Here is a 115,343-nt window from a genome sequence, read left to right on the forward strand (position 1 = left end):
ATAGGGCAGGTGTTTAGAGGAAAATTAAAAAATGGGGAAAAAGTTGTTGTAAAGATTCAGAGAGAAAATATAAAGCCTGTAGTTGAAGTGGATTTGGAAATTATGAAAAGCCTTGCAAAAACTTTGGAAAAATATTATGAGGACATGAAAAAAATGAATATTGGAGATATTGTGGAAAGTTTTGAAAAAATGCTGAATGAGGAGCTTTCACTTAGCAACGAGCTTCGTAATATACAGCGTTTTGCAAACAATTTTAAGGAAGATAAGAGAATTCATGTTCCAATTGTGTATAAACATCTTTCCAATGACCATATTCTCACAATGGAAATGATAGAAGGCTTTAAAATTACTGATAAGGAAAAAATAGCAGAAATAGGGAAAAAACCTGAAGAAGTTGCAAGAACTGGACTTGATTTGTATTTGGTACAGTTTTTAAAACATGGATTTTTTCATGCTGATCCCCATCCTGGCAATATTTTTATAAAGGAAAATGGGCAAATTGTATTTATTGATTTTGGTGCAATGGGAAGGCTTTATCCGAATGAGCGGGAACTTTTAATAAATTTGATTATTTATTCATTGAAAAAAGATGTAAAAAAAATGATTGAAACTATACGAAAACTGGCGATAAAATTTGAAGTTGCGGATGAAAGAAAGTTTGAACGTGAACTTTACGGATTAATTGAAATGGTGGATGGAAATTCATTGGAAAGCATAGACATTGTTACGATTTTTGAAAAAGCAAGGAAAATATTCAGTGATAACCAGATTCTGCTTTCTGAAGATATTTACCTGCTAGTAAAGGGAATTGGTCAAATTGAAGGAATTGGACGGCATTTGGATCCAAGTCTTAATATAACAAGAATTATGCAACCATATATGGATAAAATAGCAAGAGAGCGGATGAATCCAGTAAATATTTTTAAAAAGGGAACAGAAAAATTGGAAACATTTTCTGATAACTGGCTAACTTTACCTACAGATTTAAAAAATATTTTGGAAAAAATTCAAAAAAATGAATTAAAACATAAGCACGAAATAATTGGTTTTGAGAAATTTCAAAAGACTTTTGAGCAATTAGTACTAGCAATTATTATTTCATCAATATTTGTGGGTTCATCAATACTAGCTCTAGCAAACATTCCGCCAAAAATCTTTGGAATTTCTGGATTAGGGCTGCTAGGCTTTGTTATTGCGGGAATAATGGGTCTGAATTTGTTTTTAAAAAGTAAAAAATAAGCGATGACAAAATAAAAACTACTTTTTCAGGACTATAATTAGTCAATTTAAAAAATAAAGGAGAGTTGCCATGGAAAATAATGTTTTATTAGCAACATTTGAAAATCAGCTAAGCGCATTTGAGGCTCTGGCTGACATAAAGACAAAATATTCAGGGGAAAATTATGTAATTACTCAGGCTGCAGTTGTAAGAAAGGAAGACGATAAGCTGAGTTTCAAGGATGGTTTTGAAGTAAATGCAAATGGAAATATAGGATTTTTAAATGGAGGGCTTCTTGGGGGCCTTGTTGGAATTATCGGAGGTCCGTTGGGAGTTATTTTTGGCGGAGCAGTAGGAGCTATGATAGGTGAAAGCCAAGGTGAAAAGGCTGACAAGAAAATAATAAGCATATTTGAAGATGTTTCAAAACACCTTGTAAATAACCATTATGCATTGATTTTACTAACTTCCGAATCAGGGAATACAGAACTGGATAATTTTTTGAATAAATACAATCCTGAAACAATCCTGCGAAAAGATGCCAAAGTTGTTCAAAAGGACCTGGAATTTGCAAGAGAATACGAATCCAAACTGAAAACAGATATTGAATACAAGGAATTAAAAGACAAATTTGAAAGCAAGTCAAAAGAAGTAAAAGAAAATTTAGCTGATTTTTCAGAAAAGATAAAAGCTAACGCAGAAGCGTTTACAGAAGATTTGACAAAATTTGTACTGGACTTGAAAAATAAATTTAAGAATTAAAGAAGGCAGGGATAGAAAATTTTATCCCTGTTTTTAATTTACAAGGAAAGCAAATTTATGTTTTTTTATTGAAAAATTTTAATTTATTTTTTAGTGCAAAAATAATTGACAAAATAGAAAAAACAGTATATTATATAAAAATGACTTACAGGTCAATTTTATTTGTTAGGTGGGAGATACTTGGAAAAGAAGAAGGGTGCAAGAAGTCAGAAAAGAAAAAAAATAATAGATAAGGCGTGGGAACTGTTTGCAAAAAATGGATATGAGGAAACTAAAGTTGAGGATATTACGAAGGACCTAGGAATATCTAAAGGAAGCTTTTATACATATTTTGCAACTAAGGAAGAGCTGCTTTATGAAGTTTTAGAAAAAATAAAAAAGGAAATAATTGAAAATCTTGAAAATATAAATGTTAATCAAACGCCAAAAAAAGTTTTAGAAGATTACGTAAAAGCTAAAATGAATTATGCTGTTAAAATTTTGAATAATATGAAGCTAAGAGCAGTCGAGAAATATTTAATTGATCCAAAATTAAGGATATTCTTTCAAGAACTGCAGGAAAAATCAACTGATTTTATAAAAATAAATATTGTTGAAAAATTTAACAGTAAAAATGGCAATAAATATAATACAGATGTTATATCAGAATTTATATTAATTTCAATAGAGGAATTTTTATATGATGAATTTGTCTTGAAAAATTTGGAAAAGATGAAAGATGATGACCTGATTAATATCCAAAATACAAGAAAAGTCGAAAATTCATTGAAGGAAATAATAAAATTTATAAATAATGCGTTAAAATAAGTTCAGGAAGGAAGAAGGGAAAATGGAAAAAAACAGAAATAAAATAGCAGTGTCAATATTGCTGTTATTAATGGCAATTCCCAATTTTGCACAAAAAATAACAATTCAGGAAGCCGCTGAAATGGCGGTAAAAAACAACAAAGACATAAAAATAGGAATGTTAGAAATGGATAGAGGGCAAATTGATGTAAGCAGAAGCTGGAAACAGAGATTTTTTACAGTAAGCTATAATGCTTCGGCAAATGCTTATTTTAAAAATATTATTTCGAAAAAGACAGGGGAAGCGTACCAGCAATATCTATCACTCTCACAGCCGCTTTTCACAGGCGGGAAACTAAAATTAGGAAATGAAATAAGCAAAGACAACTTAAAATTAACTGAGCTGAAATTGGATAAAACAAAGAAAGATACAGTATTAAGTACTGTTCAGGCATATATTGACGTATATGAGGCAGTCAGTACGCTTGGAGTACTGCAAAAATCAAAGGAAGCATTGGATGAGAATTATAAAATTCAGACTGAAAAATATAACTTGAGAATGGTTACACAGCCTGAATACAAAGAAGCAGAAAGAAGTCTAAAGGCTATGGAAGCGCAAATTGTAGAACAGCAAGGAAATATTGAAATAGCAAAAGAATCTTTGGGAATATTAATTGGAGTGCCAAATCCGAGCAGCATTGAAATAGTGCCGTTTGGAGTGGAAGACAATTTTACCAAGACAATTGATTTGAAAAAGGATATGGAAAAATTAACAACACAAAATACTGAGTATAAAATTGCACAAAAACAAATTGATATAAGCAGAAAAAATACAAAACTGGAAAGAGCCAGTTTTTTTCCAACAATTAATGGAACTGTAAATTACGGGGCATTAGGTTCGAGAAATAAATTAAAGGATGTATTTGAAGTGAAGGATTTTTCATCGGCTGCTGGAGTGACATTTACTTGGAATATTTTTGACTGGGGCAAAAGAAAAGAAGATGTAAAATATGCTAAAAAAACTGAAGAAATTGCAGAAGTAAAATCAGAGCAGACATTGGAGCAGGTTAAGGCGAATATGAGAAAAACATATTATAAGCTGCAAGCGCTTGAAAAAAGTCTGGAAGCATTGAAAATTGCAGTGGAAAGTGCAGAAGAAACGTACGAACTGGAAAAAGAAAGATACAACTATAACTTGATAACAATGAATAATTTACTTGATGCAGAGGCAAAATTACGCCAGAGCCGTGTAAATTATGCAACTTCAAGACTTAAATACTACTATCTTGTATCACAATATGGAGCTTTTCTTGATTAATCGGATTTAAAATATGAAAACAGGAGGAAATAAACAATGAAATTATATAATAAAAAAATTGTAGCGGCATTGGCAATACTTGCGATGTTTGCTATATCTTGCGGAAAGAAGAAACAGGCTGCAGTAAATAATGCAAGACCAGTAAAAGTGCAAGTTATTGGACAAAACTCAATTTCTTTGGGCTATACAGCGAGCGGAACTTTGAAAGGTATAGAGGAAGTTCCCTATACAGCGACTTCTTCTGGAGAAATAGTTGTAATAAATGCAAAAAATGGGGATAGTGTAAGAGCAGGGCAGGTAATTGTATCAATTGACAATCAGGCTGCAAGATCAAATGTTGCAAGCGCAGCTTCAAATGTAAATACAGCCTCATCAAACATCAGTTCAGCCGCCGCCGCACTTGAAGAAGCTAGAATAAATTATGAAAAATACAGTATGCTTTATAATAAAAGGCTAGTAACTGAAACAGATTATTTAAAGGCAAAAACTAATTATGATGCTGCAAGAGCCCAGTTAAATGCCTCAAAAAACAGCCTAAGCTCAGCACGGGCAGCACTGGATTCGGCAAATGACACAAATAGAAAATCTGTAATAAAGACAAACACAACGGGAACTATTGCAAATATGAAGCTGGAACTCCATCAGCAAACATCAGCTGGAAGTGCCTTGTTTACTGTGGTAAATGAATCGGAAATGCAGCTGGAAGTGGGAGTTTCACCAGAAGTAATAAATAAAATCCATGTAGGAACACAGGCGAAAGTAAAAATTGATGAGCTGCAAGGGGAAGAGCTGGCAGGAACAGTATATGAAGCGTCAGCCGCGGCAAATTCGGCAACAAGACAGTTTATTGTAAAAATCAAAATTCCTAATCCTGAAAGAAGGCTAAAAAGCGGAATGTATGGAACAGCAAGCATAGACACTGGAGCAGAAAATGGATTAATAATTCCTAAAAAAGCCATTGTTGTAAGAGGAGTGGAACAAGTGGTCTATATAGTTCAAAATGGTAAAGCAATCGCAATACCAATAAAAATTACAAATCAAAATCAGGAAATGGCGGCAGTTACTGGAAATGGTCTTACTGCAGGTGCAGAACTTATAATAGATGGACAAAATGTTGTACAGGCTAACGAAACCGTTAGAAAAGTACAGTAAATTATTGATTTTAACTCTAAAAATAGAAAATTAATATTTTAAATATAATCAGTCAGGCAGATTTTGAAAATTTTATACTTTCTGAATTTGTTTGGCTGTTTTATAAAGCAAAAAGATTAAGGAGAAATGAAAAAATGACAGTAGCAGATTTCGCAACGAAAAGGGTCGTTTCTACAACTATGATACTGATATTCATGGTTTTTTCAGGTGTTGTAGCTATGCGGTCAATGAAGCAAGAATTGATACCAGACTTTAACTTTCCGCTAGTAGCTGTTAATACGACTTGGACTGGAGCGGCTTCCGAGGATGTTAAGACTCAAATTTCAAAAAAAATAGAAGATGCGGCACTTAATGTTGACGGTATTAAAAATATTTCTACAAGTTCAACTTATGGAAATTCAAGTGTAATGGTAGAATTTAACTTCGGTACAGATACGGATATAAAGCAAGTACAGATCCAGTCTGAAATTGACAAAATAAAACAGGATCTGCCGTCTGATGCTAATGATCCAGTAGTTTCAAAATTGAATACAGCTGGGGGAAATTCAGATATGGCGATGATGATTGCGATAAGAGGAGCAGATGAATCGACAATCACTTCATTTATAGAAGAAACGCTGGAGCCAAGACTGAAAAGAAATAGGGGAGTCGGAAATATATCGGTATTTGGTAATGCCACAAGGCAGATAAAAGTAAAACTGGATCCGTATAAACTGCAGGCATACAATTTATCTCCAAGTGAAATATATACTAAAATTAAAGCGGCTCACACAATTGTGCCAGGTGGAACAGTAAAGGATGGTTCAAAAGAATTTATTCTAAGGGTTGATGGAGAATTAAAACAGCTAGAACAGATACAGAACATCATTATTTCAAACAATGATAATCAGACAGTAAGATTAAGTGACATTGCTAATGTTGAATATGGAACTAAAGATAAGACATCTTATTCAAAATATGACGGTCAAGACATGGTTTCTGTTGTAATTCAAAAAAGTAAGGATGGAAATCTAGTTGAAATTGCAAATATTGCAAAAAAAGAATTGGAAAATATGAAACCGTTATTTCCATCGGGTTCAAAGTATGAAATAATAGTTGATAACAGCATAAGGGTAAAAGATGCGATTTCCAATGTAACAAATAATGGTTTACAGGCATTAGTAATAACAGTGATTGTCTTATTGGTGTTCCTAAAGGATTTAAGAGCCTCGCTTGTAGTTGGAATGTCAATTCCAATATCTGCTGCATTTACTTTCTTCCTTTTAAATACACAAGGAATCTCACTAAACTTAATTTCGCTTATGGGTCTTGCACTTGCGATAGGATCACTGGTTGATAATGCGGTCGTTACGCTAGATAACATATTTGATCACATTCAGATTAATAAAGAGCCAGCACTTGTTGCGGCGGTACGTGGAACAAATGAAGTAATAGTTCCAATGATCGCTTCAACGGCAACATCAGTTTGCGTATTTTTGCCAATTGTATTATTTCCAGGGTTTGCAAGGGAAGTATTTGCGGGAATTTCGCTCTCAATGATGTTCGCACTGTCAACTTCGATTGTTGTAGCAATGCTCTTTATTCCAATGGCATCAAGCCTTTTCTTAAATATTGAAAAAATATCAGGAGCGGCAGGGAAAGCACATAGATTTAATGCGTTTAGAGATAAATATAAAGAGCTTGTAAAGCAGGCTTTGGAACATAGAAAAGCAGTTATAATCGGAGTAATTGTACTATTTTTTGTAGTTGTTTTTGGACTTGGAAAAACTGTAAAAACAGGATTTTTCCCAGCGATTGACAATGATGAGTATTCGGTAGTAGCACAGCTTTCGACAGGACTAGATGTAGAAGTGGCACACGAAATTTCTAAGCAGATGGAACAGATTGTAAAAGAAGATCCTGCTACAAAAAATTATACTACTATAGTAAATGCTCAGGCGGCAATAGTCAATGTCGATGTAAAAAAAGACACGATGAAAGCAATGGAAAGAATGCGTCAAAAAATGAGCGATATTCCAAATGTTACAATTGCTGTTTCTCCGTCAAAAGCTGGAGGACGTTCTGTTTCAAAAGATTATTCATTCCAAGTGGAAGGGGATAATGCAGAAGAAATCAACAGAATTGCCAATGCGATTATGGCAGATATGAAGCGGCAGACATGGTTTAAAGATGTAAAATCATCATCAGAAGGTGGATACCCTCAGGCACAGCTTGAAGTAAACAGAGTGAAAGCAGAAAGTTATGGACTAAGTGTTACAGACATAACTAGAATGTTAAATCAGACTGTATTGGGAGTAGATCCGATAGAAATTACTGAAAACACAGAAACATTAAAAGTTTATATGGAATTTGAAGAGCAGTATAAAAATTCACTTGACAAAATACTGAATATAATGATAAAAACAAATGGAGGACAATTTGTAAGACTAGGAGACATCGCCACAATGAAACAGGTGGAAGGTGCAGCCTCTATAGAAACTTACAATGGTTCTCAAATTGTAACAGTAGGAGCAAATTTGGATAAATCAAAAGGTTTGAATGATGCATCAAAATTTGTAAATGAATCATTCAAAAAAACAAATCCAGCTATAGGATATAAAATAGCTCCAGCAGGAAATGCTCAAAGCCAGAAGGAAATGGGCGGAGAAATTATGAATGCCCTTATGATTTCAGTCGCACTTATTTACGTCGTACTGGCAGTACAGCTAGAATCATTTATTTTACCGATAATAATGATGTTGGCGTTGCCATTGTCGATGATTGGAGTAATGTTTGGACTGGCTGTAACAAGAATACAGCTGAGCATGTTTGTTATGATTGGTATTCTTATGCTATTTGGTATGGCGGTTAATAATGCGATTGTATTACTGGATTTCGTATCGAGTTTGCGGCAAAAAGGGATGGAAATTCGAGAGGCTCTTGTGGAAGCGGCAAGTTCACGGCTTCGTCCGATACTTATGACAACACTTACAACGGTGCTTGGATGGATTCCAATGGTATTTTCAAGCAAGGGAAGTTCGGGTTATTATCAAGGAATGGCGGTAGCAGTTATGTTTGGACTTTCATTCTGTACATTGCTGACATTATTCTTTATACCTGTGGCTTATTCTATAGTTGAAGAAAGAAAAGAAAAAAGGCAAAAAGCAAAAGAAGAAGCAAAAAAAGCTAAAAAAATGGCTGAAAGATCGCAAAATAAATAATAATAAACTTTAAAGAAAAGGAGGTGTTTTCTTGAAGAGGGTAGAAATATATTTTGATTCCTACTTTATGGATAAAATAAAGGAGGAAATGCGTGAATATGGAATTGAGCAATATACAATAATTCCACAAGTTTACAGCCGTTGGAGCAAAACGTTAAAACATTTTAACAGCCACGTCTGGCCCGGAACTGACAGCGTTCTTGTAACGTATCTGGAAGATGACCAGGCAAAGGAAATTATGCGGCTTATTAAAATTATGAAAATCGATTTAGGAAAGTCAATCTCAATGGGAGCGGCACTTTTACCAGTAGATGATATTATTTTGTAAAAAATATGAATAAAAAAATAGTTTGAGTATAAAAAAGAACGGAGTGATTATTAATGGCAGTTTTTGAATTGAAACATCCACTAATTGAACATAAACTTTCAAATTTGAGAAATAAAGATACAGACACTAAACTTTTTAGGGAAAGCTTAAACGAAATAGCAGGACTTATGGTTTATGAAGCAACAAAACATTTGCCGCTCAAGGAGATTGAAACAGAAACTCCTATTCAGAAAACCACTACAAAAGTTCTGGATAAACCAATAACATTAGTTCCCATACTAAGAGCAGGACTTGGAATGATAGATGGAATATTGCAGCTTCTTCCAAACGCAAAAGTAGGTCATCTGGGAGTTTACAGAAACGAAGAAACCTTAGAGCCAGTCTACTATTACGCAAAAATGCCAACAAACGTTGTCGGAAGTCAAGTTTTCGTAGTAGATCCAATGCTTGCAACAGGAGGTTCAATGATTTACACAATTGATTATCTAAAAGACAGGGGTGTAAAAAATATAACAGTATTAAGCATTATTGGAGCTCCTGAAGGAATAAAGAAATTTACTGAAAAACATCCTGATGTAGATTTGTACATTGCGGCAATTGATGATGGACTTAATCAAAATGCGTATATCTATCCAGGTTTGGGAGATGCGGGAGATAGAATATTTGGAACAAAATAATAAAATGGATTTTTTAGGAAAATGCTCTAATTAAAACAATTAGGGTATTTTTTGTATATTTTGATTTTCTATATTACTATGTTTTTTCTTTTTTATTTCTGTAGGATTGCTCATTGCCGCAAATCCTTACCTTGCAATAAAGATTTATCCCAGTAATCAAAATTTTTGGCAAGATTGCTACGCAATAACCTATGGCTAGTCTACGACATTTTTCTGCACTGACAAAAAACTCGCTATACTCAAACAGTTTTGTCAGCACAGAAAAATGCTCCGACGGATTTTAAAGAGTAAAAATTATATTTTAATTATTTAAAAATATTGAGTTGTTATTCTTTATTAGAAAAGTTTGTAATAAATTTCTTATTTAACCGAGATTTAGTATAATAATAATTTTTTCTTTTCTTCTAAAGCAAAAAAGAAGCAGAATCTCAAAAATTCCACTTCTTCACATAATGATTTATTAATAACGATTTTCATCTCTATCTTCACAATGCACATATCCGCCACTATATCTATAACATTTCACTCCTCTTTCAGCTCTCTCCCTTTTCATTTCCTGATACGCTTCATTATCAAGTAGACTGCAACTAACCACAGCTATTCCCAAAACAGTAATCAATATCAATTTTTTCAAATCAATCAACTCCAATCAGTTAAAAATAATTTGTTAATAAACTCTATTTCCGTCCCTATCTTCACAATACACGGTACCATCATATCTTCTATAACATGTTCTTCCTCTTTCTTCTCTTCTTTCACGAGCTTCATCCCATAATTTGGGATCTAATAAACCACAACTTACTGTAGTCAGAGCAAGAATTACAATCAAAAATAATTTTTTCATATTTATCATCTCCGTATTTTCTTTTTTTTATATTATAACATATTTTTATGATAATTGTCTTTTTTTTTTTTTTTTGGAATTAGAATAACATTATAAAAAACTATTTTTAAATAAGAGTTTAATTTTTTTGATTTTAAAAGGAGTTCTTAAATTTTAAAAATATTAAACAAGCAAAATTTCGTTAAAGGAAAAATAACTGTCTGAGCGTAGTTTTACGAAGCGAGTTTTATTTTTCCTTTATAAGAAAGTTTTGCGTAAAGCGGGGTTGTAAGGGCATGGCGTTTGATGCCCTTACGTTACAAAAAAATGAATAAAAAACAGAAAAAACGATTATTAATCATAATATTTATAAATAAAATTATAAAAGTCTTTAAGATGAATACTTAAAAATTAGATTTGAATTTTTTTAACAAGAATTAAATTAATTATTATAGGATTTTATTGTTATTTTTTAAATGAAGTTTAGTAGAAGAATAAATTACAAACTTGATTTAAAAGGAATTTTTATAACTACTTCTGCTCCTTCGGTTTTGCTGTCTTTATTTATAAATACGCCATAATTTTTGCCGTAATAGAATTTTATTCTTTTATCGACATTTTGAAATCCTACACCGCCTGTCTTGCTTTTTTTGAACTGTTTGGCTTTTTCAAAGCCTATTCCGTTGTCTTTAACTGAGATATTGACAGTGCTGTTTTTTCTGTAAACATCTATTGTGATGATTCCGTTTCCAGAAAGGTTTTTTATTCCGTGATAGATGGAGTTTTCTACAATTGGCTGGATTATTATTTTTGGAACTTCGATGGAAAGAAGGCTTTCATCTTCTATGTTGAAAAAATAGGAAAGCTTGTCTTCGTATCTCTGCTTTTGTATGAATAGATATTCTTTAGTGTGCATAATTTCATCTTTTAACGGTATTTTTTCGTGACCGTTGCTAAGGGAAAGCCTAAAATAGTTTGCAAGTGATTTTGTAATGCTGATTACTTTTTCATTGTCTTCAAATTCTGCCATCCAAATAATTGTATCAAGCGTATTATACAGAAAATGTGGATTAATCTGGCTGTGCAGAGCCTTTATTTCATATTCTCGCAAATATTTTATTTTTTCAACCATTACATTAAAATGTTCTACAAGATTCTGAACTTCATAGCCTGTTTTTTCGCTTAAATGAAATTCCCGTAGATTATTTTCAAAGTTTTGCATATGATTTTCCAGTTTTATTAAAGGCCTTAGAATCTTTGTTATTACGATAAATGTAATAATGGAAGAAAAAGCTAATGAAACTAGGAAAATGATAATAACTATGTGAGAAAAATTTTTCTTTAAGGTAACTAGGTCATTTGTGTTTGCAAGGCTTCTTAAATTCCAGTTTGTATTTTCAATCTGTGTTTCGTATAAGTATGTATCTTTATTTTTATTCTTTTCTGAAAATTTTGCAAGACACTTTTTATCAGCAAAGCATTTCACATCTTTGTAGTAAATAATATTGTTGTTTTTGTCTACTATAATATTGTCGATTTGTTTTCCAAAAGAAATGGAATTTAAATATCTTTCAAGAATTTCATATTTAATGTCAAAAACAATAACACCAAGATTTTCTCCTCTTGAATTTTTTATGTCCCGGCTGATTGAAAGAAACCAGAGAGCTGAGTTCATAGAGGAGGTGGAATTTTTTCTGCTGGGATTAAAAACGGGCATATCGGAATTGTTTATAGCATCGACATACCATTTTTCCTTCATCATATTTTTTGATATTTTCATATCATTATTTTTATCACTGGATACAATGTTACCATTTTTTCCGATTACAGTAATATTTTTAATTCCTTTATTACTATCAAGAATCGAATAAATCATTTTTTCAATGCTCTTTTTTGAATCTTCATTTCCTGATATTAAAAAATTTCTAACATCGGCATCAACAGACAAGAGATTGATTATATTTTTCAATTTATCTGCATAAAGAGTAATATAACGGGATGTACTTATAACATTTTCGTTAGTATACTCAATTTCCTTGTTCATTATGATGTACTTTGAAGTATAGTAAAAAATACTGCTTAAAAAAAGTACAAACAGAAGATTTCCAATAATATAATAAAAAAACAGCTGAAGCAACATCGAGTTTTTCATAGTTCTTTTTAATTTCATAGTTTTTCCAACACACTTTTCTTAAATTCTTTCGGTGTTATTCCAAAAGTTTTTTTAAATTTTGAATTGAAATAATTAAAGTTTTCCATTCCTACAAGCTCCCCAATTTGATAATTTTTCAGATCTGTTGTCAAAAGCAGCAGCTTTGCCTTTTCCATCCGTATATTATTCAAATAGTCCTGAAAAGGAATACCAAACAAATTTTTAAAAAGTGAACTCAAATATCCGGAAGACAAATTCATTTCGTCAGCCAGAGAATTTAAGTTAAAGGAAATATCACTGTATTTTTCTTCAATTTTTTTTGTTAAAATATCTTTATACTTGCTATGAGAAATATTTTTATCAGATTTCTCAGCTTGGCTAATTTTATTAATAATTTTTCTTGCTTCGTTATATTTTTTATCTTCTTCCAGCTTATAGATAAGTTTTGAAATTATCTCATTTATATCTGTCTTGGAAACAGGTTTTAAAATATAGTCTTCGACTCCGATTTTTAAAGCCTTTTGAGCATATTCAAAATAGTCGTATCCAGAAATAATGGCTATTTTAACATCACTTTTCAGCTCCTTCATCTCCTCAGCAAGAGTCAGCCCATTTTTAAAGGGAATATTTATATCCAGCAAGACAAGGTCGGGCAAGACTTCTGAAAAAGTCTTAAAGGCAGAATTACCATCTTCTGCCTCATAAACATCACTTATCTTATATTTTTCAAAATCAATAAAGGTTTTAATACCTCTTCTTATAATCGGTTCATCATCAATTATTAAAATACTATACACTTATTTAACAGCTCCTTTGATTTGTGCAGCAGTCAGATGTCCCGGCAAAGTTTTAACAATATTCAAGTTCCCATCCAGTATAATGTTTGAAGGATATCCCAAAACTTTTGCCCTTTTTAGCACTTCCCCCTTTTCATCCAGCAATACAGTAGTATTTTTGTAATTAAGCCCTTTGTACCACTGAATAAATTTGGCTGTAGGTTTTTCTCCCTTTTGCCCTGGAGAAGCAATTGTTATAACTGTAAAATTCTTACTTTTATCTGCACTCAAAGAATTAATTTCGCTTAATCCCGAAAGACAGATAGGACACCATGAAGCCCACATTTTAATATATATTTTCTTCCCTTTGTACTTGTTAAGGGAAACAGGTTTATTATTAATGTCCTTTAACTGAACCCCTTGTAATGTGTTTCCAAATGAAACCGCTCCAAAACTTAACATAGTTGCAATTATCGCAATTAATTTTTTCATAAAAATTACTTCCTTTCTGTATTATAGCAAATTTAAAATATTTTTTGTAATTATTTTTTTAAGTTATTTTGATTACTAATTGTTTTATAAAATTTAAAAAATAAAATTACTAAAACTTATTCATTATTAGCAAAATTCCCATAAATATAATTAGAAATCCTCCAAAGATTTTAAAATAGTTTGTGTATTGATTTAAAGCTCGTACTTTTTTTAGCAATTCCTGAGAGAAAAAGGAAAATAGAACAAATGGAGTGGCAAGCCCTAAGACGTATATAAACATCATTAACCCTCCATAGACAGCAGATCCTTTTTCGCCTGCAAGAGTAAGCACTGAGGCAAGGATAGGACCTACACATGGAGTCCATCCTAGACTAAATGTTAGTCCTAGCAAAAAAGCCTGTAATGAAGAATTTTTCCCAATTAAATCCAAATTTACAGATTTATTTTTTTCTAAAAAGTTAAATTTTAAAATACCTGTCTGGTGTAATCCCAGTATTATTACAATTATTCCTGCCAAAACTTTTATAGTGTCATTAAAGAAAATTTCCGTAAGGAAACTAAAACTAAAGCCAATGCTTACAAAAGTAAGCGAAAGTCCTAAAATAAATAAAAAGGTATTAAGTATAGTTTTTTTTCCTTTGCTTAAAATTCCCAAATATACAGGAACAATGGGAAGAATACATGGAGATAGAAAACTTGCTATGCCTCCTAAAAATACGCTTCCTACCAGTAATGGCTGATTAAACATAAATTATCTCCTATCCTGTTCATTTTACTGAACTAATTTTATTAAATATCCGTAATGCTCTTTTTCCATATCTTTTAATGGGATAAATTTAATTGAAGCACTGTTTATGCAATAACGAAGCCCGCCTTTGTCTTTAGGTCCATCATCAAAAACGTGTCCCAAGTGAGCCTTTCCGCTTCGACTAAGCACTTCTGTCCTTACCATATTAAAACTTGTATCATTTGCATAAGTTACAACATCTTTTGAAATAGGTTTTGTAAAACTTGGCCAGCCACAGCCAGAATCATATTTATCCTTTGAGGAAAATAATGGCTCTCCTGTTGTTATGTCCACATAAATTCCAGCTTCATGATTGTCCCAGTACTCGTTTGAAAAAGAATGTTCAGTATTTTTTTTCTGTGTAACGCTGTATTGCAGAGGAGTAAGCCGTTTTTTCAATTCTTCGTCACTTGGTTTTGGGTAATCTTTTGGATCAATGATAACTTCATCTGCTTTAGTAATATCAATGTGACAATATCCGTTAGGATTTTTTCTTAAATAGTCCTGATGGTATTCTTCTGCGAGAATATAATTTTTCAAAGGCTGAACTTCAACTTGAATTTTATCTGTATATTTTTTCTGCTCTTCTTCAATTTCCTGTAAAATAATTTCTTTATCTTTAGGATTAGTATAATAAATCCCTGTTCTGTATTGTCTGCCTCTATCATTTCCCTGCTGATTAATGCTAGTAGGATCTACAACTTGAAAATAATATTTAAGTAGCTTGCTCAAAGAAATTTTGTTTGCGTCATATTTTACGTGAACTGTTTCTGCGTGATCCGTTGATGCGACAATGTTGTAACTCGTTTTTTCAGTTTTACCGTTTGCATAGCCAACCGTGGCATCCTTTACTCCATCAATTCTTTCCATATATGCCTCAAGTCCCCAGAAGCAACCGCCAGCAAGATAAATTTCCTTGATGTTCTCATTCATTCCTGTCTGCATCATATTTTCTTTTTTCATCTTATTTTCACCACTGTTCTTTCGATTTTTGTTTTTATTTGATAATACTACTGAAAATAAAGCTAAAGATAGTATTAAAAATAATAGTAGACTTCTCGATTTCATAAAACCGCCTCCCGATTTATATTTAAATATTTTTTGTATCTACAAGAATAGTATAGCCCAAAAATTGATAAAAAAAAATGAAATATAGTAATATTTTTCTATAATTTTATAATATTTGTTTATTTACTAATCAAATTTGATATAATTTTAAAAAAGTGTTAAGTTAAAATATAAAATCAATATTTTTAAAATAAAAAATAAAGTATTTTGTGATATACTAAAAAACTGTGCTTAATAAACTGATTGAAGAAAAATAATATTAATAAGCAATGTCTTGAAATGTAGATTATCTAGGAGGAAAAACAGTGGGTAACATCGCTTGTGGGAACACAGAGGGCGGGGCTGATGTAAAAAACACGTTAAATGGTGTAAAAGTAAAAATAGTGGCTTTGGGAAAAACAGGAAGTAATGTAATAAATAAAATAATATTAAATAACGTTGTAAAGGCTGACTTTATAGCGATAGATACAGAAAAGCTGAATTTAGACAGTTCAAAGGCTCCGAAAAAAATATTTGTGTCATCAATAACTTCATTTGAAGCTATGGAGGATTTAAGAAAACAAACAGAAAAAGAATTTCAAAATGCAGATATGGTGTTTATAATAGCTGAAATGGGAGAAAAAACAGGAACTCTGCTTTCATCAGCTGTGGCAGAAATTGCAAAATCTATGAATATACTAACTGTTGCAATAGTGTCAAAGCCTTTTGATTTTGAAGACCGGAATAAGATAAAACTTGCTAAAAAGGGAAAGGAAAGATTAAAACATTTCGCGGATACTATAATAGTCATTCCATATCAAAGATTAAATGATTTATACGCAAACCTTCCAATTGTAAATATCTATGAAAAAGGAGAAAAAGCCTTTGTTACAATTGTAAAAGGAATATTGGATTTGATAAAAAAACAGGGAATTGTAAATTTGGACTTTGCAGACATTAAGTCTATATTGCAAAATTCAGGCAAAACAGTATTAGGCTTTGGAAAAGCAGACGGAGAGGACAGAGCAAAAAAGGCGGTAGAACAGGCACTAAATACCCCGCTTCTAGAACGTTCAATAAAAGGAGCAGGAAAAATACTAATGAATATAACCTCGGGAAATGACATACGCCTGGAAGAAATAAGCCAAATTGCCACAGCAGTAGCTACAAGCACTGAAAATCCAGACTTATTTCTCGCATGGGGAACAGTCTTTGAAGAAGCTAAATTTGAAAATTCTGAAGATTTTGAACAAAAAGGGAGCTGTGTAAAAGTATATTTGATTGCAACAGATTTTCGCAATTAATAAAAATAATTTAAAAATTTATAAATAAAAAAAGAAAAAGTATTGACTAATCAATTAGATATGATATAATTACATTGAAAGAAAAAGTTTAAAAACAGGTGTTCCACTACCTTAAAATGAAGGACAGATAAAAACAGGTGTTCCACTACCTTAAAATGAAGGACAGATAAAAACAGGTGTTGCACTGCCTTAAAATGAAGCAACTTTAAATGCAAAGCTACCAATTATGGTAGCTTTTTTTCGAGGGGGATTATGAAGTTATATGAAGTAGATGAAAGCTATATAAATTATTTGAAACTTTTTGACAATAGAGTTTTAAATTATTCAGGAGAAAATTATACGAAAACACGAAAATATATTGGGGTGCTTTTAAAAGTGAATAATTGTGATTATTTGGCACCGTTATCATCTCCAAATAAAAAAAGTGATTATACTAATGGAAAAATACGAAAGTCAAATAATTTTATTATTAGAATTATTGATAAACAAAGAAACATTTTACTGGGAACTATAAAAATAAGCAATATGATTCCAATTTTTGATAAAGCTGTAATTAAATATTATGATATTCACAAGGAAACGGATGAATGCTACAAGAAATTAATTTTAAAGGAATTAAGATTTATTTATGCTAATAAAGAAAAAATTAAAAAAACAGCAATAAAATTATACAATCAAAAAATAAATAATATGTCAATGGACTATATAAAGCATACGATTGATTTTTTATTATTGGAAGAAAAGGCAAAATTGTATGAAAAATAGTAAAAAAATTTAACTGTATTTTGGGAAAATATGTTAAAATATAGAAAATTTTACAATTAAAGGAGAAGAAAAATGGATGGTGTTGGAATAAAAGTTGTCGGAATCGGTACAGTGGGAAATGAGGTCTTGAATAAGATGATGAAAAAAGAGATTGCGGAAGTTGAATTTGTGGGAATTGACACAAATCAAGGGAATTTGGATAAACTGAATGTAGGAACAAAAATATTGGTTTCTGAAGATTTAAGTGAAAAAGTGCAGAGTGCATTCAAAAGTACAGATTTAGTATTTATTTTGACAGAAATGTCGGAAAAGAAAAATAACGAGATAGCCTGCATTGTTTCAGAAGTTGTAAAAACAATGGGAATATTCACAGTAGTTGTAGTTGCTACATCAATTAATTTAAATGGAGGAACTGAAGAAATCAAGAAATTAGAAGAAGTTTCTGATACTGTTATAGTTTTGCCTCTTAAAAAATTAGTGGAAGCATATTCTAGTGCAACTTTTGATAAATTATTTGAAAAAAGAGATGAAATTTTTATAAAAAATGTAGAATTTATAACAAATCTAATAAAAAAACAAGGTATAGTGAATCTTGATTTTGATGATGTAAAAATAATGCTAGGAAATTCAGGAGAAGGCATAACAGCATTTGGTAAAGGTGAAGGGCAGGATAAGGTAAAACTTGCTACAGAACAAATAATAAACAGCCCTTTTATAAAAAATCTTCCAAAAGCGAGAAAGATACTGTTAAGCATTACAGCAGGACCAGACATTGGATTAACGGATTTACAGGAAATAACTATGATTATAAATGAAAAATTTGGAGCAGACCAGATAAATATACTATGGGGATACATTATGGATGTTGAGCTTGAAGATAAAATTGAAGTGGAAATGCTGATAACGGATTTTTATAAATAAATGTATATAAAATAATACTAAAATTGAAGTATGTAGTATATATATATTATGAAAAAAGTAAATGTCAAAAATTAGAAGTTATAGAGGTAAAAGTGTGATAAGAGAGATTAATGTACTAGATGCGAAGGATATACAAGAAATTTGTAAAGATGAGTTAGGATATAATGTTGATATTAATACTGTCAAGACGCAAATTGAAAAATTATCTATTGATTATGAACATCATATTATCGCAGTATATGAAGATAAAAAAACAAGTAAGGTTGTTGGTTTTGTTCATGCAGAGATGTATGAAAGTTTATACAGTGATATTGGATTAAATATATTAGGATTAGCAGTAAGTTCCAATTTTCAAGGCAAGGGTATAGGAAAAAAACTGATGGTTTTTGTTGAAGAGTATGCTTTAAACAATAATATTAATTTTATTAGATTAAATTCTGGTTCTCATCGTTTAGAAGCACATAAATTTTATGAAAATATTGGTTATACTTGTAATAAAATTCAAAAACGTTTTATAAAAATATTTCGATAAATAGGTGCTAATAATAAAATTTTAAAATTTCAGAGAAGTAAAAGCAGTAAGCTGATACTTCTTCTTTTTCTTTTTTGATAAAAAAATTGTGAGAATATACGTATACTAAAGTTCATTTAAATAACGAAATTATAGTAAAACTTATTTAAAATCAAACTCAAAAGCTATGACTATTTTACTCAAACCATAAATTTATATAATTTTAGCAGTTTAATTTAAAATAGGTTTGAGTATATTACAAACTTTTTTAAGAAAGGATAGAAACCTTTATTGCAAGGTAAGGATTTACGGCAATGAGCAATCCTACGAAAATAAAAAAGAAAAAATATTTATCGATCAAATATCTAAAAAATAATAAAATCAAATTGTTGAAATTTGAAAAAATAAAAGTTGAAAAAAATTAGAAAAATTTTCTTTTTTTGGAAAAAATGTGGTATAATTTGATGTATGCTCAAACCTTTTTAAAATTAAATAAACTTAGGGATTGAGTAAATTATGAATTAAAAACATTATAATTATAAATAGAATAGATAAATATATTGGAGAGAAAATTGGAAAAAAGTTTTAAAGATAATTTGCTGACTGCTGATGAAATGAGATATGAAATAGTGAGATTGCAGAAGGCTGGGAAAAAGGTAGTTTTTACTAATGGAGTTTTTGATATTTTACATGTTGGGCATTTGACTTATCTGGAGGAAGCCAGAAATTTAGGCGATATTTTGGTTGTAGGTGTAAATAGCGATGCTTCAGTTAAAGTGAACAAGGGAGATAAAAGACCTATAAATAGTGAAACAAATAGAGCTTTTGTGCTTTTGGGTACAAAGTTTGTAGACTATACAGTAATTTTTAACGAAAAAACACCAGAAAAACTGCTGGATATTTTAAAGCCAGATATTCACGTAAAAGGCGGAGATTACAAAAAAGAAGACTTGCCAGAAACAAAAGTTGTTGAAAAAAATGGCGGAGAAGTAAAGATTTTATCCTTCGTGGATAACATTTCCACAACGGAGATTATTAATAAAATTATTGAAGTTTATAAAAAATAATTTATAGATTTACTTTTCTAGTATTTTGTTAAAAATGGTTATACTATAACAAAATAACTTTTTTAGTTTTAATAAACTGACGAAGCTTTTAGTTGCTCAACTATGATTGTTTGACGACTGAAAGGAGGAGTTTCGGAGTTGAGTAAATAAAAGTCGTAGTCTAGCCATAGGTGCAGGATTTGCGGCAATGAGCAATCCTGCGAAAATAAATGAAGAAAAACTTAAAAATGATAGAAGAAATATTTGTTAATAAAATATATTTTTATTTAAAAATATAATTTAATTGAAATTTAGAAGTGAGAAAAATTATGAAAAATAAAATATTAACATTTGATAAGATAGATAAATTAGCAAAAAAATTAGCAGAAAAATTAAAAAATGGAGGCTGTCTAGGACTTATTGGAGATTTGGGAGCGGGGAAGACTACGTTTACTAAGAAGATTTGTGAATGTTACAATGTTACAGAGAATGTGAAAAGTCCGACTTTTACCTATGTTATTGAGTATAGCTCTGGAGATGTGCCTGTGTATCATTTTGATGTTTACAGGATTAATGATTCTGAGGAAATTTATGAGATTGGGTTTGAGGATTATATTGGGGAAGATGGAAGTGTTGTGATTATTGAGTGGGTGGACAAGATTTTGGATGAGATGCCTGAGGATGCGGTGTTTGTTGAGATAAATCATTATTCTGATACGGCTCGTGAAGTTTCTGTTTATACACTTAAAAATGATAAAAAAATAGATTTTGAAATAGAATAATTTAGTTTTTAATATTTGGATTTTATACTAAATTGATTACTGGATTAAGTGAAATTAGTTTTTGAGCGGAATATTAATTATTGGATTTGATTTTAAAGAAGTTTTATTGTAAAAGTGAAGAAAATTGAAAAATGGAGAAAAATATGTTGATATTTGCGATAACGACTACAACTAAGCTGGCTGGATTGTCGCTTTATGAGAAAGATAAGCTGTTAGGGGAAATACATGTGGAAATGGCAAAAACACATTCTACTACGATTTTGGAGCAGATTGACAGCCTTTTGAAATGGACAGGGAAAAAGCTGGATGAAATTGAAAATGTAATTGTTTCGATAGGACCTGGTTCATTTACGGGTGTTAGAATAGCAATTTCAGTTGTAAAGGGGCTTTTTTTTGGACGGAATGTAAATTTTTATGAAGTGAATGAACTGGATGCACTTGGATTTCAGGGGTATTATAATTTGAAAACAAGTTTGGGAAATGATGAAGATGTGAAAATATATTCGATGATTGATTCGCGAAAGGAAAAGATTTATTGTGCGGGTTATGAAACTTTAAGTGAAAATAAACTAAAATTGGTAAAAAATTATGAAGTTACAAAACTTGACAATGTAATTGATGAAATAATTGAAAATAAGGGAAATAATAAAAAAGTTTATCTAATTGGGGACGCAGTTTTTAATTATAAGGCTAAGATATTGGATAAATTGGGAAATTGTTTAAAAATATTTGAAGATAAAAATTTGACAATTAATACGATGACATTTGTGCAGATGCTTTTAGATAAAAATTTGGAAAATGCTGGTGTGGTAAGAAAGACTGATATTTTTAATCTGAAACCAGATTATCTGGAAAAATCACAGGCGGAAAGGGATAAAAAATAATGCTGAAAAATTTTTTTAAATTTGGAAAAAAGAAAAAAGATGAAGACCAGAAGGACACTTTGGAAAATCAAATAGAAAAAGAAATTGAGGAAAGCCAAAGTGAAATAGATAAAATTAAAGCTGAAACTGAAAAGGAAATAAAAGAAACAGCTGAAGAAATTTTGGGAAAAAATCGTAAAAAATCTGAAAATAAAGATAAAAATTTAAAAATAGGAAAAAGTGAAAATGAAATAGAAAAAATAGAAGAAACATCAGATGAAAAAATAAAAAGCAAACCTAAATTAAAGCCTTTAAAAGATAGGCTGGCAACTCCAAAAAAAGGATTTTTTGGAAAATTGAAGGAAATGCTTCTGGGTAAAGCTATAGATGATGATTTGTACGAAGAATTGGAAGAATTGCTTATTCAGTCAGATATTGGGATGAATATGACAATGCAGCTTGTGGAGGAGCTGGAAAAATCAGTTTCACGAAAAAAACTGAAAACGTCGGAGCAAATTTACGATGAATTAAAGGAATTGCTTAAAGCAAAACTTATTTACAATGATGAAAGCAGCACAAAATTAAAATTGCAGGATGGAAAGCTTAATATTCTTTTGGTTGTGGGAGTAAATGGTGTTGGAAAGACTACTTCTATTGGTAAAATTGCCAAAAAATTGAAGGATAGCGGGAAAAAGGTTATTATTGGGGCTGGAGATACGTTTAGAGCTGCTGCGATTGAGCAAGTTGAGGAATGGGGAAAACGGACTGGAGTGGAAGTTGTAAAGCAGGCACATGGGAGCGATCCTGCCGCTGTAATTTTTGATACAGTAAAAACTGCAAAAAATCGTGGATTTGATGTGGCAATACTGGATACGGCTGGAAGACTTCATAATAAACGTGATTTGATGAAGGAGCTTGAAAAAATAAATAAAATTATACGTGAACAGTCTGGAGAAACGGATTTTGAAACTTTACTTGTAATTGACAGCACAACTGGGCAGAATGGATTGGAACAGGCTAGAATATTTAATGAAATTGTAGATTTGACAGGAATTATTTTGACAAAATTTGACGGGACGGCAAAAGGAGGGATTATTTTCCCGATTACAGAAGAGCTGAAAAAACCGATTAAATTTATAGGTGTCGGAGAAGGAATCGAGGATTTGCGGGAATTTGATACAAAGGAATTTGTTGAAGCTATGTTTGATTAATAAAAAAAGAAAATTGAAAAGGAGAGGAAATTATGAACACATTAGCAAATGAATTAAAAGAAAAAGCAAAAAAACTGAACAAGACAATCATTTTACCTGAAACAGAAGATGAAAGAGTTTTGCGGGCAACAGAAAAAATCATTAATGAAGGAATCGCAAAAATAGCGCTGGTCGGAGATGAGAAAAAGTTAAAGGAAAAAGCGGCTGAACTGGGGGTTTCGTTGGAAGGAGCGATTTTCTATAATCCTGATTCGTGTGCAACAATTGACGCTATGTCGGAACTTTTGAGAAAAAGAAGAGAGAAAAAAGGTATGACATTAGAAACTGCAAAAGCAACACTTATGTCAGATCCAAGATATTTTGCGGCAATGCTTGTACATCAAGGAAGAGTTGACGGAATGGTAGCAGGTTCGGCTTCACCAACAGCCCATGTTTTAAGAGCGGCAATTCACATAATTGGACCAAAGGAAGGACTGAAGACAGTATCGAGTTCTTTTATTATGATAACAAATACGCCTGAATTTGGAGATAACGGAACTCTTGTGTATTCTGATGGTGGGGTAATACCTAGTCCTACTGCTATGCAGCTTGCTGATATTGCTATTTCTGCAGCAGAAAAAGCTAGATTTACTGCTGGAATAAAAGAGCCTAAAGTGGCATTTCTATCATTTTCTACAAAGGGAAGTGCAGATGGAGTGTCTGTAAGCAAAGTTAGAGAAGCTATCGAAATTTTAAAAGTTAGAAATGTTGATTTTGAATTTGATGGGGAATTACAGCTGGATGCCGCGATTATTCCTGAAGTAGCTGCTGCAAAAGCGCCTGGCTCAAAAGTGGCAGGACAGGCAAATGTATTGATTTTCCCTGACTTAGATTCAGGAAATATCGGTTATAAATTAACACAGAGATTGGCTAAGGCAAAAGCATTAGGGCCTTTAATTCAAGGATTGGCACGTCCAGTTCACGATCTTTCAAGAGGATGCAGCGTGGAAGATATTGTGGAAGTCGTGGCAATTACTGCCGTTGAATCAGAAATGTAAAACATAAATAAAAATACAAATAAAAAATTTGGAGGGAAATTTATGAAAATTTTGGTAATAAATTGTGGAAGTTCATCAGCAAAATTTGAACTTATTGACATGACAAATGAGCAATCACTAGCTAAAGGAAACTGTGAAAGAATAGGAATTGCCAATCCTATTTTCAGTTATAAAAATCTGCTTACTGGCGAAAAAATTGATAAAATGGAAGTTCCGATGGAAAACCATACAGTTGCGGTAGAATTGATTCTAAAAACGCTTCAAGATGAGAAAATAGGGGTAATTTCAAGCGTGGATGAAATAGATTCAATAGGACATAGAATTGTCCACGGTGGAGAATATTATGAAAAATCTGTAATTGTAGATGACGAAGTTATGAAAAATCTTGAAGAGATAGCGCCACTTGCACCTTTACATAACCCAGCGCATATAATGGGAATAAAAGTTGTCCAAAAATTGCTTCCGGGTAAAAAGAATGTAGTTGTATTTGACACGGCTTTCCATCAAACAATGCCAGGAAAAGCATATATGTATCCATATCCTTATGAAGACTATACTGATTTGAAAGTTAGAAAATATGGATTTCATGGGACTTCTCACAGATATGTAAGTGAAGTGGCAAGAGAAATGTTAGGAAAAGAGGATTCTAAAATTATAGTTTGCCACCTTGGAAATGGAGCGAGCATTTCAGCAGTTCAGAATGGTAAAGTTGTAGATACATCAATGGGAATGACACCGCTTGCAGGAATTATGATGGGAACAAGAACTGGAGATGCAGATCCTGCCTCTGTTATTTATATAATGAGAAAAAGAGGTCTTTCTTTGGATGAAATGAATACGAGAATGAATAAGCAGTCTGGAATTTTGGGAATATTTGGAGAAAGTTCAGATTTTCGTGATTTAGATACAGCGAGAAGAGGAGGGAACGAAAGGGCTATTTTAGCTTATGAAATGTTCTGTTACAGAGTGCAGCTTTATATCGGAGCTTATGTCGCAGCGATGAACGGAATTGACGCAATCGCATTTACAGGTGGAATAGGGGAAAATTCGGTTGGAGTAAAACAGGATATTTGTGAATCGCTTTCATATTTTGGAATTGAGCTGGATGAAGAAAAAAATGCACAAAGATTACCAGGAAATGTTGAATTGTCAACAAAAGATTCAAAAGTTAAAATTTATAAGATTGAAACAGCAGAAGAACTTGTAATTGCAAGGGATACTTACAGATTAACAAAATAAAAAAAATAGCCAGACTTTATAGTTTGGCTTTAAATAATTTTTTAAACTATAAAGAAAAGAGGAAAATAATGGCAACATTAAATATAATTTATTACACAGGTACTGGAAATACTGCAGATATGGCAAAATACATTGGTGAAGGGGCAGAAAACTCTGGAGCCGCTGTAAAACTGATAAATGTGGAAGAAGCTGATGAAAGTGCAGTAAATGCTGATTTTGTAGCATTTGGATCGCCTGCTGTCGGAGCAGAAGAAATTGCACCAGAAATGGTTGAATTCTTTGAAGGGATAAAAGAACAGATTGTTGGGAAAACAGTTGGACTTTTTGGTTCTTATGACTGGGGACAAGGCGGCTGGATGGAAACTTGGCGTGAAGAAATGATAAATGAAGGATTTTCGATTGTAAATGACGGATTGACAGTTCATCTGGCTGTTGATGATGATGAGAAAATTGAAAAATGTAGAGAGTATGGAAGAGCAATTGTTGGATAATCTAAAAATATAAAATATTATAATCTTTGAATAAAAGTTTATAATAATTTTTTGTGAGTTATAAATTTGGAGGAAAAATTGGGAAATTTATTAATACAGCTTGCTATAATGGTCTTTGTTGGAACGCTTATAGGATGGTTTACAAATTATCTGGCAATAAAGCTATTATTTAGACCTTATAAGGAAGTAAACTTTCTATTTTTTAAAATACAGGGATTAATTCCTAAAAATCGAGACAGAATATCAGAAAACCTTGCTGAAACAATTGAAAAGGAGCTTATTTCAGTAGAGCATATTACAGCAAAGCTAAAAGACAGTGATGTTATTAATGATGATGTTTTAGATAAACTGCTTGATAAAGTTATAGGAGAAAAGCTTAAAAATAGTGTGTTAGAAAAAAATCCACTATTAAAGATGTTTTTAAATGATTCATTAATTGAAAAAATAAAATCATATTTTAAAAAGTCGATTTTGGAAAACAAAGAAGAAATAGTGGAAGAAATAATAAAAATCGCAGAAGACAAAATAGACTTCAAAGAAATTATGCTGGAAAAAATGAAAAATTTTTCATTAGAAGAAATGGAAAAAATTATTTTGTCTGTGTCTAAAAATGAATTGAAACATATTGAGATTATTGGTGGGGTATTAGGAGGAATAATTGCATTATTTCAGTTTTTTATAATGTTATTATTAAAACAGATATAAAATTTTTAACGTAAGGGCATCAGTCGCCATGCCCTTACAACCCGGCTTATGCAAAACTTTCTTATAAAAGAAAAATAGAACTCGCTTTTGAATAAAGATAATTTCTAATATGAATAATTTTATTTAATTTAAAATTTATTCCAAAAGCTCAAACAGCTATTTTTCTTTTAACGAAATTTTGCTTGGTAATTTTTTTAATAAAATGACCATTATAATTAAACTAAAATTATTGTGATTTCTTTGGAATAAAAGCTATGAAATATATTTATGTGTTTCTTTCGTCAGAATCTTTATAATAAATATACTTTAGAGAAGAGAGTTTCATTTTCGTAGTAATTCAGATTTATCTGAATAATAAATGTTTAGACTGCTTTTCTAAATAAAATTTAGGAATATTAAAAAAATGTTTAGAGAAGTTGGGATTAGTATGTAATATTTTCGCTAAAATCTTTAGATATTATAATTTGAAGAGATTGAAATAACTAATGTTGCGAAATAAAAGAGGATGGTAATTGCTCTCCTTTGCTTTATAAAAAGGATAAAAAAATAGAAAAAATAACTAAATTAGAGTATTTAAGAAATTAATTTATAAATAAAAAAATTAGATAAAGAAATAAAGAAAAATATTGAGGAGAAGGAATGAATGAGGAAAGAATATTGGAACCTAAGGAATTAGGGGAGGACAATATTCAAAGAAGTTTACGGCCAAAAACTTTTAAGGAATATATTGGCCAGCAAGATTTAAAAGAAAAAATGAATATATTTATAAAAGCTGCTAAAATGAGAAATGAATCGCTTGATCATATTTTATTGTATGGGCCTCCAGGACTTGGGAAAACTACGCTTGCAGGAGTTATTGCCACAGAAATGGGAGTGAACTTGAAGATAACAACAGGGCCTGTGCTGGAGAAAGCGGGAGATTTAGCGGCTATTTTGACTTCTTTGGAGGAAAATGATATTTTGTTTATTGATGAGATTCATAGATTGAATACATCGGTAGAGGAAATTTTGTATCCTGCGATGGAAGATGGGGAACTGGATATTCTTATTGGAAAAGGGCCGTCTGCAAGAAGTATACGTGTAGAATTACCACAATTTACATTAATTGGAGCAACTACGAGAGCAGGACAGTTAAGTACGCCGCTTCGTGACAGATTTGGAGTTACTCATAGGATGGAATATTACCAATTGGAAGACTTGAAGGAAATTATACGAAGAGGGGCAAATATTCTGAATATTTCCTATGATGAAGACGGAATTACAGAAATTGCCAAAAGAAGCCGAGGAACTCCTAGAATAGCGAACAGGCTTTTAAAAAGAGCAAGGGATTTTGCATTGGTGGAAGGTTCGGGTGTTTTGGAAAAAGAAAGCGTTGATGGGATTTTGAGGCTTTTGGGAGTAGATGATAACGGACTTGATGAATTAGATAGAAATATTTTGCTTTCAATTATAAATGTGTACAACGGAGGACCTGTTGGAATTGAGACATTGTCACTTTTACTTGGGGAAGACAGACGAACAATTGAAGAAGTTTATGAGCCATATTTAGTAAAAATAGGGTTTATAAAAAGGACTCCACGTGGAAGAGTTGTAACCGAATTTGGATATAAGCATTTAGGAATTGAAAAAATATTTAGTGAAAAAGAATAAAATATGATAATATTATTTTGAAACAAGACTTAAAAATTATGATTAATTTTGCACGCTCTATTCTTTGAAATTTTTATGCAGATAGGGCTAAAATACGATAAAAAGTAAAAAAATGAGGTGAAAAACTGTTGTTGACAGTAATAGCGGAAAAAGAAAATATTGATGAAAATAATGGAAAGATTCTGATAAATGATAAGTCAGACTGTAATCATATTCAAAATGTATATCGACTTAATGCAGGAAATGAATTAAGAATAATAGATGGAGAATATGAATATCTTACTGAAATTATTCAAATTTCAAAAAAGGAAGTTTTTGTAAAAATATTAGAAAAAAAAGAAGACAGCTATTCTTTAAATGTAAACATTGATGTTGCAATGGGAATTTTAAAAAATGATAAAATGAATCTGGCAATACAGAAACTGACGGAAATCGGTGTAAATAGGATAATTCCTTTAAAGACTGAACGGGTTGTTGTAAAGATTAATGAAAAAAAAGAAAAATGGGATGTAGTTGTAAGGGAAACACTAAAACAGTGCAGAGGAATAAAATTTACTGAAATTACGCCTGTGAAAAAACTTGCAGAAATTGACTATTCTAAATATGATAAAATAATCTTTGCTTATGAAAATAGCGGTGAATCAAAATCCTTGTCAGAAATAATAGAAAAAGGAGATAAGGACATTTTATATATAATTGGTCCCGAAGGCGGAATCACACAAGAGGAAGTTGATTTTTTAAAAAATAACAAGGCAATGGAAATTAGCCTAGGAAAACGTATTTTAAGGGCGGAAACTGCGGCAATTGTGGTGTGTGGCATTATTGCCAATTTTTATATATAATTTTTTATTTTCATAAAATGTAAGAAATAAATTGAAAATTAGTCAAATATATAATATAATATACCTTAGTAGTGGTATCGTAATAATTTTTTTGTAAAATTTTGATAAATAAAAAATTTTAAAATAAAAAATTGAAATAGATTTAATAAATAAAAATAATATAAAAAAGAAAGGAAATTTAGAGAATGAGTGAAGTGAATAATAATTATGAAAAAGAAGTTCAAGAGATAATTAATATTATGGAAGATAAGAAAGCACAGGATATAAAGGTATATGATATGAGAGGGAAATCTCCGTTTTTTGATTATTCAATTTTATGTACCGGGAGTTCTTCCAGAAATATTGAAGCAATAGCGACTGATATAAAGAAAAGCCTTGAGAATGTGAAAAGTGTGGAAGGGCTTGATGAGGCAAATTGGGTTTTAATTGATGCTGGGGATTTGATTATTAGCGTGTTTAGTAAGGATGCTAGGGAATATTACAGATTAGACGATTTTTATAATGGTGTAAATGAAGAAAATAGTGAAATTGATGAAAATGATGGGGAATAGAGTCTGTTTTACTGAAATAATATATTTTAGGGTATTTAATTGAGGGAAAAATGCAATAAGATATGAAGAGGAAAATTATGAGAGAATTAGATAAAGAAGAAAAAAGTGTACGGTTTGTTGCCTTTCTTATTCTTGTGGGAATAATCTTTTTGATAATGGTGGCACAGCTGTTTTCATTGCAGATATTAAATGCTTCGCAGTATGCAGAACAAGCATTGCAGAATAGAATTAGAACAAATGTAATAAAAGCAACACGTGGAGAAATTTACGACAGGGAAGGGAAGCTTCTTGCCAAAAATACTACAGGTTACCAGCTGATACATTCGCATACTCAAATGCTGGAGCCAAAAGATCTGGCGCTTTTAAATGAAGTAAAGAATATGAAAACAGTACAAGAAATTGATGCTAGACTTTCCAGCGAGCGTCCTGCAGTTGCTAAACGTATTAGGGAGACAATATTTGATATAAACAAGATAAGCCAGCTAACAGCTTATCCGGTAGACTATCTAATAGACAGATTTTTTAAGCAGCCGAGAATGGGAACGGATAAAAAGATACTTGTTATTGAAGATTTAGATAAGCAAGTGGCATTAAGGGCAATTGAGAAAATTGACAATGACAGAATTGACATTGTTGAATACAACAAGAGATACTATCCGGAAGACTCGCTTGCTTCACATGTTATTGGATACGTAAAGCCGATTAGCGAAAAGGAATACGAGCAGCTGAAAAAAGATGGCTACAGAAACAGTGACCTGATTGGTAAAAAAGGTGTGGAACGTTCTTATGACAAGGAAATGAAAGGGCAGGACGGAAAGGAAAATGTAGAAGTCGATGCCAAAGGAAATGTTATAAGACAGATGGAAACAACGGAAAGTATTGCGGGGAAAAATGTCTATCTTTCTATTGATATGGAATTGCAAAAATATATGACAGAAGCTTTTGAAGGAAAGAGCGGGGCATTTATCGCAATGGAGGCGAAAACTGGAAAAATTATTGCATTTGTAAGTAATCCGGAAATCAGCCTAAATCTTTTAAGTTCAAGAATACCTGACAACCAATGGAACGAACTTGTAAATTCAAAAGCAAAGCCTCTTGTAAATAAAGGTATTGCAGGGCTTTATCCACCAGGATCAACTTTCAAGGCGATTACTGGGATGGGAATACTGGAATCTGGAATTTCCCCAAATGCGACTGTAACTTCGACAGGGCAGTACAGATATGGAAATCTTATCTTCAGGGATTCACATAAATCAGGAAATGGAGTTACGAATTTTGCAAAATCTATCGAACAGTCTGTAAATACTTATTATTATGTATTTTCTCAAAAAGCTGGAATAAAGAATATAGTAAAATATGCAAAGGAATTTGGAATAGGGTCTAAAACAGGAATTGATATTCCTGGAGAAATGACTGGTACTTTGCCAAGTCCTGAATGGAAGAAAAATAGATTTAAGAAAAAACAGGATCAGAAATGGCTTCCGGGAGATTTGATAAATATGTCAATTGGGCAAGGATATGTTCTAGTTACGCCAATACAGATGGCTTCGGCATATCAGGCAATCGCAAACAATGGAATTCAGCTAAAACCTACACTTGTTGACAGATTTGTAAGCTATACTGGAAAAGTTGAAAATAATACGCCAAAAGTTCAAAGAAAACTGAATGTAAGCGCAAAAAATCTAAAACTATTACAAAATGCACTAAAACTGCCTGTAAGTGGTTATGGAGGGACTGCAAAGCTGTTAAAAATTGAAGGATATCCAGTTTCTGCAAAAACAGGAACAGCACAGAATACAGGATTTAAGGATCACCACTCGTGGATAGCGGGATATTTTCCATCAGATAACCCTCAAATTGTATTTGTATCCATTGTAGAAGGTGGAGGATATGGAGGAGTAGCCTCTGGAAACATGGCTCTTAAATTTATATTGAAATATAGGGAGAAATACGTTATTAAAAAAGCTCAAGCGGAAATGCAGAAAAAGAAAGAGGAAGAAGAAAAGAAAAAACAGCAAGAAAATAATAAAAATGTGGCAAAACGATAAAAAATAAGGAGGTGTTTACTAAATGTCAGAAAAAGAAAAAGCTGAGTTCGGAAACCAAACTTTTAAAAGAAACTTTTCTAAAAAAGAAGACATTAATAAAATAAAATCTGGAATGAAAAGATTTAGAAGAAAAAGTACGAACAGAAGACATTTAGATGAAAAAAATGAAATACGTTATATTCCAAGAGTAAATGACAGGAATAGGCATATAGACAAGGAAGTGGATGGGAAAGAAGAAAAGATGTATGTAATCCCGCTTGGAGGCATTGAGGAAGTTGGGAAAAATATGACAGCTTTTCAATACAAGGATGAAATTATTGTAGTGGATGCAGGGCTAACTTTCCCTGAGGACGAGCATTTAGGGATAGATGTTATCATTCCAGACTTTTCATATCTGGAATCAAACAGACATAAAATAAAAGGCTTGCTTTTGACTCATGGACATGAAGATCACATAGGGGCAATTCCTTATTTTTACCAAAAATTAGGTACAGAAAATATTCCGATGTATGGTGGAAGATTGACACTTGCACTTGCAAAGGCAAAATTTGAGAAAAAAGATGCAAAACTTCCAAAAGAAAAAGTAATTAGCGGCAGAACAATCTTAAAAGTATCAAAATACTTTACAGTGGAATTTATAAGTGTGACACACAGTATTGCAGACTGTTATGCGATTTGTATAAAAACTCCTGCAGCGACAATTTTGCATTCTGGAGATTTTAAAGTAGATTTAACGCCAGTTGATGGAGAAGGATTTGATTTTGGAAGATTGGCTCAATTAGGTGAGGAAGGTGTCGATTTACTGCTTTCAGACAGTACAAATGCACAAGTTCCTGGATTTACGCCATCAGAAAGAACAGTTGGAGAAAGTCTAAAAGATGAGTTTGTAAAGGCTAATGGGAGAATTATTTTGGCCGCATTTGCTTCGCATGTGCATAGATTACAGCAAATTGTAAATATTGCAGAAAAAAATGGAAGAAAAATCGCAATTGATGGAAGAAGCATGGTAAAAATATTTGAAATCTGTTCAAATCTTGGGTATTTGAAAATACCAAAAGATATAATGATTGATATTGATAAAGTTGAAACGTACCCAGCTGATAAAGTGCTTATTTTGTGTACAGGAACACAAGGGGAACCGCTTGCGGCGCTTTCAAGAATAGCTAATGGAACGCACAAGTATATTTCATTAAGGGAAGGGGATACAGTTGTAATTTCAGCAACACCTATTCCAGGAAATGAAAAGGCTGCGACTAAAAATATAAATCAGCTTATGAAACGTGAAGCAAGCGTTGTATTTGAAAAAGGAATCGGGATACACGTATCAGGGCATGGTTGCCAGGAAGAGCAGAAGTTAATGATAAATCTTGTAAAACCTAAGTTCTTTTTGCCAGTGCATGGTGAATATGCGATGATAAAAAAACACAAGGAACTGGCAATGGCTGTTGGAGTACCTGAAAAAAATGTTATTTTGTCAGAAAATGGCGCAAAGCTGGAATTATCTAAGAGCCAATTCAGACACGTTGGAAAAGTGCCTAGCGGAGCGACATTTATTGATGGATTTGGAATCGGAGATATTGGGAATGCCGTGTTGAAAGATAGACAAAATTTGGCAGATGATGGAATAGTAATTATTTCAATTTCTCAATATAGAAACGGGAAGTTTAATAAGCAGGTTGAGCTTGTAACACGTGGCTTTGTATATAATAAAGATGCGGAAAGCCTATTGTCGGAAACAAAAGAGCTGATTAAGATGGAACTTAGCAGCATGGAAAATGAAGGAATAAAAGAGATTGGTAAGATTAAACAGAGAATAAGAGCAAAAATAGGAGAGTTCCTAAATAAGGAAACAGACAGAGAGCCTATTATTTTACCAATTATAATGGAGGTTTAGAATGATACAGCTTTCAAGTAAAGAGAGAGCTTTTTTAAAGAAATTGGCACACAATCTGGATCCGATTGTAAGAATTGGAAAGGATGGAATTGATGAAAATGTACTAAAATCAATTTCTGAAGTTGTGAAAAAAAGAGAATTGATAAAGGTAAAAATCTTGCAAAATTCATCAGTTGAATTTGACAGGGAAATGGCAACTGAAATTGCTCAAAAAACAAAATCAGTATTTGTAGATAAAATAGGAAGTGTGTTAATATTTTTCAAGCCTAAAACTACAAAGGATGCAAAAATTACGCCTGAATTTAATGAATTTAGAAAAAGTAAAAAAAATAAAAAGTAAATTTTTTAAGGAAAATAGAGAGGAAAAAGTAAATGAGTGGAGGAATACTGTTTGGAAATAGACTTCTTGATGTTGCGGCGATTTCATGCTTTTCAGCACAGTTTTACAAAGTTTTTTTTCCTGTATTCAAGGGACAGAAACCCCAGTGGGCAAGACTTATCCAGACAGGTGGAATGCCAAGTTCCCACGCCTCAACGGTTGTTTCCCTTGTGACGGGCGTATCTTTGCTGAAGGGGCTTAGTTCCATTGAATTTGCAATTTCCATGGTATTTGCAGGAATTGTCCTATATGATGCGACAGGAGTACGTCAGCAGGCTGGAAAACATGCAAAAGCCTTGAATACGCTTATAGAGGCAATTGAGCATCACGAAGGAATAGAAATAATTAATGAAAAATTTAAGGAGCTGCTGGGACATACGCCGGTGGAAGTGTTTTGGGGAAGTGTGCTGGGAGTTGCCGTAGGACTTTTATTTAAGGGCTATATATTGGGATAAATATTTTAATGTAGAGATCACAGTTATTAAGTTAGCTGTGATTTTTTATCAGTTTTAAAGGATTTTGGTTAAAAAGACTAATAAAAATACAAAAAATATGATAAAATATATTGTATATTCAAATTCTTTTGAAATTATGCGTGAATGCTTTCAAAATGGAATTGATGAAAACTGAAAAAAACAATGAAAGTTGAGTTTGAAAAATTCTGCTATATAGCATCTAGTTTAAAATGGGATTGGAAGGTTAAGCTGTATCTATAGCCAATCCATTGCTTTTCACATATTTTTATTTCAATTTTTAAGTGGAGTTACTATAAATTGTAAAAAAATTTGGATTGATAATTTTAAAAGGGAAAAAATAAATAAAAAGACGGAGGAAAATATGAAACACACAGTAGCGATTGTTGGTAGACCTAATGTGGGAAAATCAACGTTATTTAATAAGCTGGTAGGGGACAGGCTGTCTATCGTAAAGGATGAGCCGGGAGTTACAAGAGATAGGCTTTACCGTGAGATGGAGTGGAGCGGAAAAGAATTTATTTTAGTTGACACGGGAGGGCTTGAACCACGAACAGAGGACTTTATGATGGGGAAAATTAAGCAGCAGGCACAAGTTGCAATTGACGAGGCGGACGTAATTATATTTCTGGTGGACGGAAAAGCTGGGATTACTGGGCTTGACGAGGATGTGGCAACAGTGCTTAGAAGACAGGATAAAAAGGTTGTTGTGGCTGTAAACAAGATTGACAATTATATGCGTGACCAGGAAAATATTTTTGAATTTTATGGACTGGGATTTGAAGAAGTTATTGGAATTTCTGGAGAGCATAAGACGAATCTTGGGGATTTGCTGGATGCTGTAATTAACAAATTTGAAGATAAAAAGATAAAACAAACTGAAAACGGAATTAATATTGCAATTCTTGGAAGACCAAATGCAGGAAAATCTTCACTTGTAAATAAGCTTTTGAATGAGGAACGTTCAATTGTAAGTGATATTGCAGGAACAACTAGGGATACAATTGATTCAAGCTTAAAATACAATGGAGAAACTTATACGTTAATTGATACAGCAGGAATCCGTAGAAAATCGAAAGTGGATGACGATATTGAATATTATAGCGTACTGCGTGCCATAAAGGCAATAAAAAGGGCAGATGTGTGTGTGTTAATGCTGGATGCGACAGAGCTTTTGACAGATCAGGATAAAAGGATTGCTGGAATGATTTATGAGGAAAGAAAGCCAATTATTATTGCAGTAAATAAATGGGATTTAATTGAAAAAAATAATAACAGCGTGAAGGAATTTACAGAATTGGTAAAAGCTGACTTGGCATTTTTAGATTATGCTCCGATTGTTACGATTTCTGCATTGACTGGAAAAAGAACGCTGAATATACTGGAACAGGCTAAATTTATTAACGAGGAATATCATAAAAAGATAACGACAGGGCTTCTGAATCAAATTTTGGCAGAAATGATAGCGCAAAATCCAGTTCCTACCAGAAAAGGAAGAGCAGTAAAAATAAATTATGCAACACAAGTAAGCCAAGCGCCGCCAAAATTTGCATTTTTTGCGAATAATCCAGAATTAATACATTTCTCGTACCAAAGATATATTGAAAATAAGTTAAGGGAATATTTTGGATTTGAAGGATGCCCAATTGACATTGTGTTTAACAAGAAAAGTGAAAAATCGTTTGGATAGGCTTTAATAGGCAGAAAGGAAGAATAAATGAAGTTTTATGACGAAGAGAAGCTATTAAAAATTCGAAATGTTCTGATTGTGGCAGTTTTGGCGCTTTTAACGATATTGCTGTTTTTTAAAGTTTATGATAATTTTGCAAAACAGTTGAGGCTTGTAACAAGTACAATATTTCCGTTTATTTTGTCATTTGTAATTGTGTACTGTCTTATGCCGTTTATCGATATGATAAGTGAAAAGAATGAGGACAGCGCTTTTATGAACGGCAGTAGGCTGAATGCACTGGAAAAAGTGGAAAAAATGGATATAAGCAATAAAGAAAAAATAAAAAAGATGAAAGTATTTAATGAAATTTCACATAAGGATAAAAAGAAAAAAATTCGTCTAAACCGTACATTTGCGATTTTACTTGTTTTATCAATATTTTTTGTAATTTTTCTTTATATAATTTTGACAATTGTGCCAATAATTACAAGACAAGTATCAAGTCTGACAAATTTTCTATTAAAAAATCAGGAAAAACTTCAAAATAACTTTTTTGGTTTTCTTGAAAGCAATAGTATTGACTTGCGAAGCTCGCTTATGAACTCCAAGGATGTAATCGTTTCTAATGCGATAACTGTTGTAAGTTCAAGCTTTTCGTTGATAAGCAGTACATTCAGCTTGCTGTTTATGACGCCTATTTTTACGATAATGCTGATTTTCAGCTATGATAACATTGAAAATGGGGTAAAACGGATTTTACGCAATATGGACAGGGAAGATATAATAGTGCTTGTAAAGCACATGGATGAAACAATTGGAAAATATATCCTTGTAACGGCACTTGACAGTATGATAGTTGGAATTGTATCATTTGTGATATTTTACTTCCTGAAAATGGATTATAGCATGCTTTTTTCGATAATCGTAGGATTTGGGAATGTGATTCCGTTTATTGGACCTTTTATTGGGCTGATTCCTGCTATACTGTATGCTTTTACAAAATCTTTCAAGCTTGTAATCCTGATAGTAGTACTGATTACAATTGTTCAGACAATAGAAGCAAATATTGTAAAACCGTGGCTGACAGGAAAATCTGTAGAAATGCATCCGATTACTACACTTCTGGTAGTTCTTGTTGGAGGAGCATTATTTGGTATTGGCGGGGCATTTGTCGCTATTCCTGTGTATATTGTCATCAAGCTGACATGGCTGTTCTGCTGGAAAAAATATATGGAAAAAAATGAATAAAAAAATGAAAATAAGGAAGTGAACAAGTTTATGATGAATAACGGAAAAATGGAGATTCAAAAATGTATTTATTTTACGATTTCAAAAATGTTTAGAATGATTAATAAAATGGCGGAGGAGTCATTTGAAAAGCTGGATATTTATCCAACGCACGGCTTTCTTATGATTATACTAAAAGAAGAAGAAAATGGACTTACAGTAAATCAGATATCAGAAACACTTGCCATAGCTCCTTCGACAGTCACAAGATTTGTTGACAAGCTAATCTCAAAGGGATATGTGGAAAGACAGAAGGCTGGTAAGAACTCATTTACAAAAATAACAGAGGAAGGGCTTAAAATAATGCCTGATATTTATAAGGCGTGGAATGGAATTTCTGAAAAAGTTGAAGAAGTCGTGGGAAATGAGGAGTATCTCAGAAAAGCGGGAGAAGATTTGAGAGAATTTGCGGATAAAATAGGAAAAGATAAAAAATATGATCAGGTTTGTGAAGATTTTGACTTTTGGATCATTTAAAAATAAAAAATAAAAAATAATTTTATATAAACAGAAAGTTAGGCGATTCTGATGTTAGTAAAACGAAAGAAAATTTCCCCTTATACCATAATCTTAGTATCATTTATAATAATTATATTAATAGGCGGCTTTTTGCTTTCTTTGCCAATTGCAATAGAAAATGGACAAAAAACAAATTTACTTGAGGGTATGTTTACAGCAACGTCAGCTGTCTGTGTAACGGGACTTACAGTAAATGATGTGAGCAAAGTCTATAATTTATTTGGAAAAACAGTTATTATGGTATTAATTCAGCTTGGTGGAATTGGAATTATCACATTCTCAACAGTAGTTGTAACAATGATTTCAAAAAAAGTTGGATATTTTACTAAAAAATTGATACAGGAAGATATAAACACAAATACAACATTTGAAATACAAAAATTTGTAAAAAAAGTTTTGACTACGGTTTTTATAATAGAAATTATCGGGGCTGCAATATTATTTTTAAAATTTATAAAAATATTTGATTATAAGACAGCGGCTTATTATGCTATATTTCATTCTATTTCCGCATTTTGTAATGCCGGGTTTGCATTATTTTCAAATAATTTAAGTGATTTTAAAAACAGTATAATAATAAACACTGTAATTCCTGTCTTAATTTTTTTAGGTGGAATAGGTTTTGCAGCAATTCTTAATATTTATCAATATTTTCTAAAAAAAGATAAAAGGCTTACTACTACTACAAGAATAGCTATAAAAATGTCAATTTTTCTAATAATATTTGGGACAATTATAACATTTATCCTAGAATATTCAAACAATAAAACATTAGGAACATTGCCATTTTTTGAAAAGATAGGAGCCGCCTTTTTTCAAAGTGTAACAACAAGAACGGCTGGATTTAATACAATTTCCATAGCTGAACTGCGGGAACCTACAGTTTTTCTGTTTGTAGTATTAATGTTTATCGGAGCCTCACCTGGCTCAACAGGTGGTGGAATAAAAACTACTACAGCCGGATTGATATTTTTTGGAATAGTTACAACTATAAAAAATAAGGAACATCTGGAATACAACAAGAGAAGAATCAGCTGGAAAATATATAATAAAGCTATGGTTATTGTTTTTATATCAATTATGTATGTTGCTGTAGTATTATTTTTATTAATTTGGCTGGAGGATATAAGAGTTATAGAATTAGGATTTGAACTGGTATCTGCTTTTGGAACGGTGGGATTATCACGGGATTTAACGCCGCAATTATCGAGCATTTCTAAACTGTTAATTATGATTACGATGTTTGTTGGACGAGTCGGGCCACTAACAATAACATTGGCCTTGTCCAGAATGAAAAATCCAAAAGGAAGATATGTTTATCCAAAGGAAGACATTTTGATAGGATAAGGAAGAGGTGAAAAATGGCAGGATATTTAGTAATTGGGCTTGGAACATTTGGTAGAAGTGTAACTCAGACATTATATGAAAATGGTAAAATGGTACTGGCAATAGATCAAAGGGAGGATCGTGTACAAAAGGTAATTGATGATGAAATCGCAAGTGATGCAATTACATTGGATGTGACAGACGAAAATTCAATCAGGAAAGTAATAAATGATGACTTTGACACTGCTTTTGTCTGTATTGGAGACAATACCCAGTCCAGTGTATTTGTTACGGTAATTTTAAAGGAAATGGGAATAAAAACTATCATTTGTAAGGCAAAAAATGAATTACAGGGGAAAATTTTAAAAAAGATTGGTGCAACTTCCGTTGTTTATCCAGAAGAAACGATGGCCAAGGAAACAGCACTTGGGGTAATAAGGCCCAATATAACGGAACATTTTAAATTTTCAGAAAAATATAGAGTGTTTGAAATAAAAGCACCAAAGGATTTTGATGGAAAAAATCTTATAGAATTAAATTTGAGAAATAAATATGAAATGAATATTATCGGGATAAAAGATGAAAAAGAACTAAATATTATGCCACTTCCAAATACTATAATAAGAGAAAATAATGTACTATTAGTTATCGCAAATATAGAAAAAATGATGTTATTTGGGAAAAAATACGTTTTGTAGTAAAAAACTTAATTAAAGCCTTTCAAATGTAAAATAAATTGTTATAAGTATAAAAGTATGGTATAATTTAGCAAAACTCTAATAAAATAAAAGGTTGAAAAAATGAAAAGAATTAGATACAAAGTATTGTTTATTTTACTGTTTTATATTATACTTTTTGGCAAGATGAATGCTGCTGGACAAGTTATAGAACTGGAAACAGAAAAATCTACAATAAATCTGGAAACAGAGGAAATAAATACCGAAGGTAATGTTACCGTAAAATATGGAGATTTTACAATAAACGCAGATAAATTGAAAAAAATTGCCAACAAGAACATTCTTTCAGGATCTGGAAATGTTGAATTTACTCAAGGTTCTCAAATTATAAAAGCTGATAACCTTATTTTTGATATGGACACAAAATTGGCGAAAATATTTAATTCAGAAAGTTATGACACTAAGATAAAATTACGTTATGGCGGCGAGGAGACGCTGGCTGAAGGGAATAAGGCCATTTTTATAAAAAATGGATGGTTTACAACGAGTCCATACGAAAATCCAAGCTATAAGATAAATGCTGAAGAGCTGGAAATATATCCCAACAGAAAGGCTATTGCGAGAAATATCGGAATCTTCGCAGGAGGAAAGACATGGGTTAAGCTGCCGTATTATGTAACCTCCCTAAAACCTTCTACCCAAAGGGCAACATTATTTCCGTATATTGGAATGGACAGTGACAGGGGCTTTTTTGGGATAATGGGATTTGACTATGATTTAGGTCCGCTTGCACAGGGATTTGTGGACTTTGAGCTAAGTACGAAGCAGAAATTGGCAATAAAATTCTCAAATGACTATGCCTTCTGGGGGAATAATTCAGGAAATATATTTATAAACAGGTTTGTCGTTCCAATCGGAAATCATCGTAAGGAATGGGATTTCAAGTGGAATCACAAAGTAAGAAATACTCCCAAGAAGGAAAAGGAAGACAGGAAGTTCTATGATGCTGGATACGGAATATGGGATTTGAACTATCAGAATATTACAACAAATCTGATGTATGCCGTCAATGGAAACGAGCTGAAGGATGATTACACAGAATTTGTGGATAAATACAAACAAATTGGATTCTGGAATCTGAATATCAATCAGGAGCTTGGGCAGAATGGGGAATTGAATGCGAAATATTACTGGACGCAGGATAAGCACGCGCTTAAAGCGTTGACTGAAATAAATGATAAAATTATGGATGATGACAATTTGGATCCGCGTAGAACAGATGTTGATTTATATAAAAACATAAAATATACAAATGGAAACAATAATGTTGCGATAACGGTTGATAATGAAGATTTTCGGGATATTAACCCAGGATATGTGGGAGATTTAAATTCATACAGAAAAAAACGTAACTATGGAATTGATTTTAGAGGACCGAAAATAAAATTTGATTATCTTGATTCCGATAAGGATGAATACGGAGAACTGCTTGGAATGCGTGATCGTGGAGATGATAAGACGATTCACTGGGTACAGAATGTTGCCTACGATAAGAGAAAGGAATGGGGGTTGACTTTTGGAAATTACTATCCGTTCAGGGAAAGTAATTTTTTTGGCTATCAGCCTAGAACAGGTTATCAGAATCTGACAAATACTTTGTATTTCGGAGCGCAGGTAAAGCAGGTCGATATAAGAAAAAAAGAATATGAGTATGACTACACCAGAGATAACGAAAATTATAATGCCTTATTCTTAAATCCGGCAACTACTGATGAAAGCAGAATATATAAAGTTTACGAGGATAACGTGACGATTCGCCGTCCAAAGAAAATCATCTACGAAAAATACAGGCTGCAGAAGTTTAATGCGGGAAATGACAGGATTGATATTCCGTTCAAGGATTCGTTTATTGGATATAATCTGGCATTTGAAAACAGGGATTACAGCAGTCTGGGAGTACCTGAATTTGTTAACGGGCGAAAAGTGGAGGATCTGGATTCTCAGACAGGATACAGGGTAGCAAAGGACTCGAGCGGAGAAATTATAAGGCAAAGTCCGTCAATAAGAATTTTTACGCTTGATACACGTCTATTTACGACATTTTTTGATAATACATCAAAGAAAAATAACAAATATGATGTGAAAGTTACAAACGATGCGACTGTTACATTTCAGAGAACAACAGCGGGAAGTGCAACATACAACGGCTTTGATATTGTGGAAGTGCCGACAAATGCACTGGGGCTTAGAAATGACTTCAATTATCATATAGGTAATGTAACATTCAATTATAACCTGACAATGAGGGATGACAGACATTTTAAGGATAACTGGCTAAAAAACAGATATGTCAGAAATTATTTCAAGGCTGACATTGCAAACAAAAGATTTGTAAGCTTTGACTTTGCCAATAATGAAGAATATGAATTTGAAAATTTCAAGTCCGTAAGGGATTTTAACAGGGAGATTCAATATGGATACCTTTCGGATGCAGGAGATAACTTCCTGTACCGTTTTGGAGAAAAGAATAAACAGCTATTCCCTTACAATACAAGCCTTGGGTGGAATCAGAAAGTTTACAAGGAATCCATGAAGGAAAGAACTTTTGGAATAAACTTTAACGAATGGGGATTTGAGTACACAAATCTTGTAAATAAGGCAAATGACATCTATGGGGATAATCCAAACTTTGGCTATCCTGCGTTAAAACTAAAAACAAATTACCACAGGCTGGGATTTGTCTACGATACATCAAAAATGAAAAATAAAAAATTTGAGTCAGATCACTATTTCAGAGTAAATTTTGGATTTGGTAAAAAGATATACAGGGACTTGAACAATACACCGATAAATACTGCAGATGACAGATATATCCGTGGGAATGACTATACGACAATAGGATTCCTGTATAGATATGAAAATAATGCTCAGCCTAGATTTGCTGCGGATGTGGAGAAGAAAGAAAAGGCAAAGGAAAAGGAAATTATCGAATCTGAAAATCAGATTAAGGACATAAACATAGTAAAAAATTCAAATACGCAGGAATTTTCCATTAACAATGCAAATAAATCCTCAATTGACAAAATTGTTGTCAATAGTGACGACAGGCTTTTTCTTAGCAGTGAAGAAGAGGAAGCGTATAAAAGTTATGTCGAAGAGGAAAATTACCGTCAAAACAAGTTCAGCCTGAATGACTTCAATACGAAATTACAGAATTTAAGAAGCCATAAAAAATATTTCCAGATTGGAATGGACATGCAGATAGATGGATCTGATGCCGCTAATCCAAGCGGAATGAAAGGATTTGACAAAATTAATGACTTGTCCTTCAAGATTGAGGCTGGATATTTGGAAAAAATGTTTATCAGATATGCTTTTATAATGGAAAGACCTGATAGAATATATAGAAATAATCCGACACGTAACAGCACTTTTGATTTTAGAAAGCATGAACTTGAAGGAAAATACATGTTTTCAAGGGATCCTGACAAGCCTTGGTGGGTTGGAGGAAAATTCCAGTATGTTCAAAATGGAGCTCCAAAAGCTTCTGATCCTGAAATTTACGAAAGTTCATGGTATGCTAAAAAAGTTAATAAGCTAACATTGGGAATGGCAACTTTGAGCCATCGTTTTGAAAATATTGAATGGGAAATCGGAGCAGGAATGAAATGGGACAAGCCAAACAACAAAAAGCTGGGCTACTATCCAGTAGTGTCTCTTAAATTTGGAATAACACCGTTCCCTGAAAAAAATGCACAGTTTAAATATTCTGGAAAAGGATTTGAATTTGGAGCAGGATTATAAAAAATATAATAATGGAATAAACATTAGAAATACTAATAAACTGTATTTTCTAATGTTTTTTCATATTGTATCTGGGAATGCTGAACTGATAAAATTATACAGGCTTGCAGTTTTTGAAGGGTAGCCATGACTTTTAAATTTATTTTGTTTAATGAAGGAGATGGGAAGAATGAAAAAATATACTCTTGAAATATGTGTGGATAGCGTAGAATCAGCGATAAATGCACAAAGAGGCGGAGCGGCAAGGCTGGAGCTTTGCAGCGGCTTGATAATAGGGGGAACTACTCCTACAAAAAGCTTGTTTGAAGAAGTAAGAAAAAATGTGGATATTCCAATAAATGTTTTGATACGTCCTAGATTTGGGGATTTCTTGTATTCAGACTATGAGATAAATATTATAAGGAATGAAATAAAAATGTTTAGAGAAGCGGGAGTTGATGGAATAGTTGCAGGAGTTTTAACTAAAGATGGGGAAATTGATATGGAAAACATGAAAAGATTTATAGATGAAGCTCAAAATATTCCAATAACGTTTCACAGGGCATTTGACGTATGTAAAAATCCGATAAAGGCATTTCATCAGCTACAGGAATTGAAGGTTCGGAATATATTGACATCAGGACAGGCGCAAGATTGCCTGAAAGGTAAAAAGCTGCTAAAAGAACTGGTTGATCTTTCAAACAAGAATAATGAAAATAAAACGGAAATACTTGTTGGGGCAGGACTGAATATTAAAAATATTGAGGAAATAGCAGATTTTACAGGTGCAGTTAATTTTCATTTTTCTGCAAAAAGAATTAAGCAAAGCAAAATGGAGTACAAAAAACAGGATGTAAATATGGGATTAAAAGAATTTGATGAGTTTAAAATTTTGGAGACAGATGAGGAGCTGGTAAGGGAAATGGCTGATTATTTGCAGAAAAGATTTTAAAAATATCTGAAAAAAGCCAGATTTTTTAAGTTTGGCTTTTTTTATGTCCGTTATTTAAGCAGGAAATATTATAAATTATAAGATTTCAACTTCAAATTCATCAAATCCCTTTTTATAGTTTTCTAAAAAATCTTTTTTATCTTTTTCACAAATAAATATATCAAAATTCGATAAATTGCTAAATTTATAATTTCCCAAAATTCCTAATTTTCTATATTCAGTAGCTAAAAAAATCTTTTTGGAAATATTCATTATTTCTTTTTTTGTATTTCCGTCATTTGCTTCAAAATTCATTACTTTTCCAGCTTCCAGATCAATCCCGGCGCTTCCGATGAAAGATTTGTCAACATTATATTTTTTTATGTAGTTAATTGCCTCAATTCCCACATTTCCTCCGATTTCCTTATTGTACTCTCCACCAATCATAATAATAGTTACTTTTGAATTTTTATTGAAGTGAGTGGTAATGCTAGGCATGTTCGTTATGAGGGTTATTTCTTTTGAGGAATTTGCAAGGTATTCGGCGGCGATGTAATTTATGCTTGTAATGTCAAAAAATATTGTTTCGCCATCTTCAATATTGTCAATGATTTTTCTGGCAATAATCTCCTTGTGTGCTGTCCTGTTGATGATTCTTTCCTCAAGAGTGCTTGTGTGAGCGAGTTCCTGCAGCAGAATAGCTCCTCCGTGGGTTCTTTTCAGCCTTCCTTCCTGTTCCAGCCTTTTCAGGTTTTTTCTTATGATAACTTCTGAAACATTGAATTTTTTGGCCAAGTCAGTAACTTTTACTTTTTTCTCACTTTTTAAAATTTCCAGTATTTTTTCCAGTCTTTCATCTAAAAACATGTTAAATCTCCAATATTTGTTATAAATTAATAAAGCGGCTTTATACTAAACCCCGTTTAAAAAATAGAAATAAAATTCTATAAGAAGAATATCTTATATGAATACTTAATGATAAAATTCAATTAAAGGCTATTATATATAATTAATAAGCAAGCATAACAGCATATCTTGTAAAAAATGGCTTTAATTTCATGGATTTTTTGATTTCTGCTATTTAAACAGGATTTAATATTAAAACTAAAAAAATATATAAGGGAAATCAATGCCCTTGCATTAATGATTTTAAAATGCCCAATTTCCTTTTCTAAACACAGGAACTCTTGTCCCATCTTCCAAAATTCCGTCAATATCCATTTCCGCATCGCCAATCATAAAGTCAACGTGGGAAATAGACTGATTAATGTGAGCTTTCTCCAATTCTTCTTCAGTCATTTTTGTACCATCTTTTAGGGTAGTTGGATATGCAGCGCCCAATGCCAGATGGTTTGAGGCGTTTTCATCAAACAATGTCTGGTAATAAAGAAGCCCAGAGTTAGAAATAGGGGAGTCGTTCGGCACAAGGGCAACTTCTCCAATTCGTCTCGAACCTTCATCAGTATCAAGCAGCTGCTTCAAAATCTCATATCCTTGCTCCGCTTCAAAATCCACAACTTTTCCATCCTTAAAAGTCAATTTGAAGTTATCAATAATGTTCCCTTGATAAGAAAGCGGCTTTTTATTTGAAACATAACCATCTGCACGGTCTCTGTCTCCAGCCGTAAATACTTCTTCTGTCGGCATATTTGGCAAGAAATCCGCTCCTTTTGCATTTTTACTTCCAGCCGCTACCCAAATGTGATTTTTAGGAAGTCCTACTGTCAAGTCAGTACCTTTTGAAGTATAGTGAAGCGCTACAAAGTTTTTATTGTTCAAAAATTCAGCTTTTTCAGTCAAGTTTTGCCTATGATCCTCCCAAGCCTTAACCGGATCAGCTTTATCAATTCTTACAGTTTTTAATATTGCATCAAGCAGTTTTTCCTGTGCAATATCAGTATTTGCTTCATCTGGGAATACAAGTTTTGCCCAGTCTGCCGAAGGATAGCTTGCGATTGTCCAAGAATTTACATCTGTCATAATGCATGTTCTGTAATGTTTATAGGCTTCCCCAGCATTTTTTGTCAATGCTCCCAGCTTTTCAGCATCAATTCCAGCAAATAAATTTGGAGAACTGCTTAAAATGTGTATAAATACGACATTATTATCAAGATAATCATTTCTTTCGTCAATTGCCCATTGTGGGATGTGTGAATAGACTTCTTTCGATTGATATTCAGCATGAAGTCTTGATAATTTGTCATCTGTCAATTTAACATGAACATCACTTGCTCCCACTTGATAAGCTAATTCTGTAACCTTATAGACTAACGGTAAAGCATCAGTTGTACAGTTTACCCAGACTTTCTGCCCTTTCTGTACATTTGCCCCAATTTTTACAATTACCTCGGCATATTTATTTAATTTTTCTTCAAAGTTGTTCATTTTTATTTCTTTCCTTTCAAAATTTTTTACTATTCATATTTAAGAGCATACCCAAAATCTAACGATATTGCTGCTCCGCTTAACATAATATTATCTCTATAATGCTTAGCAGGGCTGGAGTATGTTCTTTTTGCCTTTGCTGATGTGCTGGCACTTAAACCGACTGAAAATCTTTCTTTTCTAACTCCAATACCAAAAGCGGCATATCCAGTCAGAGGTCTGGCTTTTATTTTTCCAGTACCTCCATTGCTGTCAGTCCATTTTACGCTCCCATTTCTAAGTGCAAAACCTAATGAAAGTTTTGTGTATACTCCGTTATCTGTACCAGTTCCGAATATTAAATAAAATGGTATGGAAACTAAATTTCCAGAATTGCTGTTTATACCGTTTCCCTTAACTTTCAAAGAGTTATATGTTATTCCTGTTCCTAAACCCATTACAGCATCGCCATCAATTCCAGATATTCCTTCGGCTGCAATTTTAACACCGCTTCCCAGTGCATACTTCCCAGCTTTTTGCTGATTACTTTCACTTTTTGGTTTAGCATAAATAGGACTTACAATAATCTCGCCTCTCTCTCCATATGCCATAGCAAGCGGCGTTAATAACATAAACATCAAAAATAATTTTTTCATAAAAAGTTCTCCTTGTATAATACTATATTTTTATTTATTATTGATAAAAGATTTTCATTTTCTCGTTTTTCTCATTATCTTTATAAAATTGTAAGTCATGATATTTTTCGGATTCAAAAATATATAGTTCATCATTATCTGAATAAGAATTATTACTTTTTAGTTTTTTTAGTCCTTTATAGAAAATTTTTGTATATGTTTTTGTCTTTTTTAAATATAATTTATAATTATCAATATCCAGTTTTTCATTTTCAATCTCCGAATCTTTTATTTTCTCAGCTTGAGATATTGCTAATTTAAGATCTTTTTCTAGCATTTTCAGTTGATTTATAAAGTTATTATTTTTTTCTTCTTTAAAAACCAAAAGATTATCAATTTTTTTATTAATTAAAGAAATGATAAATTTTATTCGGAAAATATTATATGCGGCAGTTTGTCCACTATTTTTTAAATTATTTAGTAAATATTTTGCCGAGAGGGACTCTAAATTTTGAAATTCTGATACAAGACTACTGTCATAATAACTGTATGACATAAGAATTTCTTCGTATTCTTTGTCTAAAATTTTACCTTTCTGAAAATTATCTTTTTTATATTCGTTACTTTTATAATAATTCTCAATTTCTTTCATTTTTGAAATTTTCTTTTCAGAATACTCAAAATATTCATTTAATGGTTTTTCAAAGTCTTTTAGGATACTGTTGTTTTGAATCATGTTTTTTAAATATTCTTTCGTTTCAAAATATTCTTTTTCTATTGGAGTTACTGGGTATTTTTCCACAAGTTCTCGTATATTTATTTCTGAAGGAATAAAAAACTCTTCTTTTTCACCTCTTTTTATCCTAAAATACATGCTATATTTTGAATCATATTCAGAGAATACATCATCATACGAATTAATAGTTTTTAATACCCCTAAAAATGGCGACATATTCTGAAGTTTTTCAAATTTTACCTTTTCTTCTTCAGTCATTTTATCAGATTGAGTTTCTTTTAAATTAGAACCATTATTGCAGCTAAAAATAAAAATAGCTGTAAAAATTAACAAAAAAATTTTTTTCATAGTATCTCCGTAAAAAAATTAGTCTTCAAATCCATTTGGATTTTTTTTCTGCCAGTTCCAGGAATCTCTGCACATATCTTCGATAGTATATTTTGCTTCCCAGTTTAATAATTTTTTGGCTTTTGAGGCATCGGCATAGGAAACGGCAATATCTCCTGCTCTACGGCCGTCAATTACATACGGGATAGTTTTTCCAACGGCTTTTTCAAAGTTTTTTAGAATTTCAAGGACGCTGTAACCTTTTTCACTTCCCAGGTTTATTGCTTCAAATCCAATATTTCCGCTAAATAAATAGTTTATCGCAGCCGAATGTCCTGCCGCCAAGTCGTTTACATGGACAAAATCTCTTATGCAAGTTCCGTCAGGAGTGTCATAATCATTTCCAAAAACGTGCAGTTTTTCCAGTTTTCCTACTGCCACCTGAGTTATGTAAGGGGCAAGGTTGTTTGGAATGCCGTTTGGGTCTTCTCCGATTCTTCCACTTTCGTGAGCCCCTAATGGATTAAAGTATCTAAGGGCAATAATATTCCAGGAATCATCAGAAGTTGCCAAATCAACTAAAATATTTTCAATCATCAGTTTTGTACGTCCATAAGGATTTGTCGCACCCATTGGATCGCCTTCGACTAAAGGCATTTTTTCAGGAATACCGTAAACAGTGGCAGAAGAGCTGAATACAATATTTTTTACATCAAATTCCTTCATCACTTCAAGTAAAGTAATCATACCAAATAAATTATTTTCATAGTACATAAGTGGTTTTTCCACAGATTCCCCAACAGCCTTAAATCCTGCAAAGTTAATTACAGCATCAATTTTGTTTTCACTAAAGATTTTTCTCAAGCCTTTCTTATTTTTTATATCAAGCTCATAAAAAGATATTTTCGTTCCAGAAAGTTCTTCTAAAATTGAAATAACCTTTCTGCTTGAATTACTAAAATCATCAGCTATAATCGGATGAAATCCTTTCTTTATCAAGTCTAAAACAGTGTGAGAGCCGATATATCCAGCTCCTCCTGGGACTAAAACTGTCTTCATAAAAACATCACTTCCTTCTAAAATTTTATATTTCCATATCTAAAAAGCAAATTTTAAAATTATCAAATTAACTATGTAAATTAATTTTTTCCATAATTTCATCAAAAGTTTGAAATCCATTCAAAGTTTCTACAATTTCTCCATCCTTAAAAAGAACAAGCATAGGAAGTCCTCTTATCTTAAATTTAGTTCCAAACTCAGGGTAATCGTCAACATCAACTCTGACAATCGTGCACTCGGAACTGCTGGCCACCTCAGCAAGAACCTTTTCAAGCATTTGGCAAGGTCCGCACCAGATGGCATAAAAATCCACAAGTGTAAGTCCAGTATGCGAAATTATTTCATTTTCAAAGTCTTCTCCAGCATAATTGATGATTTTACTCATATTTTCACCTCTTAATTTTTATAAATTTATATTTTTCATTATTATACCAATTTTAATTAGTTTGTGCAATTTTATTTTTTCTATCAGAAAAATTGATTTCTATTGTTTGGAAAGGTATAATATGGTAAAATTAAGAAAGATAGGAAAATTTTTTATCAACAAAAATATTTTGATTATCAAAATAAAAAAATTTAATTGTAAAAAGTGCAAAAACATTATATAATTAATTAAAAAACAATAATAAAGGAGGTTTTTATGTTTGAAAAATTTCGGCTGAAAAAGTTATCAAAGGTTATACAGTCGGTTATACTGAATCTTTTTGGACAGTTTGGGAAAAACGGATGTTTTGACACTTTTTCTAAAATAAATTTTTTAAATATTGAAAATGTTGCTTTATTATATAAAAAAAATAAAAATATTATACTAGGAAAAAGTGACGAATTTCTTAAATTACTGGATAAGTATATTTCCAATTCAGGCATGGACTTGTCTTTTCTGGAAAATGTCGATTTGAAAAAACTCATAGAAAATTTTGAGAGGCTCTGTTCCAACGGATATATAAACTTTATTGAAAATGATATAAGAAAAAAAATAATTGAAAAAATTACAAAGCTCATAAATATTTTGCCAAAGCTGCATTTTTGCAGCGTTATATTGAATTATACTTCAATAAGTAAAAATATAAAAATTGGCAGAGCTCCGCCATATAATTTTTACAAGTAATTATGCAGTAATTATCTATAAAAATTATAAATTGGAGGAAATCAAATTGAATGAAATAACAGAAATTAAAGAAGAAATTCTGGAAGAATCGAAGGGGAAAAGTAAAATAGAACTAAAGGGAATAAAAATTGGGAAATATTTTATTGAAAAGCCGATAGTTCAAGGTGGAATGGGTGTTGGAATCAGCTGGGACCAGCTTGCTGGAAATGTAGCTAAAAATGGATGCCTTGGAACAATAAGCGCCATCTGTACTGGATACTACCAAAATATGAGATTCGTAAAAAAAGCCGTAAATGGTCGTCCTCTTGGGACAGAAAATGCCTACAACCGTGAAGCACTTTTTGAAATATTTAAAAATGCAAGAAAAATTTGTGGAGATAAACCGCTTGCGTGCAATATTCTTCATGCAATAAATGATTATGAGAGAGTGGTAAAGGATGCTCTTGAGGCTGGGGCAAATATTATTGTTACAGGAGCAGGGCTTCCGTTGGAACTTCCAAGGCTTGTAAAGGATTATCCGGATGTGGAAATCGTGCCGATAGTTTCATCAGCCAGAGCTTTGAAAATAATCTGCAAAAAATGGAAAGCTGCTGGGAGAATGCCGGGAGCTGTAATTGTGGAAGGGCCAAAAAGTGGTGGACATCAAGGTGCAAAATATGAAGAATTATTTGCTCCTGAACATCAGCTGGAAGCGATTTTGCCGCCAATTAAGGAGGAACGTGATAAATGGGGAGATTTTCCTATTATAGCGGCAGGTGGAATATGGGACAATAACGATATAAAAAATATTATGGCGCTTGGAGCCGATGCCGTTCAAATGGGGACAAGATTTATCGGAACTTACGAATGTGATGCAAGCGATGTTCTAAAACAGGTTCTGCTCGATGCAAAAGAAGAGGACATAGTAATTGTAAGTTCGCCAGTTGGCTATCCAGGACGTGCTGTAAAAACGAACTTAGTTCAGACGTTGGAGCCAAATACAAAGAAAATAAAATGTATAAGCAACTGTGTATTTCCGTGTGAACGTGGAAAAGGTGCAAATAGAGTGGGATACTGTATTGCAGACAGCTTAGGAGATGCCTATTTAGGTAGGCTTCAAAGTGGATTGTTCTTCTCGGGAGCTAACGGATGGAGATTAAAGGAAATAGTGCATGTAAAAGATCTGATAGATGAGCTTATGACGGAGATTGATTAAGAGTATAATAAAAATCAGGAACAAGGGGCGAATACAGGGAAATCCCCTTGTTTTCTACTTATTTTAATGAAACGGATATAGATTTTGAATTTCGTTTTTAAGCAGTTTTGCCATATTTGAGTCTTGCAGAAAATTTGTGCATTGAATCTGTTTTATCTTTTACTGGAAGATTGAAATATGGCGGTATAGACACTCGTAAAACAAAAATAAAAAACAGAAAATGGAGAAAAAAATGACTAGAAACATAAGTATAAAAAGGGTAATAAACATTCTTATGAACAAAGATGCCGATGAAACCGAAGATAATAAAGGAAGAAAAGTCAGAAAAAATGAAAAGCGTGAGCCGATGAAACCTAGGACAAAAAATACAGAACTAAAGGAACTTCAGGATTCAGAACTTTTATATGTGCCTCTTTCACAGCATATAGGAAGTCCTGCAATTCCAGTGGTGGAAATAGGTGATTATGTAAAAAAATATGAAAAGATTGGGGAATCTTCAGGGGTTATTTCGGCTAATATACATTCGCCTGTTTCGGGGGACATCGCTGATATTGTGGAACATTCACTTCCAAATGGAAATAAAGTGAAAACCGTCATAATTGCAAATGATTTTCAGAATAAGCAGGAAAAACTTGTCAAAAGGGAACTGAATGATTTAAAGCTAATCAAGAAGGAAGAAATTTTCAGCATAATAAAGGAAGCCGGAATTGTAGGGCTTGGAGGAGCTCAGTTTCCAACACATGTAAAGTATGACATAAAATTCAGGAAAGTAGACACGCTTATAATAAATGGAGCTGAATGCGAGCCATACTTAACTTCAGATTATTCTGTCATGAAAAATCATACGAAGGAAATAATTAATGGGCTGAAAGTCATACAAAAGCTCTTAAATCCTAAAGAAGTTGTAATTGGAATAGAAGAGGAAAACAGGGAGCTTGTGGAAGTGGTTGAGGAAATGGGAAGAAAGGAAAAATTTCAAATAAAAGTAAAGCTTCTTCCTACAATTTATCCACAGGGGAGTGAATTACAGCTAATAAACACGGTTACAGGGATAAAGGTGCGAAAAGGGGAGCTTCCTTTGGAAAAAGGCGTTGTTGTAAGTAATGTAAGCACAGTCAAGGCAATCTATGATGCATTTTTTGAAGGGAAACCGCTTATTGAAAGAGTAGTTACAATTTCTGGAGAGGAAGCAAGGAATATTGGAAATTACAGGATAAAATTCGGCACACCGCTTTACCATATTGTAAAGCAGCTGAAAATTACGAATGAGGAAAAGGTAATTTTTGGAGGGCCTATGATGGGGATAGAGGTATTTGATTCGAGAGTGCCTGTAATAAAAGGAACTTCAGGAATATTATTTTTAAGCACGGAGGAAATCGAAAGAAATAACTGTATTTCGTGTGGATACTGTGTTGAAGCCTGCCCAATGAATCTTATGCCATTTGAATTTGCAGATTATTATGAAAAGGGAAAATATGAAAAAATGGTAAAAGCTAACATTCAGAACTGTATTGAGTGCGGAGCATGTGAATTTGTCTGTCCGTCCAGAGTTCCTCTAATGGAGAGCATAAAGACCGGAAAGGCAGTTCTTTCAGAAATGGGGGAAAACAGGTAATGGCAGATGATAAATCTTTGCTTGAGGATATACTGAATGTAAGAAAAAAAAGATTTAAAGATGCACTTTTTGATAATGATGGCTCACAAATTTCTAAAAACAACTTTGTAAGTGAAAATGAAAATGAAAATAAAAATAAAATAGACATGGATGATAAGCATATGGATTTGAAAAATAAAAAAACAAATGAAATTAATGAAAAAGTAAAAACTAACAGCGGAAAAATAATAAAGCTTGAAAAAATAAGAGAACAGAAAGCCAAAAGAGAAAGGCTAGAAAAAGGTTTTATACAGCCAAAAGAATCAGAAAACGTAAATAAAGACAATCAAAATACTGAAAATTTGAAAAAAATTGAAAAAACACAAGAAAAGACAGCAAAATTAAATAATCAAAATGAAAACGTAAATTTAAGGAAAAATTCCGATAAATCGGTAAAAACAGATACAAAAACAGTAAATACAGCCCAAAAGGAAAAAGCTGCTAAAAAGACAGACAGAAATTCGATAATAAAAAATTTCTTTAAAAATCGAAAAAATAAAAAACTGTCATTTACACCTTATATCCGTACGGAAGTTGATATAAGAAGCGTTATGAAGGATGTGATTATATCACTTATTCCTGCTATTGTCGCGGCATCTCTGGTATATGGAGCAAAAGCTCTTCTAGTAATTGTAACTTCTATTTTTTCAGCAGTAGTAACTGAAAAATTATTTTCAATAATATTTTTGAATGACAAGGATTCTGCACATGATTTATCAGCAGTAATCACAGGGATTTTGATGGCTTTGACTTTGGCGCCTCTGACTTCATTGCCAGTTGTCGCTTTTGGAGCGGGCATGGCTATAATTTTTGGGAAACTGATGTACGGAGGAATTGGGAAAAATGTACTTAATCCCGCAGTAGTAGGACGTGAATTTATGACAGTTTTCTTTCCGGCGGCGATGTCTTCTGGAACTATTTGGTTTAGTCAAGAAGCACTAAGACTATCAAAAATAAATTTCTTCGTAAATTTTCAGAAAACACCGATTATGAGCTATTTAGATGAACTGCTGCTAACTTCTTCAGGCTCATTGGGTTCATATTCTGCATTTGCATTAATTCTGGGAGGATTGTATTTATTATTAAAAAACCGTATTTCATGGCATATCCCTGTAACTTTATTTGCCACATCATTTATAGCCGCAATGGTTTTAAAGGATGGAATTTCTGTTTCAACGGGAGGACTTTTATTAACAGGAATATTTATGGCCACTGATATGCCGACAAGTCCATCATTTGCAGGCGGAAAGATTTATTATGGAATAATGCTGGGTGTTGTGATTGCGCTTCTGTCAGTGCTTGGAGTAAAAAATGAAACATTATCGTATGTATTGCTAATTTTGAATCCATTTACGAGATTTATAAATAAAGTGTTCCGTCCAGTTGTATTTGGATACGATGTGAAGGAAGAAGTTGTAAAGCAAGGTGGAAAAGCAATATTGCTGACACTTGGAATTATTGTTTTTGCATTAATTTTTATAGGTTTACATAAGATAGGGGCTATTCCATATTTAGTTTATTTATATATTTTAGTGTTAACATTGCAATTAATAAGAAGTGATAGAAATAAAAAATTTAATTAAATAAAAAAGGAAATTAGCTAAATAATTAACTTAATTTCCTAAAAAACAAATTTGTGCAAGGATAATGGAAATAAAAATCCTTGCATTTTTTGTTAAAAAATAATACTCGTCTTTTCCCTTTCAAAAATCAAATTTTTCTCAATTTTTTCATCTGCATCTTCCATAAAATCAATGAAGTGCTTTTGATTTTTAGATTTTTGATTCAGCATTTTCAGTTTATTTTTAGTTTCAGAACCGAGATGGTTGTCTTCTTTTAAAATATTTCGCACATCCTGATTCAGCACAAGTACTTCATTTATCGAAATTCTGCCGCTGTATCCATTGGAGCATTCACTACAACCTTCTCCCATACATTTCTGGCATTTTTTTCCAACCAGCCGTTGTCCAATCACGCCAATTAACGAATCTAATATCAAATATTTTGGAATACCCATATCCACTAGCCTAATTAATGTGGAAACAGCGTCGTTTGTGTGAATTGTGGATATAACAAGATGTCCTGTTAATGCGGCTCTTACAGCAATTTCTGCAGTAACTTCATCACGAATTTCTGAGATTACTATAATATCAGGATCGTTTCTTAACGTAGCTTTCAAAACTTCAGCAAATGTTACTCCAATATTCTGATTTACCTGTACCTGAACAATTCCCTCAATTTTACTTTCAACAGGATCTTCTACAGTTATGATTTTTTTTCTTCCGTCATTTAACATAGTTATTAGGGATTTTAAAGTTGTGGATTTTCCAGATCCTGTCGGACCGCTTACCAAAATCATTCCATATTTTCTAGTTAAAATTTCTTTTAACATTGCTATGCTTTGATTTGAAAATCCAAGTGTTTCAAGATTTATATCTTCCAGATAATTTTCAAGAATACGTAAAACCATAGTTTCACCACCGATTGTTGGCATGTAGGCAGCTCTTATGTCGTAACGTTTATTAAGATTTTTTATATTAAATAAAAAAGAAAAGCTGCCATCTTGCGGCTTTCTTTTCTCTGCAACATTCATTCCCGCCAAAATTTTTATTCTGGCAATAATTTCCGTGATATTTTTTTCCAGCACTTTTTTATTCACAGTTTCATATAATTGTTGGCTTTCCATAAGGTATCCATCAACTCGATACTTTATTTCCATTCCTTCAAGCAAGTCAAATTTTATGTGAATATCACTGGCACGCTCCTTAAATCCAGCTTTTACAATTTCATTTAGATAAGAAACCGTGTCGTTTGATAATATATTGTTTTTATTATCTGCAAAGTCTTTAAGTTTTACTTTTTCGTTTAACTTTTCGTTTATTTTTTTATTCATTGTCCTCAATTTTCCTTCCCGCTTTTATATTTTTATATTTTATTTATTTCTTTTTAACACTTCCAGAATTAAATTCTTCCAGCACTGCTTCTGTCTGTTTTGTCAATGTTTTAAATAATGCTTTCTTAATCAAATTGTACCATTTTAAAGTAGCACGTTGAGCATCAATCCCTTTTAATGTTTCTTTTAGCTGCAATTTAAAAAAGTCAACTTCTTCGTAAGAAAGTTTCACATTTTTAGTTTTTTCCTTTTTGTTTGCCTTTGTTATTTTTACTTCATTTTCTAAATATTTGAAAAAAGCAAATACATTTGGAAGCTGCTTTTCGTATTGACTCATCATTTTTCTCATTTCCTCGATCATTCTTGTCAGATAACTTCTTGACATTTTAGAAAACGTAACATTAACTTTTCTTTTTCCTTTTCCAACTTTCTGCACAATCTGCTGCATTTTCGCTTGTGATTTTGCATTTATTAAATCCATATTGCTAACAGTATTTGGATTTACCATTTTTGCCATAAAAGACTCCTTTCCATTTATTATTTTTATATTTATAATAATTTATTAAAATTATAATTATTCTACTCAAATATCTAACTTTTGTCAATTTAATCTTAAATATCATCATCTAAAATTATTGATTATTTCTTCAAATGCAATATTTCCTTCTCTTAGCAATGTCAATTTTCCATCTTCATATTTCACAATTGTAGAAGGTTTTCCTGTCAGTTTCACTTTTTCATTTGAAATAATTATATCTGCATTTTTTATTAATTCCTCGCTCAGTTTTTCTACTTTAGTGACAGCATTTTCGCCTGAAATATTTGCACTTGTGGTTAATAAAACGCCTCCAGATTTTTTTATTATTTCAAGGGCAGTTTCATTTTTTGGAATACGAATTCCAATTGTTTCCATATTTTTATCAAAATGTTTTGTAAAATTCTGATTTGCACGAAAGATAACAGTCAATTCTCCCGGCCAATATTTTTTGAGTATATTTTCAATTTTTTTTATATTTTCATCAGTTTCGTTTATTAATTCTGCTAATTTATTTTTATCACTGATTAAAGCGATTATTTTTTTTGAAAAATCCCTTTTTTTTATTTTATAAATTTTTTCCATGTATTCTTTTTTGGGAAGAGTGCCTATTCCATAAACAGTGTCCGTTGGAAATATGGCAACTCCTCCCTTTTTTAAAATATTTACTGCATTTTGAATTTTAGTCATCGTTACCATCATCAACCGGCATTTCAAATAAGTCGCTTATTGGATTATTTGTAGCAATTCTTTTTATTATTTCCGCCAACATTTTACTTGTTGATAAAATTTTCAATTTGTCGAATTTTCTGTCTTCGGGCAATTGGATTGTGTCAGTTACCACAACTTCTGTAAAGGCTGAGTTTTTTAATCTTTCGATTGCAGGATCTGAGAATACGGCGTGTGTAGCACATGCGTAAACTTCCGATGCCCCTTTGTCAATCAGAGCCTGCGCCGCATTGCAAATTGTTCCCGCTGTGTCAATCATATCGTCAATTAAGATGGCTTTTTTCCCTTTTATATCTCCAATAATATTCATAACTTCCGAAACATTTGCCTTCGCACGTCTTTTGTCAATTATCGCAAGCGGTGTATGAAGCCAGTTTGCAAGCCCTCTTGCTCTTTTTACGCCTCCAACGTCAGGTGAAACAACAACAGTATCTTCCGGGTGGAATCCATATTTTATAAAGTGTTTAGCCAAAATTGGCAATGCTTCCATGTGATCCACTGGAATGTCAAAAAATCCTTGAATTTGTCTTGCATGTAAATCCATTGTAACTACTCTTGTAGCTCCTGCAACAGTAAGCAGATTTGCAACAAGTTTTGATGTGATCGGCTCACGTGGACTTGCCTTTCTGTCCTGCCTTGCATATCCGTAATAAGGAATTATCGCAATAATTTCTCTGGCTGATGACCTTTTAATCGCATCAATAAAAACTAAAAGCTCCATAATACTTTCATTTACAGGTTTTGAAGTAGATTGGATGATAAACACCTTGCATCCCCGTACACTTTCATTTGACTTTGCAAAAGTTTCTCCATCAGCAAATCTTACAATTTCAGCAGATGATAAATCCATATCCAAATATTTTACAATTTTTTGTGCTAAAACTTCACTTGATGTTCCTGCAAATATTCTTATTCTGCTCTTGTCTTCCTTGGTTAATGTTATCATTTCATTTCCCTTTCTCTCTATATTTTGAATTTTTATTAAAATATTTTTATTTTCCATTAAGTTATAAGGTATTAAATTTACATAATAAATGTTTTATAACATTTTCTGATTTTTTGACATTTTTCAAAATGTTTTACTTATTTTTTTCTTTATTTACCTGTTTTGCCCTTCCAAATGCAAGTGCTTCATTAGGAATATTCTTTGTAATAACAGAACCTGCGGCAGTTAGCACTTTGTCTCCAATTTCTACAGGTGCTACAATTATTGAATTGCTTCCAATAAAGGCATTTTTTCCAATTTTAGTCTTATGTTTATTTTTCCCGTCATAGTTACAAGTAATTGTTCCTGCGCCAATATTTGTATCTTCCCCAACTTCAGCATCTCCAATATAAGTCAAATGCCCTGTTTTCACACCTTTTTCAAGCGTAGCATTTTTTATTTCCACAAAGTTTCCCACATGTACAGTTTCTTTCAAATGCGCCTTTGGACGTAAATGTGCAAAAGGTCCCACAGTTACCCCTTCCTCAAGAGTAGACTGCTCAACAACAGAAGCCTCTATTTTCACATTATCAGCAATCACAGAATTTTCAATTCTCGTATTTCCCAAGATTTCGCAGTTTTTCCCAATTTTCGTATTACCTTGAATTGTAACATTTGGATGAATTACAGTATCCTGTCCAATCTCAACGTTATCTTCAATATAAGTTGTATCTGGGTCAATCAGAATTACTCCGTTATCCATAAGTTCAGTATTTTTTCTGTTTCTTGAAATTTTGCTTGCCTGTGCTAACTGAGCTTTTGAGTTTACTCCTAAGATTTCATCTTCATCTTCAATTTGAAAGCTGTCAACACTGTAACCTTCATTTGTCAATATTTTTATAGCATCGGTTAAATAATATTCACCTTTTGAATTGTTGTTGTCAATTTTTTCTATCGCATAAAGCAGACTTTGATTTTTGAAAATATAGACTCCAGTATTAATTTCATCTATTTTTTTCTCACTTTTGCTTGCTTCCTTTTCTTCGACAATATTTGAAATTTTGCCATTTTCCTTAACAATCCGTCCATATCCAAATGGATTTTTAACTTTACATGAAAGCACAATACAGTCAAGATTTTTTTCATCAAAGTTATCCTTTAATTTTTTCAAAGTTTCTTCTTTTAAAAGAGGCGTATCTCCGCAAGTGATGAGCACATCTTCACCGTATTCCTTGATTTTATCCTTTGCAATTAGAATAGCGTGTCCTGTTCCAAGCTGTTCTTCTTGTGTGACATAAACGACATTTCCCATTTCAGCTAGAACATCTTCCTTTTTGTGTCCTAGAATAAAAATATTTTTTTCATTCCCGATATTTTCCAGCACATTGACAACTCTTCTAATCATAGGAACACCATTTACCTTGTGTAAAACCTTCGATTGATCGGACTTCATACGAGTCCCTTTCCCTGCCGCCAAAATTAACGAAATCATCATTCCTCCTTCAATTTAATTATTAACAATAAAATATTCGTTTTCATTTTACTCAAGCTATAAAAAATCTAGTGTTTAAAAAAACTCAAATTTTTGAATTTAACAAAATTACTTTACGTTCTAATTATATCAATTTTTTCCGATTTATTCAAATGTTATGAAAAAGTTTTTTATTTGTTAAAATATATTGCAAAAAACTTTAACTTTAACGAGATGTAACCTTATATATAGCAATAATTTGTTATATAAAAAATATCAATATCTAAATAATTTATATTCAAAATTTCAATAAATTGAAAATTTTTATCCAATAGTTTTAATTGTAATTTTTTATTTTCCAATTTTGTTACTATCCCAACTTTACTATCTTCAAAATCTTCATTGTCAATAAAAACAAATAAATTATTTTCCTGACAAATTTTTAAAATTGAAAGATAATCTAGCTTATTAATATTTTCAAAATATTTATTTAAGTTTATTTTGTCAATATATTTAACTTTAGTAAATGGTTTAGATATTTCTTCAATAAATTCTTTTCGGATAACTGTTACAAATTTTTCAGTTGCAAAATCGAAAATTTCTTTTAAAACTAGAAACTTTTCATTTTCCATAACAATATTTCCAATATAAGTTTTTTCAGCAAATAATTTAATTTTATGAATCTCAAAATCTTTATTTATTTTTTTCCTGTCAAAAAATTTTATCAAACGGATATAATTTTTAGAAATAATTTCTCTAGAAGTTACATTTAGATTATAATCCAGTATTTCCAAAAGATAGTTTTCTCCAATTTTTTTGGTAATATAGCAAATTTCTGTTGTTTCGTCCTTTAAATGTAAAAAAACTAAAGTTCTGTATTTTATAATATTTTCTAAAATATCGTCAATGGAATTTAAGTTTTTTGTATACAGCCATTCGTAACTGCTTTCCGTTTTATCTAATAAGTTGCTTCCTAAATTTTTTATATAATCTGAATCCAAAATAATTCTTTGAATTTTATCAATTTGATAAATTTTCATTCCATCTTCATTATTTTCAGTATCATAAGATTTTAAAAGTAGATAATTGTCCCAGATTTTTATTATATTTCCAACAGAAAATCCATCAGTATCAAATCTGTAAATTCCAATTTTATCAATACTTTCCAAATTTAATAAAAATTTTTTCATTCTTTCTCCATCAAAATATTTATAATTTATGTATGTTCAATGATTCTAGTTTTTATTTATTTTTTTTCTTAATTTCATTATCATTTTCATTATAATTCAAATGAATCCTTAATGCCTCTAGTGAAATCTGAATTTCTAACAATGAAAATATTAACGAAATTATGAGCGACACTAGACTTATCCCAAAACTTATATATCCAATAAAATTTATTTGAAAAAACAGGAATAACATTGAAACAGCACACATTAACAAGCTAAAAACCCCAAAATATTGCATTCTTTTAATGTACTTCAATCTTTTCCTCAGGTTTTTAACCTGATAAAATTCATGTTCAATTTCACCACTCGAGTCCATTTGTCTTACAATTGCTGTAAGTGCCAAAAATCTGTTAGTATATGCAAGTAAAAGTAAAGATACCGTAGGAAAAAGAACGGCAGGCGTAGTTATTTCCAAAGTCATATTTTTCATCATCCTTTCAACTTTTTATAATATGTATTTATTTAACAACTTAAATATTATGCTTTATTTTTATTATAATTGAAATTACTAAAAAATGCAAAAAAATGCAAGGACTAAAATTTTGCCCTTGCTTAAAAGATTTTATTTTTATTAAGATTAGAATGAATCTGGTGATGACAATACTTTTAAATCTTTATCTATTTCAAATACCAAAGGTTTTCCTGTTGTTAAATTCAGTTTTAAAATATCGTCATCTGAAATATTTAACAAATATTTTATTAAAGCACGCAAACTGTTTCCGTGAGCTGCTACAATAACATTTTTTCCTTCCTGCAAACTTTTTGAAATATGTGAGTGCCAGTAAGGCAGAACTCTTTCAATAGTATCTTTAAGGCTTTCTCCAAGTGGCGCTTCAGAATCAGATAAATCTGCATATCTTCTATCTGATTTTGGATAATATTCGCTTGATTTGTCTATTGCAGGCGGGGCGACATCAAAGCTTCTTCTCCAGATAAGGACTTGCTCGTCTCCATATTTTTTAGCAGTTTCAGCTTTGTTTAATCCTTGTAATGCTCCGTAATGACGTTCATTCAATCTCCAAGATTTGTAAACTGGAATGTATAATTCATCCAATTCTTCCAAAACGTAATTAAGAGTTTTAATAGCTCTTTTCAAATAAGACGTGTAAGCAATGTCAAAAACTAATCCCATTTCCTTTAATGCTTTACCGCCAGCCTTTGCCTCTTCCACTCCTTTTGGACTCAAGTCAACATCCTTCCATCCAGTGAATTTGTTTTCCAAGTTCCATTGGCTTTCACCGTGTCGAATTAATACTAGTTTCATTGTTTTCCTCCTTTTGATAAAGTCGTTTTATATTTGAACTAATAAAAAAGCGACTTTATTTTATTATTTTGTTTCAGTTTCTACAACTGCTTCTGCAGTAGCTGTGTTTGTAGATAATTCTTTTTCAGCAATTAAATCTTCAAGATGTTCCTTTGTTGTCATCAATTCTTCAAGGTTCATATTATCATAAGTTGCTTCTGAAGATGTTTTTATATTTATTCCTTGTTTTCTTAAAAAACTGTCAACTTTATTTTGATTCTTTTTATATAGGTAATAACCTACTGCCACAGTTCCTACTCCAATTGCTGCTCCTACTAAATGTTCCTTTTTAATGTTTCCAAATTTTATCATTTTTATACCTCCAAATTTTTATTTATTATTATTTTTATCATTTATTAATTTTTATTGCAAAGCGATGTATTTGTCATCCGACTCATTACCTGCCCTGTTATTGAAAAATATATGGTCTATCAAATCGCTCAGGTTTTCAATGGAATTATCGTTTTTTACATCTACAACGTAATGAAATTTCCCATTATCAGCTTTTAAACGGTAAATTCTTACTTCCTTATTGGAAAAATTATTTAATACAAGATGCCGTCCAAAAGTTGTAAACCACATAAGCGCTATCGCTGTAACCGATCTGTTTGCCAGATACGATTTGAGCAAATATAATGCAGGTAATATTTCAATGTCAAAAAAACCTTTACGCTGTGTTTCCCTGTAAGCATGCTCGATAATTGCTGCGGTTGTCAGCCCTGCTGTAAAGTTATTTATGCCTATTTGAAATTTTTCAACTTTACTTTTGCCAAGCCCATACAAGAAAGAAAGTAATATTGCGGCTCCAGAATAAACAGACAGTAAATCTATTGATTTTTCTTCAAAATCTTCAACAAGTTTTACTGAAGTCATGCCATGTTCAACTGATAAGGCAGTCGCAGTTCGGTAAATTACTTCATCTATTGAAATTTCTTCAGGCTCAAATGTAACGAGCAAAGTATTTATAGTCTGATTATACCGTAAAGTTGTATTTTTAGTTTCAACTTTTACTGTTTCAAAAAATTTTTTTGTATTGGCAATATCGTGTGAAATTTTGAATCTGACACGATTCGGTAATTTATGCAGTATTATTAAGGTTAGTTTTTTCATATCTTAATTCAAACTCCTTCAAAAACACAAAAATTTTTATTTATTAACATCGTATTTTAATAGTCGCAATGAATTTCCAACTACTAAAATTGTGATAGAGTTATGCAAAATTGAACTGTATATTGCAGGCAGAAGTCCTGTTGCACCTAATACAAGGGCAAAACTATTTATTCCAATTGCCATTGCAAAATTCTGCTTTATTATTTTTACAGTGTTTTTTGCTAAACCAATTACACCTGGTATTAGTAATGGGTCGTCTGAAGTTATTGTAACATCAGCAGCTTCCATCGCAATGTCGGTACGTGAACTTCCTAGAGCTATTCCTACATTTGCATAGGAAAGGGCAGGAGCGTCGTTTATTCCGTCACCTATCATAATAACTTTTGAACCAATTGAACGGAATTTTAAAATATCTTTAGCCTTGTCCTCAGGCATCAGTTCAGACTCGTATCTATCCATTGACATTCTTGAAGCGATAGTTTCAGCCTGCTGTCTCAAATCTCCCGTTAACAGTACAATATCATCTATTCCTTGATTTCTTAGCCGATTCATTGCCTTTTTTATATTTTCCCTAGGCGGATCTGAAACACCGATAACACCTATTAAATCATTATTTTTAGCCACGTAAATTACAATTTCTCCACGATTTTGCATTCCCTTCACTATATCACTTGCCACTTCTAGTGAAATATCATTCTCTTCCATGTATTTCAGGCTTCCTACACGAATAATATCCTTATTTACAAAAGTTTCTATCCCTCTTGCAACTTTAATAACGGATTCCTTATGTTTTGGAATTTTTAATCCTCTATTTTTAATTTCATTCAAAATTGCACTTGCTAAAGGATGTGATGAAGTTTCTTCAGCCGCGGCAGCCAGTGCAAGCATTCTGTTATCCTTCATATTTTTTCCAAAAGTCTTTAGCGTTTGAATTTTAGGCTTTCCTTCGGTAATTGTACCTGTTTTGTCAAATATTACTGTGTCAGATTTTGAAAGTTCTTCCAGATAGTTGCTTCCTTTAATCAAAATTCCATTTTTAGCCGCTGTATTAATTGAAGCTGAAAATGCTGTTGCTGTTGACAGCCTTATTCCGCATGAATAGTCAATTACAAGCATACTAAGGGCTTTTTGCAAGTTTTTCGTTGAAACATAGACAATTCCGGCGAGCAGAAAGTTAAGCGGGATTAACTGTGCAGAAAATGTATCGGCATAAGATTGAATATCAGCCTTGTTAAAAGCGGCATCTTCCACTAATTTTATAATTCTGGAAGCTGTTCTGTCATCTCCAACCTTCTCAGCTTTTACAGTAATATTTCCACTTTTTAAAAGCGTTCCTGCAAAAACTTCTTCTCCAGCCTTTTTCGTAACAGGCATATATTCCCCAGTAATTGCCGACTGATCAATTATCGCCTCACCTTTTTCAATCGTTCCATCCACACTTATTTTTTCCCCAGTTTGAACAAGTATAAAATCTCCCTTGCTAATTTCTTCAATTGGAACTTTTTTGGCCGTATTTCCATCATCAGACTGCTTCCAGACATAGTTTTCTCCAACACTTAACATGTCTTTAATTACGCCACGTGTCTTTTTCATTGTATAAACAGTCAGAAGCTCTGCAAATTTTTCTAAAATCATAATTGTCAAAGCTGTTCGTTCACTTCCTAAAATAATGCTGCTGACAATAGCTGTAGAACTTAGAGTATCTGCGTTGGGACGCTTATTTTGAATAAGAGAATAAATTCCATTTTTTAAAACAGGCAGGGCTAAAGAAACTGTTGATAAAGTTTTGTAGTTAAATAGCCGCCTGATTCCTGTTAATTTTATCTTTGGATTTGGCAGTAGCAGTAAAAGTACAGCAGCACCAATATTTTTAATAATTTCCTGTGGAGATTCTTCCTGCAGACGTCTTTCAATCACATATTTATTTGATATTTGTTTTTTTTCGTTTTTGTATATATCTACTAGATATGTATTTAATGTATTTTGAAGTAAAGATATTAAGTTTTCACCAGTTAATGAGAAATTGTCAAAATAAACAAGAATAGTTCCTGTAATACTTGAAATTTCAACACTTTGGATATAATGAACCTGCATTAGCTGCTTTGTTATCTCTTCCTTATGAATTCCAAGATATTTTAAAGCTCTTGATTTTATTCTGATTCTTCCACGAATTTCGTGTAAAATCTTGCAGTCCAGCAAATAATCTTTATTTAACATAAAAATCCCTTTCTTTTTTCATTTTGGCAATAATTAAAGTTCTTTAATTATGTTATAAAAAGTATCCAAATTATCTTCTATTTCCTTTAAGGATTTATTTTCATATAATTCAGAATGATTAATCATAGTTTTCCATACTTTGTTCAGCCAGTCCAGTATTTGTTTTTCTGAAATTAATTTTACATCATAGTAAATCAGAATTTTATTTGTCACATACGAATACTCAATACTTTTTATGCCTTTTTTTGATAAAATAAGTTCTGTAACTCGATAATCATATTTTTTTAATTCTTCTGGAATTTTTGATAAATTTGGGACAGAAAGCCTTAATCTGCCAGGAATACTGTGTACAACCTTTATCTGATTAAACATCAGATATGTAGCCTTAAATAAATTTTCCAACATTATTTTCTTTTCCCTTCTGATAAAAAAATAAAAGCCCACCATAACAGAGTGGCACCTGTAGGCAATTTTGGAAATTGTCTTAATTTTTTAATGCCATAAAAAGCAAAAATTCCTGCAACTAATGTCTTTAAGTCCAGATAACCTCTACTTTTATTGTAAATAGCCATATCAACAGATTCAAATGCCTGTTTTAACATTTTTTTTACTTTTCCAGGCTTATTTTTTAAGGCTTCTTCTTCCAGATGGAGCAATTTTAGAACGATTAAATACAAAAACGAACTCTCAATAATTTTTTCATCAAAATAAATTAAGATGCTTCCAATAATGGAATTAACGCTTACTGAGTGTATTCCCGATAATTGACGCATATTATTTAAAAATTCCTGTTCTAACTCCTCATTCTCTTTTAATGCATCTGTTTGAAGTCTCAACCGTCCATTCTGGTAATGTTTTACTTGAATAACGCCATAAAAATTTTGTAACATAACTGACTCCTTAAATATTTTTATAAATCATTATATACCTTTTTATTTTAAATTTCAAGGATTTAATTAAATAAAATAAAACGGACTTTAAAATAATTTTATCAAAAAAATAAGGGCATTTCTAACGCCCTTATCCTAAAAAATTATTAAATTTAAAATTCATATTCCCCATTCCACGTAATGAACAATTTAACAAGCTCTTCTGCTACTTTTTTGTTTCTTATATTAATGTCTTCAAAAGTCCAGTCAGTCTTATCTGCTGGGATTAGTTCACGTACATATTTAATTTTAGATTTTTCATAACTTGCTTTTTTCTTGTCAAAAAAGTTTTCTGAAGCTTTAATCGACAATTTCTTTTCAAAAGGAATCTTGTTTCCAATATAATTTATATATTCTTTAACCTGTTTATTTTCAATACTTTCTGAGAAACGGTTACTCCATTTTTGTGGCAATATATATTCAATTTCCCATTTTTCAGGCAGTAATTCATCCTGATTGTTATACACAACCATTTTTAAAATCATACGTACAAGATTTTTGTTTGGTGTTTTTACTTTTTCCTGAAGTACAGAAATTGGAATATTTTTGAATGCAATTTTTGGAGAAATATTATCAACAATATCAACATTAAGTTTAAGAATATCAGCTTTTACAGCGGCAACACTCGGTGTTACAAGATAATTTGCTGTCAATTCCAAAAATAGCTTTCTTAAAAATTTTAAGAAATAAGTTTCAAAATTTTCTTTTTCGCCATGTGACAAATAATAGACAACAACAGGATATTTCCAAGATTCATTTGGATAAGCTGATAAAGTATCCAAAATCTTTATAATCTGTATATTTTCTGTCCAAGGCTTGTCATCAATTGATTCACGCCTGTTCATAACTACCCATAAATCCAAAATTTGATCCAGATGTTTCAATAAGTTTGATTTATAAAGCCGTGTAAATCCGCCTTTTGAATAAAAACGTCTAAGTCCAAGTGTAGTCGTTGCGACATCCTTTTCAGAAGCTCTTAAATAAAACATATAATAATAAAACAATTGTTTTACATTTTCTTTAGCATAAATTGCCCGTTCGCTTAAATTTTTCCATTGTTTAATAAACAATTTTTTATATTCTTTTTTGATTCGGTTATACATTTTTGCCTTAAAAATATCTGCTTCAGAAAGAGGCAATCCTCTATCATTCAAAGTAGAAAATACGCTTAAAGCGTCATCTTGCGAATCTGTTTTTATTGGGAAAACAACCGCTCTGTTCAGCGTGTAATAAATAAATTCCAGCATTAATGTTGGACTGAGTTCACAAAGCTTTTCAAATAGTTTCTGAAATAAAATGTAGTTTTTGGAATAATTATCAGTTGCTTTAGGATCAGCAATCCCGCTTTCCAAAATATTTTGTAAAATTTTATTTCCTTCATTGTCAATAACTCTGGAAGTAATCAAAACACTAGTATAATCAACTTCTCCAGTGAGTTTTGCCTGTTTCCATAACGCTGGCTCAATTTGTCTTATAAAATTTTCCTGTTCTACAGTTTTGTTTTCATAAGAAGTTAATTTTGTGTAAATTGCCCGTAAAAGTAAAAATAAGGAAGTTATTCTTTGCTGTCCGTCGATAATTTCCTGTTCGCCATCTTCATTTTCATAGGAAACAATACTTCCCAAAAAGTATGTGCCTTCTGTTTCGTTAGTTCTTTTAGTTTCATTTTCTGTAAATTCCAGTAAATCATAAAATAACGTTTTAGTTTCATTTTCAGTCCAGGAATACGGTCTTTGGTATTCAGGTATTAAAAACGTCTGATCTTTTCCGCTTTCCAGCAACTGCTTTATGCTTTGCTTGTTAACTTGTATTGTTGCAACCATAACGCCTCCTACAGTTCTTTTTATAAATTATACACTATTTCAAGGGTATTTTTCAACAGAAAAAATTTTTTAGGTGCATAAATTTTGATTTTTGATTAAAAACAAGTTAGATAACTCTTTTAGTTATGTCTTTTCAACAATTTAGAATCTCAAAACAAAAATAATTAACAATATTCACACTTTATAATAGATTTTTTTTAAAATGTATAGTAAAATAATTTTAAGAAAAAGTGATTGAATAGAATAATGCAGAGAAGGTTTTATTTGATACTGGGAGGATGGGATACGAGATGGATGAAAAGAAAGTGCCGAAAAATGAATGGAAGATGACGGATGATGATATAGTGGATACCAAAGTACCTGCAATTGTGAATAAGAGCTATGATGAGCTGTTTAAAGACCTGACTGACAGAATTAAAGAGAACAGGCTGGATGTGGACACGAATAAAATTGAACATGCTTTTATACTTGCGTATGAGTCACATATAGGACAAAAGAGAAAAAGCGGGGAGGATTATATTTTGCATCCTGTGGAAGTTGCTGAAATACTGGCTGATATGAAAATGGATACAGATACTATTGTGGCTGGGCTTTTGCACGATGTAGTTGAGGATACTCTTATAGTTCTGGAGGATATTGAGGATAATTTTGGAAAAGATGTGAAAAAGTTGGTGGATGGGGTTACAAAACTTAGGAATTTGCCGAGAACTGACAGCAAAAAATTGGAAAATAAAAGAAAAATGGTAATCGCAATGTCAGAGGACATTCGGGTTGTAATTATAAAACTGGCGGACAGGCTTCACAATATGCGAACGTTAAAGTACATGAAACCTGAAAAGCAGCAGGAAAAATCAAAGGAAACAATTGAAATTTATGCGCCAATTGCTCACAGAATAGGGATGGCTAGGATAAAATGGGAATTGGAGGACATAAGTTTTAGGTTTTTATATCCAAATGATTATTATGAGATTAAAGAGCTTGTAAATACAAAAAGACGCGAGAGGGAAGAATATACAGCAAAATTTATTGAAAAAATAAAAATAGAACTCAAAAAAAATAATATAAAGGGTGAAGTTACAGGGCGTCCAAAGCATTTGTACAGTATTTATAGGAAAATGAATGAGAAGCAAAAAAGATTTATGGATTTATATGACCTGATTGCAATACGAATTATTGTTGAGAAAAAGAATGAATGTTACAATGTACTGGGAATAATTCACGATTTATTTATACCTGTTTTTGATAGATTCAAAGATTATGTTTCACAACCAAAGCCAAATGGCTACCAGTCAATTCATACAACAGTGAAAGGGCCTAATAATCAGAATGTGGAAATTCAAATTAGAACTCAAGAAATGCACGAAATAGCAGAAGAAGGAGTTGCGGCGCACTGGAAATATAAAGAAAAAAAATCAAAATCTAAAAATGAAAAATTTTATGCAGATGTAAAAAAATTGAAAGATTCTGTTCAAAATAAAAAGGAGAATAAAAAACAAGTCGGATTTGCACAGGAAGTTACAGGCGATGTACTAAAACAAACAATATTTGTGTTTACACCAAAGGACGATATTGTGGAAATGCCACGAAATTCCACTGCACTTGATTTTGCATTTCAAGTACATACGCAAATTGGGTACAGAACGATTGGGGCAAAAGTGGATGGAAAGATTGTTCAGCTTAATCAAGTATTAAAAACTGGAGATAAAGTTGAAGTTATAACTTCTAAAAATATGAAAGGACCGGGAAAAGACTGGATTGAAATGGTAAACAACCATAGTTCCCGTGTGAAAATCCGAAAATGGTTCAAGGACAAGGAATTTGAAGAAAAATCAAAGGAAGGGGAACAGATTCTAGAAAAGGAATTTGACCGTCTTGGGCTTAAATTAAAGGATATGCTGGAAGATGAGCGTGTTTTTCTTTATATGAAAAAATACAACATTGGTGATAATAAAACTTTATTTTACAGATTTGGAACTGGAGATTTGTCACTTGACGGCTTTATGAATAAATTTGAGGTAAAAGAGGAAAAGGCATTAGAAAAGGTGCTTGAGGAGGAAACTGAAAAAGGGCATCGTCAAAAGGAACGAAATCAAGGTGGAGTAAAAATTTCTGGGACAGAAAATACAATGTACCGTTTTGCAAAATGCTGCAGTCCTCTTCCTGGAGATGAAATACGTGGTTATGTGACACGTGGACGTGGAATCGCAATTCATCGTGTTGACTGCGATAATTTTATTTCTCTTATGCAAAAAGAGCCAGAAAGAGAAGTTGATGTCTATTGGGACGAATCTGCAAGTTCATCAAACAGTACATACGAATTTAATTTCACGATAAAAGCCTCAGATAGAAATGGACTATTGCTGGATATTATCCGAATTTTAAATGAATACAAAATGAATCTAATAACTGTAAATACGAATAACTTTAAAGAAAATGGGAACAAGCGAATTTTTATACATCTAAGAATAACTATTAGAAGCCGAGATGATTTTGATAGATTGGCAAATAACTTAAAATCAATGCCGGAAATAATAGATGTAATAAAGAAATAAAAAGACAAATTCTATAAAAAGGGGGGATTGAAAATGGAACTGAAATTGATAATAGGAATAATTATATTGTTTTTTTTATTAAAGTTTTTTATAAACATTACTAAAAAAGTGCTGTTTTTCTTTTTTATAATTATTATTTTTATGATTGCTATAAATTATTTAAAATTGTAATTTTTAGTTATTACAATTTATATAGCTACGTTGGAACTGGTTAAAAATTCTAATTTAAAAACGTTACCTTTTCTATGTAAGGATATAAAAATAATAAAGCCTTAGAATAGGACAAAGAGCTGTTCGGCAACGAAAAAAATTAAAATTTTATAACAACACTTCATTTAAAAAATAGAAAAAACTATTATTAATCATAACTTATAAATAGAATTATAAAAATCCCTTATGTGGATACTGAATGATTAAATTTAATTAAGGACATTTTAATAATTACATAGGCTGTATAATAGTATAATCAGTATAATCTTTTAAAAAAGGCTTTAATTCCATGAATTTTCTAATTTCTGCTATTTAAATGGGAAATAGTATTAAATGTTATAAAAGCAGGTATTAGAGCAGCTGTTTACAAATAAAAAAGGACTAATTCAAGCCCTTTTTTTATTTTTACATAAATTGTATTTCAATTCTTCTGTTTGCCGCTCTTCCTTCTTCTGTGTCATTTGTTGCTACTGGATTGGCATCTCCATTTCCTTTTGTTTCAATTATTCTTTCAGGGGAAAGTCCAAGATCTATTAATTTTTCTTCAAGACTTTCAGCTCTTCTTAGGGACAGTTCCCTGTTGTACTCTCTTGTACCTTTGGAATCTGTGTAGCCTATAATTGAAATTTTCTGATTTTTAGCTTCTATATAATCCTTCAGCTTTTTTAATGCTGGAGTATATTCTTCCTTGATTGTTGCGCTATTAAAGTCGAATTTAAGCTGATTTGCATCTAGCACTACAACGTCTGAATCTGCACTTTCCTTTGTCGCTTCCAGTTCACCCAGCTCAGATCCTTCCACTTCAATTGCAGTTGACCTCATTGCATTGTCACGCAGGTTTGATGTTGTGATTTTCTTAGCTGTAGTTGGAGCAGAAACTAACAAGACAGATAACATTGCAGTTATTTTTGATTTTTTCTCCATATAAAACCTCTTTTCCTTTTTATTTTATATTTTTTATTATATTTAAATTATACTTTCCTTTATTAAGTATAGCATATTTTTTTTAATTTTCATAGCCTTTATTTAAATTTCTTTTTTAAAATCTGTTTAATTTTGTTTTCTATTTAATTAATTTTATCAGCTTAACGCAGAAGAATTGAACATGTATTGACAAAAACTTTGAATGTTTTGTATAATTTAGGAAAAAGGAGAGAAAAGTACGATGGCGATTGATATTATAAGGATTTTTGCATTCATTTTTATTGTATTTCTGCATACTTTGAACAGGCAGTTTGGAGTGGATATATGGATGGGAGGCTATGCCGTTATTTCGATAGGAGTTAATTTGTTTATTATGATTAGCGGATATTTGCTGCTTGATAAAACGGAAGAGGCGATGGTATTTTTTAAAAAAAGGATTTTAAATATTTTGCCACTTTTTTTAGTATTTAATATTGTCTATATTTATGTTGGAAAAATTCCGATTATGCCAGTTTTGAAAGGGAAAGTGATTACAGCATCGCATTTTTGGTATATTTATATGATATTGGGTCTGTATCTTCTTACGCCGTGGCTGCAGAAGGTGTTGAAATATGCAGAAAAAGAGACCTTTTTTGCAGTTTTCCTATGGTTTTTGTATAATATTCTGAATCCGTATTTCCGATATTTTAATCTTGCTGAAATTCCTTTTTCTAATTTTCCGTTGACAGGCTTTATAGGATATTATATTTTAGGATATTTTGTGAAGAAATACGATAAAAAAATGAAAAAAATTCCATTTTCTTTGATAATAGCTGTTTATCTTTTAGGCTTTTCGCTGAGTTTTTTATCTGCAAAATATGTTTTAGCAACAACAGGGAAACGTATATCTGACTTCTTTGACAAAAATTCGCTCGGAACTTTTATTATGACAATTTCCTTTTTTATATTTTGGTGCAAATTTAATTTTGCTAAAAGGAACAGGATTGTAAAAATGATAGCGGATTCTACGTATTTTGCATTTCTGGTTCATCTAATAATCCTTAATTCTGTTATAAGGATAAGTGATGAAATGATTTTTAAATCGGCAATGACAATTGGGCTAAGTATAATCTCGGGAATTTTGTATAATTTTTTGAAACAGGTTAGCAGATTAATTTTAAAAGCTAATAAATAACTTTTAACATAGATGCATAAAAAAATGAACGGCAATAAAAACAGGGGCAGTACAATTAAAGCCCCTTTTCTTTTAAAGTATTAAATTTTTCAAATTTTAAAAGAATAAACAAAATTTCTTATTTAGTTAAAGCTATCTTCTTCTTCCAGCAGCTATTCTTGCACGTCTTTGTCTACGGGAAGGCTCTCTTTTCACATATACAACTTTCTTTCTTCTTGGAACTCTTACAAAAATATATCTTCTTCTTATTACTCTACGGGAAGGTTCTTTTTTTACATATACAATTCTGTTGTTTTTTCTAGTTGCAGCAAATGAAGTAACCGAAATACCAAGTATTCCTAAAATTAAAATTAGCTTTTTCATAAAGTTTTTTACATTCATTTTATTCTCTCCTTCTTTATTTTGATAAAAATTTCTTTTTGATAATTCAAAAAGTATTAAAAAAATTATAACATAGTTTTATTTTAAAATATTGTAAAATTTATTTGAAATCTATGTTTTTGAAAAAATTTATTTTTTTTGCTATTTTTTTTGGAGAAATCAAGTTATAATTATATTGAGAAATACAAATTTTTTTCAAGGAGGAAAAGTTATGAAAAAATTAATGTTATTGGGACTGGCAGTCTCATTATTTTCTACAGCAGGTTTGGAGGCAAAAACAATTCAAAGGGCAAAAAAACAAAGTTCATCAACTTCATTTGAGCTGAATGTAGCTCACATTAACGATCACCATTCACATCTGGAAGAGGAAAAAATGCCTCTTAAACTCAACGGAAAAACTGTTACGGTACATATTGGAGGATTGCCAAGAGTCGCACAGGCAATCAAAAATTTTAGACAAGGCAATAAGAATACTCTTGTACTCCACGCAGGAGACGCGCTGACAGGGACGCTTTATTACACATTATTTGAAGGAAAAGCTGATGCTGAGCTTATGAATGCAATAAATTTTGATGTTTTTACATTGGGAAATCACGAATTTGACGATGGAAACAAACTTTTAAAATCATTTTTAGATGTCTTGAAAATACCAGTAGTTTCAGCAAATGTTGTGCCTGATAAAGGAAGCATTCTGGAAGGAAAATGGAAACCGTACATGATAAAAAATGTTGGCGGGCAAAATATTGGAATTATTGGACTGGATGTTGTGAAAAAAACTAAGGAATCTTCTAGTCCGGGAGATGACATTAAATTCCTTGATGAAGTTGAAACAGCGAGAAAATATGTAAATGAGCTGCAAGGCAAAGGAATAAATAAAATAATAATTGTATCCCATTCAGGATACGAAAAAAATGTGGAAATTGGGGAGAAGGTTGACGGAGTTGATTTGATCATAACTGGGGACACTCATTATTTATTAGGGAAAGAATTTGAACAATTTGGATTAGTTCCTGAAAAAGAGGATTACCCTAAAAAAGTAAATTCACCTAACGGAAATCCAGTTTATATTGCAGAAGCATGGAATTATTCGTATTTATTAGGGCAAATGAAAGCAAAATTTGACAAGAATGGCGTAATTACCGAATTAATCCCAACACCGAAAGTTCTAATTGGAGATGACTTTTTTGAAGTGAAAAATGCTGAAGGGAAGGCAGTTCAGTTAGATGCGAAAGAAAAAAATGCAATGTTAAACTCAATAAAGAACAATAAAAATATAGCTGCCATCAAAAATGACCCAACTTTAGCAAAGCTTCTCGAAAGATACCAAAAAGAAAAAACAGAACTTGGAAAACGTACAATTGGTAAAATTACAGAAGAAATTCCAGGAGGTTCAGACAACAGAGTACCAGGACCTCACAATAAAGACGGTTCTTTTGCAACAACACTTGTAGCTGAATCAGTTTTACATAAATTAAGAAATACAGGAACTGGAAACGTTGACTTTGTAATTGTAAACGCAGGTAACGTAAGAATCACATTAAATCCAGGTGTATTCACTTATGATTTGGCATATTCATTACTGCCATTTACTTCAAACACAGTATTTATAACAGACATTACAGGTGCAGAAGTGAAACAGACATTAGAAGACGCAATTGACTATGTTCTAAATGGAGGTTCAAGCGGTGCATTCCCTTATGGTGCAGGAATTAGATACGAAGCTACAAAAGAAGGAACACTTGGTACAAGAGTCAAAAAAATAGAAGTATTCGACTTTAAAGCAAACAAATGGGTGCCAATTGACGCTAAAAAAACATATATGTTAGCTGTAAACTCTTACATCGCCAAAGGAAAAGACGGCTACACAACATTAGGAAAAATCACATCCCAAAAACGTGGAAGAGATACTCATTTAAGCGATACTAAAATATTTATTGACTATTTGAAAGAGAAAAAAGAAATAGGAAAACCAAAATCTACAAACGTAATCTTCAAATACTAATTTTTTAAAAAATTTAAAAACAAATGACATTTTATTTATATATTATTTTATAAAATTTATTATAGACTATTTTAATTATAAATATTTTTTTATATTACTATTTTTTTCTTTTTTATTTTCGTAGGATTGCTCATTGTCGCAAAACCTTATCTTGCAGTAAAGGTTTATCCTAATAATTAAAATTGTGGCAAGATTGCTACGCAATAACCTATGGCTAGTCTACAACATTTTTCTGCACTGGCAAAAAACTCGCTATGCTCAAACAGTTTTGCCGGCACAGAAAAATGCTCCGACGAATTAGCTTATACTAGATTATGTTTAAAAAATGAAAATTATATTTTAATTATTTGAAAATATTAGGTTTTATAGAATAGATTATAATAAATTCGTTGTTTAAATGGGGTTTAGTATTAAAACATTTATTGTAAATTTCCGAGATTTTAATTTTTCAGTAAAAGACAACTTGTTTGAGCTTTTCTATTATTTTTAAATTTATAATAACTTTATGGAATTAAAATAATTTTTGTTAAAAGCGAGTTTTGTCTTTTGCTGTAAAATTGAAATTCGAGAAGCAGGGATGCAAGGGTATGGCGTTTGATACCCTTGCTTAAAATAACTTTGAATATAAATAAAATTATAGAAAACGAACTATTGGTTAAAATATTTTGGAAATGCTTGATAAATCAATGAATAAAGATATTTTGTAAGGTAAGGAGGTAGTTTTATGAATAAAAAAAATAATAACAGTGATGATATGACACTTAAAGAAGTGCAGTATTTGATAAAAAGAATAGAAAAAGGAACTCTGGATGAAACAAAGGATGATAAAATTAAGCAGAATAAAAAGGAAAATGGACAAAGACTTGTTTTAAAATTAATTGAGGAATTTGGAGAATTAGCTGAAAATATTAGAAAAAATGTGAGATATGATGGAGAAAATATAAAAGGTACTATTGAAGAGGAAGTGTTTGATGTTTTTTATTATATTATTGCGATTGCAAATGACTATGAGATTGATTTGGAAAAGATTTTTTATATTAAAGATGAATTGAATGAAGTAAAATATGGCAGGGAATTTTCAATTTTTGAAGCTAGAGAAAAATGGAAAAATATGAAGAAATAAATGTAAAATGCAGTTCACAAAATCTATAACTATTTAATTCTCAAATTTATTTAATTTTAAGAGAATTTAGTATGTTAAAAAAAATTTTAAGTATAGAAAATAAAAAGACTGAAAAGGAAATATAGATATTATGACAACAGAAAATACGGATACCATTTTAATAAAACGAGAAGTAAGTATAAAAATATTGGGAACAAGCGATGTTCATGGTAGAGTGCTTGCTTGGAACTATGCAGCTGATGAAGAGGATAGGTCAGGCTCTTATGCACAGATTTCAACATTGGTGAAAAAAATTAGAAAAAAGAATAAAAATGTGATTTTGGTTGAAGTTGGGGATGCGATTCAAGATAATTGGATAGAAAAATTTGCAATGGCTTCAAAACATCCCATCCCAGAAATACTAAATTACATAGGTTATGATATTTTTGTACCGGGAAATCATGAGTTTAACTTTGGAATGCCAACTTTATCAAATATATTGCGAGATATGAAATTTAAAAAACTGACTGCTAATTTGTATTACAATGAAAACGCTGAAAATGATACCAATTTTTCAAAAGATAAAAGCAGATATTTAGATGCTTCTACGATTATTGAAAAGGATGGTGTGAAGATTGGAATTATTGGATTATCAACTCCAATGTCAGCACAATTTGAAGAAGATACTGGCTATTTGAAGGATTTTTATTTTGTGTCGCCTATAAAGGAAACTCAAAAACAAGTAAAAAGACTTAAAAAGGAAGGTGCAAACGCTATTGTTGTAGTAGCTCATATGGGCATTGAAAATGAAAATGGAATTCCTGAAACTGGAGTAAAGGATTTAGCAAACGCTGTACCTGAAATTGATGTGATTATAGCAGGACATATGCATCAGAATATACCAAAGGAAATAATTAACGGTGTTCTTATTACAGAGCCTCATAGATATGGAACTGTTATTTCAGAAGTAGACCTAAAATTTGAAGTATTGGATGAAAATATTAAATTAATAAGTAAAGATTCTACGACTATTCCTGTAAAAGATGAAGAACCTGATAAAAAAATTGAAGAGATTTATAAACCTTTTCACAATAGACTTTGCAGAATTGCAAATGAAAAAATAGGGAATACGCTAAATGATATGGTTCCCAAAGAAAAATATTATGGTATGTCAGCAGCTTTTGCTAAAGATACAGGACTGTCGTCATTTATAACTGATGTTGAGCTTTATTACAGCGGTGCAGATGTCGTTTCATTTGCATACAATTATGAAAATGTAAAACTGGATAAAGGGGAAATTAAGAGAAAAGACATAGTTTACAACTACCGTTACACAGGTGGAGATGTTACAATTTACGAAATGACTGGAAAACAGTTAAAAGACTATATGGAATGGTCTGCTGACTATTTTGATACAATTAGAACTGGAGATACCGAGTATCACTATAATCCAGAACGTTCTAACGGAAAATATGTAACATTTGATATTTTTGGCGGGGTGAAATATAAAATTGATTTAAGAAATGAAAAAGGCAATAAAATTACCAACCTGATGTTAGTTAATGGAACTAAAATAACGCCTGAAATGAAATTAAAAGTTGGAATGAATGCCTATAGGTTTGAACAGCTGGCTAGAAAAGGCGGTATTTTTGATGGTCAGAAAATCCCAGTCTTATGGGCCTCAAAAGAAATAATTGGAAATATAAAGGGAACCATTCAGAATATGATGATTGACTATATTCGAGATGTAAAAAATGGTGTAATTGATGGAAAGAGTCATAATAACTGGGAAATAATTGGATTATAATTTAGAATTGCTGAAGGAATAGAAATAAAAAATACAAAAATGGAGAACAATTCATGAAAAAATTAACAATAGCATTTTTACTGTTAAGCAGTTTGAGCTTTGCTTACACAAGAAAGGAGCAGATTCAGGAAAATCTTTCAAAAATAGGAATAAAGCAGGCAATAATTGATGAAACGCAAAAAATTGATTATGAAATAAGAGATATTGTGGCTTTTGAAAATGATGAAACTGTAATCGGGGAAAAATTGAATAAACTGCTTGCCATCTTGAAAAAAGATGAGCGAAATTACATTGTATCAGAAGATATTATCACAATTTATGAGTCCAAAATCGGAAAAGATTATGAAAAATATTTAGATTTATTCACAAAATATACTCCTTATGAGTATGAAAAATTATTTGCAAAAATGGTGTATTATCGTGGAATTGGGAAAAAGGATAAAAGCGATAGCTATTATAAAGAAATAGAAAAAAAGTATAATAATACTCCTATTATGGAAATTGTAAAAATATTTAACATCGCAAACGAAGATAATAGACAGATTCAAATAAAAAAAGTTTTAACTTTATTAAAAAGCGAAGATGTAAAAAGACAGGTTGGAATGGCAGATGAAGAAGTACATTCGATGAACTTGACTTACACATTGTCTGAAGTGAGAAAATATTACAATGACGGTAAAATCGAAAAAGCAGTTTCAGAATATATAAACAACATCGTAAATGCCAATGCATCAAATGAAGTTCACGAATATAACCGCCTAAAAGAAACATTGCTATTATTAAATGTTTTGATGATAAATGAAGAAATTACAAATAAAAAATTACGTGAACAAAATAAGCAAAAGTTGGAAAGCACCTATATTTCTAAGGAAATAAAGAAAGCAACTGCAAAAGATGCAGATTATATGGATAAATATTTGAATGAGATGTAGTGAGGAAAATTGAATATGAAAAAAATATTTTTATTTATATGCTTAATCTTGATGTTTGTTTCTTGTGGAAAATTTGATAGAAAGAAATATAGCAAGAAAGATTTAAAAAAATTGGATTTTAATAAAAATTATGATTTTAAGCATAAGGAATCTTTTATGGGAGAATCAGTATATTATGAATGGAATCTTGAATGCATAGAATTAAATTGCAGTATTTCCTATTTAAATGAAGTAAAAAACTATTCAAATAAAATTACTTTAGTTTTAAAAGATTATAAACAAAAAAATAAAATAATGAAACAGATAGTAAATGGAATGAAAAAACCAGATGAAAATGTGATTGTTAGGGATTATTACCCTGAGAGTAAGATTGCAATTTACGATAAAAATGAACATTATTCTTTTGAAACTTCTGTAAAAAATGAAGAATTTTATAAAGTATTAGATAATTTGCTTGGAGAAAATCATGAGAGATTATTGGAAAAATTATAAACAAATTTAAGAAAGGAAATTAAATTTATGAAAAAAATTTTGTTAGTAATGATGTTGATGTTTTCAACGTTTATGTTTGGAAATCCAGAATTTGAAAAAAGTTATGGAGAAAGTATTACAAGCACTTTAAAATTTGGAATGACAAAACAGGAATTTGCTAAAATTATTCAGAAAAAAGCTCTGTCAAATTCACATGATGAAGGCAATTATGCGGTTTATTACTATGCTAATGTAAAAGATCCGCTGGGAATTGAAAGGCAGCTGAATAGTTTTAACTTTGTCGATGGGAGGCTAGTTTCTTCAGTTTTTGACTCACAAACTACCGATGCTGAACATGAACAAATAATAAAAATGTACATAAAAAATCAAAACAGGCTTTCTAAGGAAAAAATGACAAAACTGGAAGCAAAAGGAAGGCTGCTGCTTTATAACAGTAAAAAAACAATAGAAATTGCAAGAATGATGGATCACACTTTTATTACAGTACAAACTGCGGCGCCAAGGGTATTGGAATATAAAATTAGGTCAATAAAACAAAATTAAAGTAAAAACAGAAAAAAGTCTTTTGCCAGACAAGGACAAAATATAGATGGGAATATATCAAAATATGGATTTAGCCGTTAACAGTCCAGCTGTCAGCAGCTAGGAAATTTAAGGAGAAAACTCTTATTTTCAAATTTCTATACTAAAATATAAATAATTAAAAATGAAAAGAACATAAAAATATTTTTATATTATTGAATTTTAATAAATTTTATTAAATTTTTTTGAAAAAATTGAAATTTTGTTTTGAAAATAAGGACACATTGTGATATAATTATAGTTGAGAAATATTATAATAAATAAATTTACGGAGGTAATTAGAAATGACTAGAATTGAAGATATCTATGCAAGAGAGATACTTGATTCAAGAGGAAATCCAACTGTGGAAGTTGAAGTATACTTAGAAGGTGGAGCAATGGGAAGAGCTTCTGTACCATCTGGAGCATCAACTGGAGAACATGAAGCAGTTGAATTAAGAGATGGTGACAAATCTAGATATTTAGGGCAAGGTGTGTTACAAGCAGTAGAAAATGTAAACAAAGTTATTGCTGAACACTTAATCGGATTTGACGCTTTAGACCAAGTAGCTATTGATAAAGCCATGATCGAGTTAGACGGAACACCTAACAAAGGTAAATTAGGAGCTAACGCAATTTTAGGTGTATCATTAGCAGTGGCAAAAGCAGCGGCTAATCAATTAGGTATACCTTTATACAGATATTTAGGTGGAGTAAACGCTAAAGAATTACCAGTACCAATGATGAATATCTTAAATGGTGGATCACATGCTGATTCAGCAGTAGACGTTCAAGAATTCATGGTACAACCTGTAGGAGCTAAAACATACAAAGAAGCATTAAGAATGGGTTCTGAAATTTTCCATCACTTAGGAAAAATCTTAAAAGCAAACGGAGATTCTACTAACGTAGGAAATGAAGGTGGATACGCACCATCTAACATTAATGGAACTGAAGGAGCTTTAGATGTAATTTCTCAAGCTGTAGAAGCTGCTGGATACAAATTAGGAGAAGATGTTACATTCGCAATGGATGCCGCTTCATCAGAATTTGCAACTAAAAATGCAGACGGATCTTATACTTATACATTTAAGAGAGAAGGTGGAGTTGTAAGAAACTCAGATGAAATGGTTGAATGGTACAAACACTTAACTTCTAAATACCCAATCGTATCTATTGAAGACGGACTTGCTGAAGATGACTGGGACGGATTCAAAAAATTAACTGATGCAATCGGAAAAGACGTTCAATTAGTAGGGGATGACTTGTTCGTTACTAACACAGTAAGATTAGAAGAAGGAATCAAAAAAGGAATTGCTAATTCAATTTTAATTAAAGTAAACCAAATTGGTACTTTAACAGAAACATTAGATGCAATTGAAATGGCTAAAAAAGCTGGATATACTGCAGTAGTATCTCATAGATCAGGAGAAACTGAAGATGATACAATTGCTGATATCGCAGTTGCTACAAATGCAGGACAAATTAAAACAGGATCTGCATCAAGAACAGACAGAATGGCTAAATACAACCAATTATTAAGAATCGAAGACGATTTGGCAGAAGAAGCTGTTTACGAAGGTAAAAAAGCATTCTACAACATCAACATTAAATAATAAAATCATAGTTCAGTAAAGTTCTAAATTAAAAATGTCTCTTTTAAAGTAAAAAATAATACATTTAAAAGAGATATTTTTAAATAAAAATTGACAATTATTAATAAATGATATATAATATAAAAGATAATTAAAACAGATAACTAATTTAGGAGGCAAAATAATGAAAAAAGTTGGAATTTTATTTGTACTTTTGAGTGCTTTATCATTCTCAGCTGCTTCTGCAAAATCTTCAAAAACAGCATCAGCTCAAACAGTGGTAGGTAGATTTAATCAGCTTGAAGCAGAATATGAAAGATTAGTAAATATGGAAAATCAAGAGTATAACAAATTAAAAGCAAATGCTGACGCAGCAGCTAGCAAGCTAGCTGAAAAAGAAGCTCAAAAAGCTCAATTGGAAGAAAGAATCTCAAAAGTTGAAGCAGCTTCTGAAACAAAAGCTTTTAAAGCGCAATACGCTGAATTGGCAAAACAATATAAAGCTGTAGCAAAATCTTTAGATACAGAAATCAAATCTTTAAGAGCAACAGTTGAAAATTTCGCAGCTATTGAAGCATTAAAAGGATATTAATTTAAATCAAAATAAATGAAAGGAGATACGAGAATAAATTTAAAAATAAATATCTAGTTCTCGTGGATAAAAAATGAAAAAGAAATTAGCAGTATTATTAGGAGTTTTAGTATTAAGCAGCGTTTCATTCGCAGCACCTGCAAAAGCAGCTAGACCAGCAGGAGGATCAATTGAAAACAGCTTAAACAACTTGGAAAATCAATTAAGCAGATTACAACAAATGGAAGATGCAAAATTCAGAGAACAGGAAGCACAAGCAAATGCAGCTGTTCAAAGATTAAATAACTACACAGCAATGCAAGCAAAAATCGATCAAAGAATTGCTGAAATTGAAGCAAATGCAGAAACTAGCATCTTTGGAAAAGAATTTAAATCAAAAATTGCTGAATACAAAAACTTAAGAAATCAATTAGACAAAGAAATAGCTAGAGAACAACAAGCTATCGATAACTATGAATTAATTAAATCTTTAAGACAGTAATCCTGACTTAATATAAAAAAGATGCTTTTTCAAATTATTTGAAGAGGCATTTTTTTTTGTGATTTAGAAATTATATTTAAGTTTTAGGTTCTTATACTAAACCTTATTTAAATGGGAAATACTGTTAATTTTTAAATTGGATTTAAAAAAGTTTTCTTGATTTGACAAGATTTTCACTCAATATTTATAGAAAAATTATTTAATTGAAGGGAGGAATATGATTGGAAGGAAAAATAAAGTTACGTGGAATGTTATTAGCTAGTTTAGCTTCTAGCCTGTGGGCTATTTCAGGAATTTCTGGTGAAATTCTTTTCAAAAAGTTTAATTTTTCATCAGACTGGCTAGTTTCGACTAGAACATTAATTTCTGGAATTTTACTGTTTTTAATTGTTATTTTTATTGAAAAAAAATCTGTTTTAAAGCCATTGAAAAATAAGAGAGATTGTGCTGGAATAATTTTATTTGGAACAGCGGGAATGTACTTAGTTCAGTATACATATTTTAAGACAATTGAATTAAGTAATGTTTCATTTGCAACAATTTTACAGTTTACCGCACCATTTTTTATATTTATTTATGAATCTATAAAAAATAAAAAAGTTCCAGCTGTTTCAACTGTTATTCTATTGTTTATGACAATTTTAGGAGTTGTATTTATTGCGACTAAAGGAAACTTTTCAAATTTGTCAGTTTCACTAGAAGCGTTGCTGCTAGGAGTAATTTCAGCAATTATGATAGCTTTTTATTCAACATATCCAAAAAAACTTTTGAAAAAATATGGAAGTATTACAGTAGTTGGATGGGGAATGATAATAGGTAGCATAATTTCAAATGTTATTCACCCTATTTGGAAAATTGAAGGAAATGTAAATGCAAAATCAATGATACAGGTAATAATCGTTGTAATTTTAGGAACTTCCATAGCCTATTTAATTTACATTGCAAGCCTAAATTATATTTCCTCTTCCCTTGCAGGAATTTTAACTGCTTTTGAGCCTGTACTTGCAGCGATATTATCAGTTGCTATTTTTGGATTAAGATTTTCTTTTATTGAAATAGTTGGTTTTGTATTAGTATTTGTCTCAATTTTTATTTTGGAAAAGAGATTGTAGAAATTATTGAATTCTGATAAAAAAATGCTTTGAGGGGAGAATTTTCCCCTCTTTTATTTTATAAGTAAAATTCGATTCAAATAGAATAGTAAAAAATTATAAAACTTGAGGTTTGAGTAGTCTATCGTAATTTGTGAGTAAAGTTTTAAAAAACATTTTGCTATATGAAAATTTCTGAAATTGCAAATAAAGCTGCTTTTCCACTCATTTTTATTCTTCCATCATCTGCTAGAGTGCAATAAAGTGTTCCGTTTCGCTCTGAAGCCTGATAAGCGATTAAATTTTCCTTTTGCAGTTTTGCCATCCAGTAAGGAGCAATATGACAGTGCCCAGAGCCGCAGACAGGATCTTCGTAAATATTTAATTTAGGAGCAAAGGAACGGGAAATACAGTCTATTTTATCAGTTGTATTTTTTATTTTAGAATTTAAAGAATAATTACTATGTTGAGCAGTAATATGCAGTAATAATCCATCAAGTTTTTTAATTTTTTCCGAATCTAAATCTGCACTTAAAATAAACTCTTCATCATCAAATACACACATTAGATCTCGTCCTAGATATGCTTCAATTGGTTTTTTCCCGATTAATTCTACTATTTCATCAGTTATTTCAACTTTTTTCAAATCATAAGCAGGAAAATCAAGCTCATATAAATCTCTATTTTTTCTATTTACAGTCAATTTTCCGCTCAATGTATCAAAAATTACAGTTTTTACACTTCTTTCATAATAATTCATAATTACAAAAGCACAGGCAAGCGTGGCGTGTCCACATAAATCAATTTCACCGCCTGGCGTAAACCAGCGTAATTTATAGTGATTTCCTTCTCCTTTTACTGCAAAGGCTGTTTCGGACAAATTGTTCTCCCTTGCTATTAAAAGCATATTTTCGTCAGAAAGCCATTCGTCTAGAATACAGATTGCGGCTGGATTCCCTGAAAAAACTTTGTCTGTAAAAGCGTCAATTATATATTGCTTCATAATATTGGTTTCCTTTCAAATTAATTTTGTTTATTTTAACAGATTTTAGAATATTTTTCTATAAAATTTTTATTTTGGTTAATATTGCAATTTATGATATTCAAATTTTCTTGTTTTTTCAAAATTAAATTATATTTTATTTTTAGTTAATTTACTTTTCTTAAAATTAATGTTACAATTGATACACATAAAAATATTACAATTGAAAATTAATTTTGAAAGGAATAAAAAATATATGAGAAAAAACAAGTTTTTAACAGCAGTATGTATGTTATCTGCTTTTGTAGGTTCAAATCTACATGCGAAAACATCAAAAACTAAAAAAGTTGACAAATCAAAAACGTCTCACAAACCTGTAAAAAATAGAAAGAGTCACAGTGGAAACAATACTGGAATTTATGCTGTTTCTTCAAAAAATAAAAATGAACTTATTGAAACAAAAATGTCAGAATTAAGACAAAGACATACTAAAGCCATGGCTTCAGGTTCGACTCAAGAGAGAAAGAAAGCGGCTGTAGAAAGAAAGCTTTTAACTTCATACAGCAAATGGAGGGGGACAAGGTATGCTTTGGGAGGAGATTCTAAAAGTGGAATTGACTGTTCAGCCTTAACACGTAGAGTTTACCGTGAAGCTTTTAACAAGGAACTTCCAAGAGTTTCACAACAGCAGATAAAGCAGGGGACAAGAGTTTCTGCGAAAAACTTGAAATCAGGAGACATCGTTTATTTCAGACCTGGTAACAGAACAAGCCATACAGCTGTTTATGTTGGAAATTCATTGTTCATAAATGCTTCATCTTCAAAAGGCGTAGTAATGTCCTCGTTAAAAAGCCCATATTGGAGAAAATATTTTAAGTACGGAGTAAGAGCTCATAATGCATAAATAAGGAAGTGAGGGTTTATGAAATTAACTGGAAAATTAGTGATACTTTTAACAGGAGCATTGTTATTTGGATTCTCATTAAATGGAATTTCGGCAAGTAAACATAAAATAACTAAAAGAAAATATCCTGTGATAAAAATTAAACGTAAAGCCATTTATTCTCAGAAATTTAAATGCAGCAAAAAAGAATATACTGTAAATTATATTACGAATGATAAGATTCAATTGGTAGAAGTGTCAACCAATGCTAAACTTGTAATGGATCAGGTCGTGGCTGCCAGCGGATCCAGATACAGCGATGGAAAGAATACCGATATTCATATAAAGGGCAATGAGGCGATACTTACACGAAACGGAAACAGTATTTTTTGTGAAGGTTTAAAATAAATTGCAGGTGTATAAAAAATTAAATAAAATAAGGAATTATTTCTTCTAAGCAAAAAGAGACAATTCCTTTTTTATTTTGATGCAAATGTTTATTTTTTATACTACTTCTCATTTAAATAGTGAATGCTTAATAGTAGTTTTTACTATCTTTATTTTGTAGAATTGTTCATTGCCGCAAATTCTTATCTTGCAGCAAAGGTATATAGTGATATTTAAAATTATATTTTATTTTTTAGAGATTAAAAATTATAAGTCATTTTCTCTTAAATATTCTTCCACATCAAGCCCTGCAATGGCTCCGCTTCCTGCCGCGATAATTGCCTGCTGGTATCTGCCATCTTGAACATCTCCTGCTGCAAAGATTCCAGAAGTGCTTGTTTTGGAAGATTTTCCTTTTGTTACAATATAGCCTCTTTCGTCAATCTCTACTTTCCCTTCAAGAAATTTTGTATTTGGAGTTCTTCCGATTGCTACAAAAATTCCATCTGCTGTTAAAGTTTCAGTTTCGCCTGTTTTGTTATTTATAAGCTCTATTCCTGTAACTTTTTCATCAGCCAGTACTTTTTTTGGAGTGTAGTCTAGTTTCCATTCGATTTTGCTGTTGTCTTTTGCTCTTTTTTGCATAATTGCTGAAGCGCGTAACGTATCTCTTCTGTGAATAACTGTAACTTTGCTGGCAAATTTTGTTAAAAAGACAGCTTCTTCCATCGCAGTATCTCCACCGCCAATTACAACAACATCTTTTCCACGGTAGAAAAATCCATCACAAGTGGCACATGCACTAACTCCTCTTCCGATATTTTCCTTTTCGTTTTCAATTCCAAGATACTTTGCACTCGCTCCTGTTGATAAAATTATTGTTTTTGCTTCTATAATATTTCCATTATCCAAATGTAATTTAAATGTTTTTTTGCCATTATTTTCAATACTTTCGATGTCTTTTACAACAGCCTGTAAAAATTCTGTTCCAAAATTTTTGGATTGAGCCTTTATGTCTTCTATTAGCTGTGGACCTGAAATTCCTTGTGGAAATCCTGGAAAGTTTTCAACTTCCGTTGTTGTTGTCAATTGACCACCTGGCTCCATTCCGTTTATAATTATATTTTTTAATCCTGCACGGCTTAAATAAATTGCGGCTGTCAGTCCAGCTGGACCTGAACCTATAATTACTGAATCATACATATTTTTCATCATTCCTTTTTTAGTCATTTTTTATAAATTATGATTAAGAGATCATAATCACAAAGTTTCTTCTTTAATATTAAAGTCTAGCAAAATTGAAAAAACAATCGCTAGACTTTTTCTATAAATAAATATATCTTTAAATAACGTATTTTTTATTTTATAATACTTGGTTTACTTCTTCATAAAGTGATTCTTTTGAGTGTAATCCAACTAATTTTTTAACAGGTTTTCCATCTTTGAATAAGATTAATGTAGGAATACTTTGGATTCCAAAAGATTGCGCCAATTCCAATTCTTCATCTACATTTACTTTTCCAATTGTAGCTTTTCCTTCCATTTCACTTGAAAATTCTTCAATGATAGGAAGCTGCATTTTACAAGGTCCACACCATTCTGCCCAGAAATCTACTAGAGCTACTCCATTTGCAATGCTTTTTTCAAAATTATCTTTGTTTAAATTTAATGCCATTTTACATCAACCTCTTTCTTTAGTCAATTTTATTAAGTTTATAATTTATAGTTCATTTTTTTTAAAAATTGTGTTATACTATTAGAAAATCAACTATTCAATTAAGTAATTGAATACTATCATATTTAAAATAAATTGTCAATACTTTTATTATAAAATTTTGAAAATATATCAAAATTTAATATCCAGCTAGTCAAGGTTAAGTGAATTTGCAGATTAAAATAATAATTTTTAAGTTTGGTTTTAAAGAGGTTTAGTATAAATAAAGAAAGTAAAAAGGAGCTGAATTAAATGGATAAAATATGTCAAAATTATAAAAATAGCTTATATTCAGGATTGTCAAAAATAGGAAAATGCCTGTCCAGTGAAAAAAGAATCGAAATATTGGATTTGCTAGTTCAAGGGGCAAAAACTGTAGAGAGCATTTCAAATGAAACGGGAATGAGCATTGCAAACACTTCAAGACATTTACAAATTTTAAAGGATGGAAACTTAGTTATTAGCGAAAAAAAGGGGAATTATGTTGTTTATGAAATCGCAAATACACAAATAATTGACTTGGTGTATCTTCTGATTGGGGTAGGAGAGCAGCAGCTGGCAGATATTCAGCGGATACACAATGAATTTAATGACAGCTGCATGAAAATCCGTCCAATTACTTTGGAGCAGGCTTACGAAATGGTAAAAAGTAAAGAAACTTTAATAATAGATTTACGTCCAGAAGATGAATTTAATTCAAGCCATATAGAAAACGCAATAAATATTCCAATGAAAAATCTTGAAGAAAATCTGAAAAAATTGCCTAAAAACAAGGAAATAATTGTTTACTGCAGAGGGCGGAACTGTGCCTATGCGAATCTTGCTTCCAAATTTTTGAATGATAATGGATTTCATGCTTACAGCTTGAATCAAAGTTATTATGATTGGAAAAAATATGATAATTTTTGAGTTTGATTTTAAAAATAAGAAAGAGACTATTTCAAAAAAAATTCTGAGACAGTCTCTATTTTTTTAATATTTAAATTTTACATTTGAAGATTCAGGTCTTCCAACTGATTTTTTCTCTTTAACATAGTTTATAAATGCTGTTTCAACACCTAAATGTGTATTTACACCTTCTCTTCCAGGAGTTGAAGTAATTTTACCAAAAGTTGTATATCCGTCTTTTCCTGCCGCAACATATGAATTTGTTCCTACAGTATAAGTTTTTCCTGCATCAATTGGAACCCATTTATTTGTTTTTGCATCAAGTACTTCCACTTTTTTAACTCTTGTTCCAAGACTTCCTGCCTTAGTTGCCTCAAATCTTATTGCAGCTCCATAAGGGAATGCTCCTGAAGATCCTCCGTCAAGAGCAAAATTCAATGAATCTTCGATTACTTGCTTTATTTCTGCACCATTCATTTTCAGGATATAGATTGTATTGGAAGTAAATGGAAGGAGTGTATATGCATCATCATATGAAATTTTTCCTGGAGTTAAAGATATTCTTGTTCCTCCTGAATTCATTATTACCATATCAATATTACCTGTTCCCATATTTTTAAGCATATGCAGAACTGTTTCAGATACAAGTGTTGTAGCTAAAGATCCCTCAGGATTTTTATCATTAGGAATTCTGTTTGCTGATCCACCAGGAATTTCCTGTGTTATATTTCCTATTTCCTTTTTACCAAGCTCATTCTTTTCCTTTTTATATCTTTCAAGAACTTTCTGTGCAGTTGGATCTTCTTTTACAAATTTTATATCTTTACGGCTGTTTACATATTTGATAATATCTTCTCTTTCTTTTCCTTGAAGTTCGCTTTTTTCACCTTTATCATTTTTAACTTCAAATGAGCTATCACCAATAACTATTGTAGGCTCTGCTTTTAGTTCAGTTATTACACCTTTATCATTAAATTTAACCTTCATATTTCCTACCAGATGAGAGTAGCTCCATGCTTCTGCAACATATACAGGTTCTCCTGCTGGAGACATTATTTTTTTAGGATATTCTGCAACAGGTTTTAATCCATATTCTGTATAACTTTCTCCCAATAGATAGTGAGTGTCTCCCGTAATAATAACATCTATTCCAGAAACTTTTTCAGCGATTTCAAGATTTTTTTCGTATCCTGCATGTGATAAGAAAATTATCTTATTAAGTCCTTTGGCTTGAAGTTCTGCTACCATTTTTTTAGCTGTTTCAACTTCATCATGGAATTTTATATCTTTTCCTGGACTTGAAGATTCGACGGTTTTTCCTACTACGTCTAATCCTACAATGGCAACATCTTGTCCATCTATTTTTCTAATTACATAAGGAGTCCATTTTCCCTCCAGTATGCTTCCCTTATCAGGAACAACATTCGCTGAAACTACTGGTACTTTTAATTCATCAAGAAAGTTTTTTAAGACAGTATTACCATCATCAAATTCATGATTTCCCAAAGCAAATAAATCAAAATGTCCTACATTCATAAGTGCCGCATCAGCTTTTCCTTTAAACAAAGTATAATACAATGTTCCAGAAAGAGCATCTCCTGCGTGCAATACTAGGCTATTTTTACTGGATTTTTTTAAATCTGCGATTCTTTGAATCATTCTTGGCATTCCACCAACGTTGACAGTAACTTTTTTCCCATTAAGAACTAAGTCCATTTTTTCTTCTTCAAGATGTGAATGGTGATCATTAATGTGTATTAAATTCAGCTCCAATGTTTTAGCAGAAAGTTTGCTTTTTGAAGCAGTTTTTTTTCTAGTTGCTCCCATAGCTGATATGCTTATAGCTGCAGCGAGTCCTAATAAAATTAATTTTTTCATATTTCCTCCTCAAAATTTTTTATTTTTCAATATGATTATATCCTGACTTTAAAAAAAATCAAGAATAATTTAATATTTTTAAGTATATTCAAACTTCTTGAAAATTGAATCGGTAAAAATTAAACAAACTTAGGGATTGAGTAAATAATAACTTTCAAATTCAGCTTTAAAGCAGCTTTATTATAATTTATTTATCTAAATAATTTTCTCTTATTAAATCAAAATATTTATTTAATGATGCAGAACCAAAATCGTTTAGCCATTCCTGCTTTGGAATTGTGCAGTATTTGGAATAATATTTTGTGGTAACATTTATAGGATTTGTTTCGTTTACAAATAAACCTTCTTCCTGTATTATTCTTCCATAAGTGCTTAAAGACGAATTAAATGTATCTATCATTTTCGTATGTTTATTGTCTTCGTGAAATGAACGAAGTAATACCTGTTTTATAATAAACCTGCACCGAAAGTCTCCTGGAAATATTTCTGGAACATTTTTAAAAGTGTAGTCAAATTTCTTATCTGTAAACGGATCTTTTATATTTCCAAACGAAACTATACTCACCATTAAAAATAAATACACTGCCACTTTTTTCATAAATAACCATCCTTTCTTTTTTATTCAAAAAACTATATTCAACTCATTAAAATAGAATTTTGTATGATGTGTTCATAACTTTTGAATTTAGTTTTAAAATGTTATCATTATATTATAACCTGATTTTAAAAAAATGCACATAAATTTTTTGAAATTAAAAAAAATATACTAAAAATATATATTTCTAAAATAAAGGCGTTTATTTTTTAGATAATTAGAAAAAAGGCAAAAAATAGCATAAATTGATAAAAGAATCAAAATATTTTGATATTTTTACAAATTACATGCTAAAAAGTGCAAAAAAATGCTTGACTTTGTGAAAATTAAAGTTATAATATTAAAAAGGAATTATGTGAAACTAATTGAAACTAAAAATAATGTTTGGTTAGAAAATAAAAATAGTTGAAAATAATAGATAACTGTTTTAAAATAGATAGAAAATTTTAATAGTGTGGCACAAAATATAGAAGTTATATAAATTTTAGAGCAGTTTGAAAAATTTAATATTATAATTTTATTTGGAGGATGTTATGAACAAGAACAAGAAAGAAAATCAGATTTTTCTTACGTTGCAGACAATAGGAAGAGCGTTCTTCCTGCCAGTTTCGATTTTACCAGTTGCTGGATTATTGCTGGGTTTAGGTGCCTCATTTACAAATCCTAAGACAATAGCATTTTATCATTTAGATGGATTGCTTGCACAAGGGACACCTATGAATTATGTCCTTACTGTGATGAATAACGTTGGACTTGCAGTATTTGCTAATTTGCCTTTGATATTTGCGATGGCAGTAGCATTGGGAATGGCGAAAAAAGAAAAAGGAGTTGCGGTGCTCTCTTCTGGACTTTCGTTTATAATAATGCACACGACTATTAAAACGTTATTGGTATTTAGTGGCAAAATTTTGCCAGATGGAACTGTTTCGGAAAAAGTGCTGGATGGTGCGATAAGTTCCGTGCTTGGGATACAAACGCTTGAAATGGGAGTGTTTGGAGGAATTGTAGTAGGACTTGGAGTTGCATTTCTGCATAATAGATTTTATAAGACAAAACTTCCTGCGGCAATATCATTTTTTTCAGGAGTTAGATTTGTGCCGATTATATGTACGTTTGCTTATATTGTTGTAGGATTTATTTCCTTTGCGATTTGGCCAGTTATTCAACAGGGAATATTCTCAATTGGAAGAGTTGTAACAGGTTCGGGGGACATTGGAATATTTATTTTTGGATTTATGGAAAGAATATTGATACCTTTTGGACTTCATCACATCTGGTACATTCCATTCTGGCAAACAGGGCTGGGTGGAAGTGCAATGATAGACGGAACAATGGTTTCAGGGGCACAGAACATATTCTTTGCAGAATTGGTATCGCCAAATACTACACGTTTTAGCATAGACGCGGCTAAATTTATGACAGGGAAGTATTCATTTATGATGGGTGGACTTCCAGGAGCAGCTCTTGCAATGTACCATTGTGCAAAACCAAATAAAAAGAAAATAGTTGGAGGATTGCTGCTTTCAGCAGCTTTAACAAGTTTTCTTACAGGGATTACGGAGCCTATTGAATTTACATTTTTATTCGTAGCACCTTTTGTATTTGTTGTTCATTGTATTTTTGCGGGAATTTCATTTGCACTTATGAGAATACTTGATATAGCGATAGGAACAACGTTTTCATGTGGATTAATAGACTTCACATTATATGGAATTTTGCCGGGAAGTTCAAAAACGCACTGGATTAGATTATTGCCGATATTTGTAATATATTTTGTACTTTACTATTTCTTCTTTAAATTTGTTATACAAAAATGGAATTTAAAAACTCCAGGAAGAGAAGACGATGATGAAGATACGAAATTATATACAAAAGATGATTATAATACTATGAGAGATAGTAGAAAACAAGGAGCAATAACGGAAGACACAGTTTCACAAGCAATTATAGATGGACTTGGAGGACTTGATAATTTTGGTGATGTTACGTGCTGTGCAACCAGACTGAGAATGCGTGTAAATAATATGGATTTAGTAAATGAAGCGGCATTAAAGCGTACAGGAGCAATGGGAGTTATCAAAAAAGGCAGTGGAATTCAAGTTGTATACGGACCAACTGTGTCAGTTATTAAAAGTAATTTGACAGAATATATTGAAAAAATAAAAGAACACGGTATGGAAGCTTCATTTGCAGAAGAAAAATCAGGAAGAAATATAGATTTGAATGTTTTGAACTTGAGTGAAGACAGTGTGAATGAAAATTATGAATCGTTAGAGGCAATAAATCAGATAATTGCTCCATATAAAGGTAAAATCTATGATATTGAAAACATTAGTGACAAAATTTTTAATACAAAAGTTCTTGGAGATGGTTTTGCGATAGAAATTGAAGGCGATGAAATAATCGCTCCAACTGACGGAACAGTAGTAAATGTTTATACAACAGAACATGCCTTTATTATACAGGATAAATTTGGACATAATATTTTGATACATGTTGGACTTGGAACATCTGGATTAAATGGCGAGGGTATAAAATTATTTAAGAAAATAGGAGATACAGTTAAAAAAGGCGAAAAAATTGGTACATTAGATAGAAATGCGATAACAAAAGCAGGAATTTCATTAATTTCACCTGTAACTTTCTTAAATGTAGACAAGGCAAAATATGGTATAAAAGTTGAAAAAGCTGGAAATGTGAAAGCTGGAGAAGAAACAGTTATATTTATAACTAAAAAATAATCAGTTCAATTAAACCTCTATAATAATATAGAGGTTTTTATATACATTATTGAATTGTAGTCCGTAATAATTTTAGTGGATATTAATTAAAATTTATAAAAAGTTTTTCTTGAAAAATTTTCTAATATTCGATAGAATAAAAAATAACATAAAGATTGGATATGATAAAATGCTGAAAAATGAAAGACAAGATATAATTTTAATGAAACTTAATAACAAAGGTAAAGTTGTAGTTGGAGAACTTGCGATTGATTTGTCGGTTTCTGAAGATACGATAAGAAGAGATCTCGCTGAAATGGATTCAAAGGGACTGTTAAAAAGAGTTTTTGGAGGAGCATTGCCTTTAAACAGATATGCTTTGAACTACACAGAAAGGGAAAATTTTGAGCCTGAATTAAAATACGAACTGGCATTGAAAGGAGTAAAACTTCTAAAAGATGGCCAATTAGTGGCAATAGACGGAAGTACTACAAATTTGCAGCTTGCAAGGGCAATTCCTGTAAATTTATCATTAACAGTAATTACAAACAGCCTTACTATAGCAAGTGAACTTTCTAATCATAAAAATATAGAAATAATAATGGTTGGAGGGAATTTGTTTCAAAAGATTATGACCAATGTGGGAGATTTGGCGGTGGAGCAGATAAAGGAATATTATCCAGATATTTGTTTTATGGGAGCCTATGCAATTCATCCAGTTATGGGAATAACAAGCCCTTATGAAAAGGAAGTCAGTGTAAAACGTCAGTTTATAAAGTCTTCAAGCAGAGTTGTGACGTTAATTATACCAAATAAATTTAATGTAATAATGCCTTATAAAGTATGTGATATGGTAGATGTTACAACAATTATAACAGATAAGAGCGTATCAGAAGAGATACTGAAAGAGTATGAAAAAATAGGAATTGAATGCATTTAACTGAGAGGCTGATGCCTCTTTTAAAATTATCAAATATATCAGTAAATACCTAAAAAATATGAATTTAATTTCCTTATAAAAAATAAAAAAATACAAGAAGCCTAAAATTACTAGCTTCTTGTATAGAGAAAACTTATATATAAAAATTATCTAAAAGATAAATGTTTATATTCTTTGTTCTGTTCTTGAAATAATATCATTCTGTGTAGTTCTGTCAAGTGTAACAAATTGAGCACAGTATCCAGCCACTCTTACAATAATGTCTCTATGTTTTTCAGGTTCAACTTGTGCTTGTTTTAATGTTTTTCCTGAAATAATGTTAAATTGTATATGCCATCCTTTTGAACTTATAAATGATTTTATTACATTTACAAATTTTTCAAACTGTTCTGGAGTATTTACCAATTCTGGTGAATATTTTTGATTTAATAATTGTCCACCTGTAATCATCAGAGTTGGCAATTTATTTACAGAATTTAATACTGCTGTAGGACCGTTTGTGTCAGTTCCCTGAGTTGGAGAACCTCCTTCTGCTGCAGGAGTATAAGCGTATCTTCCGTCTGGAGTGGCACCGCTCACTGTTCCCATTGGTACATTTGAAGAAATTCCAGATGTTGAAACTCCATAACCACCGTTTATTGGTCCTCTTCCGTATCTTGTATTATGGTATTTTTGAATTTCATCAATGTATGTCCAGTAGATATTTGTAGCAAATTCATCCACTTCATCAATATCATTACCGTATTTAGGTACTTCTAACAATATTTTTCTGATTCTTTCCCCATTTTCACCTTCGTAGTTTGTTTGCAGAGCATTGTAAACTTCTTCTTTTGTTAAGATTTTGTTATCAAAAACAGTAGTTTTTAGAGCGTATAGTGAATTTGCAGCATTTGCAATTCCCACTTGAAGTCCTGAAATGATGTCATAAACAGCTCCACCTTCTTTTGCGGAAAGTCCTCTGCCGATACAGTCGTCAATAAGGCTTGATAATAAAATGTCAGGGAATTCTTCCAAATGTGTGTCAGACAATGCGTCAAGCGCAACAGACAGTTTTGTATAGTGTTTCATATATTTTTTCCATGCTTCCCATAAATCATCGTAAGTTTCATAGTCAGTCAGTTTTCCGGCTTTTAGCAATTGAAGTCCAGTTCTAGCGTCATAACCGTCATTTAATACAAGTTCAGTTGCTTTTACAAAGTTTAAGAAAGTCATTCCTGTACATCTGTATCCCCATTTTCCAGGAACAGCAACTTCCACACATCCAACCATTGAATAATTGTAGGCATCTTCAATTTTTACGCCTTTGTTTAACAGTGCAGGAACTATTATTTCATCTGTATGCATTGCAGGCATTCCATAACCTGTTGCTGCTACTTCGGCACATTTTCTAATAAATTTTTCTGGAGAATTTATGTGAAATCTTGCTGACAGGTTTGGCTGTGTAAGTTTATTTTCTCCGACACTTTCTAAAATCAGATAGCTTAATTCATTTGTAGAATCTTTTCCGCTTGGAGTTGATCCTCCTATTGTAACATTTTGATAAGTTGGATAACCTGCACCATAACCAGAATGCGAAGTTGAACGGACTTTTATTACAGAGTAAAGTTTTACCCATAGACATTGCAGCATTTCTTTTGCAAATTCCCTGTCTAAATCGCCTTCCAGTACATCTTTTTTGTAAAGAGGATACAAATACTGATCCACTCTTCCAAGAGAAGCTGAATGTCCGTTGCTTTCAATCTGAATTACTAAATGAATAAACCAGATTGCCTGTACTCCTTCCCAGAATGTCTGAGCAGGATTTTCAGGTACGTTTAGACAGTTTTTTTGAATTTGAAGTAATTCTTCTTTTCTTTGTGGATCAGTTTCCTTTTCAGCAAGTTCCTTTGCCAAATTTGCAAATCTATGAGCAAAGTCGATAGTTGCCTGTGCCACAATTTGTACAGCTTTTAAGAAATCAATTTTATTGTATCCGCCATAAACTGTAATGTCTACTTTTTCCATAGAAGCCTTAGCTTCTTCAATTACACCTTTTAGTCCTTTTGTCAAAACCTTTTTAAAATCAGGTACAATATGTCCGTCACCAGAAGTCATATTTCCTTCACCGTGAATAATTTTTGCGATTCCAGCTTCTTTTATTTCCTGTGGCATCTGAGCGTGCGCTCTATCTTTTAATGTTTTTCCACGCCACCATTCGCATATTTCCAAAAGTTCAGGAATTTCTTCTTCAGGAATTCTGAATTTATCTCCGTCTCTATGGTCAAAGTTTCCTTTTTCCTTGATTTCATCAACAATCCAATCTACTGCATATTCTGGGAAAAGAGGTGCTGTTCTTTCATCAACAGACTGATTTCCCACAATAAGTTCTCCATCTTTTATGTATATTGTCATATTTTCTAAAATTTCTTTAACTGCATAAGCACGAACAATGTATTTTGATTTTCCTTCATGTTCTTTGTATGCTTTTGTCAAAAGTCTTCCTCTTTCGACACTGACACCAGGAAATTTTGATAAAGCCGATTCTCTTAATTTTTTTACTCTTTCACTTTTTAAAACAAATTCTCTCATTATCTTATCCTCCAAATTTTATTATTTACTTAAATTTTTTATCCATTCAGTTTTACCTTTAATCCATAACTTTTCATTATTTGTAAAGCATTATCGAGTTCTTCCTGTGTATGTTTTTCAAGTGTTTTCATCGGATATGGCATTCTCAATTTTCTATATTTTTCAAGTCCCATTGTATGATAAGGCAGTATATTTACTTCCAGTAAATTTAATTTTTTCAAAAATTCTGCTGTTTCGTGAATATTCTTCTCATCATCATTTATTCCTTTTATAAATGGAAATCTCATAATAATCTTTTTATGCCATTTTGAAAGTTTTGTAAGATTTTCTAAAATAATTTCATTTGAGACAGAAGTGTATTCCTTATGTTTTTGGCTATTTAAGTGCTTTATATCAAATAATACAGTATCTGTTAGTTTTGCTAAATTTTCAAGATCCTTGTAATTCCCATATCCTGTCGTTTCTATGGCCGTGTTAATATATTCTTCTTTTAACTTTTCAAAAAGTTCTATTGCAAAAGCTGAATTTACAAGTATTTCTCCACCACTCAATGTAACACCGCCACCAGAATTTCTATAAAAGTTTTCATCTTTCATAACGATTTCAAATACTTCTTCCAGTGTCATGTCTTTTGCAACCTGTTTCAATGAATTTACGGCAGGACAGCTAGAACATGGATTTTTGTTTCCTTTGTAAAGAGAGCCATCATAATCCCAAAATTCATTTTCCAATTTTTGAGTTTCAGGGTTAGAACACCACAGGCATCTAAGCGGACACCCTTTAAAATAAACAACAGTTCTAATTCCCGGTCCGTCAAATGTAGCCCCTCTTTCAATATCTGTGACCAAAGCTTTCACATCCTCTACACCTCTTTTCTTTTAAAAATTGCTTCTTAAGTTTCATTTTGTTTCTTTATATTTCGATTTTACCCTATTTTTGAAAATTTGTCAATAGTTTTATAAAAAAATTTATATAAAATGTGAAAGTTAATTTAATTTATAAATAAGAAATAGATTTGTTAGTTTTGAAGTTGTTTTTAATTTGAAATATTTAGAAGAGAATATAAATTGAAATAGGATAAAAATTATATTATATACGATTTTGATATAGTATTAATTATGTAGAATAATTTAGGAAAAGAAACTAAAATATATGTAAATAAAAATAGAAAAAGCCAGTTCAAATTGAACTAGCCCTTGTCGTTGTTTTTTTCATATTATGATTGTTTCTTTACATGTTAATTATAACATAAAGAAAGTAATTATTCAATCAAAATTTTTAGAAAAGTTGAAAAAAAGCATTGACTTTTCTTAAATTATGTATTAAAATAATATCGAAATAAAACGAAACTAATTAAAATATTAAATTATTATTTCAATAAAAAAAGAGAGAGGATGATGAGAGTGCAATATTTTATTGATACAGCAAATTTGGAGAGTATAAAAAAAATCAGTGATATTTTTCCAATAGCAGGTGTAACTACAAATCCTACTATTATTGCCAAGGAAAAAAGAGATTTTAAAGAGATTATAAACGATATTTTTGATATTATTGGAAAAGATAAGATTGTGCATGCACAGGCTGTGGGAACTACAGCTGAAATAATAGTAAAAGAAGTACAGCTTTTGCGTGATACTTTTGGAGAAAATTTTTATACAAAAATTCCTGTAACGCCTGAAGGAATAAAAGCTATGAAGATTTTATCAAAAGATGGTCATAAAATAACTGCAACAGGTATTTTATCACCACAGCAGATAATTATGGCAGCAGAAGCAGGGGCAGAATATATGGCACCGTATATTAACCGTTCTGACAACATTGGTGAAAATGGAATTGAAATTGTAAAAGATGCCTATAAGATCCTTGAAATGACTAAAAAGACTGATGAAGAAAAACTGGCACGGTACAAAAGAATCTTTGAACCTAAAATATTAGGAGCTTCGTTTAAGAATGTAAGGCAAGTTCACGAAACTATTCTGGCTGGATCAAAATCTGTAACAGCAGCTCCAGACGTTTTTGAAAAATTAATTTATCATCCTTACACAGACTGGAGCATGGATACATTTAATTCAGACTGGAAAAAAGTTTATGGAGAAAAGACGCTTCTTGACTTGCTATAATTTTTTCAAATTAAAGAATAGATTTTTTGCTTTGATAAGAGGCTTTAATACATTTTTTTTACGTGCTTGCAATTATTTTTTAAATATGCTATAATCAAAATGATAAAAATAGATTATTAAAAAACAAAAATCAAAATAAATGGAGGAAAAATTAAAATGGCAAAAGCTAAATTCGAGAGAAGCAAACCACACGTAAACGTAGGGACAATAGGTCACGTTGACCACGGGAAAACAACAACAACAGCAGCAATTTCAAAAGTATTGGCTGAAAAAGGACTGGCTGAAAAAGTTGATTTTGAAAATATCGACCAAGCCCCTGAAGAAAGAGAAAGAGGGATTACAATCAACACAGCTCACATTGAGTACGAAACAGAAAAAAGACACTATGCGCACGTTGACTGTCCAGGGCATGCGGATTACGTAAAAAACATGATTACAGGAGCGGCTCAAATGGATGGAGCAATCCTAGTAGTATCAGCAGCTGACGGTCCAATGCCTCAAACAAGAGAGCATATCCTGCTTGCAAGACAGGTTGGAGTACCTTATATCGTAGTTTACTTAAACAAAGTTGACATGGTAGATGACGAAGAATTATTAGAACTAGTAGAAATGGAAGTAAGAGAACTACTTACAGAATACGGATTCCCTGGAGACGATGTGCCAGTAATCAAAGGATCTTCATTAGGAGCATTAAATGGAGAAGCTCAATGGGTAGATAGAATCATGGAATTAATGGATGCAGTTGATGACTACATTCCAACACCAGAAAGACCAGTAGACCAAGCATTCCTAATGCCAATTGAAGACGTGTTCACAATCACAGGAAGAGGAACAGTTGTAACAGGAAGAGTAGAAAGAGGAGTAATCAACGTTGGTGAAGAAGTAGAGATTGTAGGAATCAAGCCAACAACAAAAACTACTGTAACAGGAGTAGAAATGTTCAGAAAATTATTGGATTCAGGACAAGCTGGAGACAATATAGGAGCATTATTAAGAGGAACTAAGAAAGAAGAAGTGGAAAGAGGACAAGTGCTTGCTAAACCAGGAACAATCAATCCACATACAGGATTCAAGTCAGAAGTATACGTATTGACAAAAGATGAAGGAGGAAGACATACACCATTCTTCACAGGATACAAACCGCAATTCTACTTCAGAACGACAGACATTACAGGAGAAGTAAACTTGCCAGAAGGAGTAGAAATGGTAATGCCTGGAGACAACATTGAAATGACAGTTGAACTAATTCACCCAATCGCAATGGAAGAAGGATTAAGATTTGCGATAAGAGAAGGTGGAAGAACAGTAGCTTCAGGAGTAGTAGCAACTATTACTAAATAGTTTTCTGTAAAGGACTTTCTTACATTATATATTAATAGTAAATATTTTATAATTATTTAGTAAAATTTTTAATAAATTAAGATATTTATAATCAGAATATAATAAACAAGGCACTTGATTAAATTAATAAAAAATTTTTTATATAATTTATTCATAGTGCTATTGTTTTTTTTAAAAATATGAGGTATACTCAATATAGGAATTATTAAAATGTTGGATTTATATATTATCAACAAAAAAATTATTAGAATGTCTTATACATCTTACATTCAGGAATAATAGGCTGATAATAGTATTTGTATATTGATTTTAGGGCAGTTTGTTCAGATGATGGAGCTATGTTCTAAAGGAAGTTTTTTTATCGGATTGTTAAATTTTGTTAATGAAATTTTCATAGATATACTTTTTTTCAAAAAAACTTTACAAATCCATATTATTATGCTAAAATTAACTGTGAATTGTTAAGATGTATATTTGTTAAAATTATTTTTAGGAGGAAAAACAATGAAAAAATTATTAGGATTATTAGCATTAGCAGTAGTATCTAATTTCGCTTTAGCGGATAAAAGTCAAGATACTTTAAAAGAATTTCATTTCTCTAGCGAATATAGAGGATCATACACAGATAAGAAAAATAATACTGGAAATGGATTAGGAATCGCTGGATTTAGAAAAGACAATCAAGAAAAAATCAGATGGAGAAATGCTTTTGGTGGAGATTTACAACTAGTAGATGAAGGAAACTTAGGATTAAGATTTGACTTTCAAAATGACCAAGACAGAGTGAGAAATGATTTTGATTATGTAACTAGAACTAATGACAAAGGAACTTATGATAAATCTCAAACTTGGGAAAACAATATTGCATTATACAAAGATGTAACATTAGGTAATTGGACTGCTGCTTGGGATTTAGGATGGAAATATAAATCTACAAGTGGAAAAGGTGTTTATGGAGGACATAGAGGAACATCAAATGAATTCTATGTAGGACCAGCGTTTGGACTTAACTTGTTAGGATTCAACTTCAAAGGTAAATCTCAATTAGTTTACTTTGATCAAGCTGGAGGAAAATCTGCAGATAATGCATGGGCCGGTAATGATTTCAGAAAAGAAAAAGTATCTGGATGGGGAGCTAACTTTGATTTAGAAACTGGTGGTAAATTACTTGATAATGCCGCTGGAAACTTTAAATACTATGTAAACTTAAATAATCATCTAAGAGATGCTAAAGGTAAATTAAAAGAAACTGGAAAAGATGCAAAATCTACTGTATACTTAGATTATGTAGTTGGAGCAAACTATAATACACCTTCATTAGCAGGAGTTTACGGATTGGTTAATCTTGAAAATGAATGGGAAAGACAAACAGCTAGACATGGATTCCAAAATAACTTTTCAGTATGGACTGGATTAGGATACAAAAAAGGATTTGATATTGCAGTAGGAAAATTAACAATTAACCCAGAAGTTAAATATAGAGTTGTTAATAAAGAAACTGTTAAAGGTGTATACAATGATGGACGTTACTACAACAGTAACAGAGAACAATACACAAGAGAATACAATGAATTGAGAGCTGGAATAAAAGTTGGTTTAGAAGTTAAATAATCGTTTGGTTATTCAGAATAATTCATAGAAAAAGGGATGAGATGTTTTTTCATCTCTTTTTTGTTAAAAAAAATTTGAAAAATCGAAAAAATGAGTTGACAAAAATTCAAAAATATATTATACTAATCAAGTAACATTAATTTTGTTTGCCCGAGTGGTGAAATTGGTAGACGCAACGGACTCAAAATCCGTCGATTTTATATCGTGCCGGTTCGACTCCGGCCTCGGGCACCAATAATATAATAAATTTTTTCATAATAAATTGCACTCTACACTCCTAGAGTGTTTTTTATTTTATTCAGTTATTTATATTTCATTCAAATCTCTTCAAAATATATTCTAATTCCTTTAATACTGTATTTCTTGTTTTTTTCTTTATGGTGTAGTATAATAATAGAGACAATATATGTTTATTTACGTTTATTAAAAATAATTATAGATAAGGGGAAGTGGTATTATGAATATAGAAGTAATTAGAAAAAATGTAAAAAAATATTTGGATGAAAAAAGATACAATCATGTGGAAAGAGTTGTAAAATGTGCTGTAGAGCTTGCAGAGATTTATAATGTTGATGTGGAAAAAGTTGCAGTTTCGGCTTGGCTTCATGATGTGGCAAAATTTTTTGACTTGTCAGTTATGATTGACTTGACGAAGGGGAAATATCCTGAAGTAGAGGACAAGATGTCGAAGTCCACAGCTGTGCTTCATGGATTTGCAGGAGCTGAGTTTGTACGGCAAAATTATGAATTGTTTGGAATCGATGATGAGGAAATTTTGGATGGGATAAAATACCATACGATTGGGAAAGAAAATATGAGTACTCTTGCCAAGATTATTTATCTTTCAGATGCAATTGAGGAAGGTAGAAGCTGGGAAGGTGTGGAAACAGCTAGAGAACTTGCAAAAACTGATTTAGATAAAGCAATAAAATTTGAAATTGAGGAAAAATTAAAATATTTACTTTCAAAGGATTCGATTATTCATCCCAATATTATAAAATTTAGAAATTCAATAATAGCCAACCAGGCATAAAATTTAAAAAAATTAGATTTAATCTAAAAAAATGCTTTAAAATATAACTGAAAAGGCATTACTTTGGCAGTTTTTAGGCATATTTTACTAGAATTTTATAATTTAGATTAATACTAAACTTCATTAAAAATAAGAAATTATAATAATCACAATAAGTTTCAAATACTTGTTATATAGTATAATTCAAAATTTATGAAATATTTGTTATTTAAATGAGGAATAGTACAATTTGATACATTGAACAAGACAGAGGGAAAATATGGGAAATAAAAAAAAGAAAGAAAAACATAAAAATAAAAATATTGAAAATAATGAGAAAAATTTTCATAAGGGAAAAAAATTTAATAATAAAAAAGAAAATCAGAAAACTCAAAAGATTGAACTTAAGGAAGAGCGTGAATTAAAATATTTGCGGCAAGTACTGGCAGAGTATGAGTTTACTTTTCAGGAAATATTGCAGCTGCTGGAATGGAGCCAGAAAAAGCGGAAAATGTATAAGCAGCTTTTGAATGCGTGGGAAGAAAGTGGCGATATTTATTTGAAAAGGAATGGAAAATATACTTTACCTGAGAAGGAAGGGTTTGTGAAAGGGGAAATTTCTATTTCCAGTGGAAATTTTGGATTTCTTGATATTAATGGAGAGGCTAGCGTCTTTATTCCTGGATCTTATTTGAATACAGCTATGAATGGAGATACAGTTTTAGTACGTATTTTGAAGGAAAGTTCAGATGGAAAGAAGCGTGAAGGGGAAGTTTACAAAGTTGTGAAAAGAAATCGGGATGTTATTGTCGGTGTTTTTGAGCATAATTTAAGTTTTGGCTTTGTGCGTCCAAGAAATTCTCCAAAGGATATTTATATTCCAAAAAAATTGATAAAAGGTGCAAAAACTGGAGATTTAGTGGCTGTAAAGGTGGATTTCTGGGGAGATGAGGAAAGAAAGCCAGAAGGAGAGATTGTAAGCGTTCTGGGAAGTCCTAAGGATACAGAGGCACTAATTTCATCATTGCTTTTGAATGAAGGAATTGAGGAGAAATTTCCAAATGAAGTCTTGCAGGAACTGGACAAAATTGATGAGGATTTTTCGGAAGAACTAAAAAATCGAAAAGATTTGAGACATCTTGACATTATTACAATTGATGGCTCTGATGCGAAGGATTTAGATGATGCAGTTTATGTGGAAAAAACAGAAGATGGGTATAAACTTTTTGTAAGCATTGCCGATGTTTCTTACTATGTACGAGAAAATAGCGAGATTGATACAGAAGCATTGAAGCGTGGAAACTCAATTTATCTTGTAGACAGGGTAATTCCTATGTTGCCAAGAAAATTGTCAAATAATTTATGTTCGCTTAATCCGAATGAGGATAAGCTAACTTTTACTGTAGAAATGGATTTGGATAAAAAAGGTAAAGTTGTAAGAAATGATTTTTACAAATCGGTTATAAAATCTAAATACAGAATGACTTACGAAAATGTGAATACAATTTTGGAAAAAAATGAAGAATCTGAAGAATATCGAAATCTATATGATAAATATAGAAAAATTGATGAAATGCTTAAAAATATGCTGGAATTATCTAAAATCATCAGAAACAACAAAAAGAGACGCGGGAGCATTGATTTTGAATTACCTGAGATAAAGGTAGTCTTAGATGAGAATAAAGCCGTAAAGGACATCGTATTGCGTTCTAGAGGGGAAGCTGAAAGAATTATTGAAGACTTTATGGTTATTGCAAATGAAACTGTGGCGGAAAAACTTTTCTGGGAAGAAATTCCAGCAATTTACAGAGTCCACGAAGATCCTGACAAGGCGAAAGTTCAGGCATTGAATGAAACACTGATAAAATTTGGATATTCCCTAAAAGGATTGGAAGAAATGCATCCTGGCAAATTCCAGAACATAATAGAAAGAACGACAGGACTGCCAGAAGGGTATTTGATTCACAAACTGATTTTACGGGCAATGCAGCGTGCAAGATATGCCAACAAAAATCTGGGACATTTTGGTCTTGCTTCTAAATATTATTTGCACTTTACATCACCGATACGTCGTTATTCTGACTTAATTGTTCATAGAATGCTTGGACGTTCGATTGAAAAATTTATGAACGAAAAAGAAAAGGCTAAATATGGAGCTAATTTTGAAGCAATTGCCTCAAGTATTTCGAGAACTGAAAGAATAGCGGATAAACTGGAAGAAGACAGTGTAAAAATCAAGTTGATTGAGTATATGCAAGATAAAATTGGGCAAGTTTATATTGCTAGACTTAGCGGGATGAATAAAAATAAGATATTTATGGAACTGGAAAATCACATAGAAGTAGTTTACAATGTTACAACAGCACGTGATAATTTTATTTATGATGAAGAAAACTTTAAAATCATAGATAAAAGAAATAATGAGTCCTATACTATGGGAAGCACAATGAAAGTAAGTGTTGTAAGTGCAAGTTATACAAAAATGGAAATTGAGGTCATACCTTATGTGGAAGAAAGAGCAAAAATCGAGGAGGCTGAAGAGGAATAAAGAATATTGGAAGGAGGGAAAATGCCAGTATTAGCTAGAAATAAAAAGGCTTTTCACGATTATTTCATAGAAGACAAGCTGGAAGCAGGAATTGAACTTGTAGGAACGGAAGTAAAATCAGTAAAAGCTGGAAAAGTCAGCATAAAAGAAAGTTTTATAAGAATTATACGGGATGAAGTTTTTGTAATGAACATGCATATTACACCTTATGAATTTGGAAATATTAATAATGTGGCAGAATCCCGTGTGAGAAAATTGCTTTTGAATAGACGTGAAATAAAGAAATGGAGTGAGAAAATCAAAGAACAAGGCTACACTATTGTTCCAATTTCAGTTTATACAAAGCAAAGGCTTGTAAAAATGGAAATAGGGCTTGCAAAAGGTAAAAAGATACACGATAAAAGGGAATCGCTGAAAAGGAAAGATATTGACAGGGATATGAAGAAAATTCAAAAGAATTTTGGAAGATAGATTGAGAATGGTAAAAGTTAGAAAATATAAATTTCTGATAATAAAAAATGTACCTTTTAAATAGGGTACATTCTTTTTTTTTTAGATTATTTATTTGTATTTGAATTTAAAATATCTTTGCTTAATACAGAGTAAAGCAGGTTAATGTATCTTTTCGCCGCATGAGGTTTTGGATGTGTTCCATCTTTGTAGAAATATTCCTGTTTACCTTTTGAGTATGAATACCAGTCAATTACTTTTATATTTGGATTCTCGGCGCTTGCCTTCTTGATTTCTGCATTAACGCTGTCTTGCCATGGATCAGGCATAACCGTGTTTATAAAGTAAAGTTCATGCCCTTTCAATGTTTCCAAAACAGATTTCATATCTTTTTCGTAAATTGTACCATTTGTTCCAAGTGCAATTACAATTATTTTTCTTAATTTTCCATTTTGAGCGTAATTTTTCAGCATATTTGGCAATTCATAAAATTGACGTCCAACTTTTGTTTCGATAATCGCATTAGGATATTTTTTCTTTAGGTCAACTTTTGTCATATCTAATACAGAATCTCCGATAAATAATATTTCCCGTTCATCATTAGGATATTTTTGCAAAATTTCATCTTGAATTTTTGATTCTTCTTCAATACCTTTTGATGGAGTATTTATTGCCTTTAGGAGCTCATCCATTGTCAGATTGCTAGTTTGTGCATTTGCTGATGGCGTTGCAGGTTGAACAGGTTTAGGTTCTTCTACGGACGCTGCCGCCTGTGCCGCCTTCATTTCTTCCAGATCTTTATTTTCGTAAACTGGAGAGCATATTAAAACAGCAAAAATAGAAATCAAAAGAGGATAACTTATATATTTTATGCTTTTTTTCTCAAATAAAAGGTAACTTAATTCTGAAATAGCGACTAAAACAATAATTTGCATAAAAAACTGCTGTGTATTTGAAAGTTTTGTCCATTTAAAATATTCACGTGCAAATATCATAACTGGGTATTGCCAAAGATAGTACTGGTACTGATGCTGCCCTAATCTTATAAAAGGATTAAATATCTTTGGATATTTTGAAAGGCTGAGCTTTCTTAATTCAGGTTTTGAAAATAAAACAATTGTAAATCCGATTAAAATGCTTGACAAGAACATTAATCCGTAATAATTGTAGGCGCTTCTGTAGTCTATTCCGAAGCAGAAGAAAGCTAATAAGGCTAATCCTAGAATACCGAGAGTAAATATAATTTTTTTCTCAATATCTTTTTTAATTTCCCTATTTGCATAAAAACATGCTATCCCCGCGGGAATAAAGAAAGCGAAAGCTCTTGTATCAGTTCCGTAATATATTCTTGAAAAATCAGCTCCTTCTGAAGATTTTGAAGTTATATAAAATATATAAGCCATCATCAAAGCTGAAATTGTTCCCAGCCCTAAAAATATGATACCAATTGTGTTATTTTTTAATTTAAGTTTTTTTAATCCTTGTATCAGAATGGGGAAAAATACATACATCTGTATCAGGAAAGATAATGCCCAGATGTGTGTTAATGGCAAGATGATTCCAAAGTTATCAAAATACGACATTTTTGAAAAAATCTGGTAGATGTTATTCAGTCCAAGGACTGAAAATAAAGCGCTGTACTTATATTTCATTTCAAGTCCATTGTTTACGAAATATAATGCAACAGTTGAAGCTAAAATTACGACCAGAAGACTTGGATAGACTTTTCTCAACCTTTTATTAATTACTGTAAATATTGAAAAATCTCTTGAAAGCAGTCCGCTCGTAACTAAATATCCGCTTAATGCAAAAAATATAACAACGCCAATGTAAGTTCCCTTATAGGAAAACCAGTGATAAACGCAGATAAGAACAAGTGCAATTGTCCTTAATATGTCAAGGCTCTGTATTCTTTCCTTTTTCATAAAATAAAAAAATTCCTTTCTTTCAAAAATATATTTGTTTAATAATTTAATTACGTAATTTGCTCTTTCTTTTTTCGCTTAAACCTGAAGATTGTCTAATTTTATTACCTTGACTTTGAAAAGTTCAAGTGTATTCAGATATAAAATTTAATAAAAAAACTACTTTAAAACAAATCGCCAAATTACATAGAATACTATGTTTTATGATATAGCTTAACTTTCTTAGTTTGAAATTAAAGTAGTTTTATAAAAAATTATTGTTTTCTTAAATCGATTATTTTGTCCATTTTTATGATTTTCTCTTGTGCATTTGAAGAATTATCTTTTGGAGTTTTTGCTTTGTCATTTTCTCCAAGATAATGTTTTTTAATTTCGTTAGTTAAAAAGTCTGCGTAATATCTTTGCCCTTTGTCATTCAGATGAGTTCTGTCCTTGTAAAAATACTCATTTTTACCTTTTGCGTAAGAGTACCAGTCTATTAGATAGGCATTTGGATATTGATCTACTTTTTCCTTAAGCTTTCTATTTACTTCCTGTTCCCATGGATCCTTGTGGGCAGTATTCATAAAGAATACATCTTTTCCATTTGCCATTTCCATAACATAATCAAAGTCCTTGTCTGTAAATTTTCCATTTGTTCCAAGATGAACAACTAATACAGTCTTTAACTTGTTATCTTCGACTAATTTTGTGACAATTCCTGGAAGTGTAGAAAATTGACGCGATATTTTTGTATCAAAATATGGATTTTTAAAATTAGGACCAATGTACTGCTTACTGCTGTTCATTATAGAATCCCCTACGAACACAATATCTTCAGGCACTTTTCCACTAAACATCTCTTTGGCAATGATGATTCCAGAGCCAAAAACTAATATTACTAAAATAAACAAAAATTTTTTCATAATCTTTCTCCCTTTTTATTTTTTACTAAATTTTTTTAACAAATCATTATAAGATATTATTTTTCTTTTGTCAAATTTTTTAAAAATTGAATTTTTTAATAAAAAATATATTGGGAAAATACTAGTTTAGTCAGCTACAAGCATTATTCTGAATTTATTGTATGGATTTATGAATACCATTTTTTTCAAGTTTGTATCATAGGCATAAGCTAAAATTCCGTCATCGTTATTGTCTTCTTCTACGAGAAATACATCTTTTACCAGTTTTAGCCTAATTGTCTGTTCCTTTACAGGCATTTCCTTTCCTGCTTCGGCTGATTCATCAAGATATTTTGTTAGGAAATATCCGTTGCTGTCTTTTTGTATTTTAAAAGAATCGGATGTATCTGTATAACCAAATGTTTTGTTCAAAAACTGTTCTTCATGCAAGCTTCCGTCTGTTGCAAATTCCTGATCCATTCCTTTTACCATTCCTCCTGGATATTCTTCATTGCTTTCATCAGGGAAATCAGTGGTATCAGCAGATTTATCTCCATTATTTTCCTGCGATTGCTGTGCGGTGTTTTGTGCGCCGCTTTGAGAAACAGAGGTTTCAGTGCTTGCTGTTTCATTCTTTCCGCAAGATAGCAGACCGATAGCTATTATTGTTATAAGTAGAAATATTTTTTTCATATATAATTCCTCCAAAATTTATTTTTTAAAGTAAATACATTTCCGTTTTATTTCAATATGATTATATAATATTTTTTTTAAAATGTCAACTATGTTTTTAGCATTTTTATTAACAGTAAAATATATGATGTTGAAAGTGTGTTTTGAATAATTCTAAAATTTATGGATAATTAAGACAATAAAAAAGAGAAAATTAACTGTAATTTAAGTGTAAATTTGTTTACTAAAGTTAATTTTCTCGTTATTTTTAAAATTGAAAAATTCAAAAAAGTTAAAATTATTGTGATTAATTAACAGGATACACTATTTTATAATCGTTGTATGGATTTATAATTACCACTTTTTTAAGTTTTGTATCGTAGGCATAGGCGTAATCATTATTATTATCGCCAAGGGCTCTAAGAAATACATTCTTTTCCAATTTTAATCTGATTCTTTCCTCTTTTACTATCGTTTTACCGTCAGGTTTATCAGAATATTTGTAGTCTTTCTGAGTGTTGAAATTGTCAGAATAGACACCTTCAGTAACATAGTGTATTAAAAAATATCCCTTGCTGTCTTTTTGAATTTTAAAACTGTCTGATGAATCTGGATAGCCAAATTTCTTGTTCAAAAGCTTTTCTGGATGCAATTTTCCATCTGTAGTAAATTGTTGATCGAATCCTTTTGCTAATCCGCCTAGAGATTCTTCGTCTTGCTGAATGCTTTGTGTATTATTTTCAGCAATAATACTTTCATTTGCATAAGATACAGCACTTATTGCAAACATTGCCATTAGAACGCATAATTTTTTTAAATTCTTTTTCATGATAAATTCTCCTTTTTATTTTTTTGTTTTTTCGAGTAAATAATTTTCTGTTTTATTACAATATAATTATATATCATTTTTTTGAAATGTCAAGTAATTTTTTCATCATTTTTAATAACGGTAAAATTTATACTGTTAAAAATATATTTCAAATAACTCTAAAATTTATAGATAATCGAAGGAATAAAAAAAGAGAAAACTAACCGCAATAGACAAATAAATTTGCGAAAAGGTTAATTTTCTCCCTGTTTTTAATAAATATAAGTTATAAAGTTCTGAATAAAATCTAAAATCAGATTTTTAATCAACTATAGTCATTATTTTATAATTGTTATGTGGGTTTACTATTACTACTTTTTTAAGCTTTGTGTCGTAAGCATAAGCATAATCCCCATCTTTGGCTACTTCTCTAAGAAATACATTCTTTTCTAATCTTAATCTTACTTTTTCCTCTTTTATTGAACCAGAACCGTCTTGTTCTGCAGATTCATCGATATATTTTGTCAAAAAATACCCTTTACTGTCTTTTTGAATTTTAAAAGTATCAGCTGTGTCTGTATAACTAAGTGTTTTATTCAAAAACTTTTCTGCATGCAATTTTCCATCTGTAGTAAATTTCTGATCTATTCCTTTTGCTAATCCACCTGGAAATTCTTCGCTTTGTGTAACGCCTTGAGTATTATTTTGAGCAGTTGCGCTTCCATTTGCATAAGTTACTGCTCCCATTGCTAATACTGCCATTAGCAGACATAATTTTTTAAAATTTTTCTTCATGGTAAATTCTCCTTTTTATTTGTTTTCAAAATAGCAAATTTTTTATTCTGCTTCTTGATTAATAAAATTATATAATAGAATTTACAGTAAGTCAATACTGTTTTTTTTTTTGCGATTTTTTGAAATTTTTTTAGAAAATAGATTGAATAAAATTATTCAGCTGGTTATTTTTTATAAATTATGCTAAAATAGATTTTGATAAATTCAAATAAAAAAATCAAACTGTAAATGGAGGAAAGACATTGGATATTGTAGCTAGTGTGGCAAAGGAACTAAATTTTAAAGTGCCACAAGTGGAAAATACGATAAAACTTTTTGATGAAGGTGCGACTGTACCGTTTATTGCTAGGTATCGGAAGGAAGTTACAGGAAATCTGGATGAGGAGCAGATTAGGGATGTAATTGAGAAAATTACGTATTACAGAAATTTGGAAAAGAGGAAAGAGGAAGTTATAAGGCTGATTGAGGAGCAGGGAAAATTAACTGAGGAATTGCATAAAAGTATTGTAAATGCGATGAAACTGCAGGAAGTGGAAGATCTGTACCTGCCTTATAAGAAAAAGAAAAAAACAAAGGCGGATATTGCAAAAGATCAAGGGTTGGAGCCTCTTTCAGAATTTGCACTGGCAAAAGGAACTACGATGGAGCAGCTGGAAAAAGAAGCCAAGAAGTATGTTACGGAAGAAGTGGCGGATGTTAAGGCTGCAATTGAAGGAGTTCACTTGATTATCGCTCAGGATATTTCGGAAAATATTAAAATCAGGGAGTTCTTAAGGGATAAAATTGCAAAATTTGGGATTTTAACTTCTAAAGTTATTGAGAAAAATAAGGAAAATGATGAAAAAGGTGTTTATCAGGATTATTATGAATATTCGGAGCAGATTGGTAGAAGTGCTTCAAATAGGATTCTTGCGTTAAATCGTGGAGAAAAGGAAAAAATATTGAGAGTCGACATTGATATTGACGAAAAAACAGAAGAAGTTATAACAAACTTTATTCTGAATACTTTTGAAAATAAAAATTTGACTGAATTTTTTAAGGAAATTATAAAAGATTCACTGGACAGACTGGCTTATCCATCCATAAAGAATGAAGTGAGAAATATTTATACAGAAAAAGCGGAAGAAGAAGCAATCAACATTTTTTCTGAAAATCTGGAAAAACTATTGTTACAACCGCCTTTATCGAAAAAAACACTTATGGGATTGGATCCAGGATATAGAACAGGCTGCAAGATGGTAATTATTAATAAAGATGGATTTTACGAAACAAATGACGTACTTTTTCTTGTAGATGGAGTACATAACGAAAGACAGCTTGCTGCTGCAAAGAAAAAAATATTGGACTATATAGCAAAATATGACGTGGATATTATTGCAATTGGAAATGGAACAGCTTCGAGGGAAACAGAGGCTTTTGTTGCCGATGTAATAAAGGATTCTAAGAAAAAAGTTTCATATCTGATTGCAAATGAGGCTGGGGCTTCGATTTACTCTGCTTCCAAACTTGCTATTGAGGAATTTCCTGATCTGGATGTTACGGCAAGAGGAGCAATTTCCATTGCGAGAAGGATTCAGGATCCGATGGCAGAACTTGTAAAAATTGATCCAAAATCAATTGGAGTGGGAATGTATCAGCATGATGTAAATCAGAAAAAATTAAATGAAACTTTGGAACAGACAATTGAGCATGTAGTAAATAACGTAGGAGTCAATATAAATACAGCTTCATGGGCATTATTAAGTTTTGTTTCTGGAATTAAGAAAAATGTGGCAAAAAATCTTGTGGACTATAGACACGAAAATGGTGATTTTAAGGACAGAAAACAGCTTAAAAAAGTAAAAGGTCTGGGAGATAAGGCATTTGAGCAGATGGCAGGATTTGTTGTTGTGCCTGACAGTGAAAATCCGCTTGATAACACGATTATCCATCCAGAATCATATCACATTGCAGAAATTATCTTGAAGGAAGCTGGCTGTAAAGTTGAGGATTTGAAGAACGATTTGGATGCTGTAAGACAAAAATTGCAGAAAATAGACTTGGAAAAAATTATTAAGGAAAATGATTTTGGAAGGGAAACAGCGAAGGATGTGTACGAGGCACTGCTAAAAGACAGACGTGATCCCCGTGATGAATTTGAAAAACCGCTTTTACGTTCGGATATTTTGAACATGGATGATTTGACAGAAGGAATGGTTCTGGAAGGGACTGTAAGAAATGTGGCAAAATTTGGGGCATTTGTTGATATAGGGCTAAAAAATGATGCTTTGATTCATATTTCTGAAATAGCAGAAAAATTTGTTTCGGACGCTACAAAGGAACTTTCTGTGGGACAAATTATAAAAGTTAAAATATTGTCACTAGATAAGGAAAGAGGAAGAGTTGGACTTACAAGAAAGGGGCTTTAAATAAGAGTTTGAAAATTAAATTTAATTTGTTCAAAGTTAGAATTGTTTAATTTTATTTGTTTAGTTTTGGAATAGGCTAAAATTTAATTTAGAAAAAAATTTGTACTTTTGTAAAAAATTTGATAAGATATAGTATAAAATGTTAATTATTTTAACAAAATTATAGAAAGAAGGTTTAGAAAAAATGGAATTTTTAGTAGGTTTAATACCAATAATTTTATTTTTAATTTTGTTAGCAGTTTTAAAAAAATCTGCGTTATTTAGTACTTATGCGAGCTTGACTGTAGCGATTATTTTGAACTTTGTCATGTCAAGTTGGCGAATTCCGGTTCAAGGAATTATTGCTTCACTTTTTGAAGGGTTTGCAGTGGCTTGGATGCCAATTGGATTTGTAATAATAGCGGCTATTTTTGCTTATGACTTATCAGTAAAAAATGGTAAAATTGAAATCATCAAAACGATGTTGGGAAACATTACATCAGACAGACGTGCCCAAGCTTTAATACTTGCCTGGGGATTTGGTGGATTTATAGAAGGTATTGCAGGATATGGGACAGCGGTTGCAATTCCAGCGGCAATTATGATTTCTTTAGGATTTTCTCCTATGACAGCGGCAATGATTTGCTTAATTGCAAATTCGACACCGACAG

At 31.4% G+C, this 115,343-nt stretch carries 105 protein-coding genes, 1 tRNA gene and 1 pseudogene (2 of these 107 running past the window's edge); 64 read left to right on the forward strand and 43 right to left on the reverse strand.

What is annotated here, in order from left to right; genetic code table 11:
• The 8 genes from FVE77_RS01050 to upp form a co-directional block, all read left to right on the forward strand.
• On the forward strand, positions 1-1,239 hold the 3' portion of the coding sequence (locus FVE77_RS01050) for an ABC1 kinase family protein (RefSeq protein WP_026745157.1). Its footprint begins 405 nt before the window's first position; the window shows 1,239 of its 1,644 coding nt (coding positions 406-1,644); its start codon lies off the left edge, out of view; it ends in the stop codon at positions 1,237-1,239.
• 70 nt (positions 1,240-1,309) lie between these two features.
• On the forward strand, positions 1,310-1,981 hold the full coding sequence (locus FVE77_RS01055; RefSeq protein ID WP_026745158.1) for a DUF1269 domain-containing protein: 672 nt from the start codon (positions 1,310-1,312) through the stop codon (positions 1,979-1,981).
• Positions 1,982-2,161: 180 nt separating this feature from the next.
• Positions 2,162-2,788: a TetR/AcrR family transcriptional regulator gene (locus tag FVE77_RS01060; RefSeq protein WP_026745159.1), complete on the forward strand. Its 627-nt coding sequence runs from the start codon at positions 2,162-2,164 to the stop codon at positions 2,786-2,788.
• Positions 2,789-2,810: 22 nt separating this feature from the next.
• Complete coding sequence (locus FVE77_RS01065) at positions 2,811-4,085, forward strand: TolC family protein (RefSeq protein ID WP_026745160.1); 1,275 nt, start codon at positions 2,811-2,813, stop codon at positions 4,083-4,085.
• 36 nt (positions 4,086-4,121) lie between these two features.
• Positions 4,122-5,237, forward strand: a complete 1,116-nt coding sequence (locus FVE77_RS01070) for an efflux RND transporter periplasmic adaptor subunit (protein ID WP_026745161.1) — start codon at positions 4,122-4,124, stop codon at positions 5,235-5,237.
• 134 nt (positions 5,238-5,371) lie between these two features.
• Entirely contained in the window at positions 5,372-8,437 is a 3,066-nt protein-coding gene (locus FVE77_RS01075; RefSeq protein ID WP_026745162.1) for an efflux RND transporter permease subunit, read from the forward strand.
• A gap of 31 nt (positions 8,438-8,468) precedes the next feature.
• Positions 8,469-8,765 (forward strand): PG0541 family transporter-associated protein, encoded by a 297-nt coding sequence (locus FVE77_RS01080; protein WP_026745163.1) that lies wholly within the window; start codon positions 8,469-8,471, stop codon positions 8,763-8,765.
• A gap of 53 nt (positions 8,766-8,818) precedes the next feature.
• Positions 8,819-9,442 (forward strand): uracil phosphoribosyltransferase, encoded by a 624-nt coding sequence (upp, locus tag FVE77_RS01085; RefSeq protein ID WP_026745164.1) that lies wholly within the window; start codon positions 8,819-8,821, stop codon positions 9,440-9,442.
• A 76-nt stretch (positions 9,443-9,518) separates the two neighbouring features.
• On the opposite strand, the gene FVE77_RS01090 is transcribed toward upp, so the two are convergent.
• The 8 genes from FVE77_RS01090 to msrB form a co-directional block, all read right to left on the reverse strand.
• Complete coding sequence (locus tag FVE77_RS01090; protein ID WP_081690263.1) at positions 9,519-9,701, reverse strand: hypothetical protein; 183 nt, start codon at positions 9,699-9,701, stop codon at positions 9,519-9,521.
• Positions 9,702-9,902: 201 nt separating this feature from the next.
• Positions 9,903-10,076: a hypothetical protein gene (locus FVE77_RS01095; protein ID WP_036087369.1), complete on the reverse strand. Its 174-nt coding sequence runs from the start codon at positions 10,074-10,076 to the stop codon at positions 9,903-9,905.
• A 33-nt stretch (positions 10,077-10,109) separates the two neighbouring features.
• Positions 10,110-10,286 (reverse strand): hypothetical protein, encoded by a 177-nt coding sequence (locus FVE77_RS12570; protein ID WP_026745166.1) that lies wholly within the window; start codon positions 10,284-10,286, stop codon positions 10,110-10,112.
• 478 nt (positions 10,287-10,764) lie between these two features.
• Entirely contained in the window at positions 10,765-12,435 is a 1,671-nt protein-coding gene (locus FVE77_RS01100; RefSeq protein ID WP_026745167.1) for a sensor histidine kinase, read from the reverse strand.
• Complete coding sequence (locus tag FVE77_RS01105; protein WP_026745168.1) at positions 12,432-13,214, reverse strand: response regulator transcription factor; 783 nt, start codon at positions 13,212-13,214, stop codon at positions 12,432-12,434. The genes FVE77_RS01100 and FVE77_RS01105 overlap by 4 nt, the downstream gene beginning before the upstream one ends.
• Positions 13,215-13,685, reverse strand: a complete 471-nt coding sequence (locus tag FVE77_RS01110) for a redoxin family protein (RefSeq protein WP_006805643.1) — start codon at positions 13,683-13,685, stop codon at positions 13,215-13,217.
• Between the two features lie 109 nt (positions 13,686-13,794).
• A complete protein-coding gene (locus FVE77_RS01115) occupies positions 13,795-14,433 on the reverse strand; it encodes a cytochrome c biogenesis protein CcdA (protein WP_026745169.1) in 639 nt (212 codons plus the stop codon).
• 24 nt (positions 14,434-14,457) lie between these two features.
• Positions 14,458-15,540, reverse strand: coding sequence for a peptide-methionine (R)-S-oxide reductase MsrB (gene msrB, locus FVE77_RS01120; protein ID WP_026745170.1), 1,083 nt, complete (start codon positions 15,538-15,540; stop codon positions 14,458-14,460).
• 305 nt (positions 15,541-15,845) lie between these two features.
• Here msrB and FVE77_RS01125 point away from each other — a divergent pair, with 305 nt between their 5' ends.
• From FVE77_RS01125 to FVE77_RS01250, 26 genes are all read left to right on the forward strand, one after another.
• Positions 15,846-16,823: a cell division protein FtsZ gene (locus tag FVE77_RS01125; protein WP_051254431.1), complete on the forward strand. Its 978-nt coding sequence runs from the start codon at positions 15,846-15,848 to the stop codon at positions 16,821-16,823.
• 252 nt (positions 16,824-17,075) lie between these two features.
• Entirely contained in the window at positions 17,076-17,588 is a 513-nt protein-coding gene (locus tag FVE77_RS01130; RefSeq protein ID WP_026745172.1) for a type III toxin-antitoxin system ToxN/AbiQ family toxin, read from the forward strand.
• Positions 17,589-17,660: 72 nt separating this feature from the next.
• The gene (locus FVE77_RS01135) at positions 17,661-18,509 is read left to right on the forward strand and encodes an FtsZ/tubulin family protein (protein WP_026745173.1); all 849 of its coding nucleotides are present in this window, start codon (positions 17,661-17,663) and stop codon (positions 18,507-18,509) included.
• Between the two features lie 61 nt (positions 18,510-18,570).
• Entirely contained in the window at positions 18,571-19,041 is a 471-nt protein-coding gene (locus FVE77_RS01140) for a GNAT family N-acetyltransferase (protein ID WP_232052940.1), read from the forward strand.
• 593 nt (positions 19,042-19,634) lie between these two features.
• Positions 19,635-20,087, forward strand: a complete 453-nt coding sequence (rfaE2, locus tag FVE77_RS01145; RefSeq protein ID WP_036087447.1) for a D-glycero-beta-D-manno-heptose 1-phosphate adenylyltransferase — start codon at positions 19,635-19,637, stop codon at positions 20,085-20,087.
• Between the two features lie 308 nt (positions 20,088-20,395).
• Positions 20,396-20,848: a tRNA (adenosine(37)-N6)-threonylcarbamoyltransferase complex ATPase subunit type 1 TsaE gene (gene tsaE, locus FVE77_RS01150; protein WP_026745176.1), complete on the forward strand. Its 453-nt coding sequence runs from the start codon at positions 20,396-20,398 to the stop codon at positions 20,846-20,848.
• Positions 20,849-20,979: 131 nt separating this feature from the next.
• The gene (gene tsaB / locus FVE77_RS01155) at positions 20,980-21,732 is read left to right on the forward strand and encodes a tRNA (adenosine(37)-N6)-threonylcarbamoyltransferase complex dimerization subunit type 1 TsaB (RefSeq protein ID WP_232052941.1); all 753 of its coding nucleotides are present in this window, start codon (positions 20,980-20,982) and stop codon (positions 21,730-21,732) included.
• Positions 21,732-22,922, forward strand: a complete 1,191-nt coding sequence (gene ftsY / locus FVE77_RS01160; RefSeq protein ID WP_026745178.1) for a signal recognition particle-docking protein FtsY — start codon at positions 21,732-21,734, stop codon at positions 22,920-22,922. The genes tsaB and ftsY overlap by 1 nt, the downstream gene beginning before the upstream one ends.
• A gap of 32 nt (positions 22,923-22,954) precedes the next feature.
• The gene (gene pta, locus FVE77_RS01165; protein WP_026745179.1) at positions 22,955-23,959 is read left to right on the forward strand and encodes a phosphate acetyltransferase; all 1,005 of its coding nucleotides are present in this window, start codon (positions 22,955-22,957) and stop codon (positions 23,957-23,959) included.
• A 42-nt stretch (positions 23,960-24,001) separates the two neighbouring features.
• On the forward strand, positions 24,002-25,198 hold the full coding sequence (locus FVE77_RS01170) for an acetate/propionate family kinase (RefSeq protein ID WP_026745180.1): 1,197 nt from the start codon (positions 24,002-24,004) through the stop codon (positions 25,196-25,198).
• 68 nt (positions 25,199-25,266) lie between these two features.
• A complete protein-coding gene (locus FVE77_RS01175; protein ID WP_026745181.1) occupies positions 25,267-25,689 on the forward strand; it encodes a flavodoxin in 423 nt (140 codons plus the stop codon).
• Positions 25,690-25,767: 78 nt separating this feature from the next.
• Positions 25,768-26,394, forward strand: coding sequence for a DUF445 domain-containing protein (locus FVE77_RS01180; protein ID WP_026745182.1), 627 nt, complete (start codon positions 25,768-25,770; stop codon positions 26,392-26,394).
• 639 nt (positions 26,395-27,033) lie between these two features.
• A complete protein-coding gene (gene ruvB / locus FVE77_RS01185; RefSeq protein WP_026745183.1) occupies positions 27,034-28,044 on the forward strand; it encodes a Holliday junction branch migration DNA helicase RuvB in 1,011 nt (336 codons plus the stop codon).
• Positions 28,045-28,172: 128 nt separating this feature from the next.
• Positions 28,173-28,886: an RsmE family RNA methyltransferase gene (locus tag FVE77_RS01190; RefSeq protein WP_026745184.1), complete on the forward strand. Its 714-nt coding sequence runs from the start codon at positions 28,173-28,175 to the stop codon at positions 28,884-28,886.
• Between the two features lie 185 nt (positions 28,887-29,071).
• On the forward strand, positions 29,072-29,437 hold the full coding sequence (gene rsfS / locus FVE77_RS01195; protein ID WP_026745185.1) for a ribosome silencing factor: 366 nt from the start codon (positions 29,072-29,074) through the stop codon (positions 29,435-29,437).
• Positions 29,438-29,514: 77 nt separating this feature from the next.
• On the forward strand, positions 29,515-31,485 hold the full coding sequence (gene mrdA, locus FVE77_RS01200) for a penicillin-binding protein 2 (RefSeq protein WP_026745186.1): 1,971 nt from the start codon (positions 29,515-29,517) through the stop codon (positions 31,483-31,485).
• A 22-nt stretch (positions 31,486-31,507) separates the two neighbouring features.
• Positions 31,508-33,379 carry a ribonuclease J gene (locus FVE77_RS01205; RefSeq protein WP_026745187.1) on the forward strand — a complete coding sequence of 624 codons (1,872 nt, stop codon included), beginning with the start codon at positions 31,508-31,510 and terminating at the stop codon, positions 33,377-33,379.
• Position 33,380: 1 nt separating this feature from the next.
• The gene (gene yhbY, locus FVE77_RS01210) at positions 33,381-33,719 is read left to right on the forward strand and encodes a ribosome assembly RNA-binding protein YhbY (RefSeq protein ID WP_026745188.1); all 339 of its coding nucleotides are present in this window, start codon (positions 33,381-33,383) and stop codon (positions 33,717-33,719) included.
• Between the two features lie 32 nt (positions 33,720-33,751).
• A complete protein-coding gene (locus tag FVE77_RS01215) occupies positions 33,752-34,213 on the forward strand; it encodes a divergent PAP2 family protein (protein ID WP_026745189.1) in 462 nt (153 codons plus the stop codon).
• 382 nt (positions 34,214-34,595) lie between these two features.
• Positions 34,596-35,921 (forward strand): ribosome biogenesis GTPase Der, encoded by a 1,326-nt coding sequence (gene der, locus FVE77_RS01220; RefSeq protein WP_006805668.1) that lies wholly within the window; start codon positions 34,596-34,598, stop codon positions 35,919-35,921.
• Positions 35,922-35,948: 27 nt separating this feature from the next.
• Complete coding sequence (locus tag FVE77_RS01225) at positions 35,949-37,151, forward strand: AI-2E family transporter (RefSeq protein WP_026745190.1); 1,203 nt, start codon at positions 35,949-35,951, stop codon at positions 37,149-37,151.
• Positions 37,152-37,181: 30 nt separating this feature from the next.
• On the forward strand, positions 37,182-37,667 hold the full coding sequence (locus FVE77_RS01230) for a MarR family winged helix-turn-helix transcriptional regulator (protein ID WP_026745191.1): 486 nt from the start codon (positions 37,182-37,184) through the stop codon (positions 37,665-37,667).
• 51 nt (positions 37,668-37,718) lie between these two features.
• The gene (locus FVE77_RS01235) at positions 37,719-39,056 is read left to right on the forward strand and encodes a TrkH family potassium uptake protein (protein ID WP_006805672.1); all 1,338 of its coding nucleotides are present in this window, start codon (positions 37,719-37,721) and stop codon (positions 39,054-39,056) included.
• Positions 39,057-39,070: 14 nt separating this feature from the next.
• On the forward strand, positions 39,071-39,733 hold the full coding sequence (locus FVE77_RS01240; RefSeq protein ID WP_006805673.1) for a potassium channel family protein: 663 nt from the start codon (positions 39,071-39,073) through the stop codon (positions 39,731-39,733).
• A gap of 102 nt (positions 39,734-39,835) precedes the next feature.
• Positions 39,836-43,516: an LPS-assembly protein LptD gene (locus FVE77_RS01245; protein ID WP_026745192.1), complete on the forward strand. Its 3,681-nt coding sequence runs from the start codon at positions 39,836-39,838 to the stop codon at positions 43,514-43,516.
• Between the two features lie 169 nt (positions 43,517-43,685).
• Positions 43,686-44,447, forward strand: coding sequence for a copper homeostasis protein CutC (locus FVE77_RS01250; protein WP_026745193.1), 762 nt, complete (start codon positions 43,686-43,688; stop codon positions 44,445-44,447).
• Between the two features lie 75 nt (positions 44,448-44,522).
• Here the strand turns inward: FVE77_RS01250 and FVE77_RS01255 are convergent, their stop codons facing one another.
• The 6 genes from FVE77_RS01255 to FVE77_RS01280 form a co-directional block, all read right to left on the reverse strand.
• Positions 44,523-45,293 (reverse strand): DeoR/GlpR family DNA-binding transcription regulator, encoded by a 771-nt coding sequence (locus tag FVE77_RS01255; protein ID WP_026745194.1) that lies wholly within the window; start codon positions 45,291-45,293, stop codon positions 44,523-44,525.
• Positions 45,294-45,575: 282 nt separating this feature from the next.
• Entirely contained in the window at positions 45,576-46,811 is a 1,236-nt protein-coding gene (locus tag FVE77_RS01260; protein ID WP_026745195.1) for an aminopeptidase, read from the reverse strand.
• A 29-nt stretch (positions 46,812-46,840) separates the two neighbouring features.
• Positions 46,841-47,446 (reverse strand): hypothetical protein, encoded by a 606-nt coding sequence (locus tag FVE77_RS01265; RefSeq protein WP_026745196.1) that lies wholly within the window; start codon positions 47,444-47,446, stop codon positions 46,841-46,843.
• Between the two features lie 37 nt (positions 47,447-47,483).
• Entirely contained in the window at positions 47,484-48,509 is a 1,026-nt protein-coding gene (locus FVE77_RS01270) for a DUF3829 domain-containing protein (RefSeq protein ID WP_026745197.1), read from the reverse strand.
• Between the two features lie 18 nt (positions 48,510-48,527).
• Positions 48,528-49,547: a UDP-glucose 4-epimerase GalE gene (gene galE / locus FVE77_RS01275; RefSeq protein WP_026745198.1), complete on the reverse strand. Its 1,020-nt coding sequence runs from the start codon at positions 49,545-49,547 to the stop codon at positions 48,528-48,530.
• 67 nt (positions 49,548-49,614) lie between these two features.
• Positions 49,615-49,932 (reverse strand): thioredoxin family protein, encoded by a 318-nt coding sequence (locus tag FVE77_RS01280; RefSeq protein ID WP_026745199.1) that lies wholly within the window; start codon positions 49,930-49,932, stop codon positions 49,615-49,617.
• A 255-nt stretch (positions 49,933-50,187) separates the two neighbouring features.
• Here FVE77_RS01280 and FVE77_RS01285 point away from each other — a divergent pair, with 255 nt between their 5' ends.
• The 4 genes from FVE77_RS01285 to FVE77_RS01300 all read left to right on the forward strand — a co-directional run bounded on the left by FVE77_RS01285 (position 50,188) and on the right by FVE77_RS01300 (position 55,087).
• The gene (locus tag FVE77_RS01285) at positions 50,188-50,655 is read left to right on the forward strand and encodes a hypothetical protein (RefSeq protein WP_026745200.1); all 468 of its coding nucleotides are present in this window, start codon (positions 50,188-50,190) and stop codon (positions 50,653-50,655) included.
• A gap of 55 nt (positions 50,656-50,710) precedes the next feature.
• On the forward strand, positions 50,711-51,850 hold the full coding sequence (locus tag FVE77_RS01290; protein ID WP_269208471.1) for an NAD(P)H-dependent flavin oxidoreductase: 1,140 nt from the start codon (positions 50,711-50,713) through the stop codon (positions 51,848-51,850).
• Between the two features lie 232 nt (positions 51,851-52,082).
• A complete protein-coding gene (rsxC, locus tag FVE77_RS01295) occupies positions 52,083-53,465 on the forward strand; it encodes an electron transport complex subunit RsxC (RefSeq protein WP_026745202.1) in 1,383 nt (460 codons plus the stop codon).
• Positions 53,465-55,087 carry an RnfABCDGE type electron transport complex subunit D gene (locus FVE77_RS01300; RefSeq protein ID WP_026745203.1) on the forward strand — a complete coding sequence of 541 codons (1,623 nt, stop codon included), beginning with the start codon at positions 53,465-53,467 and terminating at the stop codon, positions 55,085-55,087. Before rsxC ends, FVE77_RS01300 begins: the two co-directional genes overlap by 1 nt.
• A gap of 92 nt (positions 55,088-55,179) precedes the next feature.
• Here the strand turns inward: FVE77_RS01300 and FVE77_RS01305 are convergent, their stop codons facing one another.
• From FVE77_RS01305 to FVE77_RS01370, 14 genes are all read right to left on the reverse strand, one after another.
• A complete protein-coding gene (locus tag FVE77_RS01305; protein WP_006805689.1) occupies positions 55,180-56,397 on the reverse strand; it encodes a GspE/PulE family protein in 1,218 nt (405 codons plus the stop codon).
• Positions 56,398-56,440: 43 nt separating this feature from the next.
• The gene (locus FVE77_RS01310) at positions 56,441-56,914 is read right to left on the reverse strand and encodes a hypothetical protein (protein ID WP_006805690.1); all 474 of its coding nucleotides are present in this window, start codon (positions 56,912-56,914) and stop codon (positions 56,441-56,443) included.
• Between the two features lie 105 nt (positions 56,915-57,019).
• Positions 57,020-57,622, reverse strand: coding sequence for an L-threonylcarbamoyladenylate synthase (locus tag FVE77_RS01315; RefSeq protein ID WP_026745204.1), 603 nt, complete (start codon positions 57,620-57,622; stop codon positions 57,020-57,022).
• Entirely contained in the window at positions 57,615-58,607 is a 993-nt protein-coding gene (locus FVE77_RS01320) for a ribose-phosphate diphosphokinase (protein ID WP_026745205.1), read from the reverse strand. Before FVE77_RS01320 ends, FVE77_RS01315 begins: the two co-directional genes overlap by 8 nt.
• Positions 58,608-58,740: 133 nt before the next feature.
• The gene (gene glmU / locus FVE77_RS01325) at positions 58,741-60,078 is read right to left on the reverse strand and encodes a bifunctional UDP-N-acetylglucosamine diphosphorylase/glucosamine-1-phosphate N-acetyltransferase GlmU (RefSeq protein WP_026745206.1); all 1,338 of its coding nucleotides are present in this window, start codon (positions 60,076-60,078) and stop codon (positions 58,741-58,743) included.
• A gap of 221 nt (positions 60,079-60,299) precedes the next feature.
• Entirely contained in the window at positions 60,300-61,247 is a 948-nt protein-coding gene (locus FVE77_RS01330; RefSeq protein WP_026745207.1) for a hypothetical protein, read from the reverse strand.
• Positions 61,248-61,299: 52 nt separating this feature from the next.
• A complete protein-coding gene (locus FVE77_RS01335) occupies positions 61,300-61,716 on the reverse strand; it encodes a DUF2721 domain-containing protein (RefSeq protein ID WP_232052942.1) in 417 nt (138 codons plus the stop codon).
• Between the two features lie 147 nt (positions 61,717-61,863).
• On the reverse strand, positions 61,864-62,550 hold the full coding sequence (gene gpmA, locus FVE77_RS01340) for a 2,3-diphosphoglycerate-dependent phosphoglycerate mutase (protein WP_026745209.1): 687 nt from the start codon (positions 62,548-62,550) through the stop codon (positions 61,864-61,866).
• 63 nt (positions 62,551-62,613) lie between these two features.
• Entirely contained in the window at positions 62,614-62,901 is a 288-nt protein-coding gene (locus FVE77_RS01345; RefSeq protein ID WP_006805699.1) for a hypothetical protein, read from the reverse strand.
• Positions 62,902-62,952: 51 nt separating this feature from the next.
• Positions 62,953-63,699 carry a hypothetical protein gene (locus FVE77_RS01350; protein WP_026745210.1) on the reverse strand — a complete coding sequence of 249 codons (747 nt, stop codon included), beginning with the start codon at positions 63,697-63,699 and terminating at the stop codon, positions 62,953-62,955.
• A 36-nt stretch (positions 63,700-63,735) separates the two neighbouring features.
• Complete coding sequence (locus tag FVE77_RS01355; protein WP_026745211.1) at positions 63,736-65,916, reverse strand: heavy metal translocating P-type ATPase; 2,181 nt, start codon at positions 65,914-65,916, stop codon at positions 63,736-63,738.
• Positions 65,917-65,949: 33 nt separating this feature from the next.
• A complete protein-coding gene (locus tag FVE77_RS01360) occupies positions 65,950-66,321 on the reverse strand; it encodes an HMA2 domain-containing protein (RefSeq protein ID WP_026745212.1) in 372 nt (123 codons plus the stop codon).
• Positions 66,321-66,806 (reverse strand): HMA2 domain-containing protein, encoded by a 486-nt coding sequence (locus FVE77_RS01365; RefSeq protein WP_026745213.1) that lies wholly within the window; start codon positions 66,804-66,806, stop codon positions 66,321-66,323. Before FVE77_RS01365 ends, FVE77_RS01360 begins: the two co-directional genes overlap by 1 nt.
• Before the next feature lie 152 nt (positions 66,807-66,958).
• On the reverse strand, positions 66,959-68,668 hold the full coding sequence (locus FVE77_RS01370; protein ID WP_026745214.1) for a DUF262 domain-containing protein: 1,710 nt from the start codon (positions 68,666-68,668) through the stop codon (positions 66,959-66,961).
• Positions 68,669-68,946: 278 nt separating this feature from the next.
• Here FVE77_RS01370 and FVE77_RS01375 point away from each other — a divergent pair, with 278 nt between their 5' ends.
• Positions 68,947-71,220, forward strand: a complete 2,274-nt coding sequence (locus FVE77_RS01375; RefSeq protein WP_051254433.1) for a RelA/SpoT family protein — start codon at positions 68,947-68,949, stop codon at positions 71,218-71,220.
• A gap of 615 nt (positions 71,221-71,835) precedes the next feature.
• Here FVE77_RS01375 and FVE77_RS01380 read toward each other — a convergent pair.
• Positions 71,836-72,354: an OmpA family protein gene (locus FVE77_RS01380; protein ID WP_026745216.1), complete on the reverse strand. Its 519-nt coding sequence runs from the start codon at positions 72,352-72,354 to the stop codon at positions 71,836-71,838.
• A gap of 241 nt (positions 72,355-72,595) precedes the next feature.
• Here FVE77_RS01380 and FVE77_RS01385 point away from each other — a divergent pair, with 241 nt between their 5' ends.
• Complete coding sequence (locus FVE77_RS01385) at positions 72,596-73,528, forward strand: acyltransferase (RefSeq protein WP_026745217.1); 933 nt, start codon at positions 72,596-72,598, stop codon at positions 73,526-73,528.
• A gap of 132 nt (positions 73,529-73,660) precedes the next feature.
• Here FVE77_RS01385 and FVE77_RS01390 read toward each other — a convergent pair whose 3' ends face one another.
• Positions 73,661-73,891: a hypothetical protein gene (locus tag FVE77_RS01390; protein WP_232052943.1), complete on the reverse strand. Its 231-nt coding sequence runs from the start codon at positions 73,889-73,891 to the stop codon at positions 73,661-73,663.
• Positions 73,892-74,120: 229 nt separating this feature from the next.
• Between FVE77_RS01390 and nadN (FVE77_RS01395) the strand changes: the two genes are divergently transcribed.
• Positions 74,121-75,911, forward strand: a complete 1,791-nt coding sequence (gene nadN / locus FVE77_RS01395) for an NAD nucleotidase (protein ID WP_026745219.1) — start codon at positions 74,121-74,123, stop codon at positions 75,909-75,911.
• 75 nt (positions 75,912-75,986) lie between these two features.
• Here nadN (FVE77_RS01395) and FVE77_RS13075 read toward each other — a convergent pair.
• Positions 75,987-76,189: pseudogene (locus tag FVE77_RS13075) on the reverse strand (hypothetical protein).
• A 446-nt stretch (positions 76,190-76,635) separates the two neighbouring features.
• Between FVE77_RS13075 and FVE77_RS01400 the strand changes: the two are divergent.
• The 9 genes from FVE77_RS01400 (at position 76,636) to FVE77_RS01440 (ending at position 84,585) form a co-directional block, all read left to right on the forward strand.
• A complete protein-coding gene (locus FVE77_RS01400; RefSeq protein WP_026745220.1) occupies positions 76,636-77,034 on the forward strand; it encodes a MazG nucleotide pyrophosphohydrolase domain-containing protein in 399 nt (132 codons plus the stop codon).
• A gap of 130 nt (positions 77,035-77,164) precedes the next feature.
• Positions 77,165-78,820 carry a bifunctional metallophosphatase/5'-nucleotidase gene (locus tag FVE77_RS01405; protein ID WP_026745221.1) on the forward strand — a complete coding sequence of 552 codons (1,656 nt, stop codon included), beginning with the start codon at positions 77,165-77,167 and terminating at the stop codon, positions 78,818-78,820.
• 53 nt (positions 78,821-78,873) lie between these two features.
• Positions 78,874-79,752 (forward strand): hypothetical protein, encoded by an 879-nt coding sequence (locus tag FVE77_RS01410; protein WP_026745222.1) that lies wholly within the window; start codon positions 78,874-78,876, stop codon positions 79,750-79,752.
• A gap of 15 nt (positions 79,753-79,767) precedes the next feature.
• The gene (locus FVE77_RS01415) at positions 79,768-80,244 is read left to right on the forward strand and encodes a hypothetical protein (RefSeq protein WP_026745223.1); all 477 of its coding nucleotides are present in this window, start codon (positions 79,768-79,770) and stop codon (positions 80,242-80,244) included.
• Between the two features lie 27 nt (positions 80,245-80,271).
• Entirely contained in the window at positions 80,272-80,787 is a 516-nt protein-coding gene (locus FVE77_RS01420; protein ID WP_026745224.1) for a hypothetical protein, read from the forward strand.
• A gap of 323 nt (positions 80,788-81,110) precedes the next feature.
• Entirely contained in the window at positions 81,111-82,421 is a 1,311-nt protein-coding gene (eno, locus tag FVE77_RS01425; protein ID WP_026745225.1) for a phosphopyruvate hydratase, read from the forward strand.
• Between the two features lie 163 nt (positions 82,422-82,584).
• On the forward strand, positions 82,585-82,992 hold the full coding sequence (locus tag FVE77_RS01430; protein WP_006805725.1) for an adhesion protein FadA: 408 nt from the start codon (positions 82,585-82,587) through the stop codon (positions 82,990-82,992).
• Between the two features lie 73 nt (positions 82,993-83,065).
• Positions 83,066-83,473 (forward strand): adhesion protein FadA, encoded by a 408-nt coding sequence (locus tag FVE77_RS01435; RefSeq protein ID WP_006805726.1) that lies wholly within the window; start codon positions 83,066-83,068, stop codon positions 83,471-83,473.
• Between the two features lie 221 nt (positions 83,474-83,694).
• Entirely contained in the window at positions 83,695-84,585 is an 891-nt protein-coding gene (locus FVE77_RS01440; RefSeq protein ID WP_026745226.1) for a DMT family transporter, read from the forward strand.
• 160 nt (positions 84,586-84,745) lie between these two features.
• Here FVE77_RS01440 and FVE77_RS01445 read toward each other — a convergent pair whose 3' ends face one another.
• On the reverse strand, positions 84,746-85,567 hold the full coding sequence (locus FVE77_RS01445) for a PhzF family phenazine biosynthesis protein (RefSeq protein WP_026745227.1): 822 nt from the start codon (positions 85,565-85,567) through the stop codon (positions 84,746-84,748).
• Between the two features lie 235 nt (positions 85,568-85,802).
• Between FVE77_RS01445 and FVE77_RS01450 the strand changes: the two genes are divergently transcribed.
• Both FVE77_RS01450 and FVE77_RS01455 read left to right on the forward strand, forming a co-directional pair.
• Entirely contained in the window at positions 85,803-86,450 is a 648-nt protein-coding gene (locus FVE77_RS01450; RefSeq protein WP_026745228.1) for a C40 family peptidase, read from the forward strand.
• Positions 86,451-86,468: 18 nt separating this feature from the next.
• Positions 86,469-86,837, forward strand: coding sequence for an MliC family protein (locus tag FVE77_RS01455; protein ID WP_051254434.1), 369 nt, complete (start codon positions 86,469-86,471; stop codon positions 86,835-86,837).
• Between the two features lie 246 nt (positions 86,838-87,083).
• Here the strand turns inward: FVE77_RS01455 and trxB are convergent, their stop codons facing one another.
• Both trxB and trxA read right to left on the reverse strand, forming a co-directional pair.
• A complete protein-coding gene (trxB, locus tag FVE77_RS01460) occupies positions 87,084-88,046 on the reverse strand; it encodes a thioredoxin-disulfide reductase (RefSeq protein WP_232052944.1) in 963 nt (320 codons plus the stop codon).
• A 133-nt stretch (positions 88,047-88,179) separates the two neighbouring features.
• Positions 88,180-88,491: a thioredoxin gene (gene trxA, locus FVE77_RS01465; RefSeq protein ID WP_006805734.1), complete on the reverse strand. Its 312-nt coding sequence runs from the start codon at positions 88,489-88,491 to the stop codon at positions 88,180-88,182.
• Between the two features lie 291 nt (positions 88,492-88,782).
• On the opposite strand from trxA, the gene FVE77_RS01470 reads away from it, so the two are divergent.
• On the forward strand, positions 88,783-89,439 hold the full coding sequence (locus tag FVE77_RS01470; RefSeq protein WP_026745230.1) for a metalloregulator ArsR/SmtB family transcription factor: 657 nt from the start codon (positions 88,783-88,785) through the stop codon (positions 89,437-89,439).
• A gap of 63 nt (positions 89,440-89,502) precedes the next feature.
• Here the strand turns inward: FVE77_RS01470 and nadN (FVE77_RS01475) are convergent, their stop codons facing one another.
• Both nadN (FVE77_RS01475) and FVE77_RS01480 read right to left on the reverse strand, forming a co-directional pair.
• On the reverse strand, positions 89,503-91,296 hold the full coding sequence (gene nadN, locus FVE77_RS01475) for an NAD nucleotidase (protein ID WP_026745231.1): 1,794 nt from the start codon (positions 91,294-91,296) through the stop codon (positions 89,503-89,505).
• A 187-nt stretch (positions 91,297-91,483) separates the two neighbouring features.
• Positions 91,484-91,894 carry a hypothetical protein gene (locus FVE77_RS01480; RefSeq protein WP_006805737.1) on the reverse strand — a complete coding sequence of 137 codons (411 nt, stop codon included), beginning with the start codon at positions 91,892-91,894 and terminating at the stop codon, positions 91,484-91,486.
• A 530-nt stretch (positions 91,895-92,424) separates the two neighbouring features.
• Here FVE77_RS01480 and FVE77_RS01485 point away from each other — a divergent pair.
• Both FVE77_RS01485 and FVE77_RS01490 read left to right on the forward strand, forming a co-directional pair.
• Positions 92,425-94,632: a PTS transporter subunit IIABC gene (locus FVE77_RS01485; RefSeq protein WP_026745232.1), complete on the forward strand. Its 2,208-nt coding sequence runs from the start codon at positions 92,425-92,427 to the stop codon at positions 94,630-94,632.
• A gap of 169 nt (positions 94,633-94,801) precedes the next feature.
• Entirely contained in the window at positions 94,802-95,551 is a 750-nt protein-coding gene (locus FVE77_RS01490; protein WP_026745233.1) for a DeoR/GlpR family DNA-binding transcription regulator, read from the forward strand.
• Between the two features lie 165 nt (positions 95,552-95,716).
• On the opposite strand, the gene FVE77_RS01495 is transcribed toward FVE77_RS01490, so the two are convergent.
• Positions 95,717-98,119 (reverse strand): glycyl radical protein, encoded by a 2,403-nt coding sequence (locus FVE77_RS01495; protein ID WP_026745234.1) that lies wholly within the window; start codon positions 98,117-98,119, stop codon positions 95,717-95,719.
• A 38-nt stretch (positions 98,120-98,157) separates the two neighbouring features.
• Positions 98,158-98,976, reverse strand: a complete 819-nt coding sequence (locus tag FVE77_RS01500; protein WP_026745235.1) for a glycyl-radical enzyme activating protein — start codon at positions 98,974-98,976, stop codon at positions 98,158-98,160.
• Between the two features lie 537 nt (positions 98,977-99,513).
• Between FVE77_RS01500 and FVE77_RS01505 the strand changes: the two genes are divergently transcribed.
• The 7 genes from FVE77_RS01505 to smpB all read left to right on the forward strand — a co-directional run bounded on the left by FVE77_RS01505 (position 99,514) and on the right by smpB (position 107,222).
• A complete protein-coding gene (locus tag FVE77_RS01505; protein ID WP_036087380.1) occupies positions 99,514-100,239 on the forward strand; it encodes a transaldolase family protein in 726 nt (241 codons plus the stop codon).
• A 156-nt stretch (positions 100,240-100,395) separates the two neighbouring features.
• Entirely contained in the window at positions 100,396-101,580 is a 1,185-nt protein-coding gene (gene tuf, locus FVE77_RS01510) for an elongation factor Tu (protein WP_026745237.1), read from the forward strand.
• Between the two features lie 504 nt (positions 101,581-102,084).
• Entirely contained in the window at positions 102,085-103,191 is a 1,107-nt protein-coding gene (locus FVE77_RS01515; RefSeq protein WP_006805748.1) for a hypothetical protein, read from the forward strand.
• Between the two features lie 148 nt (positions 103,192-103,339).
• Positions 103,340-103,425, forward strand: a tRNA-Leu gene (locus FVE77_RS01520).
• 223 nt (positions 103,426-103,648) lie between these two features.
• Entirely contained in the window at positions 103,649-104,224 is a 576-nt protein-coding gene (yqeK, locus tag FVE77_RS01525; RefSeq protein ID WP_036087382.1) for a bis(5'-nucleosyl)-tetraphosphatase (symmetrical) YqeK, read from the forward strand.
• A gap of 259 nt (positions 104,225-104,483) precedes the next feature.
• On the forward strand, positions 104,484-106,751 hold the full coding sequence (rnr, locus tag FVE77_RS01530; RefSeq protein ID WP_026745239.1) for a ribonuclease R: 2,268 nt from the start codon (positions 104,484-104,486) through the stop codon (positions 106,749-106,751).
• A 21-nt stretch (positions 106,752-106,772) separates the two neighbouring features.
• A complete protein-coding gene (gene smpB / locus FVE77_RS01535; RefSeq protein ID WP_026745240.1) occupies positions 106,773-107,222 on the forward strand; it encodes an SsrA-binding protein SmpB in 450 nt (149 codons plus the stop codon).
• Positions 107,223-107,308: 86 nt separating this feature from the next.
• On the opposite strand, the gene FVE77_RS01540 is transcribed toward smpB, so the two are convergent.
• From FVE77_RS01540 to FVE77_RS01560, 5 genes are all read right to left on the reverse strand, one after another.
• Positions 107,309-109,126: an acyltransferase family protein gene (locus FVE77_RS01540; RefSeq protein WP_026745241.1), complete on the reverse strand. Its 1,818-nt coding sequence runs from the start codon at positions 109,124-109,126 to the stop codon at positions 107,309-107,311.
• Between the two features lie 254 nt (positions 109,127-109,380).
• Positions 109,381-110,031, reverse strand: a complete 651-nt coding sequence (locus FVE77_RS01545; protein ID WP_026745242.1) for an SGNH/GDSL hydrolase family protein — start codon at positions 110,029-110,031, stop codon at positions 109,381-109,383.
• Positions 110,032-110,157: 126 nt separating this feature from the next.
• Entirely contained in the window at positions 110,158-110,703 is a 546-nt protein-coding gene (locus FVE77_RS01550) for a hypothetical protein (RefSeq protein ID WP_026745243.1), read from the reverse strand.
• A gap of 286 nt (positions 110,704-110,989) precedes the next feature.
• Positions 110,990-111,511, reverse strand: coding sequence for a hypothetical protein (locus tag FVE77_RS01555; RefSeq protein ID WP_006805756.1), 522 nt, complete (start codon positions 111,509-111,511; stop codon positions 110,990-110,992).
• Positions 111,512-111,811: 300 nt separating this feature from the next.
• The gene (locus FVE77_RS01560) at positions 111,812-112,285 is read right to left on the reverse strand and encodes a hypothetical protein (RefSeq protein WP_026745244.1); all 474 of its coding nucleotides are present in this window, start codon (positions 112,283-112,285) and stop codon (positions 111,812-111,814) included.
• Between the two features lie 242 nt (positions 112,286-112,527).
• On the opposite strand from FVE77_RS01560, the gene FVE77_RS01565 reads away from it, so the two are divergent.
• On the forward strand, positions 112,528-114,693 hold the full coding sequence (locus FVE77_RS01565; RefSeq protein WP_026745245.1) for a Tex family protein: 2,166 nt from the start codon (positions 112,528-112,530) through the stop codon (positions 114,691-114,693).
• A gap of 184 nt (positions 114,694-114,877) precedes the next feature.
• Positions 114,878-115,343 carry the 5' portion of an L-lactate permease gene (locus FVE77_RS01570; protein WP_026745246.1) on the forward strand. The gene runs 1,112 nt beyond the window's last position, so 466 of the gene's 1,578 nt are visible here — the first part of the coding sequence; it begins with the start codon at positions 114,878-114,880; the stop codon falls past the right edge of the window.

This window comes from Leptotrichia hofstadii (genome assembly GCF_007990525.1).
GTDB classification, from domain to species: Bacteria; Fusobacteriota; Fusobacteriia; order Fusobacteriales; family Leptotrichiaceae; genus Leptotrichia; species Leptotrichia hofstadii.

Excerpts from the sequence above, each read along its gene's own strand:
- nadN (WP_026745231.1), bottom strand. The coding sequence starts at position 91,296 with ATGAAAAAATTAATTTTATTAGGACTCGCTGCAGCTATAAGCATATCA.
- FVE77_RS01310 (WP_006805690.1), bottom strand. The coding sequence starts at position 56,914 with ATGGCAAAAATGGTAAATCCAAATACTGTTAGCAATATGGATTTAATA.
- FVE77_RS01230 (WP_026745191.1), top strand. The coding sequence starts at position 37,182 with ATGATGAATAACGGAAAAATGGAGATTCAAAAATGTATTTATTTTACG.
- tsaB (WP_232052941.1), top strand. The coding sequence starts at position 20,980 with ATGGAGAAAAATATGTTGATATTTGCGATAACGACTACAACTAAGCTG.
- FVE77_RS01495 (WP_026745234.1), bottom strand. The coding sequence starts at position 98,119 with ATGAGAGAATTTGTTTTAAAAAGTGAAAGAGTAAAAAAATTAAGAGAA.
- FVE77_RS01215 (WP_026745189.1), top strand. The coding sequence starts at position 33,752 with ATGAGTGGAGGAATACTGTTTGGAAATAGACTTCTTGATGTTGCGGCG.
- FVE77_RS01280 (WP_026745199.1), bottom strand. The coding sequence starts at position 49,932 with ATGAGTAAAATCATCAATTATGCTGGAGAAGACTTTGAAAATGAAATA.
- FVE77_RS01350 (WP_026745210.1), bottom strand. The coding sequence starts at position 63,699 with ATGAAAAAACTAACCTTAATAATACTGCATAAATTACCGAATCGTGTC.
- FVE77_RS01315 (WP_026745204.1), bottom strand. The coding sequence starts at position 57,622 with ATGACTAAAATTCAAAATGCAGTAAATATTTTAAAAAAGGGAGGAGTT.
- FVE77_RS01115 (WP_026745169.1), bottom strand. The coding sequence starts at position 14,433 with ATGTTTAATCAGCCATTACTGGTAGGAAGCGTATTTTTAGGAGGCATA.
- FVE77_RS01430 (WP_006805725.1), top strand. The coding sequence starts at position 82,585 with ATGAAAAAAGTTGGAATTTTATTTGTACTTTTGAGTGCTTTATCATTC.
- FVE77_RS01175 (WP_026745181.1), top strand. The coding sequence starts at position 25,267 with ATGGCAACATTAAATATAATTTATTACACAGGTACTGGAAATACTGCA.
- FVE77_RS01055 (WP_026745158.1), top strand. The coding sequence starts at position 1,310 with ATGGAAAATAATGTTTTATTAGCAACATTTGAAAATCAGCTAAGCGCA.
- FVE77_RS01455 (WP_051254434.1), top strand. The coding sequence starts at position 86,469 with ATGAAATTAACTGGAAAATTAGTGATACTTTTAACAGGAGCATTGTTA.
- FVE77_RS01270 (WP_026745197.1), bottom strand. The coding sequence starts at position 48,509 with ATGAAAAAAATTTTTTTGTTAATTTTTACAGCTATTTTTATTTTTAGC.
- FVE77_RS01410 (WP_026745222.1), top strand. The coding sequence starts at position 78,874 with ATGAAAAAATTAACAATAGCATTTTTACTGTTAAGCAGTTTGAGCTTT.
- FVE77_RS01555 (WP_006805756.1), bottom strand. The coding sequence starts at position 111,511 with ATGAAAAAGAATTTAAAAAAATTATGCGTTCTAATGGCAATGTTTGCA.
- FVE77_RS01540 (WP_026745241.1), bottom strand. The coding sequence starts at position 109,126 with ATGAAAAAGGAAAGAATACAGAGCCTTGACATATTAAGGACAATTGCA.
- FVE77_RS01515 (WP_006805748.1), top strand. The coding sequence starts at position 102,085 with ATGAAAAAATTATTAGGATTATTAGCATTAGCAGTAGTATCTAATTTC.
- FVE77_RS01135 (WP_026745173.1), top strand. The coding sequence starts at position 17,661 with ATGGATGGTGTTGGAATAAAAGTTGTCGGAATCGGTACAGTGGGAAAT.
- tsaE (WP_026745176.1), top strand. The coding sequence starts at position 20,396 with ATGAAAAATAAAATATTAACATTTGATAAGATAGATAAATTAGCAAAA.
- FVE77_RS01260 (WP_026745195.1), bottom strand. The coding sequence starts at position 46,811 with ATGAACAACTTTGAAGAAAAATTAAATAAATATGCCGAGGTAATTGTA.
- FVE77_RS01285 (WP_026745200.1), top strand. The coding sequence starts at position 50,188 with ATGTTTGAAAAATTTCGGCTGAAAAAGTTATCAAAGGTTATACAGTCG.
- FVE77_RS01480 (WP_006805737.1), bottom strand. The coding sequence starts at position 91,894 with ATGAAAAAAGTGGCAGTGTATTTATTTTTAATGGTGAGTATAGTTTCG.
- FVE77_RS01250 (WP_026745193.1), top strand. The coding sequence starts at position 43,686 with ATGAAAAAATATACTCTTGAAATATGTGTGGATAGCGTAGAATCAGCG.
- FVE77_RS01205 (WP_026745187.1), top strand. The coding sequence starts at position 31,508 with ATGTCAGAAAAAGAAAAAGCTGAGTTCGGAAACCAAACTTTTAAAAGA.
- der (WP_006805668.1), top strand. The coding sequence starts at position 34,596 with ATGAAACACACAGTAGCGATTGTTGGTAGACCTAATGTGGGAAAATCA.
- FVE77_RS01445 (WP_026745227.1), bottom strand. The coding sequence starts at position 85,567 with ATGAAGCAATATATAATTGACGCTTTTACAGACAAAGTTTTTTCAGGG.
- FVE77_RS01255 (WP_026745194.1), bottom strand. The coding sequence starts at position 45,293 with ATGTTTTTAGATGAAAGACTGGAAAAAATACTGGAAATTTTAAAAAGT.
- ftsY (WP_026745178.1), top strand. The coding sequence starts at position 21,732 with ATGCTGAAAAATTTTTTTAAATTTGGAAAAAAGAAAAAAGATGAAGAC.
- pta (WP_026745179.1), top strand. The coding sequence starts at position 22,955 with ATGAACACATTAGCAAATGAATTAAAAGAAAAAGCAAAAAAACTGAAC.
- FVE77_RS01490 (WP_026745233.1), top strand. The coding sequence starts at position 94,802 with ATGCTGAAAAATGAAAGACAAGATATAATTTTAATGAAACTTAATAAC.
- FVE77_RS01065 (WP_026745160.1), top strand. The coding sequence starts at position 2,811 with ATGGAAAAAAACAGAAATAAAATAGCAGTGTCAATATTGCTGTTATTA.
- tuf (WP_026745237.1), top strand. The coding sequence starts at position 100,396 with ATGGCAAAAGCTAAATTCGAGAGAAGCAAACCACACGTAAACGTAGGG.
- FVE77_RS01300 (WP_026745203.1), top strand. The coding sequence starts at position 53,465 with ATGGCAGATGATAAATCTTTGCTTGAGGATATACTGAATGTAAGAAAA.
- rnr (WP_026745239.1), top strand. The coding sequence starts at position 104,484 with ATGGGAAATAAAAAAAAGAAAGAAAAACATAAAAATAAAAATATTGAA.
- rfaE2 (WP_036087447.1), top strand. The coding sequence starts at position 19,635 with ATGAGATATGAAATAGTGAGATTGCAGAAGGCTGGGAAAAAGGTAGTT.
- yqeK (WP_036087382.1), top strand. The coding sequence starts at position 103,649 with ATGAATATAGAAGTAATTAGAAAAAATGTAAAAAAATATTTGGATGAA.
- FVE77_RS01100 (WP_026745167.1), bottom strand. The coding sequence starts at position 12,435 with ATGAAATTAAAAAGAACTATGAAAAACTCGATGTTGCTTCAGCTGTTT.
- FVE77_RS01075 (WP_026745162.1), top strand. The coding sequence starts at position 5,372 with ATGACAGTAGCAGATTTCGCAACGAAAAGGGTCGTTTCTACAACTATG.
- FVE77_RS01360 (WP_026745212.1), bottom strand. The coding sequence starts at position 66,321 with ATGTTGGAAAATTTATTTAAGGCTACATATCTGATGTTTAATCAGATA.
- rsxC (WP_026745202.1), top strand. The coding sequence starts at position 52,083 with ATGACTAGAAACATAAGTATAAAAAGGGTAATAAACATTCTTATGAAC.
- FVE77_RS01420 (WP_026745224.1), top strand. The coding sequence starts at position 80,272 with ATGAAAAAAATTTTGTTAGTAATGATGTTGATGTTTTCAACGTTTATG.
- FVE77_RS01335 (WP_232052942.1), bottom strand. The coding sequence starts at position 61,716 with ATGAAAAATATGACTTTGGAAATAACTACGCCTGCCGTTCTTTTTCCT.
- FVE77_RS01130 (WP_026745172.1), top strand. The coding sequence starts at position 17,076 with ATGAAGTTATATGAAGTAGATGAAAGCTATATAAATTATTTGAAACTT.
- FVE77_RS01225 (WP_026745190.1), top strand. The coding sequence starts at position 35,949 with ATGAAGTTTTATGACGAAGAGAAGCTATTAAAAATTCGAAATGTTCTG.
- FVE77_RS01435 (WP_006805726.1), top strand. The coding sequence starts at position 83,066 with ATGAAAAAGAAATTAGCAGTATTATTAGGAGTTTTAGTATTAAGCAGC.
- FVE77_RS01485 (WP_026745232.1), top strand. The coding sequence starts at position 92,425 with ATGAACAAGAACAAGAAAGAAAATCAGATTTTTCTTACGTTGCAGACA.
- FVE77_RS01240 (WP_006805673.1), top strand. The coding sequence starts at position 39,071 with ATGGCAGGATATTTAGTAATTGGGCTTGGAACATTTGGTAGAAGTGTA.
- FVE77_RS01370 (WP_026745214.1), bottom strand. The coding sequence starts at position 68,668 with ATGGTTGCAACAATACAAGTTAACAAGCAAAGCATAAAGCAGTTGCTG.
- FVE77_RS01470 (WP_026745230.1), top strand. The coding sequence starts at position 88,783 with ATGGATAAAATATGTCAAAATTATAAAAATAGCTTATATTCAGGATTG.
- FVE77_RS01265 (WP_026745196.1), bottom strand. The coding sequence starts at position 47,446 with ATGAAAAAATTATTTTTGATGTTTATGTTATTAACGCCGCTTGCTATG.
- nadN (WP_026745219.1), top strand. The coding sequence starts at position 74,121 with ATGAAAAAATTAATGTTATTGGGACTGGCAGTCTCATTATTTTCTACA.
- eno (WP_026745225.1), top strand. The coding sequence starts at position 81,111 with ATGACTAGAATTGAAGATATCTATGCAAGAGAGATACTTGATTCAAGA.
- FVE77_RS01070 (WP_026745161.1), top strand. The coding sequence starts at position 4,122 with ATGAAATTATATAATAAAAAAATTGTAGCGGCATTGGCAATACTTGCG.
- FVE77_RS01320 (WP_026745205.1), bottom strand. The coding sequence starts at position 58,607 with ATGATAACATTAACCAAGGAAGACAAGAGCAGAATAAGAATATTTGCA.
- FVE77_RS01330 (WP_026745207.1), bottom strand. The coding sequence starts at position 61,247 with ATGAAAAAATTTTTATTAAATTTGGAAAGTATTGATAAAATTGGAATT.
- FVE77_RS01390 (WP_232052943.1), bottom strand. The coding sequence starts at position 73,891 with ATGAAAAAGCTAATTTTAATTTTAGGAATACTTGGTATTTCGGTTACT.
- trxB (WP_232052944.1), bottom strand. The coding sequence starts at position 88,046 with ATGACTAAAAAAGGAATGATGAAAAATATGTATGATTCAGTAATTATA.
- FVE77_RS12570 (WP_026745166.1), bottom strand. The coding sequence starts at position 10,286 with ATGAAAAAATTATTTTTGATTGTAATTCTTGCTCTGACTACAGTAAGT.
- FVE77_RS01450 (WP_026745228.1), top strand. The coding sequence starts at position 85,803 with ATGAGAAAAAACAAGTTTTTAACAGCAGTATGTATGTTATCTGCTTTT.
- FVE77_RS01405 (WP_026745221.1), top strand. The coding sequence starts at position 77,165 with ATGACAACAGAAAATACGGATACCATTTTAATAAAACGAGAAGTAAGT.
- FVE77_RS01400 (WP_026745220.1), top strand. The coding sequence starts at position 76,636 with ATGAATAAAAAAAATAATAACAGTGATGATATGACACTTAAAGAAGTG.
- smpB (WP_026745240.1), top strand. The coding sequence starts at position 106,773 with ATGCCAGTATTAGCTAGAAATAAAAAGGCTTTTCACGATTATTTCATA.
- FVE77_RS01375 (WP_051254433.1), top strand. The coding sequence starts at position 68,947 with ATGGGATACGAGATGGATGAAAAGAAAGTGCCGAAAAATGAATGGAAG.
- FVE77_RS01355 (WP_026745211.1), bottom strand. The coding sequence starts at position 65,916 with ATGTTAAATAAAGATTATTTGCTGGACTGCAAGATTTTACACGAAATT.
- FVE77_RS01235 (WP_006805672.1), top strand. The coding sequence starts at position 37,719 with ATGTTAGTAAAACGAAAGAAAATTTCCCCTTATACCATAATCTTAGTA.
- FVE77_RS01170 (WP_026745180.1), top strand. The coding sequence starts at position 24,002 with ATGAAAATTTTGGTAATAAATTGTGGAAGTTCATCAGCAAAATTTGAA.
- FVE77_RS01140 (WP_232052940.1), top strand. The coding sequence starts at position 18,571 with ATGTCAAAAATTAGAAGTTATAGAGGTAAAAGTGTGATAAGAGAGATT.
- galE (WP_026745198.1), bottom strand. The coding sequence starts at position 49,547 with ATGAAGACAGTTTTAGTCCCAGGAGGAGCTGGATATATCGGCTCTCAC.
- FVE77_RS01380 (WP_026745216.1), bottom strand. The coding sequence starts at position 72,354 with ATGGAGAAAAAATCAAAAATAACTGCAATGTTATCTGTCTTGTTAGTT.
- glmU (WP_026745206.1), bottom strand. The coding sequence starts at position 60,078 with ATGATTTCGTTAATTTTGGCGGCAGGGAAAGGGACTCGTATGAAGTCC.
- FVE77_RS01550 (WP_026745243.1), bottom strand. The coding sequence starts at position 110,703 with ATGAAAAAAATATTTCTACTTATAACAATAATAGCTATCGGTCTGCTA.
- trxA (WP_006805734.1), bottom strand. The coding sequence starts at position 88,491 with ATGGCATTAAATTTAAACAAAGATAATTTTGAAAAAAGCATTGCAAAT.
- FVE77_RS01345 (WP_006805699.1), bottom strand. The coding sequence starts at position 62,901 with ATGATAAAATTTGGAAACATTAAAAAGGAACATTTAGTAGGAGCAGCA.
- FVE77_RS01245 (WP_026745192.1), top strand. The coding sequence starts at position 39,836 with ATGAAAAGAATTAGATACAAAGTATTGTTTATTTTACTGTTTTATATT.
- FVE77_RS01560 (WP_026745244.1), bottom strand. The coding sequence starts at position 112,285 with ATGAAGAAAAATTTTAAAAAATTATGTCTGCTAATGGCAGTATTAGCA.
- FVE77_RS01385 (WP_026745217.1), top strand. The coding sequence starts at position 72,596 with ATGGCGATTGATATTATAAGGATTTTTGCATTCATTTTTATTGTATTT.
- FVE77_RS01305 (WP_006805689.1), bottom strand. The coding sequence starts at position 56,397 with ATGAATAAAAAAATAAACGAAAAGTTAAACGAAAAAGTAAAACTTAAA.
- msrB (WP_026745170.1), bottom strand. The coding sequence starts at position 15,540 with ATGAAATCGAGAAGTCTACTATTATTTTTAATACTATCTTTAGCTTTA.
- ruvB (WP_026745183.1), top strand. The coding sequence starts at position 27,034 with ATGAATGAGGAAAGAATATTGGAACCTAAGGAATTAGGGGAGGACAAT.
- FVE77_RS01505 (WP_036087380.1), top strand. The coding sequence starts at position 99,514 with ATGATGAGAGTGCAATATTTTATTGATACAGCAAATTTGGAGAGTATA.
- mrdA (WP_026745186.1), top strand. The coding sequence starts at position 29,515 with ATGAGAGAATTAGATAAAGAAGAAAAAAGTGTACGGTTTGTTGCCTTT.
- FVE77_RS01545 (WP_026745242.1), bottom strand. The coding sequence starts at position 110,031 with ATGAAAAAATTTTTGTTTATTTTAGTAATATTAGTTTTTGGCTCTGGA.
- FVE77_RS01365 (WP_026745213.1), bottom strand. The coding sequence starts at position 66,806 with ATGTTACAAAATTTTTATGGCGTTATTCAAGTAAAACATTACCAGAAT.
- rsfS (WP_026745185.1), top strand. The coding sequence starts at position 29,072 with ATGAGTGAAGTGAATAATAATTATGAAAAAGAAGTTCAAGAGATAATT.
- FVE77_RS01110 (WP_006805643.1), bottom strand. The coding sequence starts at position 13,685 with ATGAAAAAATTAATTGCGATAATTGCAACTATGTTAAGTTTTGGAGCG.
- gpmA (WP_026745209.1), bottom strand. The coding sequence starts at position 62,550 with ATGAAACTAGTATTAATTCGACACGGTGAAAGCCAATGGAACTTGGAA.
- upp (WP_026745164.1), top strand. The coding sequence starts at position 8,819 with ATGGCAGTTTTTGAATTGAAACATCCACTAATTGAACATAAACTTTCA.
- yhbY (WP_026745188.1), top strand. The coding sequence starts at position 33,381 with ATGATACAGCTTTCAAGTAAAGAGAGAGCTTTTTTAAAGAAATTGGCA.
- FVE77_RS01415 (WP_026745223.1), top strand. The coding sequence starts at position 79,768 with ATGAAAAAAATATTTTTATTTATATGCTTAATCTTGATGTTTGTTTCT.